Source organism: Metabacillus crassostreae (assembly GCF_016908395.1).
Lineage (GTDB): Bacteria > Bacillota > Bacilli > Bacillales > Bacillaceae > Metabacillus > Metabacillus crassostreae.
Map to the genome: position 1 here is coordinate 230,686 of NZ_JAFBDU010000001.1, position 115,343 is coordinate 346,028.

Consider the following 115,343-nt stretch of genomic DNA (forward strand, 5'->3'; position numbering starts at 1 on the left):
AAAGAGTATTTAAATCAACAGCTTACTGAATCAGAGTTTAAATATAATTTAATCTTTAATCAACAAGATGGATTATGGGATTTGAATTTTAAGCTGGAACTTGTAGAAAATTTTAATGAGAACTCATCAATAGGTGAAACTTTAGCTATTATTTATCAATTTCTTTTCAAATTAGTTCAGTTTGCAGAAGAGAAATAAACATACAAAAATGACGGACAAGACTGCCCGTCATTTTGTTATTATTCCTTTATGTAAGAACAGCAATAATCAACAACAGAATATGCCTTTACTTGGAATGATTCATTGGCTGGCACATAAAAAACACCGTTTCCTTCAATTGTCTGCCAGTCTTGCCCATTTAATTTATAATCTAAATGTCCAGCTACAATTTCCATTTCTTCTTTTAATTCCGCCGCGAATTCGTATTCTCCGGGCTGCATGATTCCTAGAGTTTTTCTTGTACCATCTTCAAATAGTACTGTTCGACTTGTTACTTTACCTTCAAAGTAAACATTTGCTTTCTTGTCGATTGTAATATTAGTAAATTGATCCATAGTAAACACCCTTTCTTTGTCATACATTTAAATTTAACATAAAATTAAAAATAATCAAATAGTTTACTAGGGTAAAGGAAGGATGTTAAACAGTAATAATTCAATAAGTAATGTATAATAGTATACATTATATAGTAAGGGGTTCTAGATTTTGGATAGTTTTAACATGCAATTTTTATATTGTATTATCATTATCGCATTAGGTTATCTATTAAAAAGAAGAAATATTATTAAAGAAAAAGATGGAGAAGGCTTAGCAAGAATTATATTCAATCTTACTCTACCTTCTTTAATTATCGCTACATTTAACGGGTTGAAAATTGATAACTCATTATTTATGCTCATTTTTGTTGGCTTTATATATGGAATACTAATTGGCTTTGTCGGACTGTTTTTCCTAAGGAAGAAAAGTAGAAAAAATAAGGGAATGGTAGGCATGATGATTCCTGGTTTTAATATCGGGTTATTTGCCTATCCTCTTGTTGAGGTCATTTTTGGGAAAGAGGGTATTACCTACTTTGGCATGTTTGACGTTGGTAATGCATTTATCGTTTTTGGATTAAGTTATTTGATTGGAAGCTTTTATTCACAAGAAGAGGTAAAGCTGGATTATAAAACAGTAATCAGTAAATTGTCTAAATCAATTCCGTTAATGACTTATATAAGTGTTGTTATATTAAATTTAGTTGGATTAACGCTTCCTACCGCTATTATAGATGTTGCAAGTATTATTTCAGAAGCTAATATGCCAATGTCTCTTTTATTGCTAGGAATCTATTTGAATTTTTCTTTTAATAAAAGTTATCTAAAATTAATGCTCCAATTTTTAGGTATAAGATATGGTATTGGTTTATTAGCGGGAAGTCTATGTTTTCTCTTTTTACCTTTTGATGACATGTTTAAATATACTTTGCTTATCGGTTTCCTTTTACCAACATCTGTATCAGTACTTCCATATTCGGTCGAATTTCAATATGATCAAAAATTTGTAGGCACATTGTCTAATATAACAATTGTGATCAGTTTTATATTATTATGGGGTATTGCTAATGTAATGATGTAATTATTCATCAGCTCCACTTACCTTGTTGCCTTTAATCTGGTAAAATCTTAATTAATAACTGTTTTCGAAAAGATAATTTATTCAGATATATAACAGCCTTAAAAATAGATATTTTTATTGTAGGAAAGAAAGTAGGAAAATGCTAGATGGAAACATTCTTAGAAGAGCATGAAGTTGAAATGCTCGCTTTTATAGAGAAGATAGTAAATATTGATAGTGGATCATATGATAAACAAGGTGTAGATACAATTGGGGAGATTTTAAAAAGAAACTATAAAGATCTTGGATTTCATGTAATTGTTGAACCACAAGAGGAATATGGTAATCATTTGATCATTCAACATAAAGATGCGATAAATCCAGCGATTATTATACTGGCTCATATGGATACGGTTTTTCCTGAGGGAACTGTATCCGAAAGACCTTTTCGAATTACTGGAAATCGCGCATATGGTCCAGGTGTCATTGATATGAAGGCAAGCCATGCAACGGTATTATATGCGATCAAAGCCTTAATTTCAGAGGGCTATGAAGGGTATAAAAACATTCGTATCGTGCTAAATAGTGATGAGGAAATTGGCTCGCCTTCTTCACGAGCTATTATTGAACGTGAAGCAAAGGGCAAGAAATATGCACTTGTCATGGAGCCAGCAAGGAAAGACGGTTCATTAGTGTCTTCAAGAAGAGGAAAAGGAAATTACACATTAATTATTGAAGGAAAAGCAGCACACTCTGGCATTGAACCAGAAAAAGGTAGAAGTGCCATTGAGGAATTAGCTCATAAAATTATCCAATTACATGAATTATCTGATCATGAAAATGGAATAAGTGTGAATGTAGGTTTAATTGAAGGTGGATCAAGTGCGAACACAGTATCAGACCATGCAGAAGCACAAATCGATATTCGAATTAAAGAAATGGAGCAGGTAGAGCTTCTTGAGGAAAGATTAGAAAAAATTTGTGCTTCTTCTGATGTAGCAGGTACGAAAATATCTCTTGAGGGTGAAATGAATCGACCACCAATGGAGAAAAATAAAAAAACACGGGCATTACTCCGCATCATTCAAGATGTCGGAGACGAGATTGGGATTGAAATAGAAGATACCTCAACAGGTGGTGGATCTGATGCATCGTTTACATCATCACTTGGTGTAGCGACAATCGATGGATTAGGGCCTGTAGGTGGAAATGCTCATAGTGACAAAGAGTATTTAGAAATACCTAGCTTAGTTGAACGTACTTTGTTACTTGCTACAATTATTGAACGGTTAACACAAAGAACAACTTAACTTTTGAAGCTGTGATCGATAGGAATCTGGCGTTTTGTAATTAGACCAACTCGTAAAAACAATGAGTTGGTTTTTATCGTGCTCTAGATTCTGACAATAATTACTATGTTTAAGAAACAAGTGGCCATATTGGATAAAGTTTTTCACTTGTTTCTTTAAGCTATATATGGCATTTTATTATAGAAATATTAACTAATTTTTAGCAGTAAAATTAAGGAGTCAAAAATGAATATAACGATCAAAAAAGCATTAATTCTTGGATTAGCAGCGGTTATTCAAGGGTTGGCTATGACATTCTTTCTATTTCCACATTTTATCCCATCAGGTGGAGCTGCAAGTATAAGTGTGTTGTTTAATTATTTATTTGAAATACCATTTGCATTAACTCTTTTTATATTAAACGCAAGCTTTCTTTTAGCAGCAGTTAAATGGCTCGGCAAAGAAAGTGCTCTATGGACAATGTTTTGTGTCACAGTAACATCAGCAACTATTAACACCTTAACACCCTATATCCTGGCTCCAATATCAAATGTATTTCTAGATTTAGTACTCGGAGCCGTTATTTTTGGATTAGGTTTGGGAATATTATTTAAAATGGGTGCATCTTCTGGTGGTATGGATATATTAGCCTTAATTTTAGCAAAAATGACCGGGCTTGCTCCAGGGAGAATCTTATTTGTTGTGAACGGGACACTGTTATTATCAACAGGATTTATTGTTGATGTAAACATAATTATTTATGCCGTTATATGTCAGTTCATTGCAACAAGAATACTTGACATTGTATACAAATATCCTGTTTTACATAGAATTTCATTTGTGAAGAATTAATGTTTTTTGATTAGAATATAAAATAAATCTAGTAATTAATGACTAGTTTTCGTTCTGAAAAAAGCTGGGGGTAAGAAGTATGGATAAAACGAAACTTGATGAATATATCCAACAAGGAATTTATGGTGCTCGAGAAATTAACCCTGATGAAAGACGTAAATTTCTTGGTACGTTAAGAGAAAGAGTTGTCGTAGTTTTAACGAAGAAACAAGTTAGAGAAAAAGGTACGTATCAAGAGGTTGAAGAATTAATGAACAAAAATAAGGAAGCTACTTTGTTTTTAAATGGTACGATGAATTATACTTTTTTGTCAGATTACATAAAATTAGCGAATAAAACTGGTAATAAATTTCTAATTTCTACAGATAAACAGAATGAAACGGATTTAGGATTAGTGCTGGCATATGATTATGCCATCGATAAAAAAAATATATACATAACAAAGTCGATTGAAAAACAAGATCATGAACATGATGAAAACAAGTTAATTAAGTTTTTCAAAAAGTTATTTTAGGAAAATAAATTTTATGATCAAAGCATGCATTTATACTTGTAGCATGCTTTTTCTATTTTCTTTTTTTAGGTAATTATCTTATTTCATATACTGTTTATCAAACTATTTTTCTGAATATTTAAATTAAATTAGTTTGATTATAAGTGAAAAAAACCTGAATAGTATAGTAGTAGGTTTCTTTATTAGGTTTTGAAACTGTGATCATGACAATTATTAAGCATAGCAAAAAAATCGTACGACAATGAGACAAGGGGGGATGAAATGGATAAAGTACAAGCAAGTATGGCTGGAAGTGTATGGAAAGTATTGATTGGTGTAGGTGATCAAGTTGAAGAAGGTCAAGATGTAGTGATATTGGAATCAATGAAAATGGAAATCCCTATTGCTGCAGAAGTATCAGGAACTGTTAAAGCGGTTCATATTAATGAAGGTGATTTTGTTAATGAGGATGATGTATTAGTTGAGATAGAGTAGAAAGGAGCAACATTGTGAATTGGCCTAAATCAGTAAATATTAAGGAAGTTGGTCCTCGTGATGGCTTGCAAAATATTAAGGCTCTCGTTTCTACAGAAGATAAAATAAATTGGATCAACAAATTATCTCATACAGGGTTATCATATATAGAAATCACATCGTTTGTTCATCCAAAATGGATTCCTGCATTAGCAGATTCACTGGAAGTAGCAAATAAAATAATGCGTGTGGATGGTGTCACTTATGCAGCATTAGTTCCAAATCAACGGGGATTAGAAAAAGCAATTGAAGCAAATATAGATGAAGTTTCTGTGTTTATATCTGCAAGTGAAACACATAATCAAAAAAATATTAATAAGTCCATTGAAGATACTTATCCGATCTTAAAAGAAGTAGTGAGTGATGCTCTATCCTCTCATAAATCTGTTCGAGGCTATATATCTACTGTTTTCGGCTGTCCATACGAAGGAGAAATTTCGATTTCAAAGGTTATGAAAATCTGTGAAAAGCTTTTTGAAATGGGTGTTAATGAGGTGTCACTTGGAGATACCATAGGTGTAGCTACTCCGAAGCAAGTTGAAGACGTTTTAGCGATTTTATTAAAATATTACTCTACAGATAAAATTGCTATGCATTTTCATAATACAAGAGGTACTGCACTTGCAAATGTAACCGCTTCCTTGATGCTCGGGATAACAAAATTTGATAGTTCAATAGGTGGTCTTGGAGGCTGTCCTTATGCACCAGGTGCTTCTGGAAATCTTGCAACTGATGATCTATTATACATGTTAGATCGTATGAACATAGAAACGAATGTTAGTAAAAATAAAATTCATCATGCTGCATTATATATTCAAGATGTAATTGGTGAACCTTTGTTCAGTTATGATAGTAAAATTAGTAGAAAAACTTTAGATTAAATTGACTTCATCAAGAAAAACACGATAATTCTAATTCATCATGAATAAGAGGGGGCATGCTAGTTGTTTTTAGGAAAAAAGGTAGAGAAGTCATTGAATGATATTAAAAAAGGTGGCCATATCAAATATCATGAACAAAATCGCTCAAGAGGAAAGTTATATGTTCGTGATCGATTAAAACTTCTTTTTGATGATAACATCGATATTGAAGATGGTGTTTTTGCAAATTGCCTTGATCAAAACTTACCTGCAGATGGTGTGATAACAGGGATGGGTAAGGTCAATGGTAAAACAGTATGTGTAATTGCAAATGATTCAACAGTAAAAGCTGGCTCGTGGGGAGCTAAAACAGTTGAAAAGATGATTCGTATTCAAGAAACAGCTGAAAAATTAAAAGTACCACTTATTTATTTCATTGACTCTGCCGGTGCTAGAATTACAGATCAACTTGATATGTTTCCAGGTCGACGAGGAGCTGGAAGGATTTTTCACAATCAAGTAAAGCTTTCAGGGAAAATACCACAGGTTTGTGTATTATTTGGTCCATCAGCAGCAGGTGGAGCATATATTCCAGCATTCTGTGATGTTGTTATAATGGTTGATGGCAATGCTTCAATGTATCTAGGCTCACCGCGAATGGCAGAGATGGTTATAGGTGAAAAAGTCTCCCTTGAAGAAATGGGAGGAGCTAACATGCATTGTTCTGTTTCAGGCTGTGGTGATGTGTTAGCAAAAACTGAAGAAGAAGCCATTGAAATATCACGAAATTACCTCTCATACTTTCCAGTAAATTACTTAGAAAAACCACCGATAACTGAATCTATTACTCCAAAACAATATACGAAAACACTTGAAGAAATTATCCCGGAAAATCAGAATATTCCATTTGATATGTATGAGTTAATTCATAGAGTCATTGATGAAAACTCGTTCTTTGAAATAAAAAAATTATTTGCACCTGAATTAATTACTGGATTTTGCCGGTTAGATGGTCAGCCTGTTGGAATTATTGCGAACCAGCCTAAAGTTAAAGGAGGAGTCCTTTTACACGATTCCGCAGATAAAGCTGCAAAATTCATCAATCTTTGTGATGCCTTTCATATTCCACTTTTGTTTTTAGCAGATATACCTGGCTTTATGATTGGCACTAAGGTAGAAAGAGCAGGAATTATTCGGCATGGAGCAAAAATGATAGCTAGTATGTCACAGGCAACTGTCCCGAAAATATCAATTATTGTTAGAAAAGCTTATGGAGCAGGATTATATGCAATGGCAGGACCTGCTTTTGAGCCTGATTGCTGTTTAGCATTACCTAGTGCTTCAATTGCTGTAATGGGTCCTGAAGCTGCCGTGAATGCTGTGTATGCAAAGAAAATTGCCGAATTGCCAGAAGAAGAGCAGCAAGAATTCATCCAAGAAAAAAGGAATCAATATAAAGAAGATATTGATATATATAGATTGGCCTCTGAAATGATTATTGATGGAATCGTTCCAGCTAATTCATTGAGATCAGAATTGGTTTCAAGGTATCAAGCCTATATGTCAAAATATGTTGTTTTCTCAGAACGAAAGCATCCAGTTTATCCTGTTTAAACGATAAGTCTATTGATCTTATAAGAGGAAGGGGAAAGTGAAATGGACTTTGAATTAACAAAAGAACAAAAGATGATTCGTAAGGTAATACATGAGTTTGCGGAAGCTAAGGTTGCACCAGGAGCTGATGAAAGAGATTCTTCTGGTGTATTTCCTAAAGAGATTTTTGATCAATTAGCAGATTTAGGAATGATGGGTTTACCTTTTTCAGAGCAATACGGTGGTGGTGAAGCAGACACGATAAGTTTTGCAATTGTTGTTGAAGAATTAAGTAGAGTTTGTGCATCAACAGGAATAACGTATTCAGCTCATATCTCTTTAGGAGCTGCACCAATAGATTTATTTGGAACAGATGAGCAAAAAGAAGCTTACTTAACACCTCTATGTAAAGGTGAGTACCTAGGCGCATTTGGTTTAACAGAACCAAATGCTGGTTCTGATGCTGGTGGTACAGAAACAAAAGCCATTTTAGAAGGTGATCAATGGGTGATCTCTGGATCAAAATGCTATATCACAAATGCTAGTTATGCAAAATATCTCGCGATTACTGCCGTTACTGATCGTTCAAAAGGTACAAATGGAATTAGTGCATTTATTGTACCTACCAATTCTGAAGGTTTTACCATTCATGATCATTATCAGAAAATGGGTCTTCATGCTTCAAATACAACAGAACTAGTGTTAGAGAATGTGAGGATACCAAGAGAAAACTTACTAGGAATAGAAGGGCATGGTTATAAGCAATTTTTAGCCACTTTAGATGGTGGAAGAATAGGTATAGCTGCTATGGCTGTTGGAATTGCTCAAGGTGCATATGAAAAAGCTCTTCAATATGCAAAGGAAAGAAAACAATTTGGTCAAAGTATATCTAAGTTTCAAGCTATACAATTTAAACTGGCTGATATGAACATGAATATTGAATTAGCAAGATTGATGGTTTATAAAGCTGCATGGTTAAAAGCTCAAAAGAAAAGGTTTAAAAAAGAAGCGGCGATAGCAAAATTATTCTCTTCTGAGATGTGTATGAAGGTTTGTGATCAAGCGATTCAAATACATGGTGGATATGGATATATGAAAGAATACCAAGTTGAACGATTTTTTCGAGATGCAAAGCTTTTAGAAATTGGAGAGGGTACATCAGAGGTGCAAAGAATGGTTATTGCAAGGCAAATAGGTTGTTAAAAGTTGCAGATGGGGGTGAAGTCAATTGTTTGAAAAAATCCTTATTGCAAATCGTGGTGAGATTGCGATTAGAATCATGAGAACTTGTGAGAATTTAGGAATCTCAACTATTGTCATTTATTCAGAAGCTGATAAAGACTCTCTTCATGTTAAATTAGCTGATAAAGCTTATCTTGTAGGGGGCTCACGTGTTGCAGATAGTTATCTAAATATGGAGAAAATCTTTGAGGTTGCTCAAATATGTGATGTAGATGCGATACATCCTGGGTATGGATTACTTTCAGAAAATGCTGAGTTTGCAAAAAAATGTGAAGAAAAAGGATTTGTTTTCATCGGTCCATCACCTAGTATTATATCTGCGATGGGAGATAAAATTAAGGCAAGATCAATAATGAAAAAAGCGGGAGTTCCTGTTGTACCTGGAATTTCTCATCCTCTTTCGTCAGTTGATGAAGCGATTATTGAAGCAGAGAATATTGGTTATCCAATCATGTTAAAAGCATCCTCAGGTGGCGGCGGGATTGGTATGCAGGTTGTAAGATCGAGAAACGAGATGCAAAAGGCGTATGAAAGTAATCAAAAACGCGCAATTAGTTTTTTTGGTCATAGTGAAATGTATCTTGAAAAATATCTTGAAAATCCTCGACATATTGAAATTCAACTATTAACTGATCATGAAGGCAATACTGTGTTTTTGTGGGAGCGGGAATGCTCTATTCAACGACGTCATCAAAAAATAGTTGAAGAAGCACCATCCTCGTTTATAGATGAACAAACAAGGTTACGCATGGGAGAGATAGCTATTCTTGCTGCAAAGGAGATTGGCTATACAAATGCTGGAACAATTGAGTTTTTAGTAGATCAAGATAAGAATTTTTACTTTCTTGAAATGAACACAAGAATACAGGTGGAGCACCCTGTTACAGAGGAAATAACCGGTATCGATATAGTAGAGCAACAAATAAAGATTGCTCAAGGTCATACATTACCTTTTACACAGAAGCAAATTAATCGAAGTGGTCATGCTATTGAAGTGAGAATTTATGCAGAAGATCCAAAAACGCATTTTCCATCTCCAGGCACAATTACAAAGCTTTCATTGCCTCACGATGATGGAGTAAGACATGAAATAGGTGTTCATAGCCAATCTACAGTTACTCACTTTTACGACCCTATGATAGCAAAGCTTATTGTTAAAGGGAAAAATCGTCAGGATGCGATAGAAAGACTAGCAAAAACATTAGATTCTTATGACATAGAAGGAATAAAAACCAATATTCCAATGCTGAAAAAAATTGTTAAACACCAAGCATTTTTAAATGGTGATACAACAACAGAATTTGTGAAGAATTATCTATAACTATATTAGAAGATTTTCAGATTGAAATTTTTGGTGAGATCCTTAATCATCATCGAAAGGAGTAATTTATTGAAAGAAAATATACTAGTTTCAACTATAGAAAATGGTGTTTTTTTTATCACGTTAAACCGTCCTCACGCTGCAAATGCATTATCTATTGGGTTATTAAAAGAATTAAAGGAGATTATTAATTCCTGTGAAGTTGATCGTTCTATACGCTGCATTATTTTATCAGGTTCTGGAGAAGGAGCCTTTTGTGCAGGAGCCGATTTAAAGGAACGTTCCTTAATGACAGACTACCAAGTTAGGGATGCGGTAACTTTAATTGGAGAATGTATAAATTCACTTGAGGAGCTTCCACAGCCAGTTATTGCTGCAATAAATGGTGCAGCTTTAGGTGGAGGATTGGAATTAGCGTTAGCATGTGATTTTATAATTGCTTCTGAAACAGCAAGGTTCGGGTTAACTGAAACTTCACTTGGTATTATTCCTGGTGCTGGAGGTACACAACGATTACCCCGTTTAATCGGATTGGGAAAAGCGAAAGAGCTAATTTATACGGCTAGAAAACTTGATGCCAGAGAAGCAGCTGAAATTGGTTTAATCCAGTATGTAACAAAAGCTGATTTATTAAAGGAAAAGGCAATTGAAATAGCAGATAGAATTGCCCTAAATGCACCTTTAGCTATGCAAAAAGCCAAAAAATGCATCAACAAGGGTATGGATGTTGATCTAAAGACCGGTCTTAATTTTGAGAGGTTAGCATATGAAACGATCATTCCTACACAAGATCGACTTGAAGGGTTAAAGGCTTTCAAAGAAAAACGGTTACCTAGGTTTAATGGAGAGTAACCTTATTAATAAAACTAATATAGCTGTTTCTATGGTTATCAGGTAATGTGTATATGAATATTTGTAGATTAATTTTTAAAAAAAACGAGGCGGAGGTTTATTTAAAGAAATTATCCATAAAGAAGAGTAAATCAAAATCATTCTAAAATATTAAATATTATTACTACTATTTATATAATTTAGTGGGTTGGTGGAGAAGACACTCGACTCCGTCGGGAATAGAAGGAAGGTTAAGTTTCCTCCCAGCCAATTTGAGTTTTTGCTACAATGGAACAAACTTGTTTTATCAGCTTAACAATTAATAGAAAACATAGACCCGAATTATAAGGCGAAAGATACCTCATAATTCGGGTTTCTCATTAGTTAAATACTTTTAGCTGAACCGCGTTTTTATATCATCATTAGAAATGCTAGAAATGAGATATATTATTAGGAGAAAACATTATGGTATCATTTACCTTAAGAATAGTAGGATATTATTTGCTTGCTATCAATCTATCTGTAGTAGTACCTTTAGCAGAAAGAGATACAAGAAAATTGCATTTTACGTAACAGACTGTTATTGAATGTATTTATTCATTATTAAACGATATAGACATAAATACTTTGCACACTTTCTCTTGTCTTGGTGAGTTTATCCCGGCTTAGTTTTAGATAGAGCCAAAACACAAGAGAAGTAAAGACAATATGCAATGGTGAATAGGAGCAATTAGTATGAAGTGTATAGTCACAAAAGGTAGCATCCACTATGAAATAGAAGGTACTGGCCTTCCAATAGTCATTATGCATTCAATGGGAACAGATCATCGATCAATGAAATCATGGCTAGAGCCAGTTTTTGAGAAAAGTGAGGGGTTTCAACGGATTTATATTGACATACCAGTTCATGGTCATAGTTCAATTAATGAGAACTTTAAATCATCAGATGATATGCTAAGTAATATCTTAGAATTTATTGATAAAATTCTACCTAATAAAACATTTTCTCTTATCGGATTTTCATATGGAGGATATTTGGCTCAAGGAGTATTACATCATAAACGTAATAAAGTAAAAAGTATATGTTTGTTGGCCACTGCACTTCATTCTAAAACAAGAAATCTTCCAAATAAAATCACTATAACAAAAGATACTGAGTTATTAAAGAAATTAGATGATGATAGTAGGAAAGCATTTGAAACTTTAATGATTTATCAAGATATAGAAAGATATCATCTCTTTTTAGAGGAAATTCAACCTGGTCGACTATTAGCAAACAGAGACTTTTTATTATCTAATTGGAGGGAAAATGGATATTTTTTATCTGAAGTACCATTTGCAGAGATAGATGAATTCTCACAGTCTGCTTCCATTTTAGTAGGAAAGCAAGATGCTATTTGTGGATACAAAGATCATCTTAAACTACTTGAAAAATTTCCTCATGGGACATATGCTGTTCTGGATCAAGCTGGACATATGCTTCATATTGATCAACGTGAAATAGTACAAGGACTTATTCAAGAATGGTTAGTACGAACATTATCAGTTGTGAACTAACACATACAAAATTAGATTCTTGAAAAATATGGCTTGAATATTGTTAAAATTGAATAAGTGAATACATATTATGACGATGATAAAATGATCTTATTATAAATAATTGAGATGAAATTAATGAGAAACATCTAAAATATCATAAACGTGGAGATGAAACGTATTGGAATTAGAACAAAATGCAATGATTAAAAAATTACAATTTAAGGATAAAGGACAAGAGGTATTAATTTTAAATTCTCCTCTGGCATTCGAGAGTGTTATCAAAAGTTTTTTAGGAGAAGTACATAAAGAAGTAAAATATGATCATGAATATGAGTTTATACAAGCTTTTGCAACAACAAATGAGGAACTAAAATCTTTGGCAATAAAAGCAGAGCAAGTATTAAAGGAGGATGGGCTTTTTTGGCTATGTTATCCTAAGAAAACATCCAAAATCTACAGAGGATCAAATTGTAGTCGTGAAACAGTTGGGGCAATGCTTGCGGAAATTGGTTATGAACCAGTCAGACAAGTTGCGATTGATGAAGATTGGTCTGCTTTACGATTTCGTAAAGTTGAAAACATTAAAAAATTGACACGTAAATTTGCTGTAACTGAGCAAGGTAAACAACGAATTGACGAATAACTGTTGGAATACATATAAGTGATAGATGTGTCAGTGAAATTTTTAATTACTAAAAGGGGCGATAGTATGAGTTCATATAGTTCTAGAAATGAAGTACCAATTCAAGAAAAATGGAATTTATCAGACTTATATTCTGATCTTACATATTGGAAAGAAGATTATTCGGCTATTGAGAAAACAGTAAAAGAATTAGCGGAATATGAAGATCATATAAATAGTGGTTCTTCCCTGTATAATTTTTTAAAGAAAAAAGAAGAGCTTTCCTTTTTATTCAATAAAGTCTATGCATTTGCGATGCTTAAGGTGGACGAAGATACACGAGAAACAAAGTCACAATCCCTTCTTGAGCAGGCTAAAAAATTGAGTGTTAGAGCTAGTTCTGCAACATCCTTTTTTATGCCATTTCTATTAAGGCTTGATGAAAATAAGTTAAAAACCTACATAATAGAGGAACCAAAGCTTTCGTATTTTGAAGAAGATTTATATGATTCCTTCAGGTATAAAGATCATGTCTTAAATAAGGATCAAGAACAGATCCTATCTCAGCTCGGTGAAGCCCTTTCAGTTCCAAGTGATACTTTTGGTATGATTAATAATGCAGATATAAAGTTTGGAGAAGTGTCAAATGAAGACGGGGAAAAGGTTGAATTAACTAGAGGAATGTATGCTAAATTAATTGAAGATGAAGATCGTGATAAGCGGAAAGAAGCATATAAAGCGTATTATAAGCCTTATCTACAATTGAAAAATTCAATTGCTTCAACATTATCAGCTGCTATTAAAAATAATGTGACACTTGCTAACCTTCGAAATTATCCATCTGCTTTGGAGAAGTCTTTATTTGGAGATTTAGTGCCTAAAGAGGTTTATCAAAATTTGATATCAACAACAAAGGATCATCTTGATTCTCTCCATCGGTATACAAAAATTCGTAAGGAGAAATTAGCTGTTGCTGAGCTTCGGCAGTATGATTTGAGTGTTCCACTAGTAAGTGGTGTGAAGCAGGTAATTTCTTATGAAGCTGCCTTTGACATTATGTGTAAAGCGTTAGCTCCTTTAGGAGAAGAGTATATTCGAACATTAAAAGAATTCAAGGAATCACGCTATATTGATGTAAGGGAAACACCTGGAAAACGTTCTGGTGCTTATAATCTTGGTGTTTATGGTGTCCACCCGTTTATCTTACTCAATCATCAAGATAATTTGGATAGCTTATTTACACTAGTTCATGAATGTGGTCATGGTGTTCATAGTAAATTAAGCTCACTTCATCAGCCGCAAATAACAGCTCGATATAGTATCTTTGTTGCTGAGGTTGCCTCAACAGTGAATGAGGTGCTATTAATTAATTATTTATTAGAAAATGAAAAGGATAATGAAGTTAGAAAACATTTAGTGAATCATTTTATTGATCAATTCAAAGGTACATTTTTTACTCAAGTTATGTTTGCAGAATTTGAAATGAAAACACATGAAATGGCAGAGAGGGGTTTACCATTAAATGTAGATGTTTTTAATGAAATCTATGAATCTTTATTTAGGGAATATAATGGACCTGATGTTGTATTTGATGATGAAGTGAAATTTGGTTGGGCACGAATTCCACATTTTTATCGACCATTTTATGTGTACAAATATGCTACTGGATTTGCCTCAGCTATTCATATTGCCACAAAGATTCTTGAAGGAGATCAAGATCTATTAACTGATTATTTATCATTTCTAAGCAGTGGTAGCTCTGATTATCCTCTTGAATTATTAAAGAAAACAGGAGTCGATTTAACAACACCAGATCCAATTGAAAATTCCTTGAAGAAATTTAGAGAGCTAGTAGAGGAGTTTGGTCAGTTATAATAACTCAAATAAAACCAAGAAATGCAGAGATGTGGATTAGATCACTGTTTTCTTGGTTTTTTACATATTGGCTCAGAAAGCATAAGTTTTTACCTCGTTGTAGTGTCTAGCCTCCAGGCTCTTTACGCTTTTCTTAAATCCGCTTTACAAGAATAGCTTCTCGCATTTTCTTTAGAGCATCTTTCCCTTCATTGCCTCGCTTTATTAATATATTGACATAAAGAACATCTATAAGTGTTAACTGAGCAATACGTGATGAAAGTGCTTCAGATCTATATTCTGTTTCTTCTGAGACTGTGTAAAGAGGAATGTCAACACCACCACTCAGTGGAGACTTAGCATGGTTTGTAATGGCAATCATCTTCGCACCAGTTGCTTTCACAACATTTAAAATATGGAGGATATCCTTTGATGATCCAGAATGTGAAATAAAAACTGCACAATCTTTTTCCGTCATTTGTGATGCAGCCATAAGCTGGAAATGTGTATCAATCACTGCATGTACCTTTAGTCCTGTACGAACTAATTTATGATATGCATCAAGTGCGATGATACTAGAACCACCACTTCCGAAAAATTCCACTGACTCTGCGTTTATTATCGTATCAACAGCTAGTTGCAGCTGATCCTCATTTACAATTGTTAACGTATCTTCAATCGTCTTTATATTTGATCGAAATACTTTTGATGCAATTGTATCAACGGTATCTCCTTCATTCACCTTCTCATGGATATCTTGCAGAGGAGAAACAATTTCTGATGCAAGAGCTATTTTCATTGCTTGATATCCTTTGTAACCAATTCTTTTACAAAATCTAAACACAGTTGAATCAGCTACTTCGAGATCTTCTGCTAGTTGATTAATTGAGGAATGAATAATTTTATTTGGATTTTTTAATATATAGTCAGCAATTTTCCTTTCGGTAACGCTGAACTTAGGGTAAAGCTTGCGAACAGTGATTAAACAAGTATCTTGTGTCTTTTTCATCCTGCTTCCCTCCTGACAGGGCTTTCTTTCTATTATACTAAATTAATCAGAAAGAAAAAATATTTTTCTGGAATCGCTTGCAAAAAGAAATTTTTTTCTTATAATAAAGATATCAAGAAAATTTATTTCATAAAAGTAAGGATGATAAACGATGCAAATAGGCATGATCGGGTTAGGGAAGATGGGGTATCAGCTTTCACTTAATCTAGTAGATAAAGAGTATGATGTTGTGGCTTATGATGTAAACAAAGATTCAATGAAAAAAATTTCTTCAATGAATGTTAAAACTGCTGATTCGCTTGAAGAGCTTGTTCGTAAATTAGTAAAGCCTCGTACAGTATGGATGATGGTACCAGCAGGTGACGCTACAGAAGCTGTATTTGATAAGTTAGTAGATTTATTAGAAGAAGGAGATAGAATCATAGACGGTGGTAATGCACATTATCAAGATTCAGTTAGAAGAAATGAAAAATCAGAAATGAAAGGAATCTACTTTTTTGATTGTGGAACAAGTGGTGGTGTTGAAGGAGCACGAAATGGCGCATGCACAATGGTAGGGGGCAATGAGGAAGTCTTTCGTCAAATTGAACCATTATTTCAAGATATCACAGTTGAAAACGGTTACCTTTACTCAGGGAAAGCTGGAAGCGGTCACTTTTTGAAAATGGTACACAATGGAATCGAATATGGCATGATGCAAGCAATTGCAGAAGGATTTGACTTGCTCGACAAAAGCCCGTTTGATTTTGATTATGAAAAGGTTGCTAGAGTTTGGAACAATGGATCTGTCGTTCGTTCATGGTTAATGGAACTAACTGAAAATGCTTTTTCAAAGGACAAAAATTTAGAAGGAATAAAAGGTGTTATGCATTCTTCAGGAGAAGGAAAGTGGACAGTTGAAACTGCACTAGATCTACAAACTGCAGCACCTGTCATTACACTTGCACTAATGATGCGTTATCGCTCTTTAGATGATGATACCTTTACAGGTAAGGTTGTAGCAGCTCTTCGAAATGAATTTGGAGGACATGCAGTAGAGAAAAAGTAAAAAAGTATTTATTTTAAATGAAATTGAGGAAAGAATAACCGACTAAGAAGGGTAGTGAATCATCATGTCAGATCAAATGTTAATTCTTGTTGCTTTAGCTGGAATTTTTCTTTTATTATTTTTAGTTATTCGAACAAAATTACACGCATTCGTTGCATTATTACTAGTAAGTTTAATAGTAGGTATTTTAGCGGGAATGCCATTAAATGATGTTGTTACATCGATGCAAAATGGGATGGGAGGTACCCTCGGATTTGTAGCAGTTGTCGTGGGATTAGGTGCAATGTTTGGACAAATGCTAGAAGTTTCCGGAGGTGCTGAGCGTTTAGCACAAACACTTGTTAAGAAGTTTGGTGAAGATAAATCACAATGGGCATTAGGACTTACAGGATTCCTTGTTGCAATACCAGTATTTTTTGATGTAGGATTTATTATTTTAGTTCCAATCGTCTATGGTTTAGCAAAGAAAACAGGAAAGTCACTTTTATATTATGGTATTCCATTGCTAGCAGGTTTAGCTGTAACACATAGCTTCATTCCTCCTACACCCGGTCCAATTGCGGTAGCAGATTTAATTGGTGCAGAATTAGGATGGGTTATTTTATTCGGTACATTAGCTGGTATTCCTGCTATGATTATTGCAGGACCGATTTTTGCTAAATATATCTCAAAAAAGATTCATGTGGTTGTACCTGATTATATGAATTTAGAAGAAATTGAATATGATAAAGATTTACCTAGCTTTAAATTGATTGCTTCTTTAATTATGATTCCTTTAGTTTTGATTTTACTGAATACGGTTTCAGGTGTATTATTAGAAGAAGGAAATACAGTACGTCAAATATTAACATTCCTGGGTCATCCGTTTGTTGCATTAACAATCGCAACAATCTTGACTTTTGTATTACTTGGTACAAGAAGAGGGTATTCTCGTCAAGAGGTTCAGGATATAGCGACAAAAGCTTTAGAACCAGCAGGTATTATTATTTTAGTAACAGGAGCTGGTGGTGTATTTAAACAAGTACTTATAGATTCAGGTGTAGGTCAAGTACTCGGAGATATGATGGCAGGCTCTTCATTACCACCAATTTTGTTAGCCTTTTTAATTGCTGCAGTAGTTCGAGTAGCACAAGGCTCAGCAACAGTTTCTATGGTAACAGCAGCTGGGTTAATGGCACCACTTATTTCAATATTAGGTCTTGAAGGACCAGTATTAGGATTAATCGTTATTGCCATAGCATCTGGTGCAACTGTTTTATCACATGTAAATGACTCTGGTTTCTGGTTAGTAGGACGTTATTTTGGTTTAAGTGTAAAAGATACACTCAAAACATGGACTGTGATGGAAACAATAATTGGTTTAGTTGGTGTTAGTGTGGCACTTATTTTAGGAGTGTTTATTGGTTAAAGAAAAGTATGGATTTGTGATAAAAGAAACGCTTAAGTAGTTCTAAATAAGCAGAGATAGGGATAACCAAAGTGGTTTTCCCTTTTCTTACATTACAGGAGGATTGTTATGGGTAGTTTTATGATGGGTGTAGATATTGGGACAACAAGTACAAAGGCAGTGCTTTTTGACAAGGAAGGAAGAGCAATTAGTCGCTTTGGTGTTGAGTATCCGTTACACACACCAACACCTTCAACAGCTGAACAAGATCCAGAGGAAATTTTCCAAGCTGTATTAACTAGCATGAAGAATTGTTTAGAAGAAGCAAATGTATCAGGCAAAGAAGTTCGTTTTGTGTCTTTTAGTTCTGCTATGCACAGTTTAATTGTCGTTGATGGAAACGGAAGTCCATTAACTCCTTCGATCACATGGGCGGATAATCGAAGTGCCAAATATGCTGATATTGTAAAAGAAATACATAATGGACATGAAATTTATCTGCGAACTGGTACACCAATTCATCCGATGTCACCTTTAGTAAAGCTTGTGTGGTTAAACAAAGAACATCACGAATTTTTCCAACCAGAAAATAAATTTATTTCAATTAAAGAGTATGTGTTTTTCCGTCTGTTTGGTGAATATGTGATAGACTATTCTATTGCTTCGGCTACTGGATTATTTAATTTAGAAAATTTGGACTGGGATGCAAAAGCACTTCAAGTTGCTGGAGTGACAAGGGAGCAATTATCAAAGCCTGTTAGTACAACTGAAAGTATAAAGGGTTTAGCTCCTGAATATACAAAGCTATTAGGTCTTTCAAGTGACACGCCATTTGTGGTGGGTGCAAGTGATGGAGTTCTATCAAACCTAGGTGTTAATGCGATTGAGCCAGGTGTTGTGGCTGTAACAATCGGGACAAGTGGGGCTATTAGAGCTGTTACAGATAAACCAGTTACTGATCCTAAAGGGCGGATTTTTTGTTATGCTTTAACAGACAAGCTTTGGGTAATCGGTGGTCCAGTAAATAATGGAGGTATGATCTTCCGATGGGTTCGTGATGAACTTGCAAGTGCTGAGGTTGAAACAGCAAAGAGATTAGGAAAAGATGCTTATGAGGTTTTAACTGAAATTGCAGCTACAGTTCCTCCAGGTTCTAATGGACTACTTTTTCATCCTTACATGGCAGGAGAAAGAGCACCTTTGTGGGATGCCAACGCACGAGGATCTTTCTTTGGTTTAGGTATGCATCATAAAAAAGAGCATATGATTCGTGCAGTACTTGAAGGAATCATGATGAATTTATATAGTGTACTTCTTGCTTTAGAGGAGTTAATAGGTACACCAACCTCTGTTCAGGCAACAGGAGGCTTTGCAAGATCAGTGTTTTGGAGACAAATGCTCGCAGATGTTTTTGATCAAGAAGTTACCATTCCTGAGAGCTTTGAAAGCTCTTGTTTAGGAGCTATTGTTCTTGGAATGTATGGTCTAGGTGAAATTGATTCTTTGAATGAAGTGAATAAAATGGTAGGCTCTATTCATTCACATCAACCAAATAAAGAAGCGACAGCTGCTTATCGTGAGCTTATGCCAATTTTTATTCGAGTGCCAAGATTATTAGAAAAAGAATATGAAGCAATTAGCCAATATCAAAAAAATAGATAAATGAAAAGAGAATGGGACATAAATTTTTAAGCTAATGAAAAACCCGAATTATTACGTGATATGTCAATTAAACATTCGCCTAATAGTTCGGGTTTTTATTTGCAGTCTTCAATGTTTTTTGATTTTGCATACTATTTTTAAGAACTAGTGTAATGGAGTGGAAGACATTTGACTCCTGCGGGTGCAGAGGAAAGGCTGAGACCCCACAGGCGCTTGCGCCGAGGAGGCTTAGCTTCCTCCCCGCGGAAAGCAAATGTCTGCAGCGCAATGGAACGAACTTGTTTCTTTCACCTTAACTGAATTTAGGTTTATTCATCTTTTTGAATGATTTCTTTAATTATGTCCCAGCCTCTTTTCATGGTAGCATTTATAAAAAATTTTCCTGAATTTATTTTCACACTATTTATTGATATAACAAGCATTATGGAGGATATCATTACGCTGTGGTTCACAAAATAAACAAAAAGCCCATACCCATTTGCTCCTTTTTGAATAATATGTAACGATTTTAAGGGAAAAGGAGAGGTAAAATGTCTAAGAATGAGAAAGAAAAGGTAATCAAAGTAGATACGTTAGTTATTCATGCAAAGGAAGTAAAAATAGTCAATGAACGAGAAGAAGTAAAAGAAGATAGTTATGAAAGAAGAGATCCTTGGGGATTATTTTGGGGTAGACGTCCTGTAGAAGAAATTAGTGACGAGAAAGTGATTGTAGAAGCAGATGTTGAGGAATATAAAGATTAATTCTGCAAGAAGACGGGATATCTCGTCTTTTTTTATGTTGTCAAACTTTTTACCCTACAAAAACAATAGTGAAATTGTTAGACATAACATTTTAATAAACAATCAGTAAAATTACAGTTGAATTTTTATTCATTATAATGTATAAATATATATAGATACATAATGAATCTTTTTAGTAGGTGAGTAAAATGAACTATACTTTTTCAAAAAAACTTCCTTCCTTTGAACAATTTGTTGAACTGCATGAAGCTAGCGGATTAATAAAAAGTAAAAAGGGTAAATATACGAGAAAACAATTATATCAAGCAGCAGAGAATAGCTGGTATCATGTATCGATCTATGATGGAGCAAAGCTTATTGCATTTGGTCGAATGATTTCTGATGGTGTTTATCAATCTTTAATTTGCGATGTAATGGTAAATCCAAATTACCAAAAGCAAGGTCTAGGTAAACAAATTATTGAAGAATTAGTAGATAAGTGTAAAGAAAGTGGTATTCAATCCATACAATTGTTTTCTGCAAAAGGTAAACAACTTTTTTATAAAAAATTAGGGTTTGAGGAAAGAGAACAAGATGCGCCTGCGATGACACTTTATATATGAAATCTCAGTTATGTGGTTCCTGAGATTTTTTTGTATTTATTAATGTAGTTTTATCATGAATATCTTGAAAGGGGTCATGGTTAATTAAGTAACAAGTATAAAATAGTAAACAAAGGATATAAGAAGTATGAGGTGATTAAAAATGGATCGATTTGAAAAAGCATTTCAGCAATACCAAAATCAAGAAAAATCAAATTTACAAGCTACTAATCAGGCAGGAGAACAAATCATAGCAGTAAGGAAAAATGATGAAGGTGATTTAATTGCCTTTAAAACTGATTCAGGAAGAGAGCTTGATTATATTGAAGCTTTAACTGAGGCAAAAGCCGGGCATTTAGCTCATGTTGATGTATTTCATAAATATGGTCGCGATATATTACGAAGTGAACCAGATGGGATAAAAGAAAATAATCTTGATTCATTACCTGAATTTTAAAAAGCGCAAATTGCGCTTTTTTTGGTATGTAAATTTGCAGTAGTCTTGCCTATTACTCTAAATCTTTACTACGATATAACATCAATTTGCAGTTTCCCTTATCCCAGTTTTACTTGTCTTGAGTTGGGATGTGTTGCTAAATCGCTTCCACTTTTTTGAGTAATGAAGATATTTGCACGAATTTTTAAAATTTCTAAATTAATTACTCAATGTCCATTCCGAATTATTTGTTATAACATATGATAAAGTATTCCGGTGAAAAGGTGGTGTAGTATATGAGCGCAGGTTACGCAGGTGGAGGAAGTGGTTTCGCCTTAATCGTTGTACTTTTCATTCTTTTAATCATTGTTGGTGCAGCATATGTTGGTGGCGGAGTTGGATACGGCTACTAAATTTAATTAAAAATAAACGCAGGGCAGAGAAGCTATATCTGTCCTGCTTATTTTTGTTTTCTTATTCTATCCATTCTGCTTTTATTTGGTGTAATTTCTTCAGAGGTCTCAGTTTGGTATCTTAATGGAATATCTCTTTGTCGTTTTTCCTCATCTTGAACGTTTCTCCTCTTTAAATATCTATGGAAAAAACTTTCGAAAACCGCAACACTTATAGATGTTAAAACAGAGGCAAAAAAGACATTAGTAACGTATAATGTTAAGTTTGCTAGATAAAACCATGTTACTAGCATAGCCAGGGCAAAATCTGATATTGTTGCTGTAATGTTGCTAGTTCTTGGTAACAGTAGTAAATCACCCAGAACAAAAGAAGTAAAAGATAAGATAATCGAAATAGCTAATACATGCTCAAATGAGTAATTAAATACAACACCAAGTATTAGCAAAGATACAGCAAAAATAGCAATTATCTTAATAAGAAAAGCTTTGAAAATGTTCATTTAAAAGCTCCTTTCTTTCTTTATTTTATTATTTGTTTTGATTCAGTTTGTTATGTGAAAATATCCAAATAGTAAATATTGGTTATATTGGCTACAAACCTACTTGGCATAGAATACCTTTTAATTCATATTTTGTTACTATATTGTGTTAAAGACAGTTGATTTTAGTATCGCTACAAGTAAAGCTCCTTCTTCTTAGCTCAATTTTAAGTAAGTATATATTTTTAATTGTGAGAAGGAAATCGAAAAAAGAATTATGTATGTGGAACCCTAGATCAGGATCCCATTTTTAAAGTATCTTTCTTATTAAAATCGTCGAAATATGCCTCGACGGAATCTATAACTTCTACGAAATCCGTAACCTGGCCCGAATCCACGTCTTAAGCCGAATCGTCGGCGACCAAAAGCTGGTCCAAAGAATGGCAAGCTTTTCACTCCTCTCAATGGATAATAATCTAAAAATTAATTTTCTTTAGTAGAAGAAGAAAAAATTGAATAAAAAGAAATAGAATGTTTATTTACTAACAAATCTTCTTAACATAATCTATTCTTATAGAACATATTTGACTGGGTTTTGATAGTTTAATTTATGAGTGTATAGTGGATTTTTTAAATAGGTAGTGATAGTTGAGGATACATTGCTATTCATAACACCATATGATGTTTATTGATCGAAGCTTATATGGAAGGAGGAAATGGCATGGACCCAAAACTATTAAATAAGCTTGAAAAGAAAACAGGTTTAACAATGACTGATGTTATGCAAGTTATAAACTCGATTGAAAAATCTAAAATTAAAGATGAAGAAGGTGTCCGAAATATTGTTAGCAAATTATCAGGTTTTTCTAAAGAACCTGTAAATGAAGATATGAAAGAAAGTATTGTTCAAACGGTTTTAAATAACAAAGTTCCTAAGGAGCTAACGAAATTTTTAGATAAGATGAATCTTGGTTCATAAAACTAAGCTGGAACTGATTTTAACAATGCTATTTACAATATGATATTAAATAAATGGTTGAAGACTAGTTTAATCCTTAGACAGTCTTCTTCTTTTTGTTAAAATAATTTTAAAATTAGTTATCACATATTTTCTGATTATGCATAAATTAAACCTTGTGTGAGATTGTTTTAGAAGGGAAGTGAGAGAAATGCGAGAAATTAGTGTTAAATCTGCAACTGATAAGAAAATCGGTCAGATTATGGAGGGCTCAAAAGTTATAGAGTGCAATGTTTCTGATTGTACAGAAAATTTATATGCTGTTGTTACTCCTGTGAAGAACAGTGAATTTAGAATCTAATATCCCATAATACCATCCTTTTTTCTTATACATAGAGGATGGTTTATAAAATATCTAAATAGGTTCCTATCGTAGTGGAAATTGAGCACTATAAACAATACAGTCTTAGTAATTATTTACTTTGACTGTTTTTAATTTTTGGTTCATATGACAGGTAATATTTCTAGTAATAAACTATAAATAATGATGGTTAGGGAAATTTTTCAGTAAATGGATGCTCTGTTTCTTTATATAGGCAGCAATAAGGGGTTAAGAATTATAAAAAGTATTTATAATAAAAATCGGCTAATTTTATCATATATTTGTAGTTAAATACGACGTGTCCAAAAAGGTAATTCTAAAAACAATCTTAGAATCATTCTTTAATATAAAATTATTTTTTATTACAGCGGAAACTGTTATATGAAATTGATTGCATATTAATTGATAATTAGAATTAAAATACATAATTTCTATTCATGGTAAAGGGGTAATTTTAGGTATACCATTTACAATTATTATCTTTATTTGAATGAGGTTAATTTCTCATTTAATGTTAAGTAAAACAAAATTCGGTAAATATACGTACGCGATTGGTGGGAATGAACAAGCAGCAAGAATATGTGGGATTAATATTGAACGATATAAAATCATGATTAATATTTATGTGGGTTTACTTGCAGCAATTGCAGGTATGAGATGTTTACTGCTCGAATTAGTGTTGGTAACCAAGTATGGGTGTTATGTTTGAAATAGAAGCAATTGAAGCTGCAGTTATTGGTGGAACTAGTTTATCAAGTGGAGTGGAGACGATAGCTGGAACAATGAATGGTGCACTAATTATTGGTGTTCTAAATAACGGACTAGAGCTACTAGGTGTATTATCATATTGGCAACAAATTTTAAAAGGTGCAATAATCGTAGCAGCAGTGTTAATTAACGCTAGGAAGAATAAAAAAGTTTAATCTATATTCTTATAGAAAGTCAGAGCAAATATTTGCTGATTATACAAAAGAAGCAGGTTAGATTTCCAAAACTCCTATCCAAGCTATATAAATTTGATCAATCTTTTATGAAACCAGACTCTTACTAAAGGGGATCGGTCTTTTTCTTAAGTAAGGAGTATTTATATTTCATTAAATTTAAAACAAGAGAATAGAAATGTGATCAAAATTCCCAATATATATTTTCAAATTTACAGAGAATGAGCTTTCGATACATCCGTAACTCATTCACTCTAAAACTAACCGTATAAAGAATGTGGTAATCTTTCTTTACCGTGTGAATTGACTTCTTATTTAGGTATTGCAATTGGAAATCTAAGCGATATTTTAGTACCGTAGCCTACTTTACTTTGAATTGAGATTGTACCTTTCATAGCTTTGACAATACTAAATACAACCATCATTCCTAAACCCGTGCCTTTTTCTTTTGTAGAAAAATAAGGCTCTCCAATTCGGTTAATTTGTTCTTCAGTCATTCCAACTCCTGTATCAGAGATTTGAATTAACACATGATGTTGAAAAATTGATGTATAGATTGATAAAACTCCACCATGTGGCATAGCTTCAATACAATTTTTGGTGATATTTAAGAGGCATTGATGAAATTGTTGTTTGTTTCCTTGGATAATACAGGATGCAAATTCTGTTTCAAGGCTGACAGAATTCATATTTGCATATGTTAGAATAATATCCTCAATCTGTTTTAATTGGACCTCAATGTCAAGTAGTTCCCAGTTAGTGGGTGCAGGTTTTGCAAACGTTAAATAGTCATTAATAATATTTGATGCAGTGTCTAATTCTTCAATAGCTAATCTAATGTAGCTCTTTCTCTTTTCTAGAGGAAGATCATCATCCTCTAACACAAGCTGAAGAAATCCTCTAGTAACTGTAAGGGGATTTCGCACTTCATGAGATACACTAGCAGCTAGCTGACTAACGATTTCTGATTTCTCGGATTTAGCAATTTGTTGCCTTAACAGAATTGTCCCTCTTATAGATTCCATTATGTATCCTATAACAAACATTGATACTGCCGGGAAATTTAAATATAAGAGAGTGTGAACTATGCTTGTTTCTTCATGTTGCCTCCATAAAAACATTACGACAGTGAAAATAAAGGCAATGGATGTCATGATAGTAAGCTTTTCTGATATTTTAGAGTTTATAAACTTCTTGGAAAAAACGCCACATATTAAACCAAGTATTGCAAAAATTATTATTAAAGCTCCGATAGAACTTGTGAAGCCATAGAGAAATATTGTAAACAAGACGATAAACGAAAATAATATAGCTGCTACATATATGCCTCCATAAAGTCCTCCTATAATGAAAGGTATGAATTTTAAATCATGTAAAAACGATTCTTGAAAGCGAAATATTATACAAAGTGCAATCGTAATCGAGAAAACTACACAGATTATTATTTTGCTTTGATAATGACTTGTCTTTTCTGCCCATATATGGTGAACAAAAATACCGACTAAAATAAATAGTAAATTAAGGATTAATTCATATAACATATATTCGACCTAGCTTTCATAGAGAAAATATTATCAGTAAGGTATATCTAAAGATCTTTTTGAATAGTAGATAATATTAATTGAAATTCGACAAAGAATCTAGAAATCCTTTTTATTTACAAAACCTTAATATAATTCAAATGAAATTTTATAGAAATAAATGGATAAAAGTTTCCGTTAGAACACAAAGTATTCTTTGTAGAAGAAAGGAGGAAATAGTTATGACAAATTTAAACGAACTAGAACTACAAAACCTTCGTCATTTAATTGGAGGACATGAAACATGTGCAACTAAATTAGATACATTTGCACAGCAATGTACTGATCCACAAATTAAATCTATGTTACAAAATCATGCAAATAGTGCAAGACAAACAAAACAACAACTAATGACATATTTAGGATAGGAGGTTTTTTTGCATGTTAACAGAAAAGGATATGGTGTCAGATTACTTATCAGATTTGAACTCTAGCTTAGCTACATATGCTCAAATTATCTCACAATGTGATAATCAGGCATTAAGAAATACACTTATTCAAATCCGCAACGCTGACGAACAAAAGCAATGGGAGCTATATCAAGCAGCTCTACAGCATAATTACTATACACCAGCATCTCAAGCAGAAGTACAAGATATTCAACAAGTCAAACAACAATTTTCACAAGGAAGCTAAAAAAATCCCCTCCTAAAATTTTGGAGGGGATTTTTTAATAGGATGATGACTTAATTTTATAAAAAGAGTTGAATTATCCAAGCCGAGTTCAATTGAACACATATATATACCAGTGTGTGGTTTACAAGGAGGTGAACGGGATAGATTGTAATCATATAATCAAAGACCAAATAATGGAATTTGATTATCATATGAATCGGTTATTGGAATCTAATGAGAAAACGACAGATATGCTAGAGGAATTACTAGGAAATTCGCTATCAATTAAAGTTTTATGTCAGAAATACAAAATTGATAAAGAGACAAATGATATCACTTTGTACAGAGAAAGTATCATGATTGATCCTCAAAAAAATATAATTGTATCACAAAATTTTGTCCTACTTTTTCCTAAGTATATTCCAAGATCTGTTTATTACAATATGATATGGAAAAGGAAGGGTATAGGTCATTATTTAAACCAATTCAATATCAAAACTAGTCGATTGATCACAAGCTATGGGTTAAAAAAAGATGCTGAGATGACAAATCATTTTCAAAAATCAGTTCGTATTATGTTTCCTTCAAGGAATTTCCCTATCCCTTTTAAGAAATATGATATTTATTTTGATGATTTTACAGTACCAGGATTCAGTATTATTGAGTATTTTAATCCCGAAATATTTATTAGAAGGAATAAATTTTCAAAGTGAAGTAGTTTTATAGTCTATTAGGCATTTTACTAGATTTTCAATTTCTCTATCACTTTTTATTCTATTATCACATATTTTATCTAAAAGTTAGTTTTTTTTGCTTATCTAGTGTGCTTATTGTGAAATTAAGAGAATATCAGGAGGAAGAAAAAGTATGACATCTAAATTTGAAGAAAAAATTCGTAAGTTAAAAAAACCAATGCCAATTTCGAGATATTTCGCCTCTAATTCACTCCATCCAGATTCTATGATACCAGAGAAGGTTAGACAATATCAGTTAGATTCATTAAAGGAAATTTTAAAACGTGCTTATACAAATAATGAAATGTACCGGGCGAAAATGGATGAAGCAGAATTAACACCTAATACCTTCAAAACATTAGAAGATATACAAAAAATGCCCTTTTTAACAAAGGAAGATCTTCGAGGAAATCCTTATGTTTTATTAACCTGTGACAAAGAAGAAATTGCACTTGTTCAGGTATCTACTGGCACAACTGGTGGAGAAGAAATTTATATGCTTTACACATGGAATGATTACTATTTACATGATTTAGCCCCGAGATATCCAAAGCTTTTTCCAATAGATCCACCAGATGTTTGTTTAAATGGTTTACCTTATGAAATGAGTGCTGCTGGATTAGCTTTTCATAAAACATTTATGGAAGGATGCAATGCAACGGTTATTCCTGCTGGTAAAGGAGGGGCATACTCAACACCAGAAAAAACATTAAAAATGATTAAAGATTTACAACCTAATGTGATCATTACAAGTCCATCTTGGGCAATCATGCTTGCTGAAGAAGCAGAAAAGCAGAATTTTGATTTTTCAAGCTTACAATTAAAATATGTTTATTTAACAGGTGAAGGGTGCTCTCCGGCTTTTCGTAGAAGAGTTGAAAAGATATTCGGGGCTACTGCGAACTTCTTCTATGGTTCTTTAGAATGTGGTGTACTTGGAATCGAATGTGATGATCATAGTGGTTATCATCTTACTGAAGCACATGTTTATATGGAAATTATTGATCCGAATACAGGTGAAGTACTAGAGCCAGGTGAAATAGGAGAGATAGTTATTACAAGCATGCTTCGTTATGATGCGCCAATTATTCGCTTTCGAACTGGTGATTTAGGATATATTGAAACAGATCAATGTGAATGTGGTGTAACTTTGCCTAAATTTCATTTAAGAGGAAGAGTTCGTGATCAAATTAAATATAATGGAACATCTTTTTCTCCTTTTTATCTTGAAGAATTTTTGATGAGTCAGCCAGAAGTAGGAAACTGGTATGAATTCGTTATCGATCCAGAGGAAGATAATGAAGAAATTCATGTTCGTTGTGAATTAGCTAGTGATGTTGAGCCAACTGAGGAGCTAGCTGAATCTTTAGCGAGTAAAATGGAATATTCAACTGGAATTCCTTTCACATTTGAATTTATGGAAAAATTACCACGTCCACAAGGTAAGACAATTCGCGTTGTTTATGAATAAGTATTAACAAAGCTCTAAGTTTAAATAAAAGGGTGTTTGTAATGGAAGAACAAAAACTTATTATGAAACTACAAGAGGCGATTGAACACGCAAAGGTATCCACATTTTATCATAAGCACCTTTTACAGAAACGTATCGAGAAATTAGAGGATTTTAAAGAGATTCCTTTTTTAACAAAAAATGATTTGCGGAATCATTCTCCTTTTGGTCTCTTAGCTTCAGCAAAGGAAGAGCTTGTTCAATATCATGAATCATCAGGTACGACCGGCAATCCTATATCTATATGGTTTTCTGAAGGGGATTTGAATCGTATTGTTAATCGAACAAACGAAACAGCTGTATTATTTTCAAAATACGATACAATGATTGTGAGATTTCCTTATGCCATGTCAATTATAGCTCATACGATGCATGAAACAGGAAGACGGAACAATACTTGTATTATTCCTGCAGATAGTAGAACTAGTATAACCCCGATGTCTCGTGTTATTGAATTATTAATAAAATGTGAAACAACAATTCTTGCCTGTATGTCACTTCATGCCATCATGCTTGCAGAGGTTGCTGTTTCTCAAGGTTTAGATCCTAAAGTTAGTTTTCCTAATCTTCGAGCCATCTGTACAGCAGGAGAGCCAATAACCTCTTTTAGAAGAAATTTAATAGAGGAAATATGGGGAGTACCGGTTTTTGACAACTACGGTATGACTGAAACAGGTACGATTATGGTCGATTGTGAATATCATCATCTTCACCCTGCACATGAAGATTTTTATATTGAGGTGTTGAATGAGGATTTTACTACACCAACAAAGCCTGGTGAAATTGGGAATTTAGTGATCACAACATTAAATAAACCCGCTACACCAATGATCCGGTATCTTACTGGTGATACTGTAAAGGTTTCTGAAGATCTTTGTAAATGTGGTAAACGAGTATACGAGATTCATGGAAGAAAAGAACTTCAATGGAAGGTGAAAAATCGCCACTTTGATATATGGGATTTAGAGGAAATCATTTCACCACTTTCTAGTCGTAAATTTTGGGCTGCAAGAGCTCGTGATAATGTTTTGTATATTGTTATAGAAAAAGAGAATACAACTGATAAAATAGCTTGTGAATATTTAGATTTTCTTTATGATCAATATGGAGTAGAAATTAAGATTTATTATGTTCAAAAAGGTGCACTTTATGATCGTCAGGAACCTTTGTCATTTGGTATGAAAGGCAAGCCAAATTATATGTTAACTGAACTAGAGCTTGATTATATTCTTAATAGTTTAGACTAAAGTTTCAGCCTCTGGATACGATTAGGTTCAGAGGTTTTTTTCTATGATAAAATTGGTTGTAATAGTTACAGATGATCTAAAAAGGAAAACAATATAGCTATAATATTATACAACTGATGATTGAACAATCTATCTTGGGAGATGATGTACTTTATGCAAAAGTTATCAGATATACAAATTGATGAATTCTTGAGGTTAATAGAGGGGTGGAAGCTATCTAATGATAAGTGGCTTGAGAAGAAATATCGATTTAAGGATTATTTAAAAGGAATAGAATTTGTCCAGAAAGTAGCAAATCTATCAGAGGAACTAAATCACCATCCATTTATATCAATTGACTATAAACTTGTCACCATTAGATTGTTCTCCTGGAGAGCAAAAGGGATTACAGAACTCGATTTTGAATTGGTTAAAAAATATGATGAAGTTTACAAAGAGCTGATGTCTTAAATGTATTGTAGTAACTCAGAAAATAGCATGAAAAAGTCAGATCGACTCTTTTTTCGGTAATTCTAAGGATAAGTTTCTTTAAAAAAGTGCTTTAAAAGCTAAAAAAACCAGGAGCTTTTTTTGAGCCTCCTGGTTTTTCCTTTATTGCTTCTGATTCTGCAGCTGGCTTTCACCTAACGCAACTAAGCGCTTTGTCATTTCTCCACCAACAGAACCATTAGCACGAGCTGTCGTATCGGCACCTAGTTCAACTCCTAATTCATTCGCAATTTCCTCTTTCATGGAATTTAGAGCATTTTCTGCACCAGGCACTAACAATTTTTGTCTTGCCATCGTACAACACCCCTTTTGAATGATTTTTTAGGAACTGTGAGCACCGATGAGATGCTCATAATTTAGAATGCCCAGCAGTTATTTTTTTATAAATCCTTATTTTTACGGCTTCCACAATTTTTAGGTATGTAATCAAACTAAAATTTAAGATAAGAAGATATAATATTTTTGTTTTTATTCAGAGATGTTAAACGTGATAAGTGACAACTTCTAGAATATATATTTCTTGACTCCATGGCTAATTATTTTAAACTTAAGTCATTATCTTTTGATAAGTCTGTTTTTGTAAACTTTGTTGTTATTAGAATCATGATGGAAACAACTCTGTATAAAGTCAAGTTGCATCTTTTCTTCTACAAATCACAACTTTTCTGCGATATCACACTTGTTACAAAAGATAATGTTGTTTATTCGCAACAATCTTTCAGAAAAGAGCCTTTGATAAAAAGAACCTATCAATAAACCACTTCATTTATATGCTCCATTCATGCAAGTGAACCGCCCTTTTTCTTTTTTTACTACTCATCCAAACTTCATCCAACAATTCAAACAAATAGAAAAGACTATTAACTATATGGTATTTTTCTAAAACCTTTTACTTTACTGTAATTTATTTAAAAAAATATCATGCTGGTAGGTTCTAACAAATACTATAGAGAATATACTGAAAATAGATTTACGAGTACATATAAGCTAAGCATCAATTTACTAACTCCATGAATTTCTTCTTGTTTGTAATAGAGGTAAATCAATTCATTATGTTGAGGAGTGTAAGCGTATGCAAAATGTAACGACTAAGCAAATTGATTTAAGTCCTAGATTAGTAGAGTTTCTAAAAGAAGAGAAGAAATTATTCATTAATGGAGAATTTGTACATTCTCTTACAGGTAAAACCTTTGATACATTAAACCCAGCAACAGGTGAAATACTTGCATCAGTAGCAGAAGCTGGTGAGGGGGATATAAATTTAGCTGTAAAAGCAGCTAGAGAAGCATTTGATAATGGTCCATGGTCAAAAATGGGAACGGCTGAAAGAAGCCGACTTATCTATAAACTAGCAGATTTAATTGAAGAGCATAAAGTAGAGCTTGCACAGCTTGAAACTTTAGATAATGGAAAACCATATCGTGAAACGTCAAATGCAGATATTCCATTAGCAATTGAGCATTTCCGTTATTTTGCTGGATGGGCAACAAAGATCGTTGGACAAACAATTCCTGTTCAAGGTAATTTCTTTAACTATACTCGTCATGAAGCTGTAGGGGTTGTTGGGCAAATCATCCCTTGGAACTTCCCGCTTTTAATGGCAGCATGGAAGCTTGGTGCAGCATTAGCTTCAGGCTGTACAATTGTCTTAAAGCCAGCAGAGCAAACACCACTTTCAGCATTATATTTAGGTAAATTAATCAATGAAGCTGGTTTTCCAAAGGGTGTTGTAAATATTGTTCCAGGGTTTGGCCAAACAGCAGGATCACCGCTTGTAAACCATCCATTAGTCGACAAAATTGCATTTACAGGTTCTACAGCCGTAGGAAAAGCTATTATGAAACAAGCAAGTGAATCATTAAAACGAGTAACTCTAGAGCTTGGTGGCAAATCACCGAATATTATCCTTCCTGATGCTGACCTTTCTAAAGCAGTTCCAGGTTCATTAATGGGAATAATGTTTAATCAAGGTCAAGTTTGCTGTGCTGGCAGTCGTTTATTCGTTCAGAAAAAACAATATGACAATGTCGTTGCAGATTTAGTTTCATTAACAAAAGAGATTTCACAAGGTAACGGTTTAGTTGAAGCAACGACGATGGGTCCTTTAATTTCTGCTCAACAGCAAACCAGAGTTAAAGGGTATATTGATAAAGGAATTGAAGAAGGTGCAGAAGTGTTAGCTGGTGGAACTATTCCTTATGATCAAGGATACTTCGTTTCTCCTACTATTTTTGCAGATGTAAATAACTCTATGACGATTGCAAAAGAAGAAATTTTCGGACCTGTAGTAGCTGCCATGCCATTTGATGATTTAGATGATCTCGTTGATAAAGCGAATGATTCTACTTATGGTTTAGCTGCAGGTGTATGGACACAAGATCTGAAAAAAGCTCATAATATTGCACACCGTATACAAGCAGGTACAGTATGGGTGAACTGCTATAATGTCTTTGATGCAGCAAGTCCTTTCGGTGGATACAAACAATCTGGTATTGGTCGCGAAATGGGTAGCTATGCATTAGAAAATTATACTGAAGTGAAAAGTATTTGGATGAATATGGAGTAAGTAACTCTGTAAGAAGATCCTTACACTTTTTGTGCCAAAACATGTAAGTCAAAATTGATTATAGTTTTTAGATCATAGCCATTGGTTATGATCTTTTTTTGTTATCTAACTTAATAAATAGATAGGCAAAAAAAACCAAATTAGTGTAAAATTTAGAGATAAATTCACTAAAGGAACATAGGAGAATATATGCAACTATTAACAAAAATCACACAAAATCCATGGTTTTTAGGTATGCTCGTTTTACTTTTTACAGTAGTTGTTTTATGGAATATGCCAATTGAGAAGAGGAAATATGGCCTCTCACAAAGCAATTTAACAACAGACTATACAGGACTTCTTCCTGAAAAGATACAACGTGTTATTCAAACGAAGAATCGTAATGAATTACAAGAAATAGTAAAGGAAGCTAACACAACAGGTAAGAAAATTTCTATTGCCGGGCTCCAACATTCACAAGGAGGTCATACCTACTACAAAGATGGAATTGTCTTAGATATGAAAACATTTAATAAAGTGCTATGGGTAGATGCAAAAAAGAAAACAGTCCGCGTGGAAAGTGGAGCAACTTGGGAGGATGTGCAAGAGGCAATCATTCCTTACGGCTTAGCACTCAAAGTGACTCAATCACAATCCATATTTACAATTGGCGGCTCTTTATCTGTTAATGCCCATGGAAGAGATATTCGCTTTGGATCAATGGCAAGCACAGTAAAGGAAATGACACTTTTAACACCTACAGGTGAAATAATAGAACTCAACCGAAATGATCATGAAGAATGGATGAAATATGTTTTGGGAGGATATGGATTATTCGGTGTTATTTTAGATGTAACACTAGAACTTACAGATAATAATGTCTATACCATTCAAACAAAGAAACTAAAAACCGATGAATATGAGGGCTATGTTAGAAATATTTTAGACAGTGATATGACAGCCATGCATTATGCAAGAATCAGTGTTGCTCCTAAAAGCTTCTTAGATGAAATGTATGTTATAGACTACAACGAGACAGGGAAAACAGACAATAAAACGCTGAAGAAAGATCAAGCTATTAGGCTTAGTAAGCTAGCTCTTGATGCGGGAAGGCAAGGTGGATTATTAGAGGACCTTTTTTGGTCAAGCCAAAAGCATTATATTCAATCACTTGATGGCAAAGAAATTACACGAAATAATGCTATGCGATCAGAATCAACATTTATGGAATATACGAAAACAGATTCTGTTGAAGTATTACAAGAGTTTTTTATTCCTGTTGATTCCTTTGAAGAATATATGAGTAGTTTAAAAGAATTACTTCCTTCAAACGATAAAAACGAGGACTTCAAAATTCATAATATTACTGTACGATATGTGAAGCAAGACAACAAAACCAGCTTAAATTATGCCCGTGAGGATATGTTCGGTTTAGTTGTATTAATTCAGCATGGGGTAAAGCAAAAAAACATGGATAGAGCTAAAGAAATCATAAAAAAATGGACAGATTTAACTTCTGAGCACGGTGGAACATATTATCTTCCTTATTATCCTTATCAGTCACAGGAACAATTTAATAAGTCATATCCTGAATCAGCAAGCTTCCGAATAGAAAAGAGAAGAAGAGATCCTAATGAAGTATTTCAAAATCTTTTTTATGAAAATTATCTTACTTCAAGAGGGAATGTAAGATGAATATATCTGAAAAATATCTACCGCTTTTTGTAACAGTTGGGCAGGTAGTGATCTTTCCATATTATATTATTTGGTTAAAAGAAGCTTCTTTAACCTTCACCTTATTTGCTTGGTTATTTGCCGTATTTTCCTTTTCAGCAGCATGGGGTTATAGTGTATTTCAAAAGAAAAAAGATAAAGAAAAAGATCACCTTGACCTTATTTATTTTGGCATGGCCATTGTGTATCTTATTGTGGGATACTCTAATGAATTTTTAGATGATCTTTCATACTTAGCTCTTTTACTTCAAGTGATAATTGGATATTTACAAGGGTATTTTCGTGCCTGGCATGTACACCAAAAATCTTATTCGATTCATGCTGTTCATCATTATTTGCTTGTCGGTGTATCAATGATTGCTCTTTCATTTATAAATATTGTTTCACCAGTCTTTTTAATAAGTTCTTTTGGATGGTTTTTATGTTTAATTAGTTTTTGGGAGCTTTATGGAAAAATTGCTAGTAAATACTTTAGAAGTTAGTTTTATTAAACAATCAAAGGTTTTATTCTATATTAGTAGATTATTATTACACTAATTTTCAAGAATAGTAGGTGAAGTGGCATGATCTTAGTTAGCTCATGTTTAGCAGGCTTTGAAGTTCGATATAATGGTTCACATAGTTTAAATAAGACGGTTAGACAATTATTTACTGAAAACAAAGCCATACCAATTTGTCCTGAATTATTAGGTGGTTTTACAACACCAAGACAGCCTGCTGAAATACTGGGTGGAAATGGCTTTGATGTGCTAGATGGAAAAGCTAAAGTGATGGAAAAGTCAGGTAGTGATGTTACTGATCTTTATATAAAAGGAGCATATTTGACTTTAGAAAAAGCACTAGAAGTTAATGCAACGGTAGTTATTCTTAAAGAGTATAGTCCATCCTGTGGAAGTTCGACGATTTACAATGGTGAATTTGAAAATGTAAAAATTGCAGGAAATGGTGTAACAACGGCATTATTAATGAGAAATGGAATTGAAGTCGTGAGTGAAGAAAGCATAAATAGTAGTTTAAAAGGTATTTTAGAACATGATTAAAATAATTGAGTGGAACTAGGAGTGAAAAATACTTCAATTGGAATGGAACGTCAATAATTTAGGCAACTAAATAGAGTTTGGCGTAGCAAAGACTATCATAAAATTGATGAATAAAGTAAGACATGAGGAAAAGTGAGTAAATGGCCTCCGATTATAAGGAACATGATCATTAAATTTAAGATTTTAGTATAGTTGTCATTGTAACAAGGTTAAATGATCCTTCTCATAGGTTTTATTAACATGTTTATCCAATATATTAGAAAGTATTAAGAAGTGAGTGAGCTTTTATGAAAAATGAAATAATTATTAGCCAAATGAGTCCTCAAGATTGGAATGATGTAAGGGAAATTTATATAGAAGGAATTGCTACTAAAAATGCGACATTTCAAAAAGATGCTCCGTCATGGGAACAGTGGGATTTAGGACATATTGCCGGTTGCAGAATTGTTGCTAAAGAAGTTAATGAAGTGGTGGGGTGGGCTGCTTTAAGTCCAGTATCATCAAGGCTAGTGTATTCCGGAGTTGCGGAGGTAAGTCTTTATGTTAATCAAAGGTGCAAAGGAAAGGGTATTGGAAGCTTCCTTTTGAAGTCATTAATTGAACAAAGTGAAGGTAGTGGATTTTGGATGCTACAATCGAGTATTTTCCCAGAAAACTACTCTAGTATATACATACATAAGAAAAACGGTTTTCGAGAAGTAGGAAAGCGAGAGAAAATTGCTAAGTTGGATGAAAAATGGAGAGATGTAATTTTATTAGAAAGAAGAAGTAACAAAGTCGGTATTGATTAAAGAGAGAACAGAGTTGTAAAATTAACTTTCTACCAGAAGACTTACTTAGAATGGAGGCAGATATGATAACAATACGTAGTGAAAACGCTACAACAGCAATTATTATTGTTCATGAAATTTATGGCATAAATGATCATATCAGATATATTTGTAACATGCTCTCAAAGCAAAATGTTGATATCATATGTCCTAATTTATTGGACACAGAGGGTTACTTTGATTATAAACAAGAGCATTTAGCGTATACATATTTTAAAGAATACATAGGGTTTGAACAATCAGTTAAACAAATTCAGCAGTTAGTATTTTTAAATAGGTATCATTACGAGAAAATATTTATCATTGGATTTAGTGTTGGAGCAACAGTCGCATGGATGTGTAGTGAACTAAAACAAATCGATGGTGTTGTAGGATATTACGGATCAAGAATTAGAGATTACCTTCATATCCTGCCAAATTGTCCGGTTTTGTTATTTTTTCCAAAAGAAGAAAGATCTTTCACTGTGAAGAATTTGTTAACAAAATTACAAGGGAAGAAAATAACAACACATGAACTAAGTGGTAAACATGGATTTAGTGACCCTTTTAGTAGTCAGTATAATAATGATTCCGCAGATAAAGCATATTGTGAAACACTTAACTTCTTAATGAAATATAGTTTATGAGAGTGAAAATATTACGAGTTGATTACTTGTATTTATTTATTAATAATAGGATAATAGACCTAATATCTTATAAGTATTTTTAAACCTAATTGAGTTGTAAAAGGCAAGCTCATTGAAAGGTGAGTACGCAAAGCTGAAGGGGCTAAGTTCTTAAATAGAATAAGCTAGCCAGTTACCGATTTAGATGAAAACTAGTCAATATGAATAGTTTTTCACATTAGGAGATGAAAGAAATGGTAAATCATTTAAACAAATTCGAAGAAATGAAACGGAAATTATACTTATTGATTTTGCCAATTATCATTTCTGCATTAATAATTAGTATATTCTTCAATGCTGATAACCAAGGATTTAATCATTTTGTTATACCGTTACTTGCTGGTGTATATAGTATTTCATGGGTTCTAATTTATAAGAAAAAATTGTTTTTTTATGTTGAATATCTAAATGTGATTTTAATAAGTGTGTTACATCTGCTTAAGGTTTTCGATATCGTCTACTACGAAATGGTGGTTGGTAAAAGTATTACTACTGGAAATGCAACTTTTTGGACACCACTTGTTTTTGCCTTTATTTTTGTTACGCTAAAAGGCAGGAGTAGTGTAATCTATTCTTTTACTCTTTGGTGCTTGACTATAGCAATAGGTTTGTTTTACTGGGATGAAATTCCTTACTATGCTAGTGAATCACTTGTTCATTATTTTCTATCAAATTTCGTTTATTTTATATTTCTATTTTTTTCACGCCATATAATTAGCGCTTACACAAAATCTGAAATGCTTGAAAAAATAGCTTATGAGGATTCTCTTACATCTATTGCGAATAGAAGGATGGTTTACCTTTGGTTAGAAAGAGCATTGAAAAAGGAACAACCGTTTTCTGTTATATTTTTTGATTTAGATCATTTTAAAAGAATAAATGATGAGCACGGACACATTATAGGCGATAAAGCTTTAGTTGAGGTAGCTTTACTTGTAAAAAGTATGCTTAAAGAAAGTGATTATTTTGGACGCTGGGGTGGAGAAGAGTTTATTATTTTGTCATTTAATAGAGAAAAACAAAAAATGATTGAGCTTGCTGAACTGTTAAGAAAGGCAATTGAAGCTCATGATTTCCCTGAAGTAGATCGAGTCACATCTAGTTTCGGTGTTGCTGTAGTCCAAAGTTCAGATACAGCTGAAACAATTGTAAATAGAGCAGATGATGCTTTGTATATAGCAAAGAATAATGGCCGAAATCAGGTTCAATACAAGGAAGTTTAATTAGAGATTTACATGTTTATAGTCTTTTAGAGCCTTGGTGAAAACGACCAAGACTCTTTTTATAAGGTTTTGTAGCTAAAGGAACACAAAGCTTGTTATCAATATCAGGAAGTTTGAGTTTAAAAGAAATGTTTTAATTCTTCATTCCAATAACACGAATTCTTTTATAATCAGCTAACCACTTATCCTCTTTAAATAGGTGGTTATTTAAGTTATATTCCACTTTTGAGATAATCAAATCTTTCATATCAGAAGGAATACCCGTAAACATATCACTAGCAAACATATGAATCCAATTTTTTATTCCATTTTCATCTTCTAGAGGTGTTGGTCTATCAAAGTGATGTGAAAAGATAACTCTAAACCCTACATCCTCCATTAAAGAGGTGTATTCACCAATACTTGGGAAATACCAAGGAAAACGCTCCATATTAAATTCGTAACCTTGTTCCTTCATTGATTTAATAATGGCATCTGATATTAAGTTAATATTCCCTTTACCCCCGAATTCTGCAATAAATCTACCGTTTTGTTTTAAACTATTAAAAATACATTCTAGCGCAATTTTAGGTGTTTTTATCCAATGAAGTGTTGCATTTGAAAAAACGGCGTCAAACTTTTCATAATAGGTTAATTCTGTTGCATCGCAAACACTAAACTCTATCTCTGGATATTTTAATTTGGCTTGCTTAATCATATTTTCCGATTTATCAACACCAATTACTTTTACTCGTTTGTCAGATAAGACCTTAGCTAGATCTCCTGTGCCACAGCCTAAATCAAGAATTCTTTCACCTTCTTTTGGATCTAATAAATCAACTAAATCATTGCCGAGCTTAGAAACAAATGAATGTTTGCTATCATATAAACGTGCATTCCATGAATCGTTAGAAAGCTGGATTTTTGTCATATTGATTTTCTCTCCTTTGAAGAATAACTGTATATATTTGTTAAATTTAGTATAATTGATGTTATATATAATAGGAATTAACGAAATTAATTAAAATCAATAACGATCTGTTATTAGAAAGTGGTATATATGGAGTTGAAATGGTTAAAAACCTTTATTATTGCGGCCAAATATGAAAATTTTCGTAAAACATCTGAAGAATTATATTTATCTCAGCCAGCTATAACGAAGCATATAAAGAAACTTGAGGATTATTTAGATATTCAGCTGTTTGAAAGAATTGGCAAGAAAATTACACTTACTTCTGCAGGATATCATTTTCTTCCGCACGCTAGAGAAATTGTATCGAAATATGAACAAGGTTTAAGAGATTTCGATTTATGGAAACAAGGATATAAAAGAAAATTAGTGATTGCAACATCCCCACAAATAGCAGCATCTGTACTTCCTGGCATTTTAAGAAGATTTATGGAAATTCACCCGGATATAGAAGTGTTATTAAATATTTTGAATTCCTATGAAATAGGTGTAGAAGTTGATGAAGGTAGAGCAAATCTAGGATTAACGAAAATACAACCAATTCAAGCTAATTTGAATTGTGAAGAAATACATAAAGAGCCTGTTATGTTAGTGGGACCATGGAACTTGGAAAGTTTTAAGGGAATTAATGAGCAACAATTGTTTGAGAAATACATAGTTATTACACATAACCACCCTGAGTATTGGGATCAACTTGTTCATGATCTTAAAAGAAATTTTCCTCATATTAAAACAATGAAGGTAAATCAAATAGAAATTACAAAACGATTGATTGAGGAGGGACTTGGGGTATCTTACTTACCTTTAACAATGGTAAAAGAGGAGATTAAGTCACAAAGGTTAATAGAAATTAACTCAGAAAAAATTTTTCTTCCAACATCATCAACTTTTGTGTTAACGAAAGTGAAAACGAGTGAGGTATGTTCATTTGTAAAATATTTTAAGCGTGAAATGGAGAAGTGTTAGGAATGAGATGTAGATTTTAAAAGTGTATCATTTCATTTTACTTATAAAAATGGGAATTATGGTATTCAGCTTTATAGGAAACCTTAAATTAACAAGAAAACTAAATAATAAATTTCTCTTTAAGATTCGAAGACATAGTAAAAACTGAGGCTAATAACTAGGATGACCTCAGTTTGTATTCATTACCCCTTGATAGAAGCCTCGCGATTTAACTTCTTTCTGAGTATCTTCATGTCTGATTGTTGATGGTTTTTGTGAGTGAAATAGCTATGTAGTAGCATTCCAATTATGATTAATAATAGTCCGAAAAAAGTCCAGCCTTTTGGTAATGGAGAAGATAATAATAATGTCTCACCGATAATGACGAAAATTACTTGAGTTGACTGGGTTGCTTCTACTGCTGCTAAATTCCCTTGATGATTTTTCGAACGATCTGTTGCTATGAAAAAGAGCGTTGTTGCAATAACACCTGAACAAATTGCGACAATAAAGGACTGTATTATTTGGTCATTAGAAGGAAGTCCAACACTAAAGATCCCAACCCCACTTAAAATGAACCAAAATGGAAGGCTAACTAATGTCATTCCAAATACTCTTTGAAAAGTATCTAATCTTCCTCCACATACCTCCATCATTTTTCTGTTTCCTAAAGGATAAGCAATAGCAGCAACTATCACAGGTAGTACTCCCATAACTAGTTCATTTATTGATAATTGACTAGCTTTTTGAAGCTGAATAAGACCTACACCAATTAAGATAACTAGTGATATAAAAAAGGATTTCAGTTGTAATGTATTTCTTACGTTTATTGTACCTTCTTTTGTTTGTATCGTATGAAAAAACAAAGGCCCTAACAATGTACCTGCAACAATCGTTAGCTGCCATGATCCTGCAACAAGCCAACCAGGACCATATGAAGCTGCAAATGTTAACGGAGCATAAAATAAAACAAAGCCAACAAAGCTCCAGCATAACCATTGTAGTGGGTGTGTTTTTATTTCAAGCAATAGTTGTCTTATATTCTTTCTTGCAAGTACAATGAGAAATAGAAAAGGAATCATAAACATAAAACGCAAAGAAGAACTCCATATCCAACTGCCACCTGCGAGTTCCATTGAACGATTTAAAATAAACGTTACAGCAAAAAACATGGAAGCGAAAATTCCTATTAGTATTTCTCTCATCAAACACCCAACCTTTATACTTATATTTTAGTATATTATAATATACTTATAATTAATTATATTATACTTAATATTATGCAAATGTGATAATAATACTTTTAATTCTTTTATATATCTAGTAAAGGACTTTTCTAAAAGAGTGTTGCTATTTACCATCTTTATCTGTTGGAACAAGTGTGATATTGCATAAAAGGTGCAATTTGTAGAAGAAAAGATATCACTAAACTTACTACTTTGCTGATTTCTTCGGGGATTTAAAAACAACAAAGTTTGCGAAAACAGCCAAGAGTAATGACCATTCCAATGTTCGATTTGTGTTCTCTGAAGTAACAATTTATGTATAAAAAGGAGTTGATGCTCGTGGATCATCATACAATAAATAATGTTGAAAAATTAGCGAAGCAAATAGGAGAAACACTAAGAAAAATAAGGCTTGAAAGAAAAATAAATCTTCATGAATTAGCGGAGTTAACAGATGTAAGCAAATTAACTTTAGGTAATATTGAAAGAGGTGAGGCTAATCCTTCTCTTGCTGTTATCTGGAAAATTGCCAATGGTCTAACTATACCTATATCGGCATTACTTATTGAAAGTGATGAAGTAGTTATTTCACGGAAAAATGAGGGGAATAAAGTTGTTAGTGCAAATGAAGCATGTACATTGGAACCAATTTTTGATACATCTTCATACGGATCAATGGAGATTCATCGTGCATTTTTAAGGCCTAATAGTGAGTATTTTCCAGGTCCACATCAATTAGGTGTAGTAGAATATGTAACAGTCATGAAGGGTGAAATTATTATTAAAGTCCAAGAAGAGGATTATCATCTTTATGAATATGATTCAATAAAGTTTAATGGTGACTTGGAACATGCTTATATCAATCCAACAAATTCTGAAACAGTATTACATTTTGTTATGACATACACGAAACTATAAACATTTTGTAGTTTTTTTGAAAAATTTTCTTTCAAAGTGAATAATAATGATAATTATTTTCAATACTAAAGTTATAAAGAGACAACCATGGTAGTGGTTGCCTCAGATGGGAAATTAAAGATCAGATGGTTCGAATGTTTTGCAATCAGTTTCAGCGCTAGAAGAAGCATTTTTTTCTTTATGATTAACTACATAAATTTGACTTGCTCCACATTTATTTTCGTTGCTAATATTATGAACACAGCTGTTTACTTCACATAATACGTCTAATGCCATTGTTTAAACACCTCCTTCATGATTAGGATGAACAATTTTAGCTGTTCCTATTCAATCAGAATAGATTTATCATGAAGGACCTCATTTAAAGCTACTATATTCAATATGATTTGACAGGGTTTTTACCTCTGTGTTATATTTATCTCGAATTAAAGATATTTTACTTTGAGATAATGAGGTATTTAAATAGGGGGAACAATAAATGAACCATTTAAAAGGAATCCACCATGTTACAGCCATCACAAGTAGTGCTGAAAAAAACTACGAGTTTTTCACATATGTATTAGGGATGCGTCTCGTTAAAAAAACTGTAAATCAAGATGATATTCAAACCTATCACTTATTTTTCGCTGATGATACAGGGAGTGCTGGAACAGATATGACTTTCTTTGATTTCCCGGGCATTCCAAAGGGAATACATGGAACAAATGAAATTTCAAAATCATCATTTCGTGTACCAACTGATGCTTCATTAAACTATTGGAAAGATCGTTTTGATCGCCTTCAAGTAAAACATGAAGGAATTCAAACCCAATTTGGGAAAAAGACATTATCATTTGTGGATTTTGATGATCAACAATACCAATTGATATCTGATGAATTTAATAAAGGGATTTCCTCGGGGACACCATGGAAAAACGGGCCAATTCCACTCGAGCATGCAATAACAGGACTAGGACCGATTTTTATACGAGTAGCAAATTTTGAACAGCTTAAAGAAGTACTTGAAAAAGCACTGTTTTTTAGAGAAATTGATCATAATGGTAATTTCCATTTATTCGAAGTAGGTGAGGGAGGAAATGGTGCACAAGTAATTGTTGAACATAACGAGTCTTTACCACAAAGTCGTCAAGGATTTGGAACAGTTCATCATGTTGCTTTCCGTGTAGAAGATCGTGCTGCTTTAGATGAATGGATAAGCCGTCTAAGTGAAATAGGATTTTCTACATCAGGTTATGTTGATCGTCATTTCTTTGAATCACTATATACAAGAGTTGCACCACAAATTTTGTTTGAGTTTGCAACAGATGGACCAGGATTTATGGGTGACGAACCTTATGAAACATTAGGTGAAAAACTATCATTGCCACCATTTTTAGAACAAAAGCGTGAATCAATTGAAAAATTAGTCAGACCGATTAATACGGTGAGAAGTACGAAAACCTTTATTAAGGAATAATTCCACAGAAAAAAAGTCAACAATTACTGTTGACTTTTTTACTTAATCCGATGAATGAGATCATTATAGTTAACTAACATAATTGCTCGAGTTTCACCATCTTGAATTTCGCAAAATGCGTTTCCATGATCAAAGAAAAAGTGATGGATTCTACTGCCATAAATTACTTTTTGTCCCATTTTAATAAGGATCATCCTTAATTTTTATTTTCAAAATCTAGAAAATAAATACAGGTGATACCGGTTTAATATTAGAAATTGAATAATTAAATTATAACATAAAATGTATCTTGACCCAAGTTTAGAAAATAACTCTTTATTTTAACTTCTTATTTATAAATATGGTTCTCTGCTAAAAGAAGGTTATATGGGCTTAATGACAAATATCTTTGCTCAGTTTCTATTATAATGGTCTTTTCTTTCATTATATTCGCGATAATACATATATATTGAAAATGCGACAATAAACATGAATACAACTCCTTAGAATGGTAAAATAACGGTATAATGTACTATAACTATATTTAATCGTTATAATAACTAAATCCTATTTGACTTATAGGAATAGTGAATCTATTATAGTAGTATTCATAAATTTACTGAAAAGTTTGATCAAATTTTTGAAATCGTATAAAAATAGTTTTATTCCTTTGTGAGGTGGATATCGTTGCAACTTCAGGTAATGAACAGTCCTTTTAGTCAGGAGCAGGCAGAGCTTCTTAATAAACTACTGCCAACATTAACAGAATCACAAAAAATCTGGCTTAGTGGTTATCTAGCTGCAAACCAAACAGCTGCAGCCTCTCCAGTAGTTGGAGAAACACAAGCACAAGCTACAGTAGAAACAAATGTGGAGCCAATATCAAAAGAAGTGACAATCCTTTTCGGATCACAAACTGGAAATTCTCAGTCACTTGCTAACAGTACTGGTAAAACATTAAAAGATAAAGGCTTTGAGGTTACAGTATCTTCAATGAGTGAGTTTAAACCTAACAACTTGAAAAAGGTTAAAAACCTCCTAATTATCGCAAGTACTCATGGTGAAGGTGAGCCACCTGATAATGCGATTTCTTTTCATGAGTTCCTTCATGGACGCCGTGCTCCGAAACTTGAAGATCTACGCTTTTCTGTATTGGCACTAGGAGATAGTTCGTATGAATTTTTCTGTCAAACAGGTAAAGAGTTTGATCAAAAGCTAGAAGAACTTGGTGGTACTCGACTATTTAATCGTGTTGATTGTGATCTTGATTTTGATGAACCAGCAGCAGAGTGGGTTGAAGGTGTATTAGCGGGATTAAGTGATGTACAACAAACTCAAGGTTCTGTTGTAGCAGAATCTACAGTTACAACACAAGTAGCAGAATCTGCTTATTCAAGAACAAACCCATTTAAAGCAGAAGTTCTTGATAACTTAAATTTAAATGGTCGTGGATCTAATAAAGAAACTCGTCATTTAGAGATTTCGCTTGAAGGTTCAGGTCTTACATACCAACCTGGTGATAGTTTAGGAATTTATCCAGAAAACGACCCAGTATTAGTAGATTTGCTACTTGAGGAAATGAACTGGAATGCAGAGGAAATTGTCACAGTAAATAAACAGGGTGATGTTTCACCGCTTAAAGAAGCTTTACAATCTCATTTTGAAATTACTGTTTTAACAAAACCATTATTAGAACAAGCATCAAAACTATCAGCTAATGAAGACTTGAATAAGTTATTAGAAGATGGTGAAACTTTAAAAGCTTATATTAATGGTCGTGATTTACTAGATTTAGTTCGTGATTTTGGCCCATGGGGTGTTTCGGCACAAGAGTTCATTTCCATTTTGAGAAAAATGCCGGCGAGACTTTATTCGATTGCAAGTAGTTTAGAAGCAAATCCCGAGGAAGTCCATTTAACAATTGGCGCAGTACGTTATGAAACACATGGTCGTGAAAGAAATGGCGTATGTTCTATTCTTTGCTCTGAACGATTACAGCCAGGGGACACACTGCCAATTTATATCCAAAATAACCAAAACTTTAAATTGCCACAAAATCCAGAAACTCCAATTATTATGGTTGGTCCTGGAACAGGTGTAGCACCATTCCGTTCTTTCATGCAAGAGCGTGAAGAAACTGGAGCAGAAGGCAAATCATGGATGTTCTTCGGTGATCAGCATTTTGTTACAGATTTTCTTTATCAAACAGAATGGCAAAAGTGGATTAAAGATGGAGTATTAACTAGAATGGATGTTGCTTTCTCTCGCGATCAAGAAGAGAAGGTGTATGTACAGCATCGTATGCAGGAGCATAGCAAGGAATTGTTTGAATGGCTTCAAGAAGGAGCTGTAGTTTATATTTGTGGTGATGAAAAGCATATGGCACATGATGTACATCAAACACTTATCGAGATTATAGAAAAAGAAGGCGGGTTAAGCCGTGAAAATGCGGAAAGCTACCTTGCTGACATGCAACAAAATAAACGCTATCAACGCGATGTATATTGATTTTTGATTGAAAGGAGATTTCCACATGGCTAACAATATATTAAAAGCACCAGAAGGCGCACCAAGTGATGTTGAAGGCATTAAAGAAAGAAGTGACTATTTACGTGGTACACTTAAAGATTCGATGCTTGAGCCTTTAAGTTCTGGTATTTCAGATGATGATAACCGCTTAATGAAACATCATGGAAGCTATTTACAAGACGACCGTGATCTTCGAAATGAGCGTCAAAAGCAAAAGCTGGAGCCAGCATATCAATTTATGCTACGTGTTCGTTTACCTGGTGGTGTAGCAACACCTAATCAATGGCTTGTAATGGATGAATTAGCTGAAAAGTATGGTAATGGCACTTTAAAGCTAACAACTCGTATGACATTCCAGATGCACGGTATTTTAAAGTGGAATATGAAAAAAACGATTCAAGGTATCGATGCTGCATTATTAGATACAATCGCTGCATGTGGTGACGTAAATCGTAATGTAATGTGTGTAGCAAATCCGTATCAATCTGATGTTCACCAAGAGGTTTACGAATGGTCGAAGAAATTGAGTGATGATTTATTACCACGTACAAGAGCATATCATGAAATTTGGCTTGATGAAGAAAGAGTGGCAGGTACACCTGATACAGAAGAGCTAGAACCAATGTATGGTCCGCTTTATTTACCAAGAAAGTTTAAAATTGGGATTGCTGTTCCACCATCAAACGATGTGGATATTTTTTCACAAGACTTAGGCTTTATTGCAATTGTTGAGAACGACAAATTAGTTGGATTTAACGTTGCAATCGGTGGTGGTATGGGCATGTCACATGGTGATAAAGAAACATATCCACAGTTAGCTAAAGTCATTGGTTTCATTAAACCAGAACAAGCATATGATGTAGCAGAAAAAATCATTACGATTCAACGTGACTATGGAAATCGTTCTGTTCGTAAAAATGCTCGCTTTAAATATACAGTTGATCGCCTTGGTCTTGAAAACGTTGTTGAAGAATTAGAAAAACGCCTTGGCTGGAGTCTTGAAGAAGCAAAGGATTTTCAATTTGATCATAACGGTGACCGCTATGGTTGGGTAAAAGGGACTAAAGGTAAATGGAACTTTACGTTATTTGTTGAAGGTGGACGTATAACAGATTATGACGATTACAAGCTAATGACTGGAATTAGAGAAATTGCTAAAATTCATACAGGTGATTTCCGTTTAACAGCTAATCAAAACCTTATCATTGGTAATGTATCAAGTCAGAAAAAGAAAAAAATCAATGAAATTATTGAAAAATATGGATTAACAGATGGCAAACATTATTCTGCGTTACGTCGAAGTGCACTAGCATGTGTTGCACTACCTACATGTGGCTTAGCGATGGCAGAGGCTGAACGCTATTTACCGAAATTAATCGATAAAATTGATGAGATCGTTGATCAAAACGGTCTTAGTGATAAAGAAATCACAATCCGTATGACTGGTTGTCCAAATGGATGTGCTCGTCACGCACTTGGTGAAATTGGATTTATCGGGAAAGCTCCTGGTAAATACAATATGTATCTTGGTGCAGCACATGATGGAAGCCGCTTAAGTAAAATGTATCGTGAAAACATCGGTGAAGACGAGATCTTAAAAGAGCTTAATCTTCTTATTCCTCGCTATGCAAAAGAGCGTAATGAAGATGAACATTTTGGAGACTTTGTTGTTCGTGCAGGTGTTATTAAGGCAACAACAGATGGTACAAATTTTCATAATTAATCATCAAATAGAGACAGGATCATTCCTGTCTTTATTTTTATTGAGAACGAAAAGGTGGATAAACAAGTACGCACAACTAAGCAGAAATTAATAAATAGGTGTTTCTTTCTATAATATATATCTATCCTCACTATTCCTCAGCAATTCTACTATACAAGCTTCATAACAGCTGCATATAATACTATAAATTCATAATACTTGAAAGTTGAAAGGGATGATGGTTATTCCTAGTTTAGTTGGAAAAATAAAGGTTGATAGTGTTAGTGGTGGAGTGATAAATTTTGGAGATGTTATTAAAATTTCTCCTATTAATATTAGTAAAACAGTATCTGGCTCTGGTGGAGGTGGGGTTGGAGATAATCAAGTTATTTCTAACGGATCAAGTGTAACAAATGGAACAGATACAGGTTTATCTGATCAAAATATAATTGATGATTAAGTTCCTTTCTACACAAAATTATTAATTTAACCAACCAATCTAATGCAGGTTGGTTTTTATTATTTAAAGAAGAATATCAAAAAAGACATCACTTGTATAAATATGTAAAATGAGCTAGGGAGCATGCTATAATACCTTTATCTTAGATTCATCTTGATTTTTTAGGACGGTGATGATTGAATTAGATTTTTTGATTTTGCATACTAATTATAAAAACTAGTGGAATGGAGCGGAAGACAATCGACTCCTACGGGAATTGAGGAAGAGCTGAGCCCCCGCAGGCTTGCTGAGGGGGCTCAGCTTCCTCCCCGTGGAACGCGAGTGTCTGCAGCGCAATGGAACGAACTTGTTTCTTTCAGCTTAACTGAATTTAGATTTATTAATTATGTCCCAGCCTCTTTTAAGTTAAACAGAGGAGAGTGATTATCTTTGAAAAAGAAAAAAGCTTCATCAGTTTTATTTTTAACAAATGGTTTTATGTTTAGTAGTGTAGGTGCTTTACTATTTACTTTAAATAACATACTTGCTAGTTTTTTATTCTTTACAGCAGGTGTTATATCTTTTATAAGTGGATTTATAAAAATTAGAAAAAATTAATCCTAGGCTTATTTATTTCAGTTTTATTTAAAGGTCCAGATATTATTTAAAGTAAAATTAACGATCGGAATAATTAATAATGTTGTGATCTCTCCAACAATATAATGTAATGTTAGAAGATGAACAACACCATACATAATGATTAAATTAAGCGTGAACCCAATTCCTGCCACAATTGAAAAGCGCAGTAGTTGTTGATGTGAATAAACCCCGCCAAAAGTATATTTTTTGTTTAAAAGAAAAGAAAAGACTGTCATAATAATAAAAGAGATTGTGGCACTTATAACAGGATCCTTTTTAAAAAGTTCAACAAAAAGAAACATAGAAATGAAGTAGATTAAGGTGCAGATTATGCCGACAAAGCTATATTTTATAAACTTAAAAGTTAAATTATTTATGGTCATAATGATATCCTTTACTAAATAGTGATCTCTTTTAGTATCGTCAATTGAGTACTCTTTATAACTAGTAGATTTACATTATAATATGTTATTGAAGTAAAGTTAAAGTGGAAAGTAGCAAATTTAAAAACTTGGGTGGAAGCATAATGAAAACGGAAAAGCAAAAAATGCTAGATGGTAGTTTATATAAACCATGGGATGAACAATTAGTAAAAGAAAGAGAGCAAGCAAGATATCTTACACGAATATTTAATCATACATTAGAATCTGATGTTGATAATAGAGTACTGGCAATTAAAAATCTCTTTGGTTCAACTGGAGAAACAGTGTATATGGAACCTAATTTCAGGTGTGATTACGGCTATAATATCCACGTAGGAAATAATTTCTTCGCTAATTTTGATTGTGTTATGCTAGATGTTTGTGAAATTCGTTTTGGAGAAAACTGTATGCTTGCTCCTGGTGTACATATATATACGGCAACACACCCGATCAATCCAATTGAACGTAACAAAGGATTAGAATATGGAAAACCTGTAACAATTGGAAACAATGTCTGGATTGGAGGAAGAGCAGTAATAAATCCAGGTGTAAAGATAGGTGATAATGCTGTTATCGCTTCAGGTGCAGTTGTCACTAAAGATGTGTTAGCTAATACAGTTGTAGGTGGTAATCCTGCTAAAATAATAAAAATGATTGATTTAGAAGATACAAGATAGGTTTCACAAGAGCTTACTTTATTATCTCTCGTGAAAACCAACAGCATGGATGGTGTATACATTAATGGAAGAAAAGAAAAAGCGACAGGAATCAGATTTATATAAACCAATTCAGAAGTACTTTATTGCTGAAGGCTATGAGGTTTATGGTGAAGTGAAGGATTGCGACATGGCGATCGTTAAGGAAGATGAATTAATCGTAATAGAGTTAAAGCTTAATTTAACTGTTGATCTCTTAATTCAGGCAACAAAACGACAGCGTCTAACTAATGCTGTGTACATCGCTATCCCAAAGCCTAGCTATAATTTAAGATCTAAACGATGGAGAGATGTTTGTCATTTAGTTCAAAGGTTAGAGTTGGGATTAATTCTTGTATCCTTCACAAGTAACAGGAGAAGAATTGAGGTCATTAGTCATCCAACAAGCTTTGACCGTAACAAAAGTAATCCTCGAAACAAAAGAAAAAGAGATGCCTTATTAAAAGAAATTAATGGTCGAAGTGCTGATTATAATATAGGTGGAAGTAACAGAACAAAAATAATGACAGCATATAAGGAAAATTGCATTCAAATTGCAGCTTATCTTAATCATTTTGGTGAGCTTTCACCTCGGATCTTAAAACAAAAAGGCACAGGAGATAAAACATCCTCAATTTTAACAAAAAACTTTTACGGCTGGTTTAAACGGGTGAAAAGAGGAGTTTATACAATAAGTGAAAAAGGTATAAATGAACTTAAAGAGTATCAAGAACTTGTGAGTTATTATTTAGAAAAGTTAGATTAAATGACTCTATCGGTTGATTAAAGTAAGTGTACAAAGAATCTTTACGGGTTCAGCAATCGTGTTAGGAAACAAGAACTTTTTAGTTCATTGAAGTTAGGTTTTACAAAAATTACTATATTAAGTAGAATTGACTTAATATAGGGAAGATCAGTTTTAATTATTATTTATTTAGTTATACTATGTTAATTAGTATAAATATTAGGGTTGTGAGATTTTTGGATTTGTCGAAAAGTTCATCTAAATTAACGAGAAGATTATCATCTGTACAATTAATTGTTTTATTTTACTTACTAGCAGTTTTGGTATCAACTTTATTATTAAGTCTGCCGTTTGCTCATAGAGAAAATGTTGAGCTATCTTTAATTGATACGGTATTTACAGCTGTTAGTGCAATAAGTGTAACAGGACTTACTGTCGTTTCAACAGTTGAAACATTTAATGAGGTTGGATACTTGATTTTAGTATTTATTCTTCAATTCGGTGGAATAGGGATTATGACTTTAGGAACCTTTATTTGGATATTATTCGGGAAAAAAATAGGCTTAAAAGATCGGCAGCTTATTATGACAGATCAAAACCGGTCAACTTTTTCTGGATTAGTTCAATTGATGAAGCAGATTTTAGTCATTATTATAGCCATAGAATTAATTGGTGCAGTAATATTAGGGGTACATTTTCTTCAGTATTTTCCAACCTGGCAAGAAGCATTTTTACAAGGTTTTTTTGCTTCAGTCAGTGCAACAACAAATGCTGGATTTGATATTACGGGTACATCACTTGTTCCATTTGCAAACGATTATTTTGTTCAAACAATCAATATTATTTTGCTTATTCTCGGAGCTATCGGGTTTCCTGTTCTTATAGAGGTGAAGGATTTTATTACGAAAAAAAGTACAATCCGCCATAGATTTTCACTTTTTACAAAATTAACAACAACTACATTTTTTATTTTAATTGTTTTAGGTACTGTTTTCATATTTTTATTTGAGAAAAATCACTTTTTCGCAGATAAAACTTGGCATGAGTCACTTTTTTATTCCTTATTTCAATCAACTTCCACTAGAAATGGTGGATTAGCCACAATGGATGTGAGTCAATTTACTGATCCTACCTTACTATTTATAAGTGGGTTAATGTTTATTGGAGCATCTCCTAGCAGTGTGGGGGGAGGAATAAGAACGACAACCTTTGCCATCATGATTTTAAGCATCTATTTCTATGCAAAAGGGAAGGATTCTATTAAAGTTTTTGGTCGTGAAGTAGATCCCGAAGATGTTCGCAGGTCATTTATCGTTATCACAACTGCAGTCATGATTTGTAGTACTTCAATTATCTTAATGAGTATAGTAGAGCCTACATTTGAGTTGATTGAAATTATCTTTGAGGTTTCTTCGGCATTCGGTACAACAGGATTGTCTATGGGAATCACCCCAGAGCTTAGTACATTTGGTAAACTAGTTATCATCATACTTATGTTTGTTGGTAGAATAGGGATCTTTTCTTTCTTATTTTTAATTCGAGGAAAAACCGTTAAAGAGAACTTTAAATTTCCAAAAGAGAAAGTGATAATCGGATAATTCACTAAAGAGCGTATTTTCTAAGAGGAAATTCGCTCTTTTGTCTTGAATAAGATTTGAAAGGTATTAAGTGGAGGGGAGTTAAAATATATCATACAGAATAAACGAGATGTATCAAAGGTAACTATATATTTAGCTAATAAGCTGGCTGGTGCTGGATTTGCTTTATTTTTTATAATTGGTTTTTTATTTATATTAGAGCCTGATTTATATAAGTTTTCTGAAGCGATATCAAATAAATATATTTGGCTATTATTGTTTTGCTATGGTTTGTTTTGTTCAGTGCTCATTGATTTGATTACAGGAAAATTGAAGAAAAAATATTTAACGTTTGACCAAGGAGCTCAACAAGTTAACCGGTATTTAATAAAATTAGTACTTTATCCTTTTTTTGGTTTTGCGATCTTTTTAGTTTATGGATTTAGTGTTTACACATTGATTGCTTGTTTTATTGGCGTTTTATGTGCTTTCTTATTTTATTTAGGAACTTATTTTTCACGTAAATCAACTTTATTTACCTATTTATTTTCAATTGTAATTCCATTATCTTTTATCTTACTAGCAAATATTGATTTCACCGAAAAAAAGCAATGGAAAGAAATGAGGACTGATTCTTCCTTTTCTGCAAGCTTTCAGTATTTTAATGGTGAGCATGAAATTGCACTTACACTAACTGAAGGTCAATCAATCATATTATCAAGAGAATTTGTTAATAAAAACGGTGGTGGACATGGATTTCATGTTAAAGATGAACATGATAATTTAGTTGGAATGACAGAAATAGATGATCATACACTGAAATTAGATGTAGCAAAGTCAGGTGTATATAGGTTGGTTTTTACTGGTGATCGTATAAAAGGTAGCTTTAAAGTTAAATGGGAAATAGATGAATTCAGTTAGGTGCCAATTTAATCCTTTTTCTTTATCTATCTTTCCTATTACGTACTAGTATGATAGACTTGTAAACTTCTTAGCCTAATAAGGCCTGTTACTATCTTTCATTTAGAATACAGGAGGGTTTACATGAAAAATCTTAATAAAACTATAACGATCATTTTATCAATGATGATGGTAGCTTTTCATACTATTTCTCCAACACTACAAATAAATGCCAAATTGGCCAAATCGTTTGAAACAGGTGATACAGTAGCGTTATCAATAGAACACTATGGTAACTATAAGGCTGGACAGAATTCTCTTGAATTGAGTTTGGGTAATAAAGAAGCTGTTGATTTTAAAGCACCGTTAAAAAAAACGGATCAAGCTTTATCGATCTCAGAAGAAGAAAAAGTATTACTTGCTCGTCTTGTTCATGCTGAAGCAAAGGGTGAGCCATATGTAGGGAAAGTAGCGGTTGCGAATGTAGTAATAAATCGTGTGGAACATGAGCAATTTCCTGATACAGTAAAAGAGGTAATTTATCAAAAGAATGCCTTTCAGCCGGTACAAAATGAATCAATTGATGAAGCTGCTGATTATGAAGCAGAAAACGCAGTGACTGAAGCATTAGCGCTAAATAATTCTGAGGATAAATCGTTGTATTTTTATAACCCAGATACTGCAACAGATGAGTGGATTAGAACTCGTGATGTTACAAAGGTAATTGGTAATCATGTATTTGCTATTTAAAGTTAGGGTACCTCGATTTTCATTAATAAACTGTTGTAAGAGACCAGATCAGTAAATGATTTGGTTTTTTATTAGATTTGTGTTGTTACTTTTTTAATTTATATTAAAATAAGATGTAAAATAATTAATCACTTTGTAGGGTTCTAGGTAATAGGCTTTTACTAGATTTCATAACCATCTGTTTTAGAATGGAAATATCATTTCTCTTTTCACTTACACTTTTTTACTGATAATATTTTAAAGTGTTCGATTTCTGGAAAAAGGGGTATCAAAATGAAAAAGATATCATTACTATTTTGTACAATGTTGGCTTTAATTATTGTAACGGGATGTTCAAGTGATCAAGGAGAAACAATGGTTTTGTTAGATGAAGAGATATCGAAAATAATACTTTCTAAATCATTAGGTACAGGTGAAATAAATATGGATCAATTAAAATCATTTGAAGATGAGAAGTCAGTTAAAGTTTTCGAAAAAGCAATTAAAACAGCAACAAAACTAAATGTATCTGATACATTACGAAAACCTGATTATGATATTCAAGTGAAGTATAAGGAAGGTTATCCTACTCATGCTATTCATCTATGGCTAGGGGAGGAAGGTGAAAGTAGTACGTTAATGTACATGGTTGAAGAAGATGGACCTTATCTTTCAAGTATTGAAATGACAAGTAAATTAAGAAGGCTTATTCTAACAAATCAATACTAATAACTTCGATATGTTATATCTATTAAAAATTGAAAATGCCCCTAAATTTAAAGGATCATCCTATAGGTTTAGGGGCATTTGAATTTCATTTTATTGTTATTTTGATGAAAGAAGTTCTGCTTTTTCCACAGTGCTTGCCATATTACCAGCAATTTTTTCGTTGTCTAAATTAAGGGTTTCAACTGTAGCACTTAATTCTTCAAGACTTGCACTTGCTTCATCAATTACCGATGCTAACTCATTTGTTGCGCGATCTACAGAGTGAGAGCCGTCAGTGACAACGTTAGATAATTTGTCTAACTGACTTAATTCATTTGCAAGCTGTTTGATATTCGTAGCTAAGCTATAAAACACCTTTGAAACAGAATCTGTTGACTGCAAATTATCATTAATTTTTTCTCCGCTTTCATTCATACTTTGGAGAGCTAATTTATTACTTTGATTAACTTCTATAAGATTTGAAGAAATCTTTTCTGTAATTGTATTTGTATGCTCAGCTAATTTGCGAATTTCCCCAGCAACGACTGAGAAACCTTTCCCAGCTTCCCCAGCACGAGCTGCTTCAATTGATGCGTTAAGAGCAAGAAGATTTGTTTGTTCTGTAATTTGCCTAATATCATTAGCAAAACTATTTGTTTCTTCAATTTTATGTGAAAGAACGTCAAAGTTCTTCTGTAATCCATGAATCACAGCTTGTAGCCCCTGAGTGTTATCTACTAGAAAATTCATTTTTTCTTCACCAGAATTCAGTAAAGACGTAGATTCATTTGATTTTTCCAAAAGAACAGAAGATAAATTACCTAGCTCAATCATTTTTTCAAGTGTTTTAGTTGATTGATTTTTTATTTCATTTACTTCCTTTATTTGTACTTCTGTACCAGAAGCAACCTCTTGAATAGCATTAACCATTTCTGATTGCGATTGTAAATTTGATTGAATTAAATCATTTGAATTAACTAAATGATTGATAATAGCATCAATATTATTTTTTAAGAGATTTTTTTCAGCTTCTTTATCTCTAGTTTCTTGTTCTGATTTTGTTAAAAGATCGTAAACAATTTTTGTGTTTTTCGTATTTAAAATAATAACGACACTTAGTAGCACACACATTAGAACATATATTAAAATGGCATATTGAAAAGTATTTGTTAAGACTTCTAATGAGTCAGCCTGAGCATTGAATCGATTAAAAATTAATACGAACAATCCTAAAATAGCACCAAATCCAAATACTTTACGATTAAGTGGAACAACTGAGAATACAAGGGTGAAAAACGCAATAAGTGTAATATTCATATTCCCGCCAGCCATTGCAATACTATAAACTGAAAATGCAGCTACAATAAAGACACTAGCATAAGGATAAACATATGATTTCTTTAGAAAAAGAACTACTACAACATAAAGCAATACAACAATAAATAGTTCAATACCGAATAAGATGATCGTTGCTTGATCACCACTGCTAACAGCATTTAACAATCCCAATAGCATAGTTAAAAAATAGACACCAAATAAAAACTTGTTTTTTGTTTTTAAGTCCTTATTCATCATTTCTTGAATAGACAATTTGAATCATCCTCGATTTCATTTATCGACATATATCGACAGGTTATAAGTATATTATCGGTGCATAAGTGTGAAAATTTAGCTTTTTTATGTAAAAAGTATCTTTATTTATTGTTGGGTGTGATTAATTAAAAACTAATTCTACAAAAGTAAGACAAAAAATGTGTACTTGAGTATTTGCCCAAGTACACAACTAGTTCTATATATTTATAGGACTTCGTTTCCAACCATCTCCTCTTCTGATGATACAAGCTTAGGTGTTTTAATGAACTTTACTAAAACAATTGCGATAATACAGATAAACCCAGAAATTAAGAATGCCTGTGTAAAAGAAATAACTTTAATAATGAACGGTCCTGCAAATGCAGATATTCCGTAAGCTTGGTACATAAACCCATAATTTGATCCAATATTTTTGGTGCCATAATAATCTGCTGTAACTGAAGGGAAGAGGGCAAGGTAGCCTCCAAAGCAAAAACCAACAATAGAAACAGCGATTAAATATAGAGGATAATTCATCATCCCTGTACTCATATAAAACATAGTAAGAGCTGTTAAAGCATAAATCATCATAAGTGTGTTTTTACGCCCGAAAATGTCAGAAACTTTTCCTAAAACAATTCTTCCTGCCGCATTAAATAAAGCGATGACCATAACAGCATTAGCAGCTTTTTCAACGCTTAAATTTGCAAGCTCTACACCAATATCAACTGCAAAGCTTATGACTAATAAGCCAGAGATACTACCAAATAAAAATACAATCCATAGTACATAGAATTGTGATGTTTTTAACATTTGAATTGGAGAAAATTGAGCCTTTTTTGCGCCAGTTCCTGAAGCTTCATCTTCAACTGCTGGTGGATTTTTTAAAAGCTGTGCTCCTGCAACAACTAATATCATATAAATAAGACCAAGATAAAGGAACGCAGATGAAACACCAAATTCTCCTATAAAATATCCAATAACAGGTTTATAAATTAATCCACCCAGACCAAAACCGGCTACTGCTACTCCACTGATAAAGCCACGTTTATCAGGAAACCACTTAACACATGCGGATAAAGGACTTACATAGGTCATACCAATACCAATTCCGCCTACAACTCCATAAAAGAAATATAATTGGAATAAAGTTGTGGCAGAGCTTGATAAAATCAATCCAAGACCAAGTAACAGACCGCCAATTGTTGCAACCCATCTTGGTCCAATCCGATCTTGAAGTCTACCAGCAAAAATCGTTGTAAAAGCAAAAACTGCAATTGTAATAGAGAAGGTTACAACTACATCCTCACGAGACCATCCAAACTTATCAATTAGTGGCTGATTAAATAAACTCCATGCATATACAGCTCCTAAGTTAATTTGTATTAATACGGCACCAAGAACAACAAACCATCTATTCATGGTAAAACCCCCTTAAAATTTAATATCACCAATAAAATCATAATTACTAATGTAAGTTAGGATGAAATAAAAAAAGAGACCAACGAAGATCGTGTAAACACACATCATCGTTGGTCTCTTTATATACTCACATTAAGTGTTTATTAAAGCTACCAATTTATAGGATTTCATTATTAAAGGCTCTTTTCTGAATTATTGTTGCTAATTGATCTAATTATGCAGTAGAAACATTGTTCCTTCTAGCAAAATAGGTACTATCCTATGAAGAAAAGATGCCACTATGCTTTATATAGTGCTCTTTACTTGGTGTTGTTAAAGCAACAAAGTTTACGAAAACAGCCTTATTAAATTGTTGATTTTTGTTAATTTTGCGAATATGTTCAAATTTATCATTATCGTAAAAAGTCACTTCAGAAATTGAAAAGCGGTATGATTTCTTATGAACTTGTCTACTAGACATTTCCATAGGCTATCAGTTCAAACTATATAGAAGTATGACCTTTTTAATTCGAACTCTTACAATTATGCCATAATTTTTTTGAGTGTCAATCAGTAATTTATATGTAATCCCTTACAAAACCTTGGGGGTTTTTATATGCAAATAATGTTAAAGGAAGAGGATTATATTTACCTTAATTCGAACATTAAATAACCTAAAAGCAATTATGAGGGAACTTTCAGCCATAGATAATTCAAGTCTGGGGAACAAGGATGAATTTTTAGTAACTATTGATCTTTTTAAAGATATAACTGTTTATTCTATCTGCCTTTCCATAAAATTTAAAAAGGAATTTTATTGATATGATTGAAAATGTAACATTATTTGACTATAATCGACTCAAAGCAACAAAATCTTTATTGTTAAAGAATGCACAAGTTTGTAAACGCATTTCTTATTGTAATATATAAAACCTTCAAGAATACTTGTTAAGACAGGAGAAAGAAATAAGATGCGTTTAGTTAGATTAAATAAGTGTCAATCTGGAATTAAATTAGGTAGAACGATATATAGTGAGAATGGAAAAATTCTTTTATCAAAGGGAACTGAACTCACAAACAGCTTTATAAAAAGATTACAAAATTTAAATATTTATACAGTATACATAGAAGATAATGATTCAGAAGGTATTGATATTGTTGAATCTATTCCGGCCCAATTACTTAATGAAGCTACCAATACGATTACAGAGGGCTTAAATACAATCGTTGAAATAAATACTATGAAACCAAGTATTCAGGGAATGATTAAAACTGAAAAGGCAGTTAGCGGTTTCCAAAAAATCTTTAAGGATATTCTTACTTGTTTAACTGAAAATCCTACAGTGCTTAATTTATTAGCAACAACAAAAATCCATGAAAATCATGTTTATACACATAGTCTAAATGTGACAATCTATGCCTGTCAGCTTGCAATCGAAAATGATTTACCACAAAATCAAATTGAAGAAATTGGCCTAGGAGCTTTATTACATGATCTGGGTAAAATCTTTGTTTCTCCAGAAGTTCTAAATAAACCTGGTAGATTAACGAGAGAAGAATTTGAGCAAATGAAATCACACTCTGAGTTAGGTTTTGATATTTTACGAAAAGTCCATAGTGTTCCATTAGTTGTTGCTCACTGTGCACTTCAACACCATGAGCGTTTAGATGGTACTGGTTATCCAAGAGGTATTACAGGAAGTCGTATACATCCTTACGCAAAAATTTTAAGTGTTGCCGATGTTTTTGATGCTGTAACAAGTCATAGAGTTTACCGCCCTGCAATGCTGCCACATCAAGGGATGGAGCTTCTATACTCTGGTAGTGGAACACAATTTGATACAGAGCAGTTAAAATTATTCAAAAATTGCATTGCCATTTATCCTCAAGGCTTAACGGTCAAGTTGAATGATGGCAGAACAGGTATTGTTACTAAATACAATTTCAGCTCTGTTGGACGACCAGAAATCCGTATTATTCAGGATGAAGAAGGTCAAAGGGTAACTCCATATGAAATTGATTTATCCAAAAAAGGTCAATTAACATTGGAGATTGTAGAAGCTGATGCGTTGCTATGATACAAGAGTTTAATGTAATATGTTATAATTTAGTTGCATACATTAGAAACCGAATGCTTGCACTGATATAAAAAACTCACATTTTATAAAAAGTATTCTATTTTGAAAGACTCCAACATATGCTTATTTATTAGGAGTATCAAGCATTTATTGATAAAAATTGAAATCTTTTTAGCAAATTATAGTAACTTGAGTTATGATTATAGGTAGTACACTACTATGAAATAAGGGGACTGACTCTTTTATGCTTGCAAAAATTAAAAAAGTAAAACTGAACAAAGAAGGAAAAAATCCGAATTATAAGGTTTTGCTTGAGTGTCCTGAAGGCAAAGATTTATATATTCATTTTGATTATACTTACGCTACAGCAAAATATTGGCCTTTAGAAGTTAATTACAATGGTAAGAATCAAGGTGCAAAGCTTGCTTGGTATTCAAGTAAAATCGAAAAATTAACAGTTGCAGGTTTCCTAGAAGGTATTGCTGATAAAATTAACAAAAAGTATGAATTTGAATTAAAAAGATAATATACAAAAAGGCTCCTTATTAAGGAGCTTTTTGTTTGTTTTCATCGCAATTTCATATGCAGCATATATCAAAGTTTTTCAGTTATGTTGTCCTTATAATTTTCCAATCTCTTGATTTCATACTAATTAAGTTTGACATTTAAAAATAATTTCCGCACTAGCTTATAAATAAATCATCACTAAAGTACTGTTTGTTTAATAATATTTTGTCACGTCTATTATTTCTTTTCGTTAATTTTTTATTTTTATACGTTAAAACCTGTTTTTTCAGCTTCGTGGAAACTATATCAATTGATTTATACATGTTATCAGATTGTTGTGTAGCTCTAATTGTTGCATGTTTAGATAAAATGGTCACTTCAATAATATGTTGTTTTTTTCGAGTTTCTAAAGAAATGATAATAGGGGAAGCGGTAGATTCTGATAAATGAAGATTAAGACTAGAAATGATTTTTAGTTCAAGATAAGTTTGTAAAGCTTCTGACATCACGAAGTTTTGACAGTGTACAATATATCTCATCTCAATTCCTCCCAAGTACTTAAAATAAGAAGAGGCTTACCATTTAATACTGTTGCAATTTATTGCTTGCTTCCTTCCTCCTTTCTTTTTCTCTACTAGTATGTCCAATAATTAATTATTCTTAAAAAAGTTTCGTGACAATTTTGTGAAACCATACTGTTTTCATAGAATGTACAACGTTCAACATTGGAATATGTTAATCCTGTAAATTCTTCTTTTATCCGTTTAGAAAAATGAATACGTGGACTTAAATTTAATGTAACATTTTAATAAACATATTTTAGGAAAAATCATTCTTATATGGATAATTATGTTAAAGTATAGTTATGAACGTGCCATTTAACATGTTTAAAAGCTATATGAATTGCTTGTTTAATAGAAAAGGTGGGAATATGATCATGAATTTTTTTTACAGATTACTATTTTTTAGTATACTTGCAGTTCTTGCTATTTTACTTATAAGCAAAGCAACAGAATTGTTGCTTGTTGCTACTAATGTTAATGGTAACGGTATTGGTATCGAGTTTTTTGGTTTAAAAATAAATGATTCAGTTCAAGCAAAAGAAATACCCAAATATGCAATAGGATTCTTCATCGCTAGCTTTCTTGCGATAGGAGGCGGGTTTTTTATTATTAGTCGATCTGCTTTAAATACAAAAAATAAAACAGTTAACTAAATTGCTCTAAATTATGGTGATTTGTTTTAATTGGTGTTTACGAACAGAACAAAACAAATGCTTATGAAGGAGTACATATGAATACTAATTCAAAAAGGAGAGTATTACAGGAAAAATATAAAGAGAAAATTGCAATGAAAAAATATAAAACTAAATATACGCTAGAAGTTTTGTGCGTTATTATAGTTTTCGTTATGTTTGTGTATTATGACGAAAAATATCGGGTAACTGGTAATGTTGGAGAACCAATTATAAGTATTTATACTGTAGAAGATCAATTGATGAACATTACATTTGAGATAGATGAAAAGTTAAAAGCGAATTATCCAAGCTAAAAATCAATTTCAATTGATTACGAAGATCAAACAATTATCTATTATTTGAATACATCTCTATCGAAAATAGCTAAAGTAAATGATCAGGACATAATTCTAGGTGAATTAATAGATGATGCTAACTCTGTAATTACTTCGAAAAATCTTCCACACTTGCTTACGGAAAAAGAAACATATGAAATTATTGTTAGAGGCAGAGGTAAAGTGGTGTTGAAGCGAGAAGTGTTTTTTTATAATCTAAGATAAAAATAAAGAGAAATATATAGAAGATAAATTAAATTATTTCCTAGGCAAGCGCATAAACTGACAGAATTATACACGTTTAAGCAAAGAAGCAGTGTGTTCTGTAAATGTAAATACTTCAGTTCAAGATGATATGATCCACTTTAACTGTGTTAGATTTTATTTATTCTCAGTGGTAAACATACAAATTCCGACCGATTGTCATTTACCAACAGCGAGATTCACTAAAAATAGAAAATTCTATAAAATTACCTTGAAGTTACAAGGAAATATGATAGAATATAAATAAATCTAAAGACTATATGTAACTGGCGAAACGCGGATTACCGTGAGGGAGCATATAGTGTCGTAGCCGTTCGCCTGGGCAGAGGTAAGGGAAATTTCTCCCTTACCTTTTTCTGTTTATTAGATCGTGATATTTAAGTTGAAATTCTGCTTAGATTCCATTATTCTAATAAAATACAAATATTCTTAAAATTATAAACATATATGGAAAGAGGAGATCATGATGAGTACAATTCTTTTAGACAAAGTAAAAACAATTAAAACCCTTAACAATATCGCAGAGGTAGGGTTAAATGTATTCAACAATGATAACTTTACAATTGATAATGAAAGTGAAAATCCTGATGCAATTGTTTTACGTAGCTATAACATGCATTCTATGGAATTTTCAAATCGGTTAAAAGCCATTGCACGTGCTGGTGCTGGTGTTAACAATATTCCAGTTGAAAAGTGCACAGAACAAGGTATTGTTGTTTTCAATACACCTGGTGCTAATGCAAATGCTGTTAAAGAAATGGTGCTTACTACAATAATGGCTTCTTCTCGTAATCTTTTTGCTGGTGTAGCTTGGACGAAGACACTTGTTGATGAAGGAGATCAAATTCCAAAGCTTGTTGAAGCTGGGAAAAAACAATTTGTTGGAAAAGAAATTAAAGGCAAAACTCTTGGCGTTATTGGTTTAGGTGCAATTGGTGCACTTGTAGCAAATGATGCACTTGAATTAGATATGGATGTAATCGGATTTGATCCATTTATTTCTGTTGATACAGCATGGAGCTTGTCTCGAAAAGTTCAACGTGCTATGTCTCTAGAACAGTTATTTGCAAACTCTGATTATATTACAGTTCACGTTCCTTTAACACCTGAAACAAAAGGTCTTTTCAATGAAGAAACATTCGGAATTATGAAGGACGATGTTCATATCTTAAACTTTTCTCGTGGTGAGCTTGTGAACGAAGCTGATATGAAAGCTGCTCTTGAAAGTGGAAAAGTTGGTAAGTATATTACTGATTTCCCAAATGAAAATGTTTTAAAGATGAAAAATGTTGTTCCTATTCCACATCTAGGAGCTTCTACAAAAGAATCTGAGGAAAACTGTGCAATTATGGCAGCTCGTCAAGTTAAAGACTTCTTAGAAACTGGAAACATTAAAAATTCAGTGAATTTTCCAAATGCATCTCTTCCTTTCACAGGTAAGCGACGTGTGGCGACTTTCCACAAAAACGTACCAAACATGGTTGGTCAAATTACACAGGCAATTTCAAGCTACAACTTAAACATTGCTGACATGGTAAACAGAAGTCGTGGAGAATACGCGTACACAATGATTGATATTGATAATAAAGTAAATGGAGATATCATTCCTCAATTAGAAGATCAAATTAAACAAATTGAAGGAATTGTTACAACTCGTTTAATCTAATATCTAAAAAATATTAAGATATTAAGTTTTAGTTTACAATGAACACAAATTCGTATTGTTCCTCTTTTTAAACCATAAAGTAAGAGAAAAAAACTCTGTTGTTATGATAACAACAGAGTTTTTTTTTATTTAGGCTGTTTTCGTAAACTTTTTTGTTTTTAGAAATCATGTTGAATGCAACTCTGTACAAAGTCTAGCGGTATCTTTTCTTCTACAAATGGCACCTTTTATGTGACAACACATTGCTTGCAACAAATAAGGACTTCTAATAGCAACAATTTTTAAGAAAAGAGCGTTTATTTAAGATATTTCGGTTATAAGTGAGTTCCTCGTGTTATTGAATTAATTTGCTACCTTTGAGAAAATTAGAATATGATCATTATTGAGCTGTTTAACTTCAATTGAATTTATAGAAAAGTCTTCTACATATTCTCGTATATGATAAACCATTTATTTATTTTAGTTATAAAAGAAAGTAGTGATCTATCATGTGTTTAATTAAATTTGCTTATAAAGTTGATTCAAGGTTTGATTTAGTTATTGCAGCAAATCGGGATGAGTTTTATAAAAGAGGAACTGCACAAGCTGATTTTTGGGAAGAAGCTCCACAGGTTTTGGCTGGTAGAGATTTAGAAAAGATGGGAACGTGGATGGGGGTTACAAAACAGGGTCGCTTTGCGGCACTTACAAATTATCGTGATCATAATGGAAGTAGGGATTATGAGAGGTCACGAGGAGAATTAGTAAGTGAATTTTTAAAAGATAACTGCTCACCAGAAAGTTATCTGGAGATCATTAAACGTGATTCATCCCAATATCCAGGTTTTAATTTACTAGTCGGTGACAAAAATACTCTATATTATTATTCTAATATAGAAAATGAACTCTACCTACTTCAACCAGGAATTTATGGTTTAAGTAATCATCTTTTAAATACAAATTGGCCAAAAGTTCAAAAAGGTAAAAAGGGTCTTGAAGAGTGTTTGAAAAACAAAGGTGATTTAAAGGATTGTCTTTTTAGGGTTTTGTTTAATGCTGAGCAAGCAAAGGATGATGAGTTACCTCAAACAGGTGTTACTTTAGAATGGAAAAAAAAGCTTTCTCCCTTATTTATTTCAGCAGAAAATTATGGGACTAGATCATCTACTGTATTGTGTATGAATAGAGAGAAAGTAGAGTTTATAGAAAGAACGTTTACAGGGGAAGCTTATAACGAGAGAGAATTTGAATTCTCAATAGAAAAAGTGTAGTACAAATTATTTTACAAGCATATTAATTTGTTTTCTTTGCAGAAATTGTTACGATAGAATCGATACTTGAAGATGAAAGGACAAATTATAAATGCCAAATATACAAATTCCCGTTTCCGTTTTGAACCTTGCTCCTATTCGTGAAGGTCAGGGTACAAAAGAAGCAATTGAGTCAATGATTGATCTTGCAAAAGCAACAGAAGATATGGGCTATAGCAGATATTGGATTGCCGAGCATCATAATACGAAAACACTTGTTAGTTCGGCAACCTCTATTTTAATAAAGCATACATTAGAGCATACTGAAAAAATACGTGTTGGATCTGGTGGAATCATGCTTCCGAATCATTCACCATTAGTCGTAGCTGAACAATTTGGAACAATGGCAGCGATTTATCCTGATCGATTAGATTTAGGATTAGGTCGTGCACCAGGTACTGATATGAATACAGCAAATGCATTAAGACGTTCTCAAAATGATTCTGTTTACACTTTTCCAGATGATGTGAAGCAATTGCTTACATATTTTGGTTCAGAAGAGAATCAGGATTATGTAAAAGCTTATCCTGGTGTTAATACACATGTACCGATTTATATATTAGGCTCTTCAACTGACTCTGCTTATTTAGCGGCAAAGTTAGGATTGCCTTATGTATTTGCTTCACATTTTGCGCCTAGATTTATGGAAGAAGCTATATCGATCTATAAAAGTAGATTCCAGCCGTCTCAGTATTTAGATAAACCTTATATGATGGTATGTGTGAATCTAATTGCAGCAGAAAGTGATGAAGAAGCAAATCGTGAGGCAACAACTATGCAGCAATTTTTCTTGAATGTTGTTCGTGGTACGTCAAACCCATTGCGTCAACCTGTTGATAGTATGGAGGGCATTTGGTCTCCATCTGAAAAAGAGATGGCAAAATCGATGACAAGTGTATCGTTGCAAGGAAGTAAAGAAACAATTCGCGAACAGCTAACAAGCTTCCAAGAAAAATATGCTGTAGATGAGATTATGGCCGTTTCTTATATGTATGGTGAAGGTAAACAAAAGCGTGCTTATGAAATATTAAAAGAAGTTGTTGAAGGAAAATAAAGGCATCTAAAAAAGCAAACCTGTTTAATAGGTTTGCTTTTTTGCGTATGACCCCTAGCTAATTCACATCAACAATAAGAAAGCATTGATCATCACTTTTATGCTGAAGGTTTTGTTCGTTATTTAGTGAATGAACAATCAGTTCTTTTAGTCGTGTGTTTGGTAAGTTTTTATTAATCAAGAGCAGTGGCTTAAGATGGTTAAATCCTAATGGATCTGTTACCCCATCGGTATAAAGTAATATTCGGTCTTCCTTATTATATGTAAAAGATTTAGCTTTGAATTTTGTATTTTCGAAGGTCCCAAGTGGTAGAGATGTTGTGTTTAATTCAAGCTGCTGACCGCCTTTTTTTTGTAATAGTGCAGGGGGATGACCGGCATTGATATACTCTATTTGTTGTGAAGCTGTATCGATTAACAGATAGATAGCTGTACAATAGTGTCTTGCATCTTCATTATTATGAAATAATCGATGAAGATGATTGTCTAATTCTTGCATGACCATTTCAGTACTATTGCCAAAAGAAATTAACCGCTGAAATAATGAGTGAAGAGACATCGTAATTAAAGCGGAAGAAACTCCATGACCCATCACATCTAGTATGATAATGCCGTAACGATCTTGATCAATTCTATAAAACCCGTACATATCACCAGATAACTCACTAGAAGCTCGATAATAGGATTCGATTTGTATATGTTCATTTTGTATCGAGTCTGCAAGCGATGTTTCTTGAATTTTTCTAGCAAGCTCAAGCTTTGTGATTGTATCCACTTTGTATTGTTGGTTTTGTTTGTTTAATTCGATTAACTCTTCTTGTTTAGCTTTTATATGTTCAAGTGCGATTTTTAATTCTGCATTTGCCTTATGCTTAGAATGTAGAGCTGCTTCTGCATCCTTTTTGGCCGTAAGTAGTTCATTTTCATACTCACTTCTTTTTTGTATGGGAATTAAGGCAAGTTCAATAGAAGACTTGTTATCGTAGCTTCTAAATTTTGCATTCATAATCACAGGAACTTCATTATTTCCAAATGATTTCAATGTAATATACATTTCTTCCACTTTTTTGTTCACTTTTATTAAAGGAATCACATAAAACTGATAAAAAAGCTTTGTTGGCACGGTGAAAATATAATTAACATGCTTTTCTAATAACTGTTCTAAAGAATAATCAAGTACGTCAAGTAACGTTTTATTTATTGATAAGATCAGTCCATCTTCTGATAAAGTCATAAATCCAAAAGGGGCGTGATTTAATTGATCTTCCATTTTAAAACGTTCACCTCAATCCTGCTGTGTTCTTTTTAGTGTAGAACATCTTTTAAGTATTTTTTAATTAATAGTATAGTTTCTTCTGGGTGACTTAGGTGTGGACAATGTAAGGTTGCTTCCATTTTGTATAATGTACTATTTGGTAGATGAACAGAGAGATAGTCACCAATTTCATCAGGTGCTATTATGTCTGCTGAACATTGTAAAATAAGAGAAGAAACTGTCACATCAGCTAGGTTTTCCCGACAATCAGAATAAAATGTTGCTTCGGCAAATTGCTTAGATATAACAGGATCCATAGCACAAAAGCTTTTTTCAAGTTCTTGTTTTAATTCAGGTTGATCAGGATGACCGACAGCAACATTTGCAAAGTCATGAGCCCAATTTTTATAATTTCTTTCCATCATATCCAGTAGCCCTAGAATATCTTCTCGCTCAAAGCCACCATAATATTTAGGTAGATCGTTTAAGTAACGAGGTGAGGGACCTATCATGATTAAATGTGAAAAATAGTCAGGCTCCTTTATTGAAGCAAGCATGCCAATCATGCTACTAACAGAATGACCAATAAAAATGGAATCTTTTAAATCAAGAGTTTCGTATATTTCCAAAACGTCTTTTACATATCCATCAAGTGTTCGATAGCGATTAATATCATATGCATCTTTATCTGAATTACCTGATCCTACATAATCAAATAAAACTAAGCGATATTCATCAACAAAGTCCTTTGTCATTAAATTCCACACATTCTGATCACAACCAAAACCATGAGCAAAACAAATTGTTTTAGGACCATGACCAATTATTTTTACATTGTTACGTAATAATATATCTTTGTTCATAACAGAACCCTCTCTGTTTTAAGCTATAATCTAAATTTTTCTAATATAAATATAATAGCATTTTTAAACTGCTTTTTGTTAAGATTTCACTTTAGATGATCATTGGTAGTTTGTCTAATGTGAGGATCATCGTTGTGAAGTACGGTTTAATGGAGAAAAAACTTTTTTTGCTTTAAAATAATCTTAAATACATAAAAATATGTTTTTGATTGCAGAAATGATTGAAGGAGAATGAATAATGGAAATTGGAATAAGTACTTTTGTTGAAACAACTCCAGATCCAAAAACTGGTGAAGTGATAAGTCATGCACAAAGAATTCGCGAGGTTGTTGAGGAAATCGTTTTAGCCGATTCAGTGGGCTTGGATGTATTTGGAGTAGGGGAACATCATAGGGAAGATTTTGCAGCATCGAACCCTGCGATAATTCTAGCAGCTGCAGCTTCTCAAACAAAAAATATCCGCTTGACTAGTGCCGTAACAGTTCTTTCCTCTGCAGATCCAGTTCGTGTTTTTCAAGATTTTGCTACAGTAGATGGTATTTCAAACGGTCGAGCAGAAATTATGGCAGGTAGAGGATCGTTTATCGAATCCTTTCCGTTATTTGGATATGATTTAAAAGATTATGATGAGCTATTTGAAGAAAAACTTGAACTGCTCTTAAACATTCGAGACTCGGAGATTGTCAATTGGAAAGGCGGTCACAGACCTGCTATTCAAAATCGTGGAGTTTATCCTAGACCAGTTCAAGATCCTTTACCAGTCTGGATTGGTAGTGGTGGAAATTCAGACTCAGTTATCCGCGCTGGTATTCTTGGTTTACCTCTTGTTTTAGCTATAATTGGTGGTCAGCCAACTCAATTTGCTCCATTAGTTCAACTTTATAAAAAAGCATTAGCACATGCAGGCCATGATGTGAACAAGTTCCAGGTAGGCTCTCATTCACATGGCTTTATTGCCGAAAATACAGAGGTAGCCGCTGATAAATTTTTCCCATCAACACAATATGTCATGAACAAATTAGGTAAAGAACGAGGATGGGGCCCATATACAAGAGCGAGCTTTGATGCTGCACGAAGCTTTGAAGGAGCTTTGTATGTAGGTGATTCAAGTACAGTTGCTGAAAAGATCATTCACCTTAGAAAAAATGTAGGTATCACAAGGTTTATGCTTCATGTACCGGTCGGATCTATGCCACATGATGATGTGATGAAGGCTATTGAATTACTTGGAAAAGAAGTAGCTCCAAAGGTAAGAGAAGAGGTAGCTAAATGGGAAGATAAATAAGGATAAAAGAGACTAACTTAAATTTGGGTAATAAAACCCAATAAAGTTAGTCTTTTTTGAGCCTTGATGTACGTAACTGCCATTAGTACAAAGGTTGATTAGTCGAACGAGCTAAATGATTTAATAATTCATTTGCAACAATACTTGGCTGATCAATCATAGAATAGTGACTTGCGTTTGGAATAAGTTTAAACACTGAATTTGGTAAGGCTTTGTGTAATAAAAGCCCCCAATATGGAACAAGATAGCGATCATGCTGGCCCCATAAAAAAGTTGCTGGACATGTTATTTTTCCTAAGTATGGAACAAGATCTTCTGTTTGATGATGATTTAAAGCTAAAGAGGCTTGCTGAAGTTCTTCAGGCCCTGTTGGTGTTGCAAATGGTAATGTGAAATGTTTAAGTAGTTCTGGTGTTAGCATGGAAGGGTGGTAAACTCCTTCTCGTAACATTCGTTCGATAAACAAAGTATTTGGAACAAATTCCTCAGCAACAGGATAACGAATGGAAACAACTTTAGGAAGTGGCCAATTGCTGAAGCATACCCCATCAATGACAACGAGACTTTTTATTCTTTCTGGCTTTGTAACCGCAAGAATTTGTACAATACCGCCACCCAAATCATGACCAACAAAATGTGCACATGGTATATTAAGTTGATCTAAAACACTTGTGATATATTCTGCTTGCTTAGGTAAAGTCAGATCAACATATGGCCCTCGATCAGAATGACCATAACCAATTAATTCAACTGCAAGTACAGCATATTTCTTTGATAGAAATGGAATGATATAATCCCATAAATGTGAATTTGTTGGAATTCCATGAACAAGTACAACAACCTCACTGCAATTATTCTCATTGAAAAAACGAGTATTCATCATATATTTTCCAATATTTATTTTCTGTTCAGCATGCATTTTTTCTAACTCCTCTTGTGTTTAGCGTCTTTGTAACCTATGTGAATAACTTGGGCCGGTTGCATGTCTTAATTTTGAAATTCAAAAAATGAAAGTGAGCATGTAACAAAGGATAAAAAAGAACTGAATAATAAATACTACGTAAGAAAAGCTTTTTAGGTAATGGGGGTGGAAGGATGAATAAACTCACAACGAAAGAGCTTGCTTTTATAGAAGATGAAATAAGAGCAGAAGCGATAACAGCAAAAACAATAAATTGGTGTGCCTCTTTATGTGAAGATCAACAATTAAAAAAACAATTAGAGCAAATGGCAGAAAATCATCAGCTTAAAATTGCAGATCTATCACAGTATTTCAACAGATCTGAAAACATACAGTAAGGAGGTTAAGAAAATTGCCTAATAATATTGAGGGACGTGGCTTAACAGATCGAGAAATGGTTCAACTCTGTTTAGAGCTAGAAAAAGGAAGATGTCGTGGAATTTCAAACACGATGTTAGAAACAAGTCATAAAGATTTACGAGTTATTTATGAAAGCATGCTTGAAACTGCAAATAATAATCAATATGAACTTTATGAAATTCTTGAAGAAAAAGGCTGGTATAAAACAGAGCTAGCAAGTGCAGATCAAATCAAGCAAGTTCAAGGGTATATGCAAAATAACTTACATCCAGATAATCAATTTTAATAACCACTCTAAGAAAAGAGGTGCGACAAATGACAGATAATCAAAATCAAAATCCCTCTACAAGACAGTTTCAGGATGACCTAGAGCAATATAAAATGCCTGATGCTTTAAAGCAGGCACCTAAGGCAACTTATAATGTTGGCTATGAAGCTACAACTGGAAACAGCACATCACCAGATCATGAAATCGATAAAAAAAATTAATGGTAATAGAAAATAAGACCGCCGATCATGTTCATTGTTGATTTTATGAAGACTAAAAAAGGACTTAGCTAATTTTAAACTAAGTCCTTTTAATATGTAGATTTTTACTCAAGTATTACACCTGTTTTATACTCTTCCATAAAGCTATCAACTGTTTCTTCAAGTGATAAAGGGCCAGTTGATGGTACTTGAACAAGTACTTCGTTTCGGTTATCTACTGCTTTAACATGAACATCTTGAAAACGATTGATATCTAATTGTACTTTTAAATCTTCAGCAATTGTTCCAGCGTTATATTTGTCACTTAATAAATATCTGTAATTCCTCATAAGATAAAACCCTCCATTTTACTTAATGAACTGTATCATTTCTCTTATCAATATACAAAGATCCATCTTTTTGAAGCTCAGCTATAAATATATCTGATATTGATGTAATCCCAGATGATTGTAGTTGTGACTTTAACCATTGTTCACTAAGGTTAACCTTTGATAAGTTTTCATTAAGAACTTGGCCATCAGATATAAGTGTTGTTGATATAGGATACATTTGTGGAGTAGTTGATTTAATGTTCAAATCATTTTTGGTTACACTTTGATTATATTCTTTTTTCATAACGGATAAATTTCCATCAATTTCAATAATCCCATAATCAACGTCCTGCAAAGAAAAAACATTTTTCTTCCTTAACATTGCTTTAAGTTCGTCTGAATCTAATCGAAGTTGACGTAGTTTCTGTTCCATAATTTGACCGTCTTTAATCACAATAACTGGTTCACCCTCAAGCATCACACGTGCCTTTTTAGATTTAATATCAACAAGCCCTATTATGATTGTTATTAATCCCCAACCAATAATAGAAAGGATTCCATTTTGTAAGCTTAAATTGGCATTTACAGCAACATTTGCTCCAATGGAACCTAAAGCAATGGCTGAAACAAAATTAAAGAAAGTTATTTGACTAATTTCTTTTCGTCCAACGATTCTAGTAACGATTAGCAATGTTAAAAATGCAACAAGAACTCGAATTCCTAATTCCATGACTGACATAAATTAACCTCCTTACATATATTTTGTGTAGAAAGTCTTTGAAATAATCTAAAAAACACGATTAATAAAAAGAAAAAAAGTAGGTGGGAAAGTGTTGCCAACACTGTTGTTACCAATTGTGATACCTTATGGTGATCCGTATACAATGGTCAATCCAAGTGCACATCATATGCGAAAGGTCGAATTTTTTCAATGGGTGCAATCAACCAATTCCAAATATCAAATGTTTAGAGATATGCCATTACGTATAACAGGTGATTTAGAAACAGAAGGTAATAGTATTATTGAAGGTTTTCAAGAGGATACTACAAATTTTGTTCCGAGCAATCCAACTACCCAAAGTATTTTAGAGTAAGTAAAAAAGTTGAGATGTTAAAAATTAAATTTTTTAATATCTCTTTTTTATTTAGGCTGTTTTCGTAGATGTTTTTACTTTTAGTAAATTTATGAAAAACTCACTGTATAGAGTCTTGTATCATCTTTTCTTCTTAAAAAAACTTAAATACGTATGAAAACACTATTTTTCCCAAGTGTTTTGGTCAAATAGCAAAAATTTTTCAGAAAAGAGCCTTTATTTACATAAAACGTCAAAAAGTTGGCAAGATATCGTAGAGAACATTAGATAGTACTTATAGTTGATCATAAGGAATAAGGAGTTGGAAGCAATGTCAGAAAAAAATAAAAATAACGTAAATACTAATGATCTAGCAGGTCGAGTTTATGATGTAAAGGATTATAAGGGAGAAGACACACTTTCATCAGGTTTAGCAACAAGTCATGAACAAGTATCAGACGCCTATATGGAAGGTGAAATTCAGCCTGTGATTGATGATGTAGATGGAAAAGATATTAAAATTGAGAGAAAAGGTTTTGACAAAGAAGCAGAATAAATAGGTATACCAAATTAGAAAGAAGCTCAAGATATCTCATTCTTGGGTTTTTTATTTGTCATTATTTTCTATTAAGAATTGAATTCAGTTGATATACTTATGATAAGTAAGTTTCAGTATATAAGTAATCATATTGATCTTTATATAGGAAGAAGGATTATTCGTGACAAATAATATTTTAATAGTAGATGATCAGCCTGAAATAGCTGAATTATTAAAGCTCTACCTAGAAAAAGAAGGCTTTTCCATATTTGAAGCTTATGATGGAAGTGAAGCTTTGAAAATAATCAGTATGGAAAAAATAGATTTACTTTTAGTTGACTTAATGATGCCGATTATCGATGGCTATCAGTTAATAAAAAAAGTAAGAGAAGAACTTGAACTTCCAATCATCATTATTTCAGCAAAAGGTGAAGACCATGAAAAGATTCTTGGACTTGGATTAGGAGCAGATGATTTTGTGCAAAAACCTTTTAATCCTTTGGAAGTTGTTGCAAGAGTTCAGTCACTTCTACGAAGAAGTTATCAATACAAAAGCTTACAAAAAGAACCGAATAACATAATCAAACCACGTAAAAAAATAGTAGGCGAATTAGTTCTTGATGAAGATACATTTACAATTTCACATAGCAATACTGTGATTTCTTTAACGAAAATCGAATTCAACATTCTTGATTTATTAATGGATAAACCAGGTAGAGTTTTTACAAAACAGCAGATATTTGAAAAAGCATGGAATGAATATTATATGGGTGGAGAGGAAGACAACACAATTAATGTGCACATTTCAAAAATCAGAGATAAAATCGAAAAAAATCCGAAGAAACCTATGTACATCAAAACTGTAAGAGGCTTAGGTTATAAATTTGAAAGAAATACAAATAATTAGATCTACATAATCTTAAATTAAGGTTAAATTAAGAGTAAGAGATTAAGATTATGATATATAACGTTAAAACTAAGGAAGAGATGATTGTGAAAGCATTTTTATTTAAAATTTTTCCGCGGGAAGAAGGATATTTACCGTATCTATATTTGGTGAATATAGGTTTTCCATTCTACTTTTTATTAAAGGAAACATCTGTGAAATTACTACTCGGTCTTTTGTTATTGGTTACTTTTATTTTTTTATATAGACAAGTTTATTGGACCAAACGATTTATTACCATATTTATAGCAGTTGAATTTGTTATAACCTTATTATTTGCTTATTTGTATCATCCGATGTATTTGTATATGGTTTTTGTTTTTGTATACCAAGCCGTTCGCTTACCGATCAAATGGTTGTATTGGTTAAGTGGGGGCTTTGGGGTATTAAGCTTATATTTAATATTCAAAACAATTTATCCTGATCAGCTTTATTTAGTGTATATGTTACTACCAACTGTATTTGGTGGGTGCATTCTTCCCTTTATTATAAAAGCTTCGTTAAATTATAAAGAATTAAGCGAAGATTTGAAGCGTGCTGCTGATGAACTACAGCAGAAAAATAAAGAAATGATGCTACTTGAGGATAGTAAAAAAAGGATGCTGTCCGATTTGTCACATGATTTAAAAACACCAATGACAACCATTCAAGGATATTCTAAAGTGCTTTATGAGGATCTTATTGATAATGAAGAACAAAAGAAAAAATATTTGAAATATATCCATAATAAATCAATTAGAGTAACATCACTTATTGATGAACTGTTTATGTTTTCTAAATTAGATAATCCTGATTTTAATTTGTATAAAGAAAAACGAGATATATGTGAGTTTTTTAGAGAAATCATCGTTGAGTACTACGAGGTTTTTGCAGAAAAAGAAATGGAATTGGACATTACGATTCCTTCAGTTAAGATCTTGTACCATTTTGACAAAAAACTTATTTATCGAGCAATATCTAATATTTTAGAAAATACAATAAAGTATAATCCAGAACAAACGAATGTATATTTAAAACTAGAAAAATCGTTACACTCAATCATTCTTGAAATTGGTGATAATGGCATTGGTATAAATGAGGGTATTGCTTCATCTTTATTTGAACCTTTTACTAGAGGTGATAAAAGTAGGGTGGATGATGGTGGATCAGGTTTAGGATTAACAATCTCAAGAAAGATCATCGAAAAACATAATGGTAGATTAATATTAGAGACGAAGCCACTGAGAGGGAAGACGAATTTTAAGATAGTATTGCCATTAAATAAAGAAATAGAAAATAACGTTCAGTCCAACTGAGCGTTATTTTCTATTTCTGTCTTCTAATTTATTGAACTATTTTCGCAAGATGATTTGAAATTTCCTCAGATATTAATAAAGGGTTATCGATCATTGAGAAATGGCTGCACCCTTGTATCGCTGTTAAAGTAAAGTATTAACTACCTCTTGAAGGCAAGATTGGCTCTTCTCTTCTCAGCACTTCTGTAAAATAAATTAAATTGACCAATACTAACTCTTTGCTCCAACAATTCCATTCATAATCCCACCTAAATTTTATTGTGTTTTCCAGATAATAGTATAAGCATTGGAAAAAGTTTTATCCCAAAACTCTATGTTAGTAAAACTATTTAAGATTTTTTAGTGCAATTTTGTTTCTTAATAGATAAATATGACTGAGTTAAGACTTAGTTAAGAATGTGTTAGTAAGATAATAGTAGATGGTAGTTAGAAACAAAGTAGATTGGAGTTTTGTTGATGAATACAGTTATTGAGGTTGAAAATATTGTAAAAAATTATGGAAGTGTTAAGGCTGTTGATGGAATTTCGCTTTCTATAAACAAAGGTGAAGTACTGGGGATTATTGGTGCAAACGGAGCGGGGAAATCAACAACATTAGAAATGATGATGGGTCTAAGAAAACCAGATTCAGGGTCAGTTACAGTCCTTGGCCAGGATATGAAGCATTCTTCAGAAGAAATAAAGCAAAAAATAGGAATTCAGCTGCAGCAAACATCACTATATGATCGTATCAAGGTGAAAGAGGCTCTTACTTTATTTTCCTCTTATTATGATAAAAAAAGAGACCAAAAGGAAATTATCCAAACACTTGGTTTAGAGCCATACTTGAATAAATATGTAAAAAGTCTATCAGGAGGATGGCAGCAGAGAACATCGCTTGCTCTTGCTTTAGTAAATGATCCTGACATCATTTTCTTAGATGAACCAACAACTGGTTTGGATCCTCAAGCACGCCTCGAATTGTGGAATTGTTTAAATAAATATCGTGCTGAAGGAAAAACATTGATTTTATCCACACATTATATGGATGAAGCACAAAAGCATTGTGACAGAATTGCCATTATCAAAAAAGGTAAGCTAGTGGCATGTGATGTGCCAAAGAATTTAATACGATCTCTAAATGATGGAGAGGGATCAATGGAGGATGTATACCTACAATTTGCAGTTGGGTCATAAAAAGGGGGGATTATATTATGCAATCAATTTATGTTCATACAAAGATGGAATTAACCTTATTTTTTCGTGAAGTATTACCAGTATTATTTACATTTATTGTACCTGCAGTAAGCTTTATTGTTTTTGCCTTAATGTATCAAGAAAATACGTATGAAGGCTTAGATTACTTTCAAGCATATATACCGGGTATGATCGCGATTATTATTTTTACAACAGCATTCTTTTCGATGGGACTTCAGGTTGTTATTGATAGGGAAAAGGGTGTGTATAAAAGGCTAAAAGGCACACCGTTAAATCAAAACGCAATATTTACAGCAACAATCTTAAAAGGCTTTTTTGCAATCTATGTTGGGGCAATTGAAATTTTACTTATCTCTAAATTAGGCTTTGGATCAAGTTTAACAAGCTCTCCATTTCAGTTTTTCTTGGCGCTAACATTTTGTTCAATTACATTTTTTGCACTTGGCTTTATTGTTTCAAGCTTAGCAAATAAGATGCAAACAGCATTAGGTATTGCTTTAATAACGATGTATCCAATGATGTTCTTATCTGGTGCAACACTGCCAGTTGAAGCTTTACCAGAGATGCTGCAAAAGGTGACATTATTTATTCCGTTAACATATGTTGTAAATGTTTTACGGGACGGTTGGAATGGGACTCTTTTTACATCAGGTGCTTTAGTAGACATGAGTATTTTAGCAGGAATATTAGTTATATCTACGGTTATTGGAACGAGGTTTTTCCGTTGGACCGACTGATCTTCAAAAACTATAAGTTATTGTAAGGAGCATTTTTATCACACTATATGTTGAAGATATGGACTTGAAATCAGAAAGATAAAAGGAGAAAGTGAGGGAGGAAATTGAGTATCCCTTCTTTCTCCTCTTTTTATTCACTTGTTAATTCTCTTTGTTGTTTTACTTCTTGAAATTGCTTCTTTATCATCATTCCGCCAATAATACCAATAATCGAGAAAAAAATCGGAATGATAAATCCAAAGCTATATCCCGTGCTACTTGAGCTCAAATGAAAATGATCTAACACTCTACCAAATGCACTCGGTAATAAAACCGCACTTAAAAATCCACCCATATTAGCAAATCCTGAAACAACTCCAACTTCTTTCACATCAAATGATTGGCGAACAACCGCAAATGTCATCGCACTTGCTCCATTTCCATAGCCAATAAAAAAGAAAAGAATGAGCAAGATAAAAAACGGTGGTTTTCCTCCTAATAAAAGAAAGGTCATCCAGCTTAAAAAAACGAACATATGAACAACAATGTATGGACGCTTTATTGAATCAAGCTTAGCTGAAACCCAGCTTGTTAATGATGCCCCAATTAGTGCACCAAAAAGACCGACCATCACTAACTGACTTGCACCAGAACGAGTCATATCATACACATGCATTCCATAGGGAACAGCCCATGAACCGATAAACCCAACATATGTACCTACAAGCCCAAAATGACATAGAAAGGTAGCCCATGCTTGACGGCTTGAAAAAATCCGTCGTAATATTGCAAGTGTTTTCTCACGCTCAGGTTCTCCTTTAATGACAGAATTATTTGGTTGAGACTGCAGTAATAGCTTTTTTTTAGGGATCTTCACAAGGACAATGAAAAGTAGCAAACTAGTAAAACATAAAATCAGACCAACTGTGAAAAAGAGGTTCCTCCAGCCAAACATTTCAATCCAAGTAGAAAAAGGAACAGTCGCCATTAAAAAACCAAGACTTCCAGTCATTCCTGCGAGTCCAAGTAATTTAAGAAATTCACCAGCTTTAAACCACTGACTTAAGATAAGCACCAAGTTAATCCAAATGGTTGCATCTCCAATACCAACAAGTGAACGAGCTGTAATTAATAAAACTTCACTTGATGCAACACTGTAAATAATCGTTCCAATTCCATTAAGCAATGTACCAAAAATAAGAAAAAAGTTAGGGCCGAATCGATCAGATAAGATCCCAATTGGAATTTGCAAACCTGCATAAGCTAAAAATTGAATACTTGTTAAAAGTCCTATTGTAGAAGCTGTTACGTTAAAATCCTTCATAAGCTGATCTGTAATTAAACCAGGAGCTGTCCGTTGACTTACAATCAGGAAATACGTAAACAACACCACGGTAAAAACAATCCATCTGTAGCTGCTATTCTGTTTATCCATTTACACCTGCTCCTACTTACATTAATAACACTCACTATTATACTCTAAAACTTGCGAATAATGATGGGAAGTCTATTTTGATGATTTAATTGATTGGGGGATTTTGTGGGACTGTGGAGTATTGTTCCAAGTTCTCTATAGCTTTAAAGCCCTTAACACGAGCAAGTTCAGTGTTAAAGGTCATCATTTATCAAATGAACTCCTAAAACTAAAAAATGAAGAGAAATTAATATTTCCTGTTACCCCAATCAACAATCGATTCAAAGGACCCAAAGTTAAATGAAGTTAATGACTATGTGTTGAAGCATTTGAAAAGATTAAAGGAGATAATCAAATCACTAGACGAATCAAGTGTACTTATGGACATAAGTCAGTGATTAGTGCATGAACAGAGGGGATAACAGTAGTTTCACAATATGAAATGAACATGTATAAGGATTGAAGAGAAGAATTTCTTTATCTGTAAGCACTTTTGATTGTCATGTTAACTGTTAGCGAAAAGAAAGCAATCGAATACTTTAAAAGCTATTATTATGAGAAGAAGACATTAGCTCTAGGAATTACTTAGGAGTGTGTCTTTTTTTAATTTGATAAGATCTTAAATTAACTATTTATAAGTGTATAATTTTGTCCTATAATAATAAAATCTGTCTGTTATAAAAAGTTAGGAGATGTAAAAATTGGAAGGTAATAAAAATTTGGTTCATAAATATGAGGATACACTATTTATCATTTGTGTGATTGTAAGTATTATAGTCGGATTATATTTACTTATATCTATTGTTGGGATTATTATTTTTGCTTCGGTAGCTATATTGACTTTATTTTCTCACGCTATTTCTATGGCACATATCCAATTAAATGGTGTGAGGTTAAGAGAAAATCAATTTCCAGATTTATTTGAGAAAGTTACGACATTATGTGAAAAAATGAATTTAAATAAAGTACCTGAAGTATATGTAATTGAATCAGGTGGTCTATTAAATGCATTTGCCACAAAAGTGCTTGCTCTGTTTGGGAAAAATATGGTTGTGCTTTATTCAGATTTCATTGATATTGCAGAAGAAGCTGATGATTTTGATATTGATTATGTTATTGCACACGAACTTGCACATATTAAAAGAAATCATATTTCAAAAAGCATGTTAGTATCTTTAGCTATGTGGATTCCTTTTCTAGGTACAAGCTATTTGAGAATGGCAGAATATACGTGTGACAGAATGGCGACTTATTATACTGAAAAGCCACAAAATGCAATCAATAGTTTACTAGTTTTAGCTGCTGGTAGGAAGCTCTATAGAAAAGTGAATCTTCGAGACTATATGAGTCAATATAATGAAAAAAGAGGATTGTTTGCAACACTTACTGAGCTCTTGTCAACACATCCACCTATACCTAAGCGGATTAACGAAATTGAATTGTTTATTCATGAAAAATCCACTATGACTCTCATTGCAAAAACAAAGCAAATTGTATTTATATCAATACTCTTATTTGTGATTTTACCAGCTATTTTTATGGGGATCGGAGTAGGTGTAGCCTTATTAATTTCTCAGTTTGAGCCTTTAAAAGATCTATCTTTAGAAGAAAGTTATGCATATGGAGAAGAATCCTCTCCATTTCTACAAGCGATCATTGATGGCGATATAGCAGCAGTAGAAAAGGAGTTAAGTAATGGAACAAATCCAAACGAATCAAATGAATATGGTGAAAGTGCGTTAATGATTGCAGTACAACATGGACAAACAGACATTGTGACTGCTTTGATTAATAACGATGCAGACGTTGATCTACAGGATGACTATGGTTGGACACCATTAATGACTGCTGTTACTTATGAAGATATAGCACTAGCTAAAATAATATTAGATGCAGGTGCGGATCCAAAAGTAATGGATAATGATAATCTTACAGCCTTGGATCATGCAAATGATTTAGGCTTAACAGAATTTGTCGAACTCTTAAATTCCTACTAATGAAATAAATATTAGAAAAGGTAGACACCTCGAATTATTTATTGATTCAGCAGGTAATTGGGCATTATCAATATTTTCTGCTAGGAAAGTGAATGTCAATAAAAAAATCTATAACAAAGCCATTAGCTAAAATAATAAAAAAATAGTCAAATTAATGACAAATTTGTTACTTTTTGTTGTATAATGAGTTGAATTTATATATAGGTATATAGGAGGACGTCTTATGAAGGGTAAATTTAGAAACGATGCAGGTGTAACCAAAGAAGTGAAAATTGGATTTAGTTGGACAACATTTTTCTTTGGTTTTATACCAGCTTTAATCAGAGGAGATCTTAAATGGGCAGCAATCATGTTCATTACAGCTGTTGTTGCAGGTGCTGTTACACTAGGTTTTGGTGCATGGATACCAGGAATTATTTTTTCATTCGTTTATAACAAAGTGTACATAAAGGACCTACTTGAAAAGGGATACCGACCAGCTGATGATCAAACACAAAGAGAACTTGAATCAAGAGGAATAGTAGCAGTTCAATCTGCTAGCGCATAATTTTGATATTTAAAATACCCAGTAACAGCTTCGTTGTTAACTGGGTATTTTTTGTTCTATAATATTTGATTAAATTAAAATTCAACATATAAAAAGCGAAAAGGTCCTACCATTATATATAGAGATTTATCAAAAAAACAGTAGCATAATACTTTTATGTGTCTATTGTCACATAAAAAAATTATGTTTTGTCAATTAGTTATTAAAAGTGTGGGAATCTTTCCATTATTATATTGACAACCTTCGACACTGCAATTATGATTGAAAATGATTATCAATAAGATGTAGGGGGAATAAAAATTGTTTAATAGATTACATAGACAGAAAACGATTATTCTATTAACTTTCATGGTTGTTTTATCAACAGTATTACTTGGATGTACGAATGCTAGTAGTAATGATGTTAAATCTTCAGAGAATAAAGAGGAAAGCAACATGCTTACATTTGCTTGGCCTAGAGATGTAGGGGAGATGAATCCACATGTTTATAATCCCTCACAATTATTTGCTCAGTCAATGGTGTATGAACCGTTAGTAAGCTACCAAGAAGGTGGAGAGCTAAAACCTCATTTAGCAGAGTCTTGGGACATTTCGGAGGATGGAAAAGAATATACATTTCATTTACGCGAAAATGTGAAGTTTTCAGATGGAACTGACTTTAATGCCGAAATTGTAAAAAGAAATTTTGATACAATTTTAAATAAGATTGATATGCATGGTTGGTTAGGTTTTCTTTCAAAAATAGACAAAACAGAAGTAGTTGATGAATTTACGTTCAAATTAACATTAATAGAGCCATATTATCCTACAATTCAGGAGCTGGCAGTTGTACGACCAGTTCGTTTCTTAGGAGAAGCAGGATTTCCAGAAGATGGTGATACATCAAAAGGTGTTGTAAAACCAATTGGAACAGGTCCTTGGATATTGGATGAGTACAAAGTAGACGAATATGCTACTTTCAAACGAAATGAAAATTATTGGGGTGAACTCCCAGAAGAGGAAAGCATTAAAGTAAAAGTTATTCCTGATGCTGAAACAAGAGTTCTTGCATTTGAAAAAGGTGAGATCGATCTTATTTATGGAGAAGGCACAATTAGCTTAGATGCGTTTAAACAGTTAGATTCAACTGAAAAATATGAAACGAGTATTTCAGAGCCAGTTGCAACAAGACAGCTTGTAATCAATTCAAAGAAGGAACAGCTTTCTGATGAAAAAGTACGCCAAGCATTACATTATTCGTTCAATAAAGAAGCATTAGTTGAAGGAGTTACGTCTGGTTATGAAGAAAATGCAGACTATATTTTACCAACAAATCTTCCCTTTACGAAAGACATTAGTGCAGCAGTAGTTGATTATGATGTTGAGAAAGCGAATTCACTGTTAGATGAGGCAGGCTGGAAGCTTTCTGAAGGTAAAGATGTACGCGAAAAGGATGGACAGCTACTAGAAATTGAGTTAATGTATGATTCAGCAGAAATGATTCAGAAAACGATGGCTGAAGCTCTTCAATCTGAGTGGGCAGCAATTGGTGTTAAATTAAATATTGTTGGTGTTGAACTAGCAGAGCAAGTTCAACGATTTAAAGATAATAAATTTGATATAAATTTCTTTAGTAACTACGGAGCACCTTATGATCCACATACATTCTTAAATATTGTCGCATCAGAAGGATTTGGATTTAATGAGGCAATTTCAGCATATCCAAATAAGGCAGATTTACTGCAACAAATATCTATGCTCACACAAACAACAGATGAGAGTGAGAGACAAAAGCTTTACTCATCGATTTTGACATCAATACAAGACCAGGGAGCAATTATCCCGATCTCATATATTAAGAAAATAGCAATTCATCAAAAAGAAGTGACAAATTTCACTTTCCCTGCTAATCGTGATGAACATCCATTTACAGGAATTAGCATTAAGGAGTAAGGTAGCAGGAGGTTTTTTATGGGCACCTTTATTTTGAAAAGAATATTATCTATTATTCCGGTTTTTCTTTTAGCAACACTTCTAACAACTGGGATGATACACCTTTCACCGGTCGACCCGGCTGAGGCTTATTTAACAGCTGCCCATATTCAACCAACTGATGAGATGCTGGCTCAGAAACGACAGGAGTTTGGTTTAGATCAACCATTTTTTATCCAATATCTGAATTCTATTAAAAAGATATGCCAATTTGATTTTGGCATATCTTATGTTTCGAATAAGCCTGTTTGGGACGAGGTCATCTCTCGGATCCCAGCTACGATTCAACTAGCTCTAGGAAGTTTATTTATTGCAGTGTTTGTTAGTATTCCTCTGGGTTTTCTTGCTGGAGTTAAGAAAAATACAGCAATTGATCACTTTAGTCGAATTCTTGCCTTTTTAGGGGCATCGATTCCTTCATTTTGGTTAGGATATCTCCTGATTTTGTTCTTTTCTGTAAAACTGGATCTTTTTCCAGTAGAAGGAATTGGAACATGGCAGCATCTTGTACTTCCTTCTGTAACACTTGCTTTCCCATTGATTGCGATTTATACAAGATTGTTACGTGCTAGTGTTCTTGAAAATCTAGAGGAGCCATATGTTCTTTATGCTCGGACGAGAGGAATTAGTGAGAAAAGTATTATGGCAAAACATGTTTTAAGAATTGCGATCTCGCCGATGATTACTGGACTGGGAATGAATCTAGGGAAATTACTTACTGGTACAATCATCGTTGAAGCCGTTTTCTCATGGCCTGGATTTGGACGTTATTTTATAGATGCTATTTTCAATCGTGATATACCTGTTATCCAATGCTATGTTCTTATTGGTGCAAGTTTATTTATTATTAGTAACTTACTTGTTGATTTGATCCAAATGTATATAGATCCGCGGATTTCTAGGAAAGAAGGATACAAGCAATGATAAGAAATATACGTCAGATATTCATAAATCAAAAAATAATTCCCATCTGTACGATTATTTTAAGTATGCTTTTTATCATTGCTTTTATTGCACCATGGATTGCGCCAAACGATCCAATTGCTGTTAATTTAGCTCTTAAATTACAGCCTCCTTCTTGGGATTATCCACTTGGTACAGATCATCTTGGAAGGTGTACTTTGTCTCGGCTTTTATACGGAGCACGCATTTCGTTAGGCTTTGCGATGCTTATTTTTATTTCCTCAATCGTTATTGGTTTAATTATCGGTACTTTTTCTGGCTATAAAGGTGGTTTAATTGATCATTTGCTGATGAGATTTTGTGATGGAGTAATGGCTTTTCCAAGTCTAATTCTTATCTTAGGACTTGTGGGGATCTTTGGACCTGGTCTTAAGCAAGTTATAGTAGCGATCATGCTAGTGCAGTGGGTTTATTATGCAAGAATGTTTCGGGGAATGGTTCTCAGTTTGAAAGAGCAAAACTTTATTGCAGCTGCGAAAATAAATGGTTCTTCGGGCTGGAAAATTATTCGAAAACATATTGTTCCAAATGTACTTCCTCCACTTGCTGTTATGGGAACATTAGAAATGGGTTGGGCGATTATGGATATATCTGCCATGTCATTTCTAGGACTTGGAGTTCAGGCTCCAACACCAGAATGGGGAGCAATGATCCATGAAGGAAAAACATATATTCGGACAAATCCAGAATTAATGATATACCCTGGTCTAATCATTATGCTAGTCATTGTTACGTTCAATTTATTAGGTGAAGCATTGTCAGAGAAATACGGAGTGAAACGAAGATCTTAAAAAGGAATGATCATGTTGGAAAAGAACCAATCGAGTGTACTAGAAGTAAGGGATTTGCACGTAAAGGTTTCTACTAAAAGAGATGTACTTACACTTGTTCAAAATATCAATTTTGAAGTGAAGCAGGGAAGTGTACTTGGTCTAGTTGGAGAAAGTGGATGCGGTAAGACTGTGACAAGTATGTCTATTCTTCAGTTGCTTGATAGAAAAACAACAACAATTGAGGGAAGCATTAAACTGAATGGACAAGAATTAAACGGATTGGACCCTAAACAGATGAGGAAAATTCGTGGTAAGGATATTGCCTTTATTATGCAAAACCCGATGAATGCTTTTACACCTGTTTTAACGATTGGTCATCAATTTATAGAAACGATTCGCTCTCATATATCATGTAGTAAAAAACAAGCAATAGAGATTGCAATAGATGCTATGCATGATGTTAATTTACCTGAACCTGCTAAGCTATTAAAATCATATCCTTTTCAATTAAGTGGTGGAATGCTTCAGCGGGTTATGATTGCTATAGCTGCTTGTACACACCCAGCTGTGATCATTGCTGATGAACCAACAACAGCACTAGATGTGAAAAATCAGAAAACAGTACTTTATCACTTAGATAAAATTCGAGCCGAACATGGATCTGCCATTTTATTAATCTCTCATGATCTTGGTGTGATATCAGAGATGGCTGATGAAGTAGCTGTTATGCAAAGTGGTAGAATTGTCGAAAAAGCCGATGTTTTTCAGTTATTTGACAATCCAAAGCATACCTATACAAAAACATTATTAGAAGCTCGGCCAATACTACATGTTGAAGAACAATTCAATCATTTATCTTAATGCTGCTGACTTTTATAGGGGTGAATAAATGAGTTTATTACAAGTGAAAGAAATATCTCATAGCTATAGATCTCGAAATTTTTTTAATTGGAAGAAAAATGAGTCGCAAAAAGTTCTGGATAATATTTCTTTTTCTATAGATGAAGGAACTTGTTTAGGAATGCTTGGTTCAAGTGGGGCTGGTAAAAGTACATTAGCAAAAGTAATTCTGGGGTTAGAAAAGCCAGAAAGCGGAAAAGTTCTATTTCAAGGATATGATTTTTATACAGCAGATAAGCAAATGCGCCATAAAATTCGTCGAGATCTTCAGGTTGTTTTTCAGGACTCTTATTCTTCCGTAAATCCCCGTTTAACAGCAGAACATATCATTGCAGAACCATTGGAGAATTATGAGAAGCTAACAGTTGCTGAGCAAAAGCGAACCATTATTCATTTATTGGAAAGAGTAGGATTAAATGAAACTGACTTAAAAAAATACCCCCATCAATTTAGCGGTGGTCAATTGCAGAGAATCAATATAGCAAGAGCTATTTCATTAAAGCCTAAACTGATTGTGTTAGATGAATCTGTTAGTAGCCTCGATATGGTTAATAAAAATTTAATTCTTGATCTACTTATGGAGCTAAAGGATGAGTTTGGATTATCCTATTTTTTTATTACTCATGATATAAAAGCTGCTTATACGATTAGTGATACAATAGGTATTTTAGATAAAGGGAAGTTAGTCGAGTTCTACGATACGAAAAATCAATTTTTTAGCTCAGAGCATCATGTTGTAAAAGAAATGAGGAATTCGATATTAGCGGAGCATCCGAGGCATCGTACAATTAGAAGTAATCATTAAAAGCTACTTAACATGAGAGGAAAGAATCCATTTTGAATTTTTCAAGATGGATTCTTTTTTACTTTGATAGATTATCTTCACTAGAAATAGTCATAATTCTTTGATATTGATAAATTAATTGATCTAATTTTTGACTTTGAGAAATGGTTAAAGGGTGGTTTAATCCGAGTGATTTTCCTACTGCTATTAATTCACTCTTATGAAAGTTAATTTTGTTTATCAATTCAGTTTTATTAGTAGAGTATTTAGAGATCGTACTATTCACCTTTAAAACTCCTTCAATTAAAGATAATTGGATTCAGAGTATTATATTACCAAATAAAACCAAGGATGTAAACGATTTTGTGCCTTTTTATAGTCTGGACACTAGTAATCTGATTGAATAATTATAATAAGCTAAACATGAAGAAGAGTTAGAAAATTAGGACTATACGAATAATATAAACTATTTATTTCTTAGTTAATCCTACTTTACTTATAGGAATTAAGATGGTAATATTCCGAAATACTGATTTTTTTAAGAAGGAAGTGTTAGGAGTGTCCATTTTTACAATTATTAATATCATCATCATGCTTGGACTTATTATTGGTTTATATACTTTGCAGAAAAAGCATGTTTCTTTTTCAAAGAGAGTATTTATTGGCTTAGGCGTAGGAATCATCTTTGGGATCGTGCTACAACTTATATATGGAACTGCTTCAGAGGTTGTTGTAACATCTGTTGAATGGTTTAACATAGTTGGATCGGGTTATGTATCTTTCTTGAAAATGATTGTTATGCCACTTGTATTTATTTCGATTTTGTCAGCTTTTACGAAACTTAAGATGACAAATAATATCGGCAAAATAAGTGGATGGGTGCTAGGTACATTGATTGGAACAACAGCAATTGCTGCAGTGGTCGGGATTTCTTCTGCAATGTTATTTAATTTAGAAGCTATTCAAATTGAGCAAGGAGAAGCTGAAATGGGCAGAGCAGCTCAATTAGAAGAACAAGTGGGAACAGTGGAAAATTTAACAATACCTCAACAAATTTTATCACTTATTCCTACTAATCCTTTCTTGGATTTGACTGGTGCTAGACCAACATCAACGATATCAATCGTAATTTTTGCAGCTATACTGGGTATGGCTTTTCTGGGTGTAAAACGAAAAGAACCTCAATATGCAGAAAAGTTTGCTGATCTTGTTGAGACATTTTATAAAATTATCATGCGTGTAGTAACATTGATCTTGAGGCTTACACCATATGGAGTTTTAGCTTTAATGACAAAGGTTACTGCAACTAGTGATTATACAGCTATTTGGAAATTAGGAAAGTTTGTGTTGGCGTCTTATGTCGCTTTAATCGCTATGTTTATTATTCACTTACTTATTTTGGCAATTGTTGGTCAAAATCCTATTACTTATGTGAAAAAGTCATTTCCTGTTCTTGCTTTCGCTTTTACATCAAGAACAAGCGCCGGAACTTTACCTCTAAATATTAAAGCACAAACGAATAATTTAGGTGTTCCAGAAGGAATAGCCAATTTTGCAGGCTCATTTGGGTTAACAATTGGTCAAAATGGTTGTGCAGGAATATATCCTGCAATGCTAGCGATTATGATTGCACCAACAGTTGGTATAGACATATTTTCACCATCATTTCTTATTACATTGGTAGCCGTTGTTGCTATTAGCTCTTTCGGAGTTGCAGGAGTTGGTGGGGGTGCAACATTTGCAGCTTTAATCGTATTGTCAGCCTTAAATCTGCCTGTGGGCTTAGCAGGATTATTAATCTCGGTAGAACCATTAATTGATATGGGTCGAACAGCACTTAATGTTAGTGGTAGTATGACAGCAGGTATTGTCACGAGTAAAGCAACAAAAGAATTGGATATGACCATATATAATGATCAAAGTCGTAGTGTTGTAGAATAAATTAGATTTACAGTTTCATATAAAGCTTCATTGGAAAAGCATTTCTTGTTCACTTGTGGACAGGGAATGCTTTTCTTCCTTATTTATCCTAAATAAGGACTTAATAAAATTCAACACTTTCCTAAAAAAATCAAAAAAATAGCCTCTCTCTATATAAGGGGCTGGAAGTTGTGTAAGATTCTTAGATAATTATTGATAGAATTCGACCAGTGCTCTTCCTTTTGCTTTTGCAGTATATAAAGCTTCATCAGAATGGCGAATCAACATTTGTGATGTAGTTCCATCTTTCGGATACATAGCGATTCCTATTGAGGAAGTTGTTTGGAAAATTTGCTCTTCAATATGCCAAGGCTCTTTTAGCTTATTTACAATTCTTTCTCCGATTATCTTGGCTTGTTCTTCACTAGACAGATTGGGGAGGATAACAACAAATTCATCTCCACCAATTCGAGCCAATAAATCTGATTCTCTTAGAGTATGTTGAATTCTTTTCGTAAGCTGTATGAGTAGCTGATCACCAACTTCATGCCCATTTTGATCATTCACTTCTTTAAAATAATCAATATCCAAATACAATAAAGCTAATATTTGATTAGAGCTTGCAGCTTTCTCGAGTTCTAGTGAAAGTGTATTCATGAATAGACGGCGATTGGGTATGTCTGTCAAATGATCATAATAAGCCATTGCTTCAAGCTGTGTTTGGTATTTTTTTCGTTGAATGATATCTCTTGCAACAATAATTAATTTTTCAAATTTTCCTTCCGAGTTATAAATGGTATTTACATTTGCTTCAAGCCAAATATATCGCCCATCTTTCTTTCGAAATTGATACTCAAAATTACTGTTGAATTTCTTTCCATGATATATTAAATCCTGATAGAATTTTTTGATATACTCATAATCATTTTGATGAATATATTCCATAAGTGTAATAGCTTTACGATTCATATAATCATGGATCGAGTAGCCTGTTACTTTTTCAAAAGAAGGAGATAGAAATGTAATGATACCTTCATGATCAATTGTGATAAGTACATCTTTCATGTTTTCTGCGATTAAACGGTAATTGAACTCACTTAACTTTAATGCCTTTTCTGCTTTTTTTCGAGCTGTGATTTCTCTACTAACGATGATTAAATGGCTCCTGTTGCCATCTTTATCAAATAACGGTGTTTTAATAACTTCCCAAGTCCGAAGTATACCATCAGGAGTGTGAAAGGATTTTTCGATGTGTATCGTTTGACCCTTATCCCAAGCCATCTTATCTGTTTCAACATTAAACATAAAATTATCTCGATTTCTTGGGAAAATCTCTGCTAGTTCAGAATCTGTTTTTCCATGGTAAGAATAATCCTCACCCATTTCATAAGAAGTAAGCACTAATTTATTCGTAACAAGCCAACGACCATCACCATCTTTTAAGACGATAAATTCGGGGATCATATCAATAAGTATTCGTAGTTGTGGTTCATTTGATGTAAGGGTAGATAGCTGTTGAATAAGTTCCATATGTTCTCCTTTTTCCTAACTAGATCATTCTATTTTACAGTAATCATTTGCAAAATAATAGAGTGATTAGGTTTGTTAAAACATAACATTTTCATACTCTATCTCCGAATGATACATTAGCATGAATCTAAACAGAGGTGATGTTAAAAACTAGAACATTAAACCATACCATATGGATCTATATCTCTAAGCACTTCGTCTGTTAACATGCCTTTATCCATAAGAACTTGCTTAATTGTTTTATTCTCTTCATCTGCTTTTAAGCCTATTTGGGATGCCATGTCATAGCCAAATCGAGAGCTTAAGCCTGTGACTAGAGATAGGCTTTCTTCCATCCATTTTCTACATATTTCTTCATTTGCTTGAATTCCTGTTATACATTTTGAAACAAGTGTATCAATTGCATTTGCTAGTAATTCAATGCTAAGTAGGAAGGTATGAGCAATCATTGGCATCATAACATTAATCTCTAGTTGTGCAGAGATCCCAGCTGTAGCTATAGCCGATTCAAAGCCAATGATTTGGCAACAAACCATATGAGTCATTTCTAAAATAGCTGGATTTACCTTTGCAGGCATAATTGTCGATCCTGGCTGAACAGGAGGAAGGTTTATTTCAGCTAGCGCTGTCCTAGGTCCTGAACTCAATAAGCGTAGATCACTAGTAATTTTTATAAGATGAAGAGCAAGCTCTTTTAATGTCATCATACAACGAATAGGTTCATTCATATTTTGCATAAACTTAAATATATTAGTTGGCTGACGAAATGGTAGATTGGTGCGATCAATAATTTCCTGGATAATTTTTGATTTGTACACAGGTGACAAATCTAGCATTGTACCAATTGCTTGTCCACCTAAGCCAATTTCATATAGTGAATCAAGGTTTTTTTCAAGCTCTTGATAAATGGAGGAAATTGTTTCTGCATAGCCTGAGAATTCTTGACCTAAACGAATTGGAACACCATCATGAAAATGTGTACGACCTGCTTTTAAAACAGGCATAAATTGCTCCGCTTTCTTATTAAGCTCTTGCTGTAGCTGTGATACAGCAGGGAGCAGTTTCTGATTGAGTAAATCAACAGCAGCAATATTAAGGGCAGAAGGAAAGGTGTCATTTGTAGATTGAGACATGTTCACGTGATCATTAGGATGAATATTTTGAGCATTGCCTAATAATTCCGCTGCTCGATTTGCGATTACTTCATTAGCATTCATGTTTTGAGAAGTACCAGCACCAGCCTGGTAAACATCTACAACAAATTGGTCATCCCATTTTCCCTCCATCACTTCTTCAGACGCAGTAATAATGACTTTAGCAATTTCTGGAGAAAGTTTACCTAATTCCATGTTTACACTTGCAGCAGAAGCTTTAATCAACCCTTGTGCTGAAATAAAAACACGAGGTAACCGCATTCCACTTATTTGAAAATTCTCCACAGCTCTCTGTGTTTGTGAGCCATAATAAGCTGACTTAGGAACCATAATTGTTCCTAAAGGATCATGCTCTATTCTAAATTTATTAGATGAACTCATCGTAATCTCCTTCCCATAAACTAATAACTTTTCTACAATACTGGAAGATATTCCTATATGTTCTATTATTAACGTTGTGAAATGATCTAATCATTTTCTTGAAGAATTAATGAAACTAAGGGGGAAAGTATAGCGAGGGTGTTCAAGTCCTTTTCGAGTAATCACAAGCATATGACCAATAAAAATAGGAAACCTTGTAAAACGAAAAAGAGAAATGCAAGTTAAGGTAACTTGCATTTCTCATGGATGAAAAATTAGTAAGTTGGTGTGAAGAAACCTGCTGACCCAACAATAATCAGTAGGATAAACAATACAACGATCAACGCGAAGCTACCGCCTGCATAACCTGACATTGTTTAACACCTCCTTAGCTCTACACTACTACTTTATGTAGAAGGAGTAAATATGTTCATGTAATAGGGGATATTAGGGGTATTGCCTATAGGATTTGGGTTTACTAGTTCAAGATATAAGTAGTGATGTAAAGAGATCGTATTTAAATGTGAAATTATGATCAATAAGAAACATGTTTAAGTGTCAAGTATGGTAAAAAAGCTTTTATTCTATAGACGTCTACATACTATTACAAGTAGGGGGGAGTGAATGTATGCAATATGGGATTCCAGAGGTATTTGAACATCAAGCAAATGGATAAAGGAAGTTTATGAAGACATCAAATATGTATTAAAAGTACCAATTGTTAATTTTATTTTTCGGGCATTAGCACATTATCCGGAATTTTTGTCATATGCTTGGCAGCAGGTGAGGCCGAATATGCTTACAACAAATGTTGAAGCTGTTTCTAATGAGCTACGGTTTCCAAGCATAACATGTGTTTCAACGTATGATTTCACAAAGAATTATCCTATTGAAACATTGAACAAGATTAAAAGAATACTATCTGTTTTTCATTATGTAAATCCTAAATTGTTGCTAATAGCTAGTGCTTGGGTTGAAAGCATAAGTACTCGTCCAATTTTAGGAAAATCAAATGTAACCGGAATGATTAAACAAGGTGTGATAGAAGGAATGCCGCAAATTAGTTTAGTGCATATTCCGGATGCTCCTTATAAAACACAACAGCTTTTACTTGATATAGCAAAAGAACATCACTCATTTGATGTTGCAAGTGATTTTCGGGCACTAGCCAATTATCCACAATCCTTAGAGATATCATGGATGCACTTAAAGCCTTATATTCGAGGTGATGAATATTCTGTCTTAAAATCTAAATTGCTAGATTCTTCAGTGGATCTTGTGCATCAGAGTATGCCTTATCCTGTTATTGTGAAAATTGAGTCATTAGCAAATGTTTATACTTCAGCACAATTGTCAGGAATAATGGGGTTGCTTTCAATGTTTCAGAACTTTTTGTCTGGTTTAATACTTGAGGTTGAGTTTATGAGAAAAATGATACAGTAAAAACCTAGCAGGATGTAATGTCCCAACTAGGTTTATTATTTATTCCTCTATTCCGGCAATCCCAAAGCCTCCTGGTCCAGCATGAGTTGAAATCATTGCTCCAGCTTGAATCCATGTGATATTGTTGAAACCTTGCTGTTTAGCAATTTCATTCATCCTTATTTTAATATGATCATCTAGTCCGATAGAGTATTGAAAATAAAGCTGTTTTCGATCGATTTTGTATTCTTTTAAGAAATCTTCAATAAGTTTTTCTGCCACAACATTCATTTGTCCGCGATATTTTTTTGTTGAAATGAGCTTTCCTTCAATAAGTTCTATTCTAGGTTTTATTTTAAATAAAGCTCCACCAAGATAAGCCATATTACTTACTCGTCCACCAGCTTTTAAAAATTCTAAGCTTCCTGGTACAAAGGCAAGTCTTGTTTTAGGAACGATTTTCTCAATTTGTTTGATTAGAAACTCTGGTTTTATTGTAGGATCCTGCTTTAATAAAGAAACAGCATGCAGCACAACCGCTGCTAAACCACCAGTCACATTTAAAGCATCGATGAGGAAAAGATCATCAAAATCTTCTGCTGCGATTAATGCATTTTGAAAAGAAGAAGATGCTTTAGATGTATATCCGATATGTATAATAACGCAATCAGGAAACTCGGCTTTTATCTTTGTGAAAAAAGTTTGGTATTCATAAACATTTGTCGCAGTTGTTGAAGGTATCTTCTTTGTGCGCTCATAATAATCATAAATATCTTGAACGGGTAATGAGCCATCTAAATAATCTTTATCATCCATAATGACATGCATGGGTACTACTTTAACAGAATGCTTGTTAACTAAATCCTCTGGTAAATCTGCTCCACTTTCAGTAGATAAAATAATTTTGCTCACTATATTACCCCCTTTATAATAAAAAGCCGCTATTATTTATGATATGTAATAAAAAGTTCTTCTTAACTATACATGAAAAAGGTTGTTATTGGAAAATTAGAAACATAAAGTTGGATGAGATCATAACAATTTAATGTTTCATTATTACGATTTATTGTTTCGGTAAAAGAGTTCTGCCTTTGTTACAAGAACAATTCTCACAATCTCTCCAAGTGGTCCTGTTTCGAACTATAACTAGAGGGTATTGAAGAATATAGGGTTAACAACTTATAAGATAATTAGCCAATAGTTTGAAATAAACTGTTTATAGAATAGAGGTTAAATTCATGCATAAAGGTGAAGAAGTATTTATCACTAAAACCGGTAAATTTTATCATTATATTGACGATGATTGTCCAACGACTTCCAGAATTTTAAAAGGGACAACTACTGCAAAAACATTAAAAGAAGAAGAAGCTCTACAGCAAGGATATACATTATGTAAGCATTGTGAGAAAGAGTATAAAGCAGATTTAGCCGATAGAAAAGGCTGTGGATCTGCAGCAATTATGTTTATTGGTGTTTGTGTTGGGTTTGTTCATTATTTAGTGGTTGTTTAAAATTTCCAGATATTCTAGCATTGCATAATAAAAATAAAAAAGTAGCTACGCAATTTAATAAGAGTAGCTACTTTTTTGTGTCTATTTTTATAAATATACTGTGGTAGAGTTCTCTCATCACTTTTTTTAGCTTCTATTACTTCTATAATTAGGATGATTTAACGATGTTTTCCTAAATAGTCCTATTACTTGTATGCTATAATTCAATTATAAAACTAAACTATATATATCTTAACCTCTAATCAAATATCTATTGAATTAATATTATATGGAATAAATCGTACTACTGTTACTGAAAAAGCAGGTGGATTCATGATAAAAACTCTACATTCAACATATCGGTGTCCAATAACTTTGACGAATAAAGCGAAGGAAAAGATGCGGGAGCTCGGGTTTGATGAGCGATCGTTTTTTTTATTGGAGAAATCGTTTCATATCTATATAGAAAAGTATCCGCAGTCGGCAGATCACATTGTTTCGATTGCATTGTTTTTTGACAATGTAACAAATGTAAACCTTGCTGAAAAATCCAATGATTTTGCGATTGTCATGCATTGTATTGTTAAGCAAGATCGTTTTGTTGTAACAAATATTACAACAAGAGCAGCTCATATACCTTTGTATTCTAATTGGCGAAGTGCAATAAATCTTGATTTTGACTATACCTCAGATCGAAGTGATTCAGTACCAATTGAATTGCTAAACTTGATTTCCAGCATGCCTGTTGCTCAGGAAAGTTCAATGTATGTGAAAAAGCGTATTGCAAGCTGGGAAGGATATTTGAAAATTCAAGAACGAGCTGCTGATATTCCTGATATGACATCTCGTTATTCAAGACTACTTTATAATGAAAATTTTAGTCGTGTCACAATTACAGGCTGCCAGCTTAATGAAAAGGAATGGAAATCAATCAAGGATTTAAGTGTAAAGCTTAAAGGCATTGATAAGGATATTGGCAAGGTACTAAAAGTGAATAGATCTCAAGCTACTGTTGAAGTAGAATTACACGGTTATATGGAGGAACAAGCTCGAAAACAGAACCTTGAACACTTATCAAAAGAAGTAACCTTTAGTAATTTTGCAGCATTAAGTCAGGTGAAAAGACTAAGACAAGGATTTAAACAATTAGAAAATGGTCTTGCTGCGAACCCTGAGCTTGAACGACTTTTATTTGAAAACAAACCACCTGTGAAAGAAGTGAAGAGGAAAGAAAATCTTCAATTTCATAATCGTTTGAATGATTTTCAGCAAGAAGCGGTCATTGGAGCGATGTCTGCAGAAGATCTATATGTTATTCAAGGACCTCCTGGTACAGGTAAAACAACGGTAATTTCTGAGATTTGTCTGCAAAATGCAAGGGCGGGATTACGAACCCTTGTGGCTTCACAGTCAAATTTGGCTGTAGACAATGCATTAGGTCGGTTATTAGCGAACAAAGATATCAGAATTCTTCGTGTCGGGCGTACAGAAAGTATTGAAGAAGAAGGTAAGAAGTTCATAGAAGAAAATGTTGGACAATACTGGAAAGATCACACATTACAGGAAGTTTCAACGCAATTTGAAACTCGTAAACAACGAGAAATTGTTGTCGAGGAAGAAACGTATGCAAATGAAAGAGAACAAGAACGTCTAGAGCAAGCTCTAAAAAATATAGAAGAAGAGCTCGAAACAAAAGATAAAGCTACTGAACAATATAACGAATTACTATCTATCATTGATAAGCTTCAAAGTGAGATAGAAGTTGTTGAACAGCAAAAAGATCGTGTGCAGAACTATTTCCAGGAACTTAAGAAATCAATACAATCTCTTACTGATTCTATTGAAAAAGATGAAATGTTTTTAGCAACTGAACACGATAGAAGCTTAATAGAAAAAGAAAGTGAAGATATTCAGCTAGAAATAGTGAAATTGCGAAAAAGTGTTGAGTTGCAAAATCTTGAAGATGAAATATCAGAAAAAATACAAACGATCAAACAAGTAACATCTGAATTTGAGAACTCAAAAGAAGTAATGAATAAGATTGATGCAGTAATTGAAAGAATAACAAGCGTTAAAAAAGTTGATAACTTAAAATGGATTATTTTAGAACAAAATATCAATCGAACTCAACAAGTCCAACTATGTATTGAAGAAATTGATAATATCCGTGAAAAAATAAGTAAAATTGAAAAGCTAAAAACCTATAATGATACGCTAAATCGTGCGATTACACATGTTGAGAAGCTTTTACAGCGTCAAAATATCACAATAAATCAAATACACCAAAGAGTAAAAAATGTGAAACCAGTTTCAACTTCAGCTGTTGAAATTGATCGATTTTTAGAGTCCTTGCGAATCGAATTAAAAGAAAACCTTAACATCCTTCCGCAAAGACTTGGGATCATTTTGGAAGGATTGTATAGTAGAAGACTATTTGTTTGGAAAAGCGCTGAACAGTTAAAATCATATGATTTTTATATCAAAATAGCTCAGCAATCACTTCAGCAATTGAAGCAAGAACTAATCCAACAGCTTCAGGATCGGTTATTTGAAAATAAACAAACATATCAAAAGTGGAAAAGTGTGATGGACGAGCAAAACACAAAGCTTTCTACTCTACAAATAGAGCAAAAGAAAATGAGGGAAACAGCAGAAATCATTACAAATGCAAAAGAGCTTCTTCAGAAAAGCGAAACAAAAGTACTTGAGCTTCAAAAAAAGAAAGAGCAATATGAGATAACAAAGCTTCGTTTTGAACAAAATCATCAAACACTAGAGAAAAATGTATTAGATTTGCAAGAAATAGAGAAAAATGAAACAGAAATTCAAGCTAAATTACTAGAATTGAAAAATAGCCTTACTAATAGGGAAAAAGAAAGAACACCTTTAGAGGAAATACTTTCAACTGAACCTGAAAAAGAGCACGAAAATCTTTTAAAAGGTTTAGCAAGTGTTTCTTTTAAACGAGAATCTTTAAAACAAGAAAAGCATAAGCTTCCTTTATTTCAATCTATCCAGGGCAAGTGGCTATCGATGCTAAAAGATGCTAATGATCATGATTTAAATGAAATTCGAAAGCTTTATGTGAAGCATTCAAATGTGATTGGAACAACATGTGTGGCTTCAGCACGTAAAGATTTTATTGAAAGCTATCCAATCTTTGATGTTGTCATCATTGATGAAGTATCAAAAGCAACTCCTCCTGAGCTACTTTTACCAATGCTTAAAGGAAAGAAAATTATTTTAGTTGGTGATCATCACCAGCTTCCACCTCTTTTAGGAAATGATACGTTAGAAGAGACTTTACAGGAAATGGCTGAAGCTAGTACCGATTTTGAAGGAAAAGCAGAATTAAAAAATTTGTTAAAAGAGTCATTATTTGAACGTTTGTTTAAAAATCTACCAAAAACCAATAAAACAATGCTAGCGATACAATATCGTATGCATGAAAACATTATGACAACGATATCTCAGTTTTATGAGCAAGAAAATGAACAACTTCAATGTGGATTAGTAGATTCTGATAAAGATCGAGATCATCGTCTTGAATCTTTACATATTAAGAGGGGAAATCATTTGCTATGGCTGGATATGCCAAACGAACCTTCGTATTTTGAAGAAAGAATGAAGGGTGGAAAAAGTCTCTATAACCCTGCTGAATTAGTCAAGATTGGTGAGCTACTCAGGGAAGTAGATGAGGCGGTAAGTGAAGCAAAACAAGCGGGGAGAATGAACGCTGAAGAAAAGAAAAGCATTGGTGTTATAAGCTTTTACGGTGAACAAGTAAAGAGAATTGACCGGTTGATTTCTCAGGAGTTACGCTTAACAAATTTAACAGTGCGCACAGGTACAGTTGATAGATTTCAAGGGATGGAAATGGATGTGATTTTGTTAAGTATGGTGCGAAATCATGATAATAAAAAAGATGATATAGGGTTTGCTAAAGATTATCGCAGATTAAATGTTGCTTTATCAAGAGCAAGAGAGCTCCTTGTGTTGATTGGTAGTACAAAGATGTTTACCGAGTCTACAAAGCATCGAGATACTAGATTGATGTATAACCATGTATTAGAAGCGGCCAAAAAACAAGATGGACTACGAACACTTGAAGAGGTGAGTTTGTCATGAATAAATTAAAAAAGCACCTGGAAAAGACCTTACTTGAAAACCCAGCTATTACTATAAAAAACTCCGTTACCTGGCATTTACCTCTCATCACATATGATGTAACTTTTAAGCGAGAAAAAAGATCTAAAATGGACATTCTTATGAAAATGATGCTGCACGCTTTTGAGCAAGCTGAAATCCGACGTGCAGCTAATTTGTCTGAATTACTTTTAGTAGAAGAGCTGTTTATTGAAGATTTACTAAAGAAAATGCAGAGAATGGGCTTAATTAAACTAGAAAATCAGATTTATAGGTTAACATTAAAAGGCGGTAACCAGCTTAAGGACGGAATCATTGCGGAAGAAATGGATGAAGAATCAACAACTATTTCTTATAGTGTAACTCACGATGAGTTTTGGTCTGAAACTTCAGCAACTCTTCCTGAAACCAATGAAGATTTACCAGCTTTTCGTTATACAAAGCAAGAAGCTTCTGAGAAAATGACCGAAGCTAGATTATTAGACGTGCTAAAAGAAAAGGAAGAAGTGATAGAAGTAGATGGCTTTCAAACAGAAGTGGCTGTTGTGACCAACTTCTCCGAGCAAAAAGTTGAACATATACCTTGCGTAGAATTTCAATTGTACAATAAAGAACAAGAGATATTCTTTGCACGAGTATGGAATACAGAGCTTCAACGCTGGGATGAGCAGCTAGAAAAAGAAATTGAAGACAAGGAAATGGTTGAATGGCGGGAAAAATGGAAAGCAGAAGATCAAGTGGAAATTGCTAAGTAATAGTAAACTTCTCTTAGTGTGAGCTTCTGACAAAATTCAACAAAAACCGGGTGGTGACAGGCACGTGAAAAAGCTTCAAGAGTACTCTAAACACTTTCAAGATGAAATGAATTGGCAAATTAAAACAGATGATTATGAGAAAACGAAAGCTTCTTTATTAAATAATTATATGTTATTAACAACAGAGGTTGCGGAAATAGCAGAGGAACTACGTAAAGCATTTAATAAAACAAATACAGCTATAAATAATGGTATGGATGAAGATGAAGCATTTGAGATGGCGAAAGCTTCTATTAAAGAAGATGTAGGAAAAGAATTAGCTGATTGTTTAGCTTATATGACTAAGTTTGCTAATTATTTTGAGATCGATTTAGAGGATAGTTTTTATAATAAAATGGAGGAAGTTAAAAAACGAAAAAATAAAGATGTTGGCTTGGTGAATAAATAGAGATAGATAAAAAAAGCTATATAAGTAACAAAACAGAGCCTATCCCAAACGTTGTTATTGCAATGTTTGGGATGGGTTTTTATTTTTACTAATAACTGATAAAAAAATGCTTCAAGAGTTAAACTCATCAAACTAATTTTATTGGTTTAGCTTCTCTTTTTTCGAAAGAATAAACATAGTTAAACCCACAATCTTTTGCCATTTCATAAGCAGTATCAAGATAGGATCCAACAGAGGTAGCTTTGTGAGAATCTGACCCAATAGTTAATATTTCACCGCCTAAATTTCTATATAATTTAATGATATCTATTGAAGGTAGTGGAGTGTTAAAATCCCAGCTAAGACCTGATGTATTTATCTCAATTCCTATATTTCTTTCAATGGCTTTCTTCAAAATCTGTTCGATTATTTCAAGATGATCATCTATTTGATAGCTACCATATTCTTTAAATGCATATCGCTTCATCAAATCAAAGTGAGCAATAACATCAATATCAGCTGTGCACACCATTTTGTAAAGCTCTTCAAAATAAAGCTGATACGCATCCTGCTCATGTTCTTTTAGAACCAATCGTAATTTTTGGTTATTAATATTATGAATGGATCCTAAAATAAAATCTAAGTTTAATGGTTGAAGAGCTTCATTATATTTTTCCATCAAAAGATGTGGTTCACAAAGTTCAATACCAGCTTTTATTGTTAAGTCATCTTGAAATTTCTCTTTGCAATCGTCTATATCCTGCAAATATTTTTCAAAATCCATATGCCCGTATGTCGGGGCTAGGGGATTAACAGAGAAATGCTCGGTAAAGCAAATTTCCTTTATTTGATTGTCGATCGCCTTCATACAAACCTCTTCCATAATGGCTTTTGAGTCAAAAGAATGATTTGTATGATGATGGTAATCCATTAGATACATAATATGCCTCCCTAAGTGTAGGTTATTAATCTATTATTCCTACTATTTATAAAAAATGCAATGCTAGAGAGTTATTTTAATCTCTAAAAAGAAGATTGTTTGTTGGAATCTTATTCGCCTAATATAAAAGAAACACTACCGAGTTTTTACAAGCGGAGTGTTTCTTATATGGCGAGTTGTATTCCTTTAATTTGTTGGTAAATTAAAATAGGTTTGTACTTCATAACAAAATCACTTACAAAAAAAATGAACAATTTTTATTTCAGTAAAGATTCTGCACCATCAATAAAAATTTCTGTTCCTGTTATATGTGAAGATAAGTCAGACGCTAAAAAAGTAACTAAATGAGCAACTTGCTCTGATGTTCCTGGCCCATGTTCAAGAGGTTGATCTCCTTTGGGATAAACTATAGGAATTTCAATATTTTTGACATCAGAAGATTGATGGATGGACTGCTGGATGTTTGTTTTTATCGCACCAGGACAAATCGCATTTACACGTATTTTATAGCTGGCTAGTTCTAATGCAGCCATTTTCATAAACGCAAGCTGTCCAGCTTTTGAGGTACTATAAGCACTAAAACCAGCTTGGGAGAAAATACGACTTCCACTAACAGAGCTTGTGATAATGATGCTACCTCCACGATCTTTCATGTAAGGAATGGCATATTTAACTGTCAAAAAAGTACCTCTTAGATTGGTATTAATGGTATTATCCCAATCATTTTCTTCCATCGTTTCTATCGGAGCCAATGTACCAGCAATACCCGCGTTAGCAAACACAATATCAATTTTTCCCCAATGATCCTTTGCAGCTTTCATTCCATTTTGTATTTCTATTGGTGAAGTAATATCACATTTTTGAACAATACTAGTACCTCCTACATGCTCAATTTGCTTTTTTACCGTATTCAAATCATGGTCATGAATGTCTAGCAAACATACATTTGCTCCTTCGCTCACTAATCGAAGTGCAGCTGCACGTCCTATTCCTGAGCCTGCACCTGTAATGATAGCTACTTTGCCTTTAAGATTATGATCGCTTAGCATAGTTAACTCCTCTATGATTGAGATATTTATACTATCTTTCACAAGAATTTGTGGAGATAAACAATGATTTTAAACATAATTAGCTTACTAAGCGGTGGTATTGAATTTTTTTGATAAAAAACCACAAATCCTCAACTTCTGCTATAATCCTTGATATGAATGAGGTGATATTTTTGTTGAAAAGACCAATTAGTTTAAGTTTCATTATTACGATATTTGGTTGTGTAGTTGTGTTGTTATCATTGTTGATCACTGATTTATTGATTAATTTTACAACGAGTGAAAGAATTATAGATAATCAAGAAGTAAAGGCACAAATTGTATCAAGAACAGTTGCAGAATCCAAGATTGTCAAGGATCATTTACTTTTAAAAGGTAATACAGAGGAAGTTCAGGATTATACGTTAGAAGTACAAGAAATAACAGATATGATGTTTGTGGTTGTAATGAATATGGAGGGAGTTCGACAATCACACCCTAATCCTAATTTGATAGGGAAGAAGTTTGTTGGTGGAGATGAGAAAAAGGTTCTTCAAGGTAAAGAATATATTTCTAAGTCGAAAGGAACTCTCGGTGACTCATTACGAGCATTTACACCAGTTTATGATACAAATAACAATCAAATTGGAGCTGTTGCTGTTGGCATTTCCTTAGAGGATGTTCAATTATCTCTCACACAAAATCATCGGAATATTGTCATCGGCTCTATTTTTGGCATTTTAGTTGGAGTTTTAGGAGCATTTTTATTAGCTAAATATATAAAAAGAATGTTATTCGGATTAGAACCGTATGCCATTTCAAAGCTGCTTCAAGAGCGAAGTACGATGCTGCAGTCTGTTCATGAAGGGGTTTTAGCTATAGATGAAAATTTAACGATTACATTAGTAAATAAATCTGCTCTAGGTTTATTTGAAAAAGCAGGATTGTCGAAGGACCCTGTGGGAATGAAGATTTCAGATTATATGGCAAATTCGACAATCGAACGGGTTATTAAAACTGGAGAATCAGAGCGTGATGTGGAACAATTCATAAACGGTATGTCGATTTTAGCTAATCGAGAGCCGCTGATTGTTAACAATAAAATAGTAGGTGCGATTTCAACGTTTAGAGATAAAACAGAAGTAAATCAATTAGCAAATCAATTAACAGGAATTCAAACATATGTAGAAACGCTTCGTGCTCAATCACATGAATTCATGAATCGCCTTCATGTGATTTTTGGAATGGTACAGTTAGAAGCTTATGATGAATTAAAGTCGTTTATTCGTCAGATTATTGATCATCAAAATCAAGAAGTGGCAATGGTCACAAATCATATTAAGGATCCTGTTTTAGCTGGATTTATCCTAGGTAAACTAAGTTATGCAAGGGAAGAGAAAGTAGAATTAAAAGTGATCAATGATACAGCTTTTTCTCGCCCACTTAACATAGAAAATAGCCAAGAATTAATTACTATTATCGGAAACTTGATTGATAACGCGATAGAGGCTCTATCAACTAGCAAAGAAAAGAAAATAGAATTAAAATTAAAAGAAGAAGAGGAAACGTTACATATAGAAGTATCAGATACAGGGCCAGGTATTACGGAAACAAACCAGAAATCAATTTTCAAGAAAGGTTTTTCAACAAAAGGTACGAATAGAGGGATCGGACTTTATTTAGCAAAACAAAGCATTGAAAAATTAAATGGGAAACTAAACGTAATCTCAAGTGAAAAGGGAACAACGTTTAAGGTTGCAGTAGAATATGTGTCAAAGAAAGATGTGAAGAAACATGATTAACGTATTAATTGTAGAAGATGATCCAATGGTTGCGGAATTTAACAAGCGATATCTTAGTAAGATAGAAGGCTTTTCCTTAATTCATATTGCAAACACAGTAGGAGAAGCTACTACTGTTATACAATCTAATAGCATTGACTTAATTTTGTTAGATGTTTATATGCCTGGTCAAAATGGGCTGGAATTGCTTAGTAGTATTAGAGAAAAAGAATTATCTATAGACGTTATCTTAATTACTGCAGCTTCAGACGTAGATAAAATTCAGTCAGCATTACGATTAGGTGTGATTGATTATCTAATTAAGCCCTTTGAATTTGAGCGGTTCAAGCAAGCTCTTCTCAGATATAAAGAAAAATTTGATCTGTTTCATAAAAATGATACTTTAAATCAACAAATGCTTGATAATCAATTATTAAAACCACAGCATTCAACATTGAAAGAAGATCGTTCTTTACCAAAAGGATTAACACTAAGTACATTGAATGTAATTGTGGATACATCTAAAAAATTAATCTCATTTTCTACTGATGATGTTGCAGAGTACACGAATATATCTCGAGTTTCTGTTCGAAAGTATTTATTGTTTTTATCAGAAATTGGTTTTTTAATAGAAACGTTAATGTACGGAATTGGCAGACCAGTATATCATTACACCTATGAAGGCAATGATGATGTGTTAATAGAATATAGACATAAGATCGAATGAGGATAAGACATAATTCAGGAAGTCATATAAAAAACGAATAAATAAAAATTCAGTTAAGCTAGAAGAAATAAGATTGTTCCATTTCGCTGCAGCCACAAGATTTGCAGGGGAGGAAGTCAAGTCTCCTCGGCTACTCCCTCTTAGCTCTCAGAATTTCCTCTATTCTAAGTAGGTGTCATAGTGTCTTCCGCTTCATTCCACTAGTTCTTAAATAATCTATTGAAGAAAGCAAATAAAAACCCGAATTATTAGGGGAATATTAAGTTATATATCTCCTAATAATTTGGGTTTATCATTAGCTTAAATACGTATATCACAACCTCTTTTTTTACTTTTTTTAATTACAAAAGAAATGCATTAATTTTATAATCTATTAAATTTTTTGAAAATTAAATAAGATAGAAATACAAAATGAAAACGATTACAGGAAAAGGGTGCTTCTGAGTATTAAGTTAAAGTGCTTGTCTGTAAAAAGTTTGGTGCTTAATCTATTCGATCTATAAAAGGAGGAGTCATGATGTCACAACCAGTAAAAAAGTATTCAAACGAGAATGAAGATAAGACAAAAAAACCAAAAAATTTAAGAGTTCAATCACTACAAGCAGAAAATAAAATTGATATTTTTAATATACCAATTGCTTGGTTTTTATTGTTTGCAGTCATTACATTAACAAGTATGTATACAGGTAATCTTCCTGGTGGGATGATAGGAGCCTTACTTGTTATGATTGTTTTAGGAGAAGTATTTGGTTGGGTAGGAGATCGTTTACCAATCGTCAAGACATTCCTTGGTGGTGGAGCGATTGTTGCCATTTTTGGCTCAGCTTATATGGTCTATAGTGGATTATTACCGGAAACCATTACAACAACAGTTACAGATTTTATGAAAACAGGTGGCTTTTTAGATTTCTACATTGCTGCACTGATTACAGGAAGTATCTTGGGAATGAATTCTAAAATTCTTTTAAAAGTAGGTTTACGATATTTTATCCCAATTGGGGGAGCGATTTTAGGAGCTATATTGCTAACTGGGATCGTTGGTTCTTTCGTTGGATTTACTGTTCAAGAAGCAATATTAGTCATGGCTATGCCGATTATGGGTGGAGGAATGGGAGCAGGTGCTGTTCCGATGAGTCAAATTTATTCTGAATTACTTGGAAATGAACCTAGCTATTATATTTCGATGCTTGTTCCAGCATTAGCACTTGGAAATGTATTTGCCATCGTTTTAGCAAGTTTATTAGATCGGTTAGGAACTAAGTTTCCTTCTTTAACAGGAAATGGTCAGTTAATACAAGGATTTAATTATGAAAAACCAAAAATGACATATGATATTAAAAAAATGGGTGCAGGTATGCTTGCTGCTTTAACATTTTTCACAGTTGGAGCACTTTTAGCTTCCTTCATCCCATTACATGCCTATGCAATCATGATTATCATCGTTGCGATCTCAAAGATAGCAAATGTGATTCCATCTGCAGTTGTTGAAGGTGCAAGTCAGTGGTATCAGTTTGTTGCTAGTAATTGGACGTTTGCCTTATTATTTGGTATTGGTGTAGCGTATACAGATTTAGCAACTGTCTTGGAAGCTCTAACGTTACAATATATTTTAACTGTGTTTGCTGTAGTATTGGGAGCAGTTATCGGTGCAGGGTTATTAGGAAGACTTGTAGGCTTTTACCCAATCGAAGCGGCGATTACAGCAGGATTATGTATGGCGAACATGGGAGGTACGGGTGATGTTGCTGTTCTTTCCGCTTCAAAACGAATGGAGCTTATGCCTTTTGCACAAATATCTTCACGTTTAGGCGGTGCCTTGATATTATTACTTGTAGGGTTGCTTATTCCGCTATTTACTTAAATAGATATTTATACCGATAAAAGTACCAGAAATTAAAGGAAAACAATCCGAATGAATAAGTAAAAATAACGATGGTTTATCAAGTAATTAAAGGGGTTTTTGTAGAAATGAAAACACTGCAACAAGCAAAAACAATACTTCGCTATAAGTATCACGATCAAATTTATTATGGACTTGTTGAGGATGATGAAATTATAGAACTGTGCAGTACCTTTACAGATCTAGTTAACGATGAATTAAATGTTGATGGAGTGCGGGTTAAATATAATGAAGTGGAAATCTTAGCTCCAGTTGCTCCTTCAAAAATAGTGAATTTCGGTTGGACATATGCTGAACACGCAACTGAAACTGGTGGAGAAGCTAATCTTGCTGAACCATTTCTGTTTTTGAAACCACCTTCTTCACTTATTCCTGATCAAGGTGAAATCATTCTTCCATCCACACACCTATCCAAACAGGTAGAATTGGAGGGAGAAGTTGCCCTTATTATTGGAAAACGAGGTAAAAATATAAAAGAAGAAGACGCGTTGGATTATGTTTTTGGTTGTACAATTTTTAATGATGTAACAGCAAGAGATCTTACTAAATCTGATCCTCAGTTTACTAGAGGTAAAGGCTTTGATACATTTGGTCCATTAGGTCCTTATATTGTAACTGGAATAGATCCTTCAAGCTTAAGTATCAAGACAACATTAAACGGAAATGTAGTCCAAGACGGAAATACGAATCAAATGTCCCTTTCAATACCATATCTAATCAGTTGGGTTTCACAAGTCATGACACTCGAACCAGGAGATGTTTTAGCTACTGGTTCACCTTCAGGCAGCTGTCCAATGAAATCTGGAGACACAGTCATTGTTGAAGTGGAGAAGATTGGTAAGCTAACTAATTATGTTAAATAGGAATAAAATGAAAAGCTTTTCAAAGATTCGATACATTTAATCAAAGGTTAATTAGTTTCTATTTCTTATATGTAAAAATAAAAAGTATTGGGGTTTGCCTCAATGCTTTTTCCTTTTTTGATGTTTCGCACTCAGTGTAAACGGGGGAAAAGATTGAAATGGTTTACCCATCATAAATGGAAGTTAATCAGCACATGGCTAAATAGCTTCTCGGGCTTTTCTTAGTGTATTGTTGTATAGTAGAAAAAAGAGATCAACTATTGGAGTTTATGGATATGAACTTTATTTTAATCGTTTTACCAGCATTTATCATTTTTGCAGTAGGATATATAGGTCAAAAAATAATCGGCTTTGATCGAAAATCTATATCGGTTTCAGCACTTTATTTAATGTATCCTTTTTTAGCATTTAGAACATTTTATAGCAATGAGCTCACTTTAGATTATTTCTATATTTTTATTTTTTGTTTACTACTCTGCTTCCTCTTAATTATCATTGTATTTATTTATATAAAAATTGTAAGAGATGATCTATCAAAAGGGGCAGCCTTCATATTATCAGGTGTTTTTATGAATAGTGGAAATTATGGTGTGCCGGTTATCTTGTTTGCTTTTGGAGAGGTTGGCTTTGATTATGCGGTCATTATGATGGTGATTCAGTCGTTTTTAATGAACACAATTGGACTTTATTATGCAGGTAGAGGAAGTAGTACAAAGAGAAGTATAAAAGACTCGTTAATGACCATTGTGAAAATGCCTATTATTTATGGCTCTTTGGCAGGGCTGTTCTTCCAACTAACTTCTATTCCTATTCCGGAATTTATCATGCAAGCAGCAGATCTTATTGCGGATGCCACAATTCCAACAATCATGCTTGTACTAGGAATGCAGCTTGCTACAATAACAAAGAGAAAAGTAAGACTAAAAGATATTAGCTTTATCATTATGATGCGAGTTATCATTTCTCCAGTAATCGCATATCTACTTATCACGTTATTATCAATTGATGGGATGCTAGCACAGGTATTAATTATTTTATCAGCGATGCCAACTGCTGCCAATACAACAATGTATGCTGTACAATTCGATACTGAGCCTGATTTAGTTTCTTATAGTACGCTGATTACAACTTTACTTAGCATTGTGACTGTTCCTATTATGTTGATGTTGTTTTTATAATGGATAAAAAGAGATGCTTCTAAAAATAGTGTATGTATAGGTTACAAATTAACCTTTGTTATTATAATTATTATAGCTTTTATGAATGGTGAAAAGTCCTTCACGCTGCAGATGGATCAGAAGGACTTTTTGATCTAGCTCAGGTATGATATTTCTTAGTGTCATTTAGAATTAAAAACATACGCTTAATTGTGAAAGCTTTTATTCTATTAAATAGTATATTCGACTCTAAGTTACGGATTAGTACTTTTTACAGCAATGGTGTTTCTCATGATATTTATCATATTTTTTATATTCCCATCCGTGATGCTTATCATGCTTTTTATAGCCGTGATAACATTTTTTATGTTTATCGTCTTTTTGATAGTGAAAATCGTATTTATCATGCTTTTTGTAGTCGTACTTTTTAGTTTCTTTTTTGCAGTCAAAATCAAAATCAAATTTTTTGTAACCCCAGCAATAACATTTTCCGTAACTTTTCTTGTCATCATATTTCTTTTTACCCAATATAATCATCTCCTTGTTTAAATTAAAGAGAGGATAAGTGTATTTGGAAACTATTAATTCTACCTTCCCTCTCTTTGCTATTATTCTATTCATAAACACTTAGAAAGGAGTGGGCAAGACACATGCTATTTACTAGTTTTTTTAATTATATTTTTCAATTTATAGAAGTTAATAACTTATAAAGCTACATACTAGATTATTTCTACTCTACTTTTGGAAAGGTACTGCATAAAAAACTTTTCAAAAAAAAGAAGCACCTCTATAAAAGGTCCTTCATTAAACTTTATAATATCTTTCTTCCCATTTGTCCAAGTGCAAAATGTATGCCATGCTGCAATGATTGAAAGCAATCAAACTTGGAAAAGTTAATAGTGGATTTAGTAATGACTAAACTTAATTCGGGTGTAATGCCAACTAGTATTGTTTTTGTTCCAATAAGCGAGGAAGCTGAACAAATATTTTCAATTAAGCTTGCAGTGTGTTCACTCATATCCTTATCAAGTCCTGTTAAATCTAGGATAAGATAGTTTGCTTTATGTGATGGTAAGTTGTTTAATGTGTTGGTAATTAGCTCTTCTGATCGATCTATTTCATATGTACCAATTAATGGAACAACAACTATTCCTTCTAATACTGGAATAATCGGTGATGATAGTTTCTTAATTAAATCCTTTAGTTCTTTTGTTTTCTCTTCAACAAGTTCTTCTAATTGATGAATCTGCTCTGATTCTTTTTTTCTAGCAAGCTGGTGTATGTTATGTGTGATCGTTACATTGGAAGGAAAATAGTTTATTATAGTATGGTCATGGCCATCAATTTGTTGTTCAATAACCTCATACCACATACTAGTTCCGAATAAACCTGAAAAAATCCCTGCAAAATGCGCAGATAAAAAGTTACTTCCATGATTTTTCCCTTGTGCCACATTGATTTTATATTCCCACGTATCCTTTAAGTATGCTGTTAGTGTTTTTGTTTCATAGTTCAATTCTTTAATTTCTATTTGTCCCCAGCCAGCAGAAGCGTATGTACTCGTAATGGAGTTCGCGGCTTCCTCAACAATTAATTCCTTCATTTTTTCAAAATACTCTCCAACAACTAAGCCTTGGCGAAATCCTGATGTTTCAAAAACCAAGCTTGCTGCCTCAATTCCTGATATTTCTTCAATGGTATCAAAGAAGGACTTCATTGCAGTTGAGATCCAAAAAAGAACAGCGTCTTGACCTTCAAACTGAAAAATGCCTTTTTCTATATTCCAATCAAATTGTAAACCGTCTACATTAATCTTTGTTTCTTTCTCCATAAAGAAGGTAACCACCTTTTTGTTCCTCAATTTTTACTATTCTACTATTATATGTATTAAATGTTTAGAAATCCATTATAATTCAATTATAAATATCCAGTCTAAATATTCTCCATTAACCATAGGGCCTGAAAAATTGAATTGTAGAAATGATGATTTACAAATTTTTACATAAAATTTATTTAATTGTTAGTAATAGTTAGTTAGATCATTTCTTACATTTTGTAAGGATCTTTTTTATCTCTTAAACTTAGATTTTTTGCCAAAATTCTGTTTTGTTCTATGTATAATAAAGATAGAAAAATTATAGAGTAGGATGTGATGAAATAAAATGATTCGTAGGTTAAATAAAGAAGATCATGAATCAGTAATGATGCTTATTGGTCATAAGCCAGCAGAAAATTTATTTATTTTAGGTGATATTGAAGCATTTGGATATGATTCTGACATTCAAGAAATTTGGGGTCAATTTCAACATGACAAATTGATTGCTATTTTATTAAGATACGACCAAAATTATATACCATTTAGTGAGCAGGATTATGATGTAAAAGGTTTTGCGGAGATCATCAATCATCATTCTACTCGATTTGAGCTTAGTGGTTTAAAGCATGTAGTTGAGCCTATCAAGGGGTACATAAATCGGGAAGTTAGAAAACATAGTGAAACCTATTACGCAAAATGTACAGGTTTAAGTTATAAGGTAGATAATGAAAAAATAAATCAAGCAACCTATTTACAGTCCCTAGAATATCAGGAAAATATTGAAATGCTATGTTCAATACCTGAATTTGCTTTAGGGAATTTTAGTATTGAGTCGAGAGAACGAGCTGAAAAATATAAAACTGGACGCACTTACATTGTTCGAAATGAGGAAGGAGAAATGGTTGCATCAGCATCTACAACAGCGGAAAATTCTCAATCTGCCATGATTGTTGGTGTTGGAACAAAGCCTAGCTTTGAACGAAGAGGCTATGCAACTCTATGTATGGAAAAGCTATGTAGTGAATTACTAGCAGAGGGGAAATCACTTTGTTTGTTTTACGACAATCCAGCAGCAGGGAAGATTTATAAACGATTAGGTTTTTCTGACATTGGGCTATGGACAATGATTCGTTATGAAGGATTAGAATAGTGAATAACAGGGGGAGTGTAAATGATATCTTAAACGAATTAGATTTTTCAAGTGTTGGTTAGCATTTAGACTCATTAATTGTGAACTATAATAATATGAAACTTTTTCATAGTTTAAGAAGTCTACTTTAATAGATTTAAATAAATTTAGAGGTGGATTATGGGTCAAGAAACGATTTATAAAAGTCATATAGGTAAAAATGAGATTCTTCAACACTACGAACAGTATATAAAATCCTTTAACTTTGAAGTCGAGAGGGTGTATGTTGACACAAGTTATGGAAAAACGCATGTACTTGTAGCTGGTCCAAAGGAAGGGAAACCAATCTTTATCTTCCAAGGGGGCAACTGCATTAATCCAATGACATTATCATGGTTTACATCCTTGACAAAAAACTATAGAGTGTATGCACCAGATACGATTGGTCATCCGGGGTTTAGTGATGAAAATAGGATTTCAGCAAAAGATCATAGCTTTGCAAGATGGATTGAGGAATTAATGAATTATTTTTCTATAAAAAGCTGTGCATTTGTTGGACCCTCTTATGGAGCAGGGATCATATTAAGATTAGCTACATATATGCCGGATAAAATTGATTGTTCAATATTAGTTTCACCAGCAGGATTACGTTTAGGATCAAAAATGAAAATGATGAAAGAAATATTAGCTCCTTTATTACTTTTTACTATCACTTCATCAAAAAAGTATCTTGATAAAATCTCCGGGGTGATGTCAGATAATAGTATGAAGGAAATGGATAAAAAAATTATTGGTGATGTATTTAAATATGTCAAACTAGAGCAAGACATGCCTAAGTTAACTGAAAAGCATGAACTAGTAAATTATAAATCACCAACATTAGTTATAGCAGGAAAAAATGATGTTTTTTTTCCTGAAAGTAAAGTAAACAAAGTAGCAAAAGAGATCATTCCAAATTTACAAGAATGTATCACCTATGAAATGGGGCATTTTCCTTCAGAAGATCACTTAACAAAAATAAATAATGAGATACAAGCATTTCTTAAACTATATTATTAAAAAATTAATCACCTGAGAATCTCTATTAATAGTATATTGTGAGATTATTTAAAGTCATAGTAAGGAGGTGTAGTTAGTGACAAACCAAGAAAACGAAGAAAAGCTAGCGGGAGGAAATGTTTCGACTGTTTATCGATCTGGAGATACAGTTAGACGAGAAATGAAGGAGGGCAGTCACAACATTCATAAGCTATTAAAGCATTTAGAAAACAAAGGCTTTGATGCTGCACCAAAATTCCTGGGCATTGATGAAAAAGGTAGAGAAGTTTTAACCTTTATTGAAGGTGAAGCTGGTCATTATCCCTTAAAGAAATATATGTGGTCTGATGATAACTTAATAGAAATAGCAAAAATGCTACGAAGGTATCATGATTCTGTAAGTGATTTTCCTTTTGATGATAGCTGGGATTCAATAGATAACACTCCCGAACCACTAGAGGTTTTGTGTCATAATGATTTCGCGATGTACAATCTTATTTTTAAAAATGAAACACCAGTAGGTATAATTGATTTTGATGTTGCTGGGCCTGGTCCTAGACTGTGGGATATTGCTTATACACTTTATACTTGTATTCCTTTAAGTAGAGTGTCTCTTTCTGAAACAGGTGAGAAAATTCATTATCAATCAACACAGCATGCAAACCGTATAAAGCAAAGAGTTACATCTTTTTTTGATTCCTACGGTGATGGTATTGACAAAGAAAATTATTTGGAAATGGTTCTACTTCGATTAGAGGGAATATGTAAAACAATAAAGAGAAAAGCCGGTGAAGGTGACCTTGCTTTTCAGAAGATGGTACATGAAGGACACCTGGAACATTATCAAAACGATATCAAATTCATACGCGATCATGGAAAAGAGTGGGTTTAAGTGGAGGTTTTGTTGAAAGAAAGAACTTATGTTTACTTTAAGTAAATTTAAGGTTCGTTTAATATATATCATTATTTATAGTTAATCTAAAACAGAAAAGATGTTTTGGGAATTTTCGAACAAACAGTTAGAATAAATGGTAATTTTAGGTTGATCTTTTGAAGAATTCATCATATTATTAATTTATATCACAATCAGAAAGGTAAGGTACTGTATAAAATGAAGCATTAATCCTAATTTTTAGACAATTTTTTGAAAACTTAATTTTAAAATAAATTTTGTCTAGATAGGATTAGTCTGTTCATTTTTAGGTGCTTTTTTATATGAAATGATACATACCCTTTGTAATGCTTTTAAAATACAAAGGTTGTGTTTCTTTCTCATTCCTAAAAATAACTAATCCTCTCTAGAGATCTAGGGAGGTTTTTTTATGTTGTTGCTGGCAGCAAATAAAATTGAAAAAAGTTATGGTGATCGATGCATTATCAAAGTTGATTCTCTTAAAGTTTATAATGGAGAGCGAATAGGTATTGTTGGGAAAAATGGTGAAGGGAAATCAACTTTATTGAAGATATTGGTTAATGAACTTGAGCCTGATCACGGAACTGTCCAAATCTATTGTCCAATTGCATATATTCCTCAGCTTGATGCCTCAGATATAAATGAGATTTCTAGCGAATTAGTAAGTCAATGGAGAATTCCTAATGAGAAAAATTGTGTTTTAAGTGGTGGAGAAGAAACAAGAAAGAAAATAGCAGCTGCAGTTTCTTCTAATGCCAAATTAATTATTGCTGATGAGCCTACCAGTCACTTGGATGTTCAAGGTGTTGAAAAATTCGAAAAAGAAACGAAAGAATTTAATGGAGCTGTTGTCATCATTTCTCATGATCGTGAGCTTTTAAATACGATTTGTACGTCAATTTGGGAAGTAGATAGCGGAGGAATTCACTGCTTTGAAGGAAACTACCATGATTATATTGAGCAAAATCAACAATTGAAGAATAGGCAATGGATTGAGTATGAAAACTACACGAAGGAAAAACAACGTTTAGAACAGGCTGCTCTTGAAAAAAGCAAAAAATCGAAGTCTTTGAAAAAAGCGCCAAGTAGAATGGGGAATTCTGAAGCAAGACTTCACAAAAGAAGTGTAGGTCAAAAGAAAGCGAAATTAGATAAAGGAGTTAGAGCTATACAATCTAGAATTGAACAGCTTGAGATAAAGACAAAACCAAAAACAGAAGAGAAAATCGTGTTTGATCGCACTCATTTTAATCAACTTCACAGTAAAACAGCGATTTCATTTGATAGGGTAACGGCTACATTAGGAAACAAAATGTTATTTCTTGATTTTAGTGGTTCAATAAAACCAGGTGAAAAAGTAGCTGTCATAGG

Annotated in this window: 118 protein-coding genes and 2 riboswitches (2 of these 120 only partly in view); of the genes, 90 read left to right on the forward strand and 28 right to left on the reverse strand. The window is 33.1% G+C overall.

Annotated elements, in window-relative coordinates:
• Positions 1–198, forward strand: partial view of a branched-chain amino acid aminotransferase gene (locus tag JOC75_RS01190; protein WP_239589232.1) — the 3' portion only. It extends 396 nt beyond the left edge of the window; only the last 198 of its 594 coding nucleotides appear in the window; its start codon lies beyond the left edge, outside the window; it ends in the stop codon at positions 196–198.
• A 41-nt stretch (positions 199–239) separates the two neighbouring features.
• Here the strand turns inward: JOC75_RS01190 and ppnP are convergent, their stop codons facing one another.
• Complete coding sequence (gene ppnP, locus JOC75_RS01195) at positions 240–554, reverse strand: pyrimidine/purine nucleoside phosphorylase (protein WP_204952314.1); 315 nt, start codon at positions 552–554, stop codon at positions 240–242.
• A 151-nt stretch (positions 555–705) separates the two neighbouring features.
• Between ppnP and JOC75_RS01200 the strand changes: the two genes are divergently transcribed.
• The 13 genes from JOC75_RS01200 to pepF all read left to right on the forward strand — a co-directional run bounded on the left by JOC75_RS01200 (position 706) and on the right by pepF (position 14,647).
• A complete protein-coding gene (locus JOC75_RS01200; RefSeq protein ID WP_204952315.1) occupies positions 706–1,617 on the forward strand; it encodes an AEC family transporter in 912 nt (303 codons plus the stop codon).
• A gap of 146 nt (positions 1,618–1,763) precedes the next feature.
• Positions 1,764–2,906, forward strand: coding sequence for a M20 family metallopeptidase (locus JOC75_RS01205; RefSeq protein WP_204952316.1), 1,143 nt, complete (start codon positions 1,764–1,766; stop codon positions 2,904–2,906).
• Between the two features lie 225 nt (positions 2,907–3,131).
• The gene (locus tag JOC75_RS01210; protein WP_204952317.1) at positions 3,132–3,737 is read left to right on the forward strand and encodes a YitT family protein; all 606 of its coding nucleotides are present in this window, start codon (positions 3,132–3,134) and stop codon (positions 3,735–3,737) included.
• Positions 3,738–3,816: 79 nt separating this feature from the next.
• Complete coding sequence (locus JOC75_RS01215) at positions 3,817–4,251, forward strand: YueI family protein (RefSeq protein ID WP_204952318.1); 435 nt, start codon at positions 3,817–3,819, stop codon at positions 4,249–4,251.
• Positions 4,252–4,512: 261 nt separating this feature from the next.
• Positions 4,513–4,725 (forward strand): acetyl-CoA carboxylase biotin carboxyl carrier protein subunit, encoded by a 213-nt coding sequence (locus tag JOC75_RS01220; protein WP_204952319.1) that lies wholly within the window; start codon positions 4,513–4,515, stop codon positions 4,723–4,725.
• Positions 4,726–4,736: 11 nt separating this feature from the next.
• Entirely contained in the window at positions 4,737–5,645 is a 909-nt protein-coding gene (locus JOC75_RS01225) for a hydroxymethylglutaryl-CoA lyase (protein ID WP_204953462.1), read from the forward strand.
• Between the two features lie 63 nt (positions 5,646–5,708).
• Positions 5,709–7,238, forward strand: a complete 1,530-nt coding sequence (locus tag JOC75_RS01230; protein ID WP_204952320.1) for an acyl-CoA carboxylase subunit beta — start codon at positions 5,709–5,711, stop codon at positions 7,236–7,238.
• A gap of 42 nt (positions 7,239–7,280) precedes the next feature.
• A complete protein-coding gene (locus JOC75_RS01235; protein WP_204952321.1) occupies positions 7,281–8,420 on the forward strand; it encodes an acyl-CoA dehydrogenase in 1,140 nt (379 codons plus the stop codon).
• 25 nt (positions 8,421–8,445) lie between these two features.
• Positions 8,446–9,780, forward strand: coding sequence for an acetyl-CoA carboxylase biotin carboxylase subunit (locus tag JOC75_RS01240; protein ID WP_204952322.1), 1,335 nt, complete (start codon positions 8,446–8,448; stop codon positions 9,778–9,780).
• A gap of 69 nt (positions 9,781–9,849) precedes the next feature.
• On the forward strand, positions 9,850–10,632 hold the full coding sequence (locus JOC75_RS01245; RefSeq protein ID WP_204952323.1) for an enoyl-CoA hydratase: 783 nt from the start codon (positions 9,850–9,852) through the stop codon (positions 10,630–10,632).
• A gap of 714 nt (positions 10,633–11,346) precedes the next feature.
• Positions 11,347–12,168: an alpha/beta fold hydrolase gene (locus JOC75_RS01250; RefSeq protein WP_204952324.1), complete on the forward strand. Its 822-nt coding sequence runs from the start codon at positions 11,347–11,349 to the stop codon at positions 12,166–12,168.
• 181 nt (positions 12,169–12,349) lie between these two features.
• The gene (locus JOC75_RS01255; protein WP_204953463.1) at positions 12,350–12,793 is read left to right on the forward strand and encodes a DUF3052 domain-containing protein; all 444 of its coding nucleotides are present in this window, start codon (positions 12,350–12,352) and stop codon (positions 12,791–12,793) included.
• A gap of 66 nt (positions 12,794–12,859) precedes the next feature.
• The gene (gene pepF / locus JOC75_RS01260) at positions 12,860–14,647 is read left to right on the forward strand and encodes an oligoendopeptidase F (RefSeq protein WP_204952325.1); all 1,788 of its coding nucleotides are present in this window, start codon (positions 12,860–12,862) and stop codon (positions 14,645–14,647) included.
• Between the two features lie 133 nt (positions 14,648–14,780).
• On the opposite strand, the gene JOC75_RS01265 is transcribed toward pepF, so the two are convergent.
• A complete protein-coding gene (locus JOC75_RS01265; protein WP_204952326.1) occupies positions 14,781–15,635 on the reverse strand; it encodes a MurR/RpiR family transcriptional regulator in 855 nt (284 codons plus the stop codon).
• Positions 15,636–15,786: 151 nt separating this feature from the next.
• On the opposite strand from JOC75_RS01265, the gene gnd reads away from it, so the two are divergent.
• The 7 genes from gnd (at position 15,787) to JOC75_RS01300 (ending at position 21,905) form a co-directional block, all read left to right on the forward strand.
• The gene (gnd, locus tag JOC75_RS01270; protein ID WP_204952327.1) at positions 15,787–16,683 is read left to right on the forward strand and encodes a phosphogluconate dehydrogenase (NAD(+)-dependent, decarboxylating); all 897 of its coding nucleotides are present in this window, start codon (positions 15,787–15,789) and stop codon (positions 16,681–16,683) included.
• Between the two features lie 64 nt (positions 16,684–16,747).
• Positions 16,748–18,091, forward strand: a complete 1,344-nt coding sequence (locus tag JOC75_RS01275) for a GntP family permease (protein WP_204952328.1) — start codon at positions 16,748–16,750, stop codon at positions 18,089–18,091.
• 102 nt (positions 18,092–18,193) lie between these two features.
• Positions 18,194–19,732: a gluconokinase gene (gene gntK / locus JOC75_RS01280; protein ID WP_204953464.1), complete on the forward strand. Its 1,539-nt coding sequence runs from the start codon at positions 18,194–18,196 to the stop codon at positions 19,730–19,732.
• Between the two features lie 530 nt (positions 19,733–20,262).
• Complete coding sequence (locus JOC75_RS01285; protein WP_204952329.1) at positions 20,263–20,475, forward strand: hypothetical protein; 213 nt, start codon at positions 20,263–20,265, stop codon at positions 20,473–20,475.
• A gap of 188 nt (positions 20,476–20,663) precedes the next feature.
• Positions 20,664–21,077 carry a GNAT family N-acetyltransferase gene (locus JOC75_RS01290; RefSeq protein ID WP_204952330.1) on the forward strand — a complete coding sequence of 138 codons (414 nt, stop codon included), beginning with the start codon at positions 20,664–20,666 and terminating at the stop codon, positions 21,075–21,077.
• Between the two features lie 142 nt (positions 21,078–21,219).
• Positions 21,220–21,513 (forward strand): DUF3892 domain-containing protein, encoded by a 294-nt coding sequence (locus JOC75_RS01295; RefSeq protein ID WP_204952331.1) that lies wholly within the window; start codon positions 21,220–21,222, stop codon positions 21,511–21,513.
• Positions 21,514–21,788: 275 nt separating this feature from the next.
• Positions 21,789–21,905, forward strand: coding sequence for a YjcZ family sporulation protein (locus JOC75_RS01300; protein ID WP_146945878.1), 117 nt, complete (start codon positions 21,789–21,791; stop codon positions 21,903–21,905).
• A gap of 47 nt (positions 21,906–21,952) precedes the next feature.
• Here the strand turns inward: JOC75_RS01300 and JOC75_RS01305 are convergent, their stop codons facing one another.
• The gene (locus JOC75_RS01305; RefSeq protein ID WP_204952332.1) at positions 21,953–22,405 is read right to left on the reverse strand and encodes a YndM family protein; all 453 of its coding nucleotides are present in this window, start codon (positions 22,403–22,405) and stop codon (positions 21,953–21,955) included.
• Positions 22,406–23,105: 700 nt separating this feature from the next.
• Here JOC75_RS01305 and JOC75_RS01310 point away from each other — a divergent pair.
• The 4 genes from JOC75_RS01310 to JOC75_RS24125 all read left to right on the forward strand — a co-directional run bounded on the left by JOC75_RS01310 (position 23,106) and on the right by JOC75_RS24125 (position 24,647).
• Positions 23,106–23,363 (forward strand): stage VI sporulation protein F, encoded by a 258-nt coding sequence (locus tag JOC75_RS01310; protein WP_204952333.1) that lies wholly within the window; start codon positions 23,106–23,108, stop codon positions 23,361–23,363.
• A gap of 190 nt (positions 23,364–23,553) precedes the next feature.
• The gene (locus JOC75_RS01315) at positions 23,554–23,703 is read left to right on the forward strand and encodes a hypothetical protein (RefSeq protein ID WP_204952334.1); all 150 of its coding nucleotides are present in this window, start codon (positions 23,554–23,556) and stop codon (positions 23,701–23,703) included.
• 532 nt (positions 23,704–24,235) lie between these two features.
• Positions 24,236–24,433 carry an ABC transporter permease subunit gene (locus JOC75_RS24120; protein ID WP_275580229.1) on the forward strand — a complete coding sequence of 66 codons (198 nt, stop codon included), beginning with the start codon at positions 24,236–24,238 and terminating at the stop codon, positions 24,431–24,433.
• Positions 24,417–24,647: an ABC transporter permease subunit gene (locus tag JOC75_RS24125; RefSeq protein WP_275580230.1), complete on the forward strand. Its 231-nt coding sequence runs from the start codon at positions 24,417–24,419 to the stop codon at positions 24,645–24,647. Before JOC75_RS24120 ends, JOC75_RS24125 begins: the two co-directional genes overlap by 17 nt.
• Before the next feature lie 329 nt (positions 24,648–24,976).
• On the opposite strand, the gene JOC75_RS01325 is transcribed toward JOC75_RS24125, so the two are convergent.
• Entirely contained in the window at positions 24,977–26,206 is a 1,230-nt protein-coding gene (locus JOC75_RS01325; protein ID WP_204952335.1) for an ATP-binding protein, read from the reverse strand.
• A 221-nt stretch (positions 26,207–26,427) separates the two neighbouring features.
• Here JOC75_RS01325 and JOC75_RS01330 point away from each other — a divergent pair, with 221 nt between their 5' ends.
• From JOC75_RS01330 to JOC75_RS01355, 6 genes are all read left to right on the forward strand, one after another.
• Positions 26,428–26,613: a spore coat protein gene (locus JOC75_RS01330; RefSeq protein WP_204952336.1), complete on the forward strand. Its 186-nt coding sequence runs from the start codon at positions 26,428–26,430 to the stop codon at positions 26,611–26,613.
• Between the two features lie 13 nt (positions 26,614–26,626).
• Positions 26,627–26,881, forward strand: a complete 255-nt coding sequence (locus JOC75_RS01335) for a spore coat protein (RefSeq protein WP_204952337.1) — start codon at positions 26,627–26,629, stop codon at positions 26,879–26,881.
• Between the two features lie 191 nt (positions 26,882–27,072).
• Positions 27,073–27,573 (forward strand): hypothetical protein, encoded by a 501-nt coding sequence (locus tag JOC75_RS01340; protein ID WP_204952338.1) that lies wholly within the window; start codon positions 27,073–27,075, stop codon positions 27,571–27,573.
• Between the two features lie 154 nt (positions 27,574–27,727).
• Positions 27,728–29,065: a phenylacetate--CoA ligase family protein gene (locus JOC75_RS01345; protein ID WP_204952339.1), complete on the forward strand. Its 1,338-nt coding sequence runs from the start codon at positions 27,728–27,730 to the stop codon at positions 29,063–29,065.
• A gap of 41 nt (positions 29,066–29,106) precedes the next feature.
• On the forward strand, positions 29,107–30,351 hold the full coding sequence (locus JOC75_RS01350; RefSeq protein ID WP_204952340.1) for a phenylacetate--CoA ligase family protein: 1,245 nt from the start codon (positions 29,107–29,109) through the stop codon (positions 30,349–30,351).
• Between the two features lie 153 nt (positions 30,352–30,504).
• The gene (locus JOC75_RS01355; protein WP_204952341.1) at positions 30,505–30,801 is read left to right on the forward strand and encodes a 4a-hydroxytetrahydrobiopterin dehydratase; all 297 of its coding nucleotides are present in this window, start codon (positions 30,505–30,507) and stop codon (positions 30,799–30,801) included.
• Positions 30,802–30,942: 141 nt separating this feature from the next.
• Here the strand turns inward: JOC75_RS01355 and JOC75_RS01360 are convergent, their stop codons facing one another.
• Positions 30,943–31,134 (reverse strand): alpha/beta-type small acid-soluble spore protein, encoded by a 192-nt coding sequence (locus JOC75_RS01360; RefSeq protein WP_146945867.1) that lies wholly within the window; start codon positions 31,132–31,134, stop codon positions 30,943–30,945.
• A gap of 778 nt (positions 31,135–31,912) precedes the next feature.
• Between JOC75_RS01360 and JOC75_RS01365 the strand changes: the two genes are divergently transcribed.
• From JOC75_RS01365 to JOC75_RS01395, 7 genes are all read left to right on the forward strand, one after another.
• Positions 31,913–33,406, forward strand: a complete 1,494-nt coding sequence (locus tag JOC75_RS01365) for an aldehyde dehydrogenase family protein (protein ID WP_204952342.1) — start codon at positions 31,913–31,915, stop codon at positions 33,404–33,406.
• 189 nt (positions 33,407–33,595) lie between these two features.
• Positions 33,596–35,080 (forward strand): FAD-binding oxidoreductase, encoded by a 1,485-nt coding sequence (locus tag JOC75_RS01370; protein ID WP_204952343.1) that lies wholly within the window; start codon positions 33,596–33,598, stop codon positions 35,078–35,080.
• Positions 35,077–35,601, forward strand: a complete 525-nt coding sequence (locus tag JOC75_RS01375) for a hypothetical protein (protein WP_204952344.1) — start codon at positions 35,077–35,079, stop codon at positions 35,599–35,601. Before JOC75_RS01370 ends, JOC75_RS01375 begins: the two co-directional genes overlap by 4 nt.
• A gap of 81 nt (positions 35,602–35,682) precedes the next feature.
• Positions 35,683–36,159, forward strand: coding sequence for a 2-thiouracil desulfurase family protein (locus JOC75_RS01380; protein ID WP_204952345.1), 477 nt, complete (start codon positions 35,683–35,685; stop codon positions 36,157–36,159).
• 287 nt (positions 36,160–36,446) lie between these two features.
• Positions 36,447–36,950, forward strand: a complete 504-nt coding sequence (locus JOC75_RS01385) for a GNAT family N-acetyltransferase (protein ID WP_204952346.1) — start codon at positions 36,447–36,449, stop codon at positions 36,948–36,950.
• 62 nt (positions 36,951–37,012) lie between these two features.
• Entirely contained in the window at positions 37,013–37,615 is a 603-nt protein-coding gene (locus tag JOC75_RS01390) for a dienelactone hydrolase family protein (RefSeq protein WP_204952347.1), read from the forward strand.
• Between the two features lie 92 nt (positions 37,616–37,707).
• Positions 37,708–37,795, forward strand: a riboswitch (cyclic di-GMP riboswitch).
• 53 nt (positions 37,796–37,848) lie between these two features.
• Positions 37,849–38,877, forward strand: a complete 1,029-nt coding sequence (locus JOC75_RS01395; protein ID WP_204952348.1) for a GGDEF domain-containing protein — start codon at positions 37,849–37,851, stop codon at positions 38,875–38,877.
• 133 nt (positions 38,878–39,010) lie between these two features.
• Here the strand turns inward: JOC75_RS01395 and JOC75_RS01400 are convergent, their stop codons facing one another.
• Positions 39,011–39,787, reverse strand: a complete 777-nt coding sequence (locus JOC75_RS01400; protein WP_204952349.1) for a class I SAM-dependent methyltransferase — start codon at positions 39,785–39,787, stop codon at positions 39,011–39,013.
• Positions 39,788–39,916: 129 nt separating this feature from the next.
• On the opposite strand from JOC75_RS01400, the gene JOC75_RS01405 reads away from it, so the two are divergent.
• Positions 39,917–40,792, forward strand: coding sequence for a LysR family transcriptional regulator (locus tag JOC75_RS01405; protein WP_204952350.1), 876 nt, complete (start codon positions 39,917–39,919; stop codon positions 40,790–40,792).
• Positions 40,793–40,974: 182 nt separating this feature from the next.
• Here the strand turns inward: JOC75_RS01405 and JOC75_RS01410 are convergent, their stop codons facing one another.
• Positions 40,975–41,976 carry a DMT family transporter gene (locus JOC75_RS01410; protein ID WP_204952351.1) on the reverse strand — a complete coding sequence of 334 codons (1,002 nt, stop codon included), beginning with the start codon at positions 41,974–41,976 and terminating at the stop codon, positions 40,975–40,977.
• 360 nt (positions 41,977–42,336) lie between these two features.
• Between JOC75_RS01410 and JOC75_RS01415 the strand changes: the two genes are divergently transcribed.
• Positions 42,337–42,915, forward strand: a complete 579-nt coding sequence (locus JOC75_RS01415) for a helix-turn-helix domain-containing protein (protein ID WP_338036536.1) — start codon at positions 42,337–42,339, stop codon at positions 42,913–42,915.
• A 114-nt stretch (positions 42,916–43,029) separates the two neighbouring features.
• Here the strand turns inward: JOC75_RS01415 and JOC75_RS01420 are convergent, their stop codons facing one another.
• Positions 43,030–43,191: a DUF1540 domain-containing protein gene (locus JOC75_RS01420; RefSeq protein ID WP_146945850.1), complete on the reverse strand. Its 162-nt coding sequence runs from the start codon at positions 43,189–43,191 to the stop codon at positions 43,030–43,032.
• Positions 43,192–43,393: 202 nt separating this feature from the next.
• Here JOC75_RS01420 and JOC75_RS01425 point away from each other — a divergent pair, with 202 nt between their 5' ends.
• From JOC75_RS01425 to JOC75_RS01445, 5 genes are all read left to right on the forward strand, one after another.
• Positions 43,394–44,371: a ring-cleaving dioxygenase gene (locus tag JOC75_RS01425; protein ID WP_204952352.1), complete on the forward strand. Its 978-nt coding sequence runs from the start codon at positions 43,394–43,396 to the stop codon at positions 44,369–44,371.
• Positions 44,372–45,037: 666 nt separating this feature from the next.
• Positions 45,038–46,858 carry an assimilatory sulfite reductase (NADPH) flavoprotein subunit gene (locus JOC75_RS01430; RefSeq protein WP_204952353.1) on the forward strand — a complete coding sequence of 607 codons (1,821 nt, stop codon included), beginning with the start codon at positions 45,038–45,040 and terminating at the stop codon, positions 46,856–46,858.
• Between the two features lie 25 nt (positions 46,859–46,883).
• Positions 46,884–48,602 (forward strand): assimilatory sulfite reductase (NADPH) hemoprotein subunit, encoded by a 1,719-nt coding sequence (cysI, locus tag JOC75_RS01435; RefSeq protein ID WP_204952354.1) that lies wholly within the window; start codon positions 46,884–46,886, stop codon positions 48,600–48,602.
• Between the two features lie 214 nt (positions 48,603–48,816).
• Positions 48,817–49,041 (forward strand): spore germination protein, encoded by a 225-nt coding sequence (locus JOC75_RS01440; RefSeq protein ID WP_239589234.1) that lies wholly within the window; start codon positions 48,817–48,819, stop codon positions 49,039–49,041.
• 429 nt (positions 49,042–49,470) lie between these two features.
• Positions 49,471–49,638 (forward strand): hypothetical protein, encoded by a 168-nt coding sequence (locus JOC75_RS01445; protein ID WP_204952355.1) that lies wholly within the window; start codon positions 49,471–49,473, stop codon positions 49,636–49,638.
• Between the two features lie 23 nt (positions 49,639–49,661).
• Here the strand turns inward: JOC75_RS01445 and JOC75_RS01450 are convergent, their stop codons facing one another.
• Complete coding sequence (locus tag JOC75_RS01450) at positions 49,662–50,042, reverse strand: GtrA family protein (protein WP_204952356.1); 381 nt, start codon at positions 50,040–50,042, stop codon at positions 49,662–49,664.
• 143 nt (positions 50,043–50,185) lie between these two features.
• Between JOC75_RS01450 and JOC75_RS01455 the strand changes: the two genes are divergently transcribed.
• The 6 genes from JOC75_RS01455 to JOC75_RS01480 all read left to right on the forward strand — a co-directional run bounded on the left by JOC75_RS01455 (position 50,186) and on the right by JOC75_RS01480 (position 55,456).
• Positions 50,186–50,758 carry a maltose acetyltransferase domain-containing protein gene (locus JOC75_RS01455; RefSeq protein ID WP_204952357.1) on the forward strand — a complete coding sequence of 191 codons (573 nt, stop codon included), beginning with the start codon at positions 50,186–50,188 and terminating at the stop codon, positions 50,756–50,758.
• Between the two features lie 64 nt (positions 50,759–50,822).
• Entirely contained in the window at positions 50,823–51,542 is a 720-nt protein-coding gene (locus JOC75_RS01460) for a DUF2161 domain-containing phosphodiesterase (RefSeq protein WP_204952358.1), read from the forward strand.
• Positions 51,543–51,757: 215 nt separating this feature from the next.
• A complete protein-coding gene (locus tag JOC75_RS01465; RefSeq protein WP_275580231.1) occupies positions 51,758–53,119 on the forward strand; it encodes a TrkH family potassium uptake protein in 1,362 nt (453 codons plus the stop codon).
• A gap of 294 nt (positions 53,120–53,413) precedes the next feature.
• Positions 53,414–54,019, forward strand: coding sequence for a hypothetical protein (locus tag JOC75_RS01470; protein WP_204952360.1), 606 nt, complete (start codon positions 53,414–53,416; stop codon positions 54,017–54,019).
• A gap of 123 nt (positions 54,020–54,142) precedes the next feature.
• Positions 54,143–54,748 (forward strand): cell wall hydrolase, encoded by a 606-nt coding sequence (locus JOC75_RS01475; RefSeq protein ID WP_239589235.1) that lies wholly within the window; start codon positions 54,143–54,145, stop codon positions 54,746–54,748.
• A gap of 273 nt (positions 54,749–55,021) precedes the next feature.
• Entirely contained in the window at positions 55,022–55,456 is a 435-nt protein-coding gene (locus tag JOC75_RS01480; protein WP_204952361.1) for a YhfM domain-containing protein, read from the forward strand.
• A 96-nt stretch (positions 55,457–55,552) separates the two neighbouring features.
• Here JOC75_RS01480 and JOC75_RS01485 read toward each other — a convergent pair whose 3' ends face one another.
• From JOC75_RS01485 to JOC75_RS01495, 3 genes are all read right to left on the reverse strand, one after another.
• Positions 55,553–57,025 carry a methyl-accepting chemotaxis protein gene (locus JOC75_RS01485; RefSeq protein WP_204952362.1) on the reverse strand — a complete coding sequence of 491 codons (1,473 nt, stop codon included), beginning with the start codon at positions 57,023–57,025 and terminating at the stop codon, positions 55,553–55,555.
• A gap of 207 nt (positions 57,026–57,232) precedes the next feature.
• Positions 57,233–58,429 carry an L-lactate MFS transporter gene (locus tag JOC75_RS01490; RefSeq protein WP_204952363.1) on the reverse strand — a complete coding sequence of 399 codons (1,197 nt, stop codon included), beginning with the start codon at positions 58,427–58,429 and terminating at the stop codon, positions 57,233–57,235.
• 259 nt (positions 58,430–58,688) lie between these two features.
• The gene (locus tag JOC75_RS01495; protein WP_204952364.1) at positions 58,689–58,889 is read right to left on the reverse strand and encodes a hypothetical protein; all 201 of its coding nucleotides are present in this window, start codon (positions 58,887–58,889) and stop codon (positions 58,689–58,691) included.
• A 490-nt stretch (positions 58,890–59,379) separates the two neighbouring features.
• On the opposite strand from JOC75_RS01495, the gene JOC75_RS01500 reads away from it, so the two are divergent.
• Both JOC75_RS01500 and JOC75_RS01505 read left to right on the forward strand, forming a co-directional pair.
• A complete protein-coding gene (locus JOC75_RS01500) occupies positions 59,380–60,486 on the forward strand; it encodes an HD-GYP domain-containing protein (RefSeq protein ID WP_204952365.1) in 1,107 nt (368 codons plus the stop codon).
• Between the two features lie 244 nt (positions 60,487–60,730).
• On the forward strand, positions 60,731–61,012 hold the full coding sequence (locus JOC75_RS01505; protein WP_146945834.1) for a hypothetical protein: 282 nt from the start codon (positions 60,731–60,733) through the stop codon (positions 61,010–61,012).
• Between the two features lie 157 nt (positions 61,013–61,169).
• On the opposite strand, the gene hpf is transcribed toward JOC75_RS01505, so the two are convergent.
• Positions 61,170–61,532, reverse strand: a complete 363-nt coding sequence (hpf, locus tag JOC75_RS01510; RefSeq protein WP_204952366.1) for a ribosome hibernation-promoting factor, HPF/YfiA family — start codon at positions 61,530–61,532, stop codon at positions 61,170–61,172.
• A 398-nt stretch (positions 61,533–61,930) separates the two neighbouring features.
• Between hpf and JOC75_RS01515 the strand changes: the two genes are divergently transcribed.
• The 5 genes from JOC75_RS01515 to JOC75_RS01535 all read left to right on the forward strand — a co-directional run bounded on the left by JOC75_RS01515 (position 61,931) and on the right by JOC75_RS01535 (position 66,838).
• On the forward strand, positions 61,931–62,209 hold the full coding sequence (locus JOC75_RS01515) for a hypothetical protein (RefSeq protein ID WP_204952367.1): 279 nt from the start codon (positions 61,931–61,933) through the stop codon (positions 62,207–62,209).
• A 77-nt stretch (positions 62,210–62,286) separates the two neighbouring features.
• On the forward strand, positions 62,287–62,544 hold the full coding sequence (locus JOC75_RS01520) for a hypothetical protein (RefSeq protein ID WP_204952368.1): 258 nt from the start codon (positions 62,287–62,289) through the stop codon (positions 62,542–62,544).
• Positions 62,545–63,081: 537 nt separating this feature from the next.
• Positions 63,082–63,160, forward strand: a riboswitch (ZMP/ZTP riboswitch).
• 135 nt (positions 63,161–63,295) lie between these two features.
• On the forward strand, positions 63,296–64,495 hold the full coding sequence (locus tag JOC75_RS01525; RefSeq protein ID WP_204952369.1) for a phosphoglycerate dehydrogenase: 1,200 nt from the start codon (positions 63,296–63,298) through the stop codon (positions 64,493–64,495).
• A gap of 488 nt (positions 64,496–64,983) precedes the next feature.
• Positions 64,984–65,745 carry an NRDE family protein gene (locus JOC75_RS01530; RefSeq protein ID WP_204952370.1) on the forward strand — a complete coding sequence of 254 codons (762 nt, stop codon included), beginning with the start codon at positions 64,984–64,986 and terminating at the stop codon, positions 65,743–65,745.
• Between the two features lie 91 nt (positions 65,746–65,836).
• Complete coding sequence (locus JOC75_RS01535; protein ID WP_204952371.1) at positions 65,837–66,838, forward strand: LLM class flavin-dependent oxidoreductase; 1,002 nt, start codon at positions 65,837–65,839, stop codon at positions 66,836–66,838.
• A 58-nt stretch (positions 66,839–66,896) separates the two neighbouring features.
• Here JOC75_RS01535 and JOC75_RS01540 read toward each other — a convergent pair whose 3' ends face one another.
• Positions 66,897–68,108: a SpoIIE family protein phosphatase gene (locus tag JOC75_RS01540; RefSeq protein WP_204952372.1), complete on the reverse strand. Its 1,212-nt coding sequence runs from the start codon at positions 68,106–68,108 to the stop codon at positions 66,897–66,899.
• Between the two features lie 35 nt (positions 68,109–68,143).
• A complete protein-coding gene (locus JOC75_RS01545) occupies positions 68,144–68,956 on the reverse strand; it encodes an alpha/beta fold hydrolase (protein ID WP_204952373.1) in 813 nt (270 codons plus the stop codon).
• Between the two features lie 238 nt (positions 68,957–69,194).
• On the opposite strand from JOC75_RS01545, the gene JOC75_RS01550 reads away from it, so the two are divergent.
• Entirely contained in the window at positions 69,195–70,241 is a 1,047-nt protein-coding gene (locus JOC75_RS01550; RefSeq protein WP_204952374.1) for an LLM class flavin-dependent oxidoreductase, read from the forward strand.
• A gap of 82 nt (positions 70,242–70,323) precedes the next feature.
• On the opposite strand, the gene JOC75_RS01555 is transcribed toward JOC75_RS01550, so the two are convergent.
• Complete coding sequence (locus tag JOC75_RS01555; protein ID WP_204952375.1) at positions 70,324–71,160, reverse strand: alpha/beta fold hydrolase; 837 nt, start codon at positions 71,158–71,160, stop codon at positions 70,324–70,326.
• A 176-nt stretch (positions 71,161–71,336) separates the two neighbouring features.
• Between JOC75_RS01555 and JOC75_RS01560 the strand changes: the two genes are divergently transcribed.
• The 3 genes from JOC75_RS01560 to JOC75_RS01570 are packed head-to-tail and all read left to right on the forward strand — an operon-like array spanning position 71,337 to position 72,051.
• Positions 71,337–71,540, forward strand: a complete 204-nt coding sequence (locus JOC75_RS01560; protein WP_204952376.1) for a hypothetical protein — start codon at positions 71,337–71,339, stop codon at positions 71,538–71,540.
• 14 nt (positions 71,541–71,554) lie between these two features.
• Entirely contained in the window at positions 71,555–71,848 is a 294-nt protein-coding gene (locus tag JOC75_RS01565) for a spore coat protein (RefSeq protein ID WP_204952377.1), read from the forward strand.
• Positions 71,849–71,877: 29 nt separating this feature from the next.
• Complete coding sequence (locus JOC75_RS01570; RefSeq protein ID WP_204952378.1) at positions 71,878–72,051, forward strand: hypothetical protein; 174 nt, start codon at positions 71,878–71,880, stop codon at positions 72,049–72,051.
• A 104-nt stretch (positions 72,052–72,155) separates the two neighbouring features.
• Here the strand turns inward: JOC75_RS01570 and JOC75_RS01575 are convergent, their stop codons facing one another.
• Both JOC75_RS01575 and JOC75_RS01580 read right to left on the reverse strand, forming a co-directional pair.
• Positions 72,156–72,380 carry a hypothetical protein gene (locus JOC75_RS01575; protein ID WP_204952379.1) on the reverse strand — a complete coding sequence of 75 codons (225 nt, stop codon included), beginning with the start codon at positions 72,378–72,380 and terminating at the stop codon, positions 72,156–72,158.
• Between the two features lie 22 nt (positions 72,381–72,402).
• A complete protein-coding gene (locus JOC75_RS01580) occupies positions 72,403–73,101 on the reverse strand; it encodes a YetF domain-containing protein (RefSeq protein WP_204952380.1) in 699 nt (232 codons plus the stop codon).
• Between the two features lie 94 nt (positions 73,102–73,195).
• Between JOC75_RS01580 and JOC75_RS01585 the strand changes: the two genes are divergently transcribed.
• The 6 genes from JOC75_RS01585 to JOC75_RS01610 all read left to right on the forward strand — a co-directional run bounded on the left by JOC75_RS01585 (position 73,196) and on the right by JOC75_RS01610 (position 78,148).
• Entirely contained in the window at positions 73,196–73,456 is a 261-nt protein-coding gene (locus JOC75_RS01585; RefSeq protein ID WP_204952381.1) for a hypothetical protein, read from the forward strand.
• A 310-nt stretch (positions 73,457–73,766) separates the two neighbouring features.
• Positions 73,767–73,991: a YozQ family protein gene (locus tag JOC75_RS01590; protein ID WP_204952382.1), complete on the forward strand. Its 225-nt coding sequence runs from the start codon at positions 73,767–73,769 to the stop codon at positions 73,989–73,991.
• 163 nt (positions 73,992–74,154) lie between these two features.
• Positions 74,155–74,880, forward strand: a complete 726-nt coding sequence (locus tag JOC75_RS01595) for a response regulator (protein WP_204952383.1) — start codon at positions 74,155–74,157, stop codon at positions 74,878–74,880.
• Positions 74,881–74,930: 50 nt separating this feature from the next.
• On the forward strand, positions 74,931–76,214 hold the full coding sequence (locus JOC75_RS01600) for a sensor histidine kinase (RefSeq protein ID WP_239589236.1): 1,284 nt from the start codon (positions 74,931–74,933) through the stop codon (positions 76,212–76,214).
• 456 nt (positions 76,215–76,670) lie between these two features.
• Positions 76,671–77,390: an ABC transporter ATP-binding protein gene (locus tag JOC75_RS01605; protein WP_204952384.1), complete on the forward strand. Its 720-nt coding sequence runs from the start codon at positions 76,671–76,673 to the stop codon at positions 77,388–77,390.
• A 17-nt stretch (positions 77,391–77,407) separates the two neighbouring features.
• Positions 77,408–78,148, forward strand: coding sequence for an ABC transporter permease (locus JOC75_RS01610; RefSeq protein ID WP_204952385.1), 741 nt, complete (start codon positions 77,408–77,410; stop codon positions 78,146–78,148).
• A 130-nt stretch (positions 78,149–78,278) separates the two neighbouring features.
• Here the strand turns inward: JOC75_RS01610 and JOC75_RS01615 are convergent, their stop codons facing one another.
• A complete protein-coding gene (locus JOC75_RS01615; protein ID WP_204952386.1) occupies positions 78,279–79,562 on the reverse strand; it encodes an MFS transporter in 1,284 nt (427 codons plus the stop codon).
• Positions 79,563–80,242: 680 nt separating this feature from the next.
• Between JOC75_RS01615 and JOC75_RS01620 the strand changes: the two genes are divergently transcribed.
• The 7 genes from JOC75_RS01620 (at position 80,243) to nikE (ending at position 87,497) form a co-directional block, all read left to right on the forward strand.
• Positions 80,243–81,538: a M48 family metallopeptidase gene (locus JOC75_RS01620; protein WP_204952387.1), complete on the forward strand. Its 1,296-nt coding sequence runs from the start codon at positions 80,243–80,245 to the stop codon at positions 81,536–81,538.
• 223 nt (positions 81,539–81,761) lie between these two features.
• Positions 81,762–82,085 carry a DUF2628 domain-containing protein gene (locus JOC75_RS01625; protein WP_204952388.1) on the forward strand — a complete coding sequence of 108 codons (324 nt, stop codon included), beginning with the start codon at positions 81,762–81,764 and terminating at the stop codon, positions 82,083–82,085.
• A gap of 348 nt (positions 82,086–82,433) precedes the next feature.
• A complete protein-coding gene (nikA, locus tag JOC75_RS01630) occupies positions 82,434–84,017 on the forward strand; it encodes a nickel ABC transporter substrate-binding protein (protein ID WP_204953469.1) in 1,584 nt (527 codons plus the stop codon).
• 18 nt (positions 84,018–84,035) lie between these two features.
• Positions 84,036–84,980 carry a nickel ABC transporter permease subunit NikB gene (gene nikB, locus JOC75_RS01635; RefSeq protein ID WP_204952389.1) on the forward strand — a complete coding sequence of 315 codons (945 nt, stop codon included), beginning with the start codon at positions 84,036–84,038 and terminating at the stop codon, positions 84,978–84,980.
• Positions 84,977–85,810 (forward strand): nickel ABC transporter permease subunit NikC, encoded by an 834-nt coding sequence (gene nikC / locus JOC75_RS01640; RefSeq protein ID WP_204952390.1) that lies wholly within the window; start codon positions 84,977–84,979, stop codon positions 85,808–85,810. Before nikB ends, nikC begins: the two co-directional genes overlap by 4 nt.
• Before the next feature lie 12 nt (positions 85,811–85,822).
• Complete coding sequence (gene nikD, locus JOC75_RS01645) at positions 85,823–86,653, forward strand: nickel import ATP-binding protein NikD (RefSeq protein ID WP_420827995.1); 831 nt, start codon at positions 85,823–85,825, stop codon at positions 86,651–86,653.
• A gap of 28 nt (positions 86,654–86,681) precedes the next feature.
• Entirely contained in the window at positions 86,682–87,497 is an 816-nt protein-coding gene (gene nikE / locus JOC75_RS01650; protein WP_204952392.1) for a nickel import ATP-binding protein NikE, read from the forward strand.
• Positions 87,498–87,555: 58 nt separating this feature from the next.
• On the opposite strand, the gene JOC75_RS01655 is transcribed toward nikE, so the two are convergent.
• Positions 87,556–87,762 (reverse strand): Spo0E family sporulation regulatory protein-aspartic acid phosphatase, encoded by a 207-nt coding sequence (locus JOC75_RS01655; RefSeq protein ID WP_204952393.1) that lies wholly within the window; start codon positions 87,760–87,762, stop codon positions 87,556–87,558.
• A 305-nt stretch (positions 87,763–88,067) separates the two neighbouring features.
• Between JOC75_RS01655 and JOC75_RS01660 the strand changes: the two genes are divergently transcribed.
• A complete protein-coding gene (locus tag JOC75_RS01660) occupies positions 88,068–89,417 on the forward strand; it encodes an L-cystine transporter (protein ID WP_239589322.1) in 1,350 nt (449 codons plus the stop codon).
• A gap of 189 nt (positions 89,418–89,606) precedes the next feature.
• Here the strand turns inward: JOC75_RS01660 and JOC75_RS01665 are convergent, their stop codons facing one another.
• The 3 genes from JOC75_RS01665 to JOC75_RS01675 form a co-directional block, all read right to left on the reverse strand.
• Entirely contained in the window at positions 89,607–90,926 is a 1,320-nt protein-coding gene (locus JOC75_RS01665; RefSeq protein ID WP_204952395.1) for a sensor domain-containing protein, read from the reverse strand.
• A 158-nt stretch (positions 90,927–91,084) separates the two neighbouring features.
• On the reverse strand, positions 91,085–92,461 hold the full coding sequence (locus JOC75_RS01670) for a class II fumarate hydratase (RefSeq protein ID WP_204952396.1): 1,377 nt from the start codon (positions 92,459–92,461) through the stop codon (positions 91,085–91,087).
• A gap of 254 nt (positions 92,462–92,715) precedes the next feature.
• Positions 92,716–92,814 carry a YjcZ family sporulation protein gene (locus JOC75_RS01675; RefSeq protein ID WP_146945800.1) on the reverse strand — a complete coding sequence of 33 codons (99 nt, stop codon included), beginning with the start codon at positions 92,812–92,814 and terminating at the stop codon, positions 92,716–92,718.
• Between the two features lie 388 nt (positions 92,815–93,202).
• Here JOC75_RS01675 and JOC75_RS01680 point away from each other — a divergent pair, with 388 nt between their 5' ends.
• Complete coding sequence (locus JOC75_RS01680; protein ID WP_239589237.1) at positions 93,203–93,883, forward strand: halocarboxylic acid dehydrogenase DehI family protein; 681 nt, start codon at positions 93,203–93,205, stop codon at positions 93,881–93,883.
• A 39-nt stretch (positions 93,884–93,922) separates the two neighbouring features.
• Here JOC75_RS01680 and JOC75_RS01685 read toward each other — a convergent pair whose 3' ends face one another.
• Positions 93,923–94,774 carry a DegV family protein gene (locus tag JOC75_RS01685; protein ID WP_204952397.1) on the reverse strand — a complete coding sequence of 284 codons (852 nt, stop codon included), beginning with the start codon at positions 94,772–94,774 and terminating at the stop codon, positions 93,923–93,925.
• Between the two features lie 326 nt (positions 94,775–95,100).
• Between JOC75_RS01685 and JOC75_RS01690 the strand changes: the two genes are divergently transcribed.
• The 4 genes from JOC75_RS01690 (at position 95,101) to JOC75_RS01705 (ending at position 100,701) form a co-directional block, all read left to right on the forward strand.
• Positions 95,101–95,373, forward strand: coding sequence for a hypothetical protein (locus JOC75_RS01690; RefSeq protein ID WP_204952398.1), 273 nt, complete (start codon positions 95,101–95,103; stop codon positions 95,371–95,373).
• Positions 95,374–95,685: 312 nt separating this feature from the next.
• The gene (locus JOC75_RS01695) at positions 95,686–99,480 is read left to right on the forward strand and encodes a DEAD/DEAH box helicase (protein WP_239589238.1); all 3,795 of its coding nucleotides are present in this window, start codon (positions 95,686–95,688) and stop codon (positions 99,478–99,480) included.
• A complete protein-coding gene (locus JOC75_RS01700) occupies positions 99,477–100,253 on the forward strand; it encodes a hypothetical protein (protein WP_204952399.1) in 777 nt (258 codons plus the stop codon). Before JOC75_RS01695 ends, JOC75_RS01700 begins: the two co-directional genes overlap by 4 nt.
• A gap of 64 nt (positions 100,254–100,317) precedes the next feature.
• Entirely contained in the window at positions 100,318–100,701 is a 384-nt protein-coding gene (locus JOC75_RS01705; RefSeq protein ID WP_204952400.1) for a MazG nucleotide pyrophosphohydrolase domain-containing protein, read from the forward strand.
• Positions 100,702–100,828: 127 nt separating this feature from the next.
• Here JOC75_RS01705 and JOC75_RS01710 read toward each other — a convergent pair whose 3' ends face one another.
• Positions 100,829–101,620 carry a histidinol-phosphatase HisJ family protein gene (locus JOC75_RS01710; protein ID WP_204952401.1) on the reverse strand — a complete coding sequence of 264 codons (792 nt, stop codon included), beginning with the start codon at positions 101,618–101,620 and terminating at the stop codon, positions 100,829–100,831.
• 257 nt (positions 101,621–101,877) lie between these two features.
• A complete protein-coding gene (locus JOC75_RS01715) occupies positions 101,878–102,669 on the reverse strand; it encodes an SDR family oxidoreductase (protein ID WP_204952402.1) in 792 nt (263 codons plus the stop codon).
• Positions 102,670–102,845: 176 nt separating this feature from the next.
• Here JOC75_RS01715 and dcuS point away from each other — a divergent pair, with 176 nt between their 5' ends.
• From dcuS to JOC75_RS01740, 5 genes are all read left to right on the forward strand, one after another.
• Positions 102,846–104,450: a DcuS/MalK family sensor histidine kinase gene (dcuS, locus tag JOC75_RS01720; protein WP_338036537.1), complete on the forward strand. Its 1,605-nt coding sequence runs from the start codon at positions 102,846–102,848 to the stop codon at positions 104,448–104,450.
• Positions 104,443–105,156, forward strand: a complete 714-nt coding sequence (locus JOC75_RS01725; RefSeq protein WP_204952403.1) for a response regulator — start codon at positions 104,443–104,445, stop codon at positions 105,154–105,156. Before dcuS ends, JOC75_RS01725 begins: the two co-directional genes overlap by 8 nt.
• Before the next feature lie 517 nt (positions 105,157–105,673).
• Positions 105,674–107,017 carry a 2-hydroxycarboxylate transporter family protein gene (locus JOC75_RS01730; protein ID WP_204952404.1) on the forward strand — a complete coding sequence of 448 codons (1,344 nt, stop codon included), beginning with the start codon at positions 105,674–105,676 and terminating at the stop codon, positions 107,015–107,017.
• A 107-nt stretch (positions 107,018–107,124) separates the two neighbouring features.
• The gene (locus JOC75_RS01735; RefSeq protein ID WP_204952405.1) at positions 107,125–107,919 is read left to right on the forward strand and encodes a fumarylacetoacetate hydrolase family protein; all 795 of its coding nucleotides are present in this window, start codon (positions 107,125–107,127) and stop codon (positions 107,917–107,919) included.
• A 275-nt stretch (positions 107,920–108,194) separates the two neighbouring features.
• A complete protein-coding gene (locus JOC75_RS01740) occupies positions 108,195–109,097 on the forward strand; it encodes an AEC family transporter (RefSeq protein ID WP_204952406.1) in 903 nt (300 codons plus the stop codon).
• Positions 109,098–109,337: 240 nt separating this feature from the next.
• Here JOC75_RS01740 and JOC75_RS01745 read toward each other — a convergent pair whose 3' ends face one another.
• Both JOC75_RS01745 and JOC75_RS01750 read right to left on the reverse strand, forming a co-directional pair.
• The gene (locus tag JOC75_RS01745; RefSeq protein ID WP_204952407.1) at positions 109,338–109,604 is read right to left on the reverse strand and encodes a hypothetical protein; all 267 of its coding nucleotides are present in this window, start codon (positions 109,602–109,604) and stop codon (positions 109,338–109,340) included.
• A 283-nt stretch (positions 109,605–109,887) separates the two neighbouring features.
• Positions 109,888–110,907, reverse strand: a complete 1,020-nt coding sequence (locus JOC75_RS01750) for an STAS domain-containing protein (RefSeq protein WP_204952408.1) — start codon at positions 110,905–110,907, stop codon at positions 109,888–109,890.
• Between the two features lie 331 nt (positions 110,908–111,238).
• Between JOC75_RS01750 and JOC75_RS01755 the strand changes: the two genes are divergently transcribed.
• From JOC75_RS01755 to abc-f, 4 genes are all read left to right on the forward strand, one after another.
• The gene (locus tag JOC75_RS01755) at positions 111,239–112,042 is read left to right on the forward strand and encodes a GNAT family N-acetyltransferase (RefSeq protein ID WP_204952409.1); all 804 of its coding nucleotides are present in this window, start codon (positions 111,239–111,241) and stop codon (positions 112,040–112,042) included.
• Between the two features lie 159 nt (positions 112,043–112,201).
• Positions 112,202–113,080, forward strand: coding sequence for an alpha/beta fold hydrolase (locus JOC75_RS01760; RefSeq protein ID WP_204952410.1), 879 nt, complete (start codon positions 112,202–112,204; stop codon positions 113,078–113,080).
• A 76-nt stretch (positions 113,081–113,156) separates the two neighbouring features.
• Positions 113,157–113,951 (forward strand): phosphotransferase, encoded by a 795-nt coding sequence (locus tag JOC75_RS01765; protein WP_204952411.1) that lies wholly within the window; start codon positions 113,157–113,159, stop codon positions 113,949–113,951.
• A gap of 430 nt (positions 113,952–114,381) precedes the next feature.
• A protein-coding gene (gene abc-f, locus JOC75_RS01770; protein WP_204952412.1) for a ribosomal protection-like ABC-F family protein crosses the window boundary here: on the forward strand, positions 114,382–115,343 show its 5' portion. The gene runs 670 nt beyond the window's last position; the window shows 962 of its 1,632 coding nt (coding positions 1–962); its start codon is at positions 114,382–114,384; the stop codon falls past the right edge of the window.

Excerpts from the sequence above, each read along its gene's own strand:
- ppnP (WP_204952314.1), bottom strand. The coding sequence starts at position 554 with ATGGATCAATTTACTAATATTACAATCGACAAGAAAGCAAATGTTTAC.
- JOC75_RS01205 (WP_204952316.1), top strand. The coding sequence starts at position 1,764 with ATGGAAACATTCTTAGAAGAGCATGAAGTTGAAATGCTCGCTTTTATA.
- JOC75_RS01210 (WP_204952317.1), top strand. The coding sequence starts at position 3,132 with ATGAATATAACGATCAAAAAAGCATTAATTCTTGGATTAGCAGCGGTT.
- JOC75_RS01215 (WP_204952318.1), top strand. The coding sequence starts at position 3,817 with ATGGATAAAACGAAACTTGATGAATATATCCAACAAGGAATTTATGGT.
- JOC75_RS01220 (WP_204952319.1), top strand. The coding sequence starts at position 4,513 with ATGGATAAAGTACAAGCAAGTATGGCTGGAAGTGTATGGAAAGTATTG.
- JOC75_RS01235 (WP_204952321.1), top strand. The coding sequence starts at position 7,281 with ATGGACTTTGAATTAACAAAAGAACAAAAGATGATTCGTAAGGTAATA.
- JOC75_RS01250 (WP_204952324.1), top strand. The coding sequence starts at position 11,347 with ATGAAGTGTATAGTCACAAAAGGTAGCATCCACTATGAAATAGAAGGT.
- JOC75_RS01255 (WP_204953463.1), top strand. The coding sequence starts at position 12,350 with ATGATTAAAAAATTACAATTTAAGGATAAAGGACAAGAGGTATTAATT.
- pepF (WP_204952325.1), top strand. The coding sequence starts at position 12,860 with ATGAGTTCATATAGTTCTAGAAATGAAGTACCAATTCAAGAAAAATGG.
- JOC75_RS01265 (WP_204952326.1), bottom strand. The coding sequence starts at position 15,635 with ATGAAAAAGACACAAGATACTTGTTTAATCACTGTTCGCAAGCTTTAC.
- gnd (WP_204952327.1), top strand. The coding sequence starts at position 15,787 with ATGCAAATAGGCATGATCGGGTTAGGGAAGATGGGGTATCAGCTTTCA.
- JOC75_RS01275 (WP_204952328.1), top strand. The coding sequence starts at position 16,748 with ATGTCAGATCAAATGTTAATTCTTGTTGCTTTAGCTGGAATTTTTCTT.
- JOC75_RS01285 (WP_204952329.1), top strand. The coding sequence starts at position 20,263 with ATGTCTAAGAATGAGAAAGAAAAGGTAATCAAAGTAGATACGTTAGTT.
- JOC75_RS01290 (WP_204952330.1), top strand. The coding sequence starts at position 20,664 with ATGAACTATACTTTTTCAAAAAAACTTCCTTCCTTTGAACAATTTGTT.
- JOC75_RS01295 (WP_204952331.1), top strand. The coding sequence starts at position 21,220 with ATGGATCGATTTGAAAAAGCATTTCAGCAATACCAAAATCAAGAAAAA.
- JOC75_RS01300 (WP_146945878.1), top strand. The coding sequence starts at position 21,789 with ATGAGCGCAGGTTACGCAGGTGGAGGAAGTGGTTTCGCCTTAATCGTT.
- JOC75_RS01305 (WP_204952332.1), bottom strand. The coding sequence starts at position 22,405 with ATGAACATTTTCAAAGCTTTTCTTATTAAGATAATTGCTATTTTTGCT.
- JOC75_RS01310 (WP_204952333.1), top strand. The coding sequence starts at position 23,106 with ATGGACCCAAAACTATTAAATAAGCTTGAAAAGAAAACAGGTTTAACA.
- JOC75_RS01315 (WP_204952334.1), top strand. The coding sequence starts at position 23,554 with ATGCGAGAAATTAGTGTTAAATCTGCAACTGATAAGAAAATCGGTCAG.
- JOC75_RS24120 (WP_275580229.1), top strand. The coding sequence starts at position 24,236 with ATGTTAAGTAAAACAAAATTCGGTAAATATACGTACGCGATTGGTGGG.
- JOC75_RS24125 (WP_275580230.1), top strand. The coding sequence starts at position 24,417 with ATGGGTGTTATGTTTGAAATAGAAGCAATTGAAGCTGCAGTTATTGGT.
- JOC75_RS01325 (WP_204952335.1), bottom strand. The coding sequence starts at position 26,206 with ATGTTATATGAATTAATCCTTAATTTACTATTTATTTTAGTCGGTATT.
- JOC75_RS01330 (WP_204952336.1), top strand. The coding sequence starts at position 26,428 with ATGACAAATTTAAACGAACTAGAACTACAAAACCTTCGTCATTTAATT.
- JOC75_RS01335 (WP_204952337.1), top strand. The coding sequence starts at position 26,627 with ATGTTAACAGAAAAGGATATGGTGTCAGATTACTTATCAGATTTGAAC.
- JOC75_RS01340 (WP_204952338.1), top strand. The coding sequence starts at position 27,073 with ATGAATCGGTTATTGGAATCTAATGAGAAAACGACAGATATGCTAGAG.
- JOC75_RS01345 (WP_204952339.1), top strand. The coding sequence starts at position 27,728 with ATGACATCTAAATTTGAAGAAAAAATTCGTAAGTTAAAAAAACCAATG.
- JOC75_RS01350 (WP_204952340.1), top strand. The coding sequence starts at position 29,107 with ATGGAAGAACAAAAACTTATTATGAAACTACAAGAGGCGATTGAACAC.
- JOC75_RS01355 (WP_204952341.1), top strand. The coding sequence starts at position 30,505 with ATGCAAAAGTTATCAGATATACAAATTGATGAATTCTTGAGGTTAATA.
- JOC75_RS01360 (WP_146945867.1), bottom strand. The coding sequence starts at position 31,134 with ATGGCAAGACAAAAATTGTTAGTGCCTGGTGCAGAAAATGCTCTAAAT.
- JOC75_RS01365 (WP_204952342.1), top strand. The coding sequence starts at position 31,913 with ATGCAAAATGTAACGACTAAGCAAATTGATTTAAGTCCTAGATTAGTA.
- JOC75_RS01370 (WP_204952343.1), top strand. The coding sequence starts at position 33,596 with ATGCAACTATTAACAAAAATCACACAAAATCCATGGTTTTTAGGTATG.
- JOC75_RS01375 (WP_204952344.1), top strand. The coding sequence starts at position 35,077 with ATGAATATATCTGAAAAATATCTACCGCTTTTTGTAACAGTTGGGCAG.
- JOC75_RS01380 (WP_204952345.1), top strand. The coding sequence starts at position 35,683 with ATGATCTTAGTTAGCTCATGTTTAGCAGGCTTTGAAGTTCGATATAAT.
- JOC75_RS01385 (WP_204952346.1), top strand. The coding sequence starts at position 36,447 with ATGAAAAATGAAATAATTATTAGCCAAATGAGTCCTCAAGATTGGAAT.
- JOC75_RS01390 (WP_204952347.1), top strand. The coding sequence starts at position 37,013 with ATGATAACAATACGTAGTGAAAACGCTACAACAGCAATTATTATTGTT.
- JOC75_RS01395 (WP_204952348.1), top strand. The coding sequence starts at position 37,849 with ATGGTAAATCATTTAAACAAATTCGAAGAAATGAAACGGAAATTATAC.
- JOC75_RS01400 (WP_204952349.1), bottom strand. The coding sequence starts at position 39,787 with ATGACAAAAATCCAGCTTTCTAACGATTCATGGAATGCACGTTTATAT.
- JOC75_RS01405 (WP_204952350.1), top strand. The coding sequence starts at position 39,917 with ATGGAGTTGAAATGGTTAAAAACCTTTATTATTGCGGCCAAATATGAA.
- JOC75_RS01410 (WP_204952351.1), bottom strand. The coding sequence starts at position 41,976 with ATGAGAGAAATACTAATAGGAATTTTCGCTTCCATGTTTTTTGCTGTA.
- JOC75_RS01420 (WP_146945850.1), bottom strand. The coding sequence starts at position 43,191 with ATGGCATTAGACGTATTATGTGAAGTAAACAGCTGTGTTCATAATATT.
- JOC75_RS01425 (WP_204952352.1), top strand. The coding sequence starts at position 43,394 with ATGAACCATTTAAAAGGAATCCACCATGTTACAGCCATCACAAGTAGT.
- cysI (WP_204952354.1), top strand. The coding sequence starts at position 46,884 with ATGGCTAACAATATATTAAAAGCACCAGAAGGCGCACCAAGTGATGTT.
- JOC75_RS01440 (WP_239589234.1), top strand. The coding sequence starts at position 48,817 with ATGATGGTTATTCCTAGTTTAGTTGGAAAAATAAAGGTTGATAGTGTT.
- JOC75_RS01450 (WP_204952356.1), bottom strand. The coding sequence starts at position 50,042 with ATGACCATAAATAATTTAACTTTTAAGTTTATAAAATATAGCTTTGTC.
- JOC75_RS01455 (WP_204952357.1), top strand. The coding sequence starts at position 50,186 with ATGAAAACGGAAAAGCAAAAAATGCTAGATGGTAGTTTATATAAACCA.
- JOC75_RS01460 (WP_204952358.1), top strand. The coding sequence starts at position 50,823 with ATGGAAGAAAAGAAAAAGCGACAGGAATCAGATTTATATAAACCAATT.
- JOC75_RS01475 (WP_239589235.1), top strand. The coding sequence starts at position 54,143 with ATGAAAAATCTTAATAAAACTATAACGATCATTTTATCAATGATGATG.
- JOC75_RS01480 (WP_204952361.1), top strand. The coding sequence starts at position 55,022 with ATGAAAAAGATATCATTACTATTTTGTACAATGTTGGCTTTAATTATT.
- JOC75_RS01490 (WP_204952363.1), bottom strand. The coding sequence starts at position 58,429 with ATGAATAGATGGTTTGTTGTTCTTGGTGCCGTATTAATACAAATTAAC.
- JOC75_RS01495 (WP_204952364.1), bottom strand. The coding sequence starts at position 58,889 with ATGTCTAGTAGACAAGTTCATAAGAAATCATACCGCTTTTCAATTTCT.
- JOC75_RS01500 (WP_204952365.1), top strand. The coding sequence starts at position 59,380 with ATGCGTTTAGTTAGATTAAATAAGTGTCAATCTGGAATTAAATTAGGT.
- JOC75_RS01505 (WP_146945834.1), top strand. The coding sequence starts at position 60,731 with ATGCTTGCAAAAATTAAAAAAGTAAAACTGAACAAAGAAGGAAAAAAT.
- hpf (WP_204952366.1), bottom strand. The coding sequence starts at position 61,532 with ATGAGATATATTGTACACTGTCAAAACTTCGTGATGTCAGAAGCTTTA.
- JOC75_RS01515 (WP_204952367.1), top strand. The coding sequence starts at position 61,931 with ATGAATTTTTTTTACAGATTACTATTTTTTAGTATACTTGCAGTTCTT.
- JOC75_RS01520 (WP_204952368.1), top strand. The coding sequence starts at position 62,287 with ATGAATACTAATTCAAAAAGGAGAGTATTACAGGAAAAATATAAAGAG.
- JOC75_RS01525 (WP_204952369.1), top strand. The coding sequence starts at position 63,296 with ATGAGTACAATTCTTTTAGACAAAGTAAAAACAATTAAAACCCTTAAC.
- JOC75_RS01530 (WP_204952370.1), top strand. The coding sequence starts at position 64,984 with ATGTGTTTAATTAAATTTGCTTATAAAGTTGATTCAAGGTTTGATTTA.
- JOC75_RS01535 (WP_204952371.1), top strand. The coding sequence starts at position 65,837 with ATGCCAAATATACAAATTCCCGTTTCCGTTTTGAACCTTGCTCCTATT.
- JOC75_RS01540 (WP_204952372.1), bottom strand. The coding sequence starts at position 68,108 with ATGGAAGATCAATTAAATCACGCCCCTTTTGGATTTATGACTTTATCA.
- JOC75_RS01545 (WP_204952373.1), bottom strand. The coding sequence starts at position 68,956 with ATGAACAAAGATATATTATTACGTAACAATGTAAAAATAATTGGTCAT.
- JOC75_RS01550 (WP_204952374.1), top strand. The coding sequence starts at position 69,195 with ATGGAAATTGGAATAAGTACTTTTGTTGAAACAACTCCAGATCCAAAA.
- JOC75_RS01555 (WP_204952375.1), bottom strand. The coding sequence starts at position 71,160 with ATGCATGCTGAACAGAAAATAAATATTGGAAAATATATGATGAATACT.
- JOC75_RS01560 (WP_204952376.1), top strand. The coding sequence starts at position 71,337 with ATGAATAAACTCACAACGAAAGAGCTTGCTTTTATAGAAGATGAAATA.
- JOC75_RS01570 (WP_204952378.1), top strand. The coding sequence starts at position 71,878 with ATGACAGATAATCAAAATCAAAATCCCTCTACAAGACAGTTTCAGGAT.
- JOC75_RS01575 (WP_204952379.1), bottom strand. The coding sequence starts at position 72,380 with ATGAGGAATTACAGATATTTATTAAGTGACAAATATAACGCTGGAACA.
- JOC75_RS01580 (WP_204952380.1), bottom strand. The coding sequence starts at position 73,101 with ATGTCAGTCATGGAATTAGGAATTCGAGTTCTTGTTGCATTTTTAACA.
- JOC75_RS01590 (WP_204952382.1), top strand. The coding sequence starts at position 73,767 with ATGTCAGAAAAAAATAAAAATAACGTAAATACTAATGATCTAGCAGGT.
- JOC75_RS01600 (WP_239589236.1), top strand. The coding sequence starts at position 74,931 with ATGATATATAACGTTAAAACTAAGGAAGAGATGATTGTGAAAGCATTT.
- JOC75_RS01605 (WP_204952384.1), top strand. The coding sequence starts at position 76,671 with ATGAATACAGTTATTGAGGTTGAAAATATTGTAAAAAATTATGGAAGT.
- JOC75_RS01610 (WP_204952385.1), top strand. The coding sequence starts at position 77,408 with ATGCAATCAATTTATGTTCATACAAAGATGGAATTAACCTTATTTTTT.
- JOC75_RS01615 (WP_204952386.1), bottom strand. The coding sequence starts at position 79,562 with ATGGATAAACAGAATAGCAGCTACAGATGGATTGTTTTTACCGTGGTG.
- JOC75_RS01625 (WP_204952388.1), top strand. The coding sequence starts at position 81,762 with ATGAAGGGTAAATTTAGAAACGATGCAGGTGTAACCAAAGAAGTGAAA.
- nikA (WP_204953469.1), top strand. The coding sequence starts at position 82,434 with ATGGTTGTTTTATCAACAGTATTACTTGGATGTACGAATGCTAGTAGT.
- nikB (WP_204952389.1), top strand. The coding sequence starts at position 84,036 with ATGGGCACCTTTATTTTGAAAAGAATATTATCTATTATTCCGGTTTTT.
- nikC (WP_204952390.1), top strand. The coding sequence starts at position 84,977 with ATGATAAGAAATATACGTCAGATATTCATAAATCAAAAAATAATTCCC.
- nikD (WP_420827995.1), top strand. The coding sequence starts at position 85,823 with ATGTTGGAAAAGAACCAATCGAGTGTACTAGAAGTAAGGGATTTGCAC.
- nikE (WP_204952392.1), top strand. The coding sequence starts at position 86,682 with ATGAGTTTATTACAAGTGAAAGAAATATCTCATAGCTATAGATCTCGA.
- JOC75_RS01660 (WP_239589322.1), top strand. The coding sequence starts at position 88,068 with ATGCTTGGACTTATTATTGGTTTATATACTTTGCAGAAAAAGCATGTT.
- JOC75_RS01665 (WP_204952395.1), bottom strand. The coding sequence starts at position 90,926 with ATGGAACTTATTCAACAGCTATCTACCCTTACATCAAATGAACCACAA.
- JOC75_RS01670 (WP_204952396.1), bottom strand. The coding sequence starts at position 92,461 with ATGAGTTCATCTAATAAATTTAGAATAGAGCATGATCCTTTAGGAACA.
- JOC75_RS01675 (WP_146945800.1), bottom strand. The coding sequence starts at position 92,814 with ATGTCAGGTTATGCAGGCGGTAGCTTCGCGTTGATCGTTGTATTGTTT.
- JOC75_RS01690 (WP_204952398.1), top strand. The coding sequence starts at position 95,101 with ATGCATAAAGGTGAAGAAGTATTTATCACTAAAACCGGTAAATTTTAT.
- JOC75_RS01695 (WP_239589238.1), top strand. The coding sequence starts at position 95,686 with ATGATAAAAACTCTACATTCAACATATCGGTGTCCAATAACTTTGACG.
- JOC75_RS01700 (WP_204952399.1), top strand. The coding sequence starts at position 99,477 with ATGAATAAATTAAAAAAGCACCTGGAAAAGACCTTACTTGAAAACCCA.
- JOC75_RS01710 (WP_204952401.1), bottom strand. The coding sequence starts at position 101,620 with ATGTATCTAATGGATTACCATCATCATACAAATCATTCTTTTGACTCA.
- JOC75_RS01715 (WP_204952402.1), bottom strand. The coding sequence starts at position 102,669 with ATGCTAAGCGATCATAATCTTAAAGGCAAAGTAGCTATCATTACAGGT.
- JOC75_RS01725 (WP_204952403.1), top strand. The coding sequence starts at position 104,443 with ATGATTAACGTATTAATTGTAGAAGATGATCCAATGGTTGCGGAATTT.
- JOC75_RS01730 (WP_204952404.1), top strand. The coding sequence starts at position 105,674 with ATGTCACAACCAGTAAAAAAGTATTCAAACGAGAATGAAGATAAGACA.
- JOC75_RS01735 (WP_204952405.1), top strand. The coding sequence starts at position 107,125 with ATGAAAACACTGCAACAAGCAAAAACAATACTTCGCTATAAGTATCAC.
- JOC75_RS01740 (WP_204952406.1), top strand. The coding sequence starts at position 108,195 with ATGAACTTTATTTTAATCGTTTTACCAGCATTTATCATTTTTGCAGTA.
- JOC75_RS01750 (WP_204952408.1), bottom strand. The coding sequence starts at position 110,907 with ATGGAGAAAGAAACAAAGATTAATGTAGACGGTTTACAATTTGATTGG.
- JOC75_RS01755 (WP_204952409.1), top strand. The coding sequence starts at position 111,239 with ATGATTCGTAGGTTAAATAAAGAAGATCATGAATCAGTAATGATGCTT.
- JOC75_RS01760 (WP_204952410.1), top strand. The coding sequence starts at position 112,202 with ATGGGTCAAGAAACGATTTATAAAAGTCATATAGGTAAAAATGAGATT.